This is a genomic window from Heyndrickxia camelliae, from assembly GCF_002844575.1.
GTDB classification, from domain to species: Bacteria; Bacillota; Bacilli; order Bacillales; family Bacillaceae_C; genus Margalitia; species Margalitia camelliae.
On sequence record NZ_PIQO01000010.1, the window covers coordinates 1 to 115,343 of the forward strand.

Consider the following 115,343-nt stretch of genomic DNA (forward strand, 5'->3'; position numbering starts at 1 on the left):
GAAATACATCTTATTTACATCGTAAAGTGATTGTAGAAAACTCACTTCCTAAAACTGGAGATACCAATGCTTTACCAACCATCCTGGGAGGATTAGTATTACTTCTTGCAGCCTGCATACTTTCATTCAGGTTGAAAAAGCGTAAAGACGCATAAACGTTAACATGAAAAAAAGGTACTTCACGGAATAAAACTTCCTGGGGTACCTTTTTTTAGCCATTCTAATTCGAAAGGACTGACTATATTAACGGTTAATTCCGCCATTACCAACGTTATTTTTTATATCTCAATTCCTATCTTTGTATTATCAATTGTTTCTATTGTTTTAAAAGGTATTGTAGCAGGTCGGAAGATAGTCTTTTGACCACATGACCACACGCTGACCACTATTTATCCGTTATAGTATGAAATAGTATGTATAAAAAATTTAGATATAAATAGTAAAACGTAATAGGATAATATAAAACGAATAGGAACGTACGTTTGTGAATTCCTATCCTCAAACGGCGCATGTTGAAGCAGTAGCCTTATTAACCTTGAAATCGTAAACTAAAAATAAACACTTTCGATTCCAGCCCTGATTTTGTGAAAAAAATTTTTCCGATTTCAGGGCACAATTCTTTTAAGTCCTTGTCACTTCAAGCCCTTTCCAATTTTTTGCCGAGAGCAGAATTTTAGAAAAGATTATTTTAACTCCCGAAAAAAATGAAATCATAAAGTAATCTCAATGAGACTTCTTTATCAATCTTGTGTAGTAAGATTTATTACCAATCCATAACAGTTGTATATTTTTTCTATTTAAATTTTTCATAAATATTTTAGTATAAATTTATAGAACCTCTTAAAGAAAATGTTCGTCTACGATTAAGATGAACACTACCTCATAGAGATGATATCTTTCCAATCAAAAGTTTAATTAAATAAAGTATCAGAATAAAGGGGATTCCAAAAGGAGTGAGGTTATTGGGTCTTGATGTTTTGATATATGATAAGAACGACAAAAAAATAAACACATACGAAATAACAGAAGCCTTACACAATGAAATATTTAACTCGAAGAAGTTATGGAGGAGCTATCTAGAATTGAGGAAAATAAGTGATTATTATCTTTCAGATGCAACATTTGAAGGACAGGCACTTAATGGGTTAATCACTGATTTAGAAAAATACAAGATGTATATTAACGAAAATAACCAAGGTGAGTATCAAAGTCTTATTAATGAAATTTCCAATCCATCCATAAAAAAAATATTTGTCGGAGGAGATTGAAAACAAAAAGTATTGGCTTTATTTAACTAAAGGGTTTAAGGTCCAGTTACCAATTTGGTTGCTTTTTCTTATTTGACTGCAGTTTGGTTAAACAACAATATCATAAAAAAGAGGATTACTAGCTTTTGTAAAGAAAGAGTAAATAATAAAAAATGGTGAGAGGATGAAGAACATTTGGAAGCAAATAACCATATCATTCAGATAAAGCCTTGGGAGAATAATGACCTTGATTTACTTTTTCTTATAAACGCTCCAGAAATGACGCAGCATCTTGGAGGTCCAGAGAGTAAAGAGCAGATTTTGCAGCGACATAAACGATATCTTGAACTGGGTAATAGGGGACGTATGTTCAGCATTAAATTGTTACCAGAATTAGAACCAGTAGGTTCTGTGGGTTATTGGCAAACTACTTGGAATAATGAAAGTGTATATGAAACTGGATGGAGTGTTCTACCCTCTTATCAAGGGAAAGGAATAGCTACAAAAGCGGTTAAGTTAGCAATTGAAGAAGCATCTAGGGAGAACAAATATAAATACATCCACGCATTCCCATCGATTGATAATCCTGCTTCTAATGCAATTTGTCGGAAGCTCGACTTTCAGTTTATTTCTGAATGCGAATTTGAATATCCTCCAGGATGCTTTATGCGTTGCAATAATTGGCGATATAACTTAATTGGACAATAGCTGATTTTTCAGTTCTTAATTTTGATAAAAGTATGCGAAAAAATTTACTTAAGCTAACGAATGCATTTCTGAAATAAGGGATGCTTTTTTGGGATACGCTGTCCATATATTTCCCTTCCAATTTATGACGATTTTAATTTTCTTTTCTTCTTTAGTTCCTATCTTTTTACCGAGATTTGCAATAATGATAAATGATAGTGTTATTAAGATCTATACTTATATTTCTGGAATTTAAGCATTCCTTAATTCCAGTTCTTACAGAACCTTTACTTGTAGTATTAAATTTTGTCCATCTTCCGACTCCATTTGCTTAGGCCATATTTGACACTGAAAAGCTAGTAGCTTTCTTTATTGTACTTTTCTTCCAATACTTCAAATGAATTAGAATGATAACCATTTATAATACTCTCAGATCACTTTATTTCCTGAGAATATATAAAACTGAAGTACTACCTATATTTCTTTCTTTTATGTTAATACTCAAGAAATCTATTTTTCAAGTTTCTCCAAAGTACTCTATTCCTTTTTCCGCTCATTTGCCCTGTTTGTTAATCAAAAAAGCTACGCTCAAACGCAGCTCCTTTTTTTTCATCTTGGGCATCTTTGCTTTATTTAGTACTCTTTTTCAAGATAATATATTCTATTATAAAAAAGAAAGCCAAGACAAGGGTAGTTAAACTCGCCGAAACATTTTGATTAAGTACCCCCTTAAATCCTAAAGTAAGAAATATAACAACAATCAAAGTCACTACAATTCTTAGTACGAATAATTTCCCCTTATATAAATTCCCCATAAAATCACCACTAATATTAAAATGCAGTTCTTGTTTAACCAAATAGTGACAATAAATATCCTTTCGACCTATAAAATTTATTCAAATTATTCCTGTGATATATGATATTCTTTTTGAAAAACTTTGATTCTTTTTTGCACTAATCTCAATAAAAACAGGATTTTATTCAAACTTTATTATAAATTATCAGCCTTTATTCTAAATAATCAATCTTTATAAAACTACATCTTCATAACGTTTTGAACACAATATAAAATATAACTGAAAAATTCAAAAAATTAGAAGGATTGTAGCGGATGTTATAGAATTATTTAATTCGTTACACCAAACTGATTTCAAGGGGGTGGAATGGTATGGGTAATTTACTATGGTGGCTTATTCGTTAATTGTTGTTTCTGGTGGTTTAACAGTATCAAAAGGTAACGACTGTTATAAGTTGAAGAAAAAATGCTCCTATTCTTTGAGAGGCAACTGAAAAACTTACGTTTTTCAGTTGCCTCCACCACAGTAGGGGGAAGTTTTACTATAAAAATAGGTTATTATCATTTCCGTTGAATGATTTATCGCTATTATGATGCTAACCTTGATTTAGAAAGAGTTTATGCATATAACTTTACCCAACAACATTAAACAAGATAAGAACTGGAATTTGTAAAAACAGATTGTTGGTATATGTGCTTTGATGAAGAGTATGCCTTATTTCAAAAGGGTAACGAAATTAAGGTGTGAAAGTTTTGGATATACAAGTCCAATTTGTCGAGGTCATGATTGGTTTTTCAAATAGCAGTATAAAAACTTACAATGAGTTCAATATCCAGTTTGAATCAGCAATCTTTCTTAGAGTAAATTTTACAAAAAACATATAATGTTCCATTAGAATGGAATATGTTTGGATAGGATAACGAGTATACCAAAGATTAAGGGTAACAGAACTAGATAATCTACTTAAAAAGTGATAAATAAAACTAAAGAAGAGCAGGAAATCCAACCTACTCTTCATAACGGGTTCTTATTCCTCTTCACTAAAATAATCGGATAATTGGCTTTTTAAGCGTTCTAATTGAATGATTTGTGAATGAGGAAACCCATCTTTATTTGTTTTTTGAGAACACATCCAGCACGAACAATGTACTTTCCCTTTTGCAAAATAGCCTTTGGAGGGTACATACCATCCGTTATGTTCTGCAATTTTAGCTTTGCGCTGAATTGTTCTTCTTCGCTGATGTCGATAATAAGATCGACTGCGATTTTTTTGATGTGGTTTCAATTGCCATCAACTCCTTGGGATAAGGCTCAGCCTGTAAAAGTCCCCCAAGAAATTTTAAACTCTACAGGCTGAGTATGATGGCAATAAGTCTGGTGAGAAAATTCAAGTTTATAACCCCCTGTATTTTTTTTCTTTATTATACATAATTGCTTAAATAACTTGTCAATCTGCTAGCAGTCATATTCAATAGGAAAAAATCCACCGTTAAGATAAAGAATTGTTAATATACCTATTCAGAATAACAGTGAAAAGTTAAACAATAGACATTCAGTGTGTACATAATATATTTTTAGAATGATAATGGTCTCTTAAGATAACCTAATCCAAGTTTAGTTCGACTTGCAATTCATTTAAAGAAAAACAACTAACCGCAACCGGGTGTTGCCTATTCATGTTGCTTATAGCGAAAAATGGATTAAAGGTATAGTAAAAAAATATGGTGATTAAGTTAAAATATAGGAATTTTTATAGTTTCCATATATACTTATAGCGGGAATATTGATATATCTAACCATGCAAGAAGCACAGGTTAAATATTATTCAGCACAAATTAAATTATATTTAGGAGGCTGCTATGCTTACTATTGGTTATATTGGAAATGGAAAAAGCACGAACAGATATCATCTGCCGTTCGTACTGCAAAGAGAGAATATAAGGGTAAAAACCATTTATCAAAGAAATCCTAAGCATGAAAGTTGGGATAGGATTGCAGGAGTAACTTATACTTCTAATTTAGATGAATTATTAAATGATAAGGACATCCAGCTCATTGTGGTTTGTACAAGAACGGACAGTCATTATGAATACGCAAAATTAGTGTTAGAACATAATAAAAACTGTTTAGTTGAAAAGCCTTTTATGGAAACCTCAGAACAGGCAAAAGAAATATTTGCGATAGCAAAAGAGAAAGGCTTGATTGTTCAGGCTTATCAAAACAGACGTTTTGATAGTGATTTTTTAACTGTTCAAAAGGTCATTGAAGAAGGCAAATTAGGGGACCTACTGGAATTGGAAATGCATTACGATTATTATCGTCCCGAGGTGCCAGAGTCTGTTCATTCTTTTGATCCTATTTCATCGTTTTTATATGGACATGGCTGCCATACACTGGATCAGGTTATCAGCTATTTTGGTAAACCAGATCACATACACTATGATGTAAGGCAATTACTTGGCCAAGGAAGAATGAATGATTATTTTGATTTAGATTTGTATTATGGTCGGCTAAAGGTTTCTGTAAAATCGAGTTATTTCCGTCTGAAAGAAAGGCCAAGCTTTGTTGTTTATGGGAAAAAGGGATGTTTTGTGAAGGAAACGAAAGATCGTCAAGAAGAACATTTAAAGTTATTTTATATGCCTGATAACAAAGATTTTGGTATAGATACTATAAAACATTATGGTGTACTAACATATATTGATGATGAAGGTACAATCCATGAAGAAACAGTGAAATCTGTTAATGGTGATTATGGAAGAGTATATGATGATTTATATGAAGCGATCATAAATGGTAAGGATAAAACCATTACAGATGAACAAACACTTCTGCAAATGGAAATACTAGAAACTGGAGTTAAAAACTTAAAGTGAAATTTCTTATGTAATGGTGAAAAAAGTCACGTAATGTAATAGGGAATGCTAGTCAACAATGGGGAACCTTGACAAGGTTCCCCTTAGTTAACATATAGCGAAAATTTGGCCAACAGATTTCAGTATTTTATTCACCAGAACATGTACTTGTTTGTTGTTTCTATCATACTTATTTTGGCAATGGCTTACATAATTTTTGAACAAAATATCCTATCCTGTTTCAAGTATTTTTGCTTTAAGTGAAAAAATGCGTATAATAATTATTATTAACAGAGAGAAATGGAGTACATCAAATGGTCCAATCAATCAATACAAAAGTCGATTTAGTCATTAATGCAACCTCACATATGGGAATTTCAGAGTACGGTAAAATCATGATTGGAGACAAAGGATTTGAATTCTACAATAATCGTGATGCTCGTAAGTTTATTCAAATTCCTTGGGAGGAAGTTGATTACGTGGTAGCTTCCGTGATGTTCAAAGGGAAATGGATTCCGCGTTATGCTATCAAAACTAAGCGAAATGGGATGTATTCATTTTCTTCTAAAGATCCGAAAAAAGTTTTACGAACCATTCGTGAATACGTTGATCCGAATCGTATGGTCCATTCATTAAGTTTCTTTGATGTTATCAAACGCAGCATTAAGAGTATATATAAAAAACAATAGCTTTATCTATAAAGCAGGTTTGAACTTGTCCTTTTTTGTTGAGACTAATCTAAAATTTTTCAAACACTTTCGAATGCACAAGCTCCTCATGATTTAGTAGAAATGTAGAAGAATAGTTTGATATTGAAATCGATATATACTTGCATTTTAAACGGGTTGTTTAGTATCTCCGCTATATATTATGGAATGAGGGTTGGTAGCGGAAACAAAAAATAACTTTTCTCTTGAAATAAGAATATTCATTGTGCTATAATTTCTCAAGAAAGCTCATTAAAGTGATGCAGCAAACATTGAAAAAGAAAATATACCATGCAGAGGCTGTTTTTTTTAGCACTTCCATTACAGCGTTTGCAAAATAAAAATTCATACATTGCAATTATTTTTTACGTGTTACTGATTCGATCAGGCATGAGTGGAAAGTATTGATTGAAATGAAGATTAAGGGGCATTCTATACCCATACCTTCATTTAATCGACTTTTTACTCATGCCTTTTTTGTTGTTTTTTGTTGAAACTGTAATCGCTTTAAATGAGCTGAAAAAAGTAGTTTGGTATATTTTACCGTAACTCATTTAGCTGTAACAATAATAATAGGAGGTATAAAGATGGTAGGAATTATCATTGCTAGTCACGGTGAATTTGCCAGTGGTATCATGCAATCTGGATCAATGATCTTTGGAGAGCAAGAAAATGTAAAAGCTGTTACATTGATGCCTAGCGAAGGACCTGAAGATGTAAAGGCAAAAATGAAAGAAGCAATTGCGTCTTTCGACAACCAAGACGAAGTATTATTCTTAGTCGATCTTTGGGGTGGAACTCCTTTCAACCAAGCCAACAGCTTATTGGAAGGACATGAAGACAAATGGGCAATCGTTGCTGGTATGAACTTACCAATGTTGATTGAAGCTTATGCATCACGCTTCTCAATGAACACAGCCCATGAAATTGCCGCGCATATTTTGGGCACTGCCAAAGATGGGGTTAAAGTGAAGCCTGAAGAACTAGAACCAGCTGAAGCACCTGCTGCAGCTGCTGCCGGGCCTTCAAATGCAGGCGCACCTGGTAAATTTGAATACGTATTAGCACGTATCGACTCCCGTTTACTTCATGGACAAGTTGCGACTGCTTGGACAAAAACTACACAGCCTACACGTATCATCGTTGTATCTGATGCAGTAGCTAAGGATGATCTTCGTAAGAAATTAATCCAACAAGCTGCGCCACCAGGTGTAAAGGCACACGTTGTTCCAGTCCATAAAATGATTGACCTTGCTAAAGATGATCAACATTTCGGTGGTCAGCGCGCATTACTTCTTTTTGAAAATCCACAAGATGCGCTTAGAGCAGTTGAAGGTGGGGTTCCATTGAAGACAATCAACGTTGGTTCTATGGCACACTCGCCTGGTAAAGTTCAACCAAATAAGGTACTTGCTTTTAACCAAGATGATATTGATACTTTCGCAAAGTTAAAAGAACTTGGTGTGAACTTCGATGTACGTAAAGTTCCGAATGATTCAAAAGGCGACATGGACGAAATTATCAAGAAGGCTCAAGATGAGTTAAACAGACAAAAATAATCCTAATATCAGGAAAATGGAGGATTAATATCATGGATTTGAATGTGATTCAAATAATATTAGTCGTTATCGTTGCATTTTTAGCTGGTATGGAAGGAATTTTGGATGAATTCCAATTCCACCAACCACTTATTGCTTGTACGTTAATCGGCTTAGTTACAGGAAACTTAGTACCATGTCTTATCTTAGGTGGTACTCTTCAACTTATCGCTTTAGGTTGGGCAAACATCGGAGCTGCCGTAGCACCGGATGCTGCGTTAGCATCAGTTGCCTCTGCAATTATTTTAGTTTTAGGTGGACAAGGTAAAGCTGGTGTTTCTTCGGCAATCGCAATTGCTGTTCCACTAGCCGTTGCTGGTTTATTATTAACAATTATCGTTCGTACAATTGCAACAGCATTGGTACATTTTATGGATGCTGCAGCTAAAGAAGGAAACATCGGAAAAGTTCAATTTTGGCACATCGTTGCTATCTGCTTGCAAGGGTTACGTATTGCGATCCCAGCATTATTAATCGTAGCAATTGGGGCAGGCCCAGTTAGAGACTTACTCACATCTATGCCAGCTTGGTTGACTGACGGTCTAGCAATCGGTGGGGGAATGGTCGTAGCTGTTGGTTACGCAATGGTTATTAATATGATGGCTACAAAAGAAGTATGGCCTTTCTTCGCGATTGGTTTCGTGTTAGCAACTGTTTCACAAATCACACTTATCGGTCTTGGTGCTATCGGTGTGGCTCTTGCACTTATCTATTTAGCGCTTTCCAAACGCGGTGGCGGTTCAGGTAATGGCGGATCAAACACTGGTGACCCACTAGGCGATATTATCGATAATTACTAAGAAGGAGGGGACAGAAAAATGGAAAAAGAATTGACATTATCAAAAAAAGATCGTATTTCTGTTTGGTGGCGTTCCACTTTCATCCAAGGTTCTTGGAACTATGAACGTATGCAAAACGGTGGTTGGGCATTTTCAATGATTCCGGCGATCAAAAAATTATATAAAACAAAAGAAGATCGTGCTGCTGCACTAAAACGTCATTTAGAGTTCTTTAATACTCACCCATATGTTGCTTCACCTATTATTGGTGTAACTTTAGCTCTTGAAGAAGAACGTGCAAACGGTGCGCCGGTTGACGACACAGCCATTCAAGGGGTTAAAGTCGGTATGATGGGGCCTTTAGCAGGTATTGGGGATCCAGTTTTCTGGTTCACGGTTAGACCAATCCTAGGTGCGTTAGGAGCTTCTCTTGCTCTGACTGGTAACATCCTAGGGCCAATTATATTCTTCGTTTTATGGAATCTTATTCGTATGGGCTTCACCTGGTATACACAAGAATTTGGTTACAAAGCTGGTTCTAAAATTACGGATGACTTATCTGGCGGATTACTTCAAGATATTACGAAAGGTGCATCAATCCTGGGTATGTTCATCTTAGGAGCATTAGTTAACCGTTGGGTATCGGTAAAATTCACCCCAATTGTATCATCGGTTAAACTCAGCAAAGGTGCTTATATTGACTGGGATAAGTTACCTTCTGGAGCACAAGGAATTAAAACTGCCTTGGAACAGCAAGCTGCTGGTCTTTCGTTAGAACCTGTTAAAGTAACTACTTTACAAAATAACTTGGATAGCTTAATTCCTGGATTAGCTGGGTTAGCGATCACATTTTTATGTATGTGGTTGCTTAGAAAGAAAGTTTCTCCAATTGTTATGATTCTTGGATTGTTTGTGGTTGGTATCGTCTTCCACTTAATTCACTTAATGTAACAATTAAAGACTATTGCCTAGGCTTTTTAAATATCAAATGTAAGCCTTGATGCAAACAAATATAGCAGAGCACCTCCTGATATGATGCAACCAATCATTTTAAGGAGGTGCTTTTCTTATGCCTTAATTCTGGTCGGAACATACATTTGTTTAAAAGAAATATACATTATGTTTTTTATTCTGTAATTAAGATGCAAGAGCATGTCCTTCTTTCTCTCAGATATCGGAAAAATAACACATGCTCTTTCATTTGCAAATTCTCTTCATTGATTTTTTGTTTATAAAAATTCCTCTAAAGTATCTTATTTTTAATACATGGATTCGTTAGAAGGAAGTTTTAAAGATGGGTCCAAAGATATAAGAATTACATGTATCTTAGTATCTGGAATGGAGACGGCTTGTAACGATAATGCTAAAATCAAAAAACCCCCAATTTTTTGGGGGAGGGTTTATTTGATACCGATGCCGAGCTTATCGAGAATAAATGCATAGCAAGCCGCGGCTTCCTTCAAATGATTGAAACGGCCTGATGCTCCGAAGTGGCCGGCACCCATGTTCGTTTTTAGTACAATGATATTGTTATCCGTTTTCAGCGACCTTAGACGTGCAACCCATTTGGCTGGTTCCCAATATGCGACCCGAGGATCATTTAGACCGGTTGTGACATACATATGCGGATAGTCTTTCGCTTCCACATTATCGTATGGGCTATATGACTTCATATAGAAATAGTCCTCTCTATTTTGAGGATTGCCCCATTCGTCCCATTCAAGGGTGGTAAGGGGAATCGTTGCATCGAGCATTGTTGTAACTACATCAACAAATGGAACTGCCGGAACGATGACCTTAAATAGTTCACCGGCCATATTGGCCACTGCGCCTACGAGCAAGCCTCCAGCACTGCCACCGCGGGCAGCCATTTTACTTGAGGTTGTGTAGCCCTGCTCCATAAGATATTTCGCTGCAACGATAAAATCTGTGAACGTATTTCGTTTTTTCCCCATTTTTCCGTCTTCATACCAAGCACGACCCATTTCGGAGCCGCCACGCACTTGTGCTGTGACAAATATAATTCCTTTTTCCAGCAAAGGGAGACGATACGGGTCAAAATAAGGATCGCTGTTTGCTCCATATGATCCATACCCATGCAGAATCAAAGGCGCAGGTCCGTTTTCGAGCGCATCTTTCCGATAGACGGCGGTCATTGGCACTTTGACTCCATCCTCTGCTACTGCCCACAATTGTTCCTGACGAAAACGCGAGCGATCATATTCCCCTCTGACAGGAGCAACTTGCAAACGATGTTTTTCACCTGTCAGGAGATTTAACCCGTAAGTTGTTTTTGGCGTGAGCAAGGAATCATATTGAATTAATACCTCGTTCGTCTCATAACTTTGACCGGATAAAATCGATACTGTGTAGAGAGGCTCATCCCATTCAATTCGCTCTAATTCATCGTCACGAAGTAGCCAGATTTGCGTTAGACCATTCTCACGGCCAAATATAACTAACCTGTCCCGAAATGGGTACATGGCTTGCAGATATCGGTCTTCGCTATACTCCATGACTTTTGCCCGTGTTTGAAGGTCGCTGAGGGGACAACACAGCAACTGAAAGTTTGGGGCTCCTTCATTTGTCAGTATGAGCAGTTTATCTCCCCCATCCTCGACATCATATTCTATTCCTTCACGCCGTTCATCTATTAGCTGCAAAGGCGAGAGCGGGGAATCGGCATCAATCAGGCGAACCTCGCTTGTCGTTTTCGATCGGGAATGCACAAAAATAAACTTTCCACTTAACGATTTATACATACTTAATGTAAATGTAATGTCTTTTTCCTCAAAAATCAGCTGATCACTGCCGATTTCGCTGCCCAAACGATGACGCCATAACTGGTATGGCCGTTGGCTCTCATCAACGGTAATGTAGAAAATATATTCACCGCACCGGCTCCATTCCATACTTCCATATAAATAGACATCCGGAATTCGGTCAGGCAAAAGCTCACCAGTTTTCATGTCTTTGACATGGATGGTATAACGGTCCGTACCATCCCGATTCTCCAAATAAGCTAATCGGTTATGGTCCGTAGTGATGCGCTGCATCGTTACACTTAAATATTCACCATCTACTGCCAATTCATTCAAATCCAGTATCACTTCTTCTGCCGAATTTGGCAATAGTTCCCGGCTTGCTGCATGCTTACGGGCATAGATTGGATATTGCTTGTCTTTGTCTAAACGGGAATAGTAGAAGTATGGTCCATGCTGAACAGGTACTTTTACTTCTGAATCGGGAACACGGTCAACCATGCTTTGATAAATTTGTTCGGTTTGAGCCTCCAATGGCGCATAATTTCATCATAATAACGATTTTCTTCCTCAAGATAATCAATGACCTCCGGATTGGAACGATCCTTTAGCCAATAAAAGTCATCTTCGCGCACATCTCCATGCAATTCATGGGGATGTGGTATACGTTTTGCAACAGGTGGTTTCATAAAAATCCTCCTTTCGTTATAGGTAATATTTCGTGACATAGTTTGTGAATTCCTCTTTTTTCGACTGCTTGTTCAGTTTGTGACTGGAACAGCTCACGTTAATTTGGTCTAAGATAGAGGCTTAATGGAACGCTGGAATGTAGGGAATCACTTAGTATTTGGGTGATATGTGACACTATTGATAGAAATGAACGATTAAAACGAAAAAATAGAACCTGCCAAAAGGCAAGTTCTTATTTGGGTGAAACAACAGCACCTGCTTGAACATCGTACTGGGTCAAGTTGTATGCCGTGATGATAGATTGTAATAGATTAGTATAGTTAGGGTCAGTAGCATACCCGTCTTGTTGAATCAGCTTTGTTGCTGCCTTGTAGTCGGTTAACCCAATGATGTTTGAGTAGCGAGAAGCCATCAAGAATTGAGTGTGGTCAGCAATGGAATCAGCGATGCTGTTGTAGGCACGGAATTTAGCACTTTCAACGTATAGGTTGCCATTTATATCATATTCTTTTGTTGGTAAACTAATTGTGGGACCTTTCCAGCTACTTGAAGCTTTAATACCGAAGTAGTTTTGTACCTTTACTGATAGGTAAGACCCACCCCAATATGACTCAAGTATTGCTTGTGCCATTGTTAACGATGGTAGAATTTTATTGGTTTGCCATGCTTGGATAGCTGCAGGTGCTACCTTTGCAATAAATGCTAATTTCATATCTGATGTAATATTTGAAGTTAATACCACATCTGTTAGAGATGTAGACGGCGTACTGACTACAATCTGCTGCATTACTGCTAAGGAATTCCAGTTTATAACCTGTGGATTCATTTGTTTTAATATTGCTAGCGTCATATTATACTTATTTGCTATAGATGTTGCAGAATCACCTGATAAAACTTTGTAAATCATTTGCCCTGCGGCAGGTGCAGGAGGTATTGGAACACCATTAGTTGTTGCTGCTGTTGGCTGCTTCACTTCAGTAGTTCCTGTTTTGCTTGAAGTTTTCGTAGTTGTAGAGGGAATTTTCAGTACTCTACCAATTATAATTATCGTAGGATTGGTAATTTTATTAATAGATTCTAAATCATTTAAAGATACCCTATACTTTTTAGCTATTGCCGAAAGCGTGTCACCTGATTTAACAGTGTATGTTTTTGAATTAGCTGTTGATGGCTTAACTGTAGTAGTCTTTACCTTGGCAGTAGTAATGGAAGTATTCGCAGATGTGGCTGGAATTTTCAGTACACGGCCAACTTGGATTATTTTAGGGTTTGTAATTTTATTAGCAGATTCTAAATTTTTTAGAGATACCTTATACTTTTTAGCTATTGCCGAAAGAGTGTCACCTGATTTAACAGTGTAGGTTTTTGAAGCAGTTGTTGATGGCTTAACGGAAGTAATCCCTTTTTTGGCAACTGCAATGGGAGTATTCGCAGATGCGGCTGGAATTTTTAATACACGCCCAACCTTGATTATTCTAGGGTTTGTAATCTTATTAGCAGATTCTAAACTTTTTAGAGATACCCTATACTTTTTAGCTATTGCGGAAAGAGTATCACCCGGCTTAACAGTATAATTTATGGTAGCTGCATTTGCTGTTATCATGGTTGCCGATGTTAAAATCGATACAGTTAATACTGTAGTTGCGGTTGCTTTTCTTGCTTTATTGAACATTTTTCTTCCTCCAATATTCTTCAGTAACCCAGCCACCATGGCATTTATGCTTTAGGTCTGTGGTTTTGCGAGACTATTTTTCGATAGTTGTGCCTTTTTCGAATGAGGAACTTCATCATCTCTATCTATACCTCACGCATAAATATAATATTAGAATTTACTCATATAATATAGGGGGAATTGTTTCCATAAATCATTCAAACAGAATAATGACTAGTTGGTAAATATATTTAAAATCAATTGAAATAATTGATATTGCTGTAATTATCATAAACACTGGATTTACCAGAGATCGTAGCTTGGCAACTCCATGGACATCGCTTATTATGATATAAACAGATCCTACACCAACGATTAAATTTTTATTTAAGCTGTGTTGTGGCAGTGCTTCTTTATCTCTATTAACTAGATAGTGTTAGAGTTAAAATTTAAATGTAAAGGGATATCAATATGGATGCGAATAAAAAATGGCTTTCTATTCCGAAAGAAATGAGAAATAGGTTACTAGATAAGTTTGGTGCGTAAATTGTTCAAGTACAACAGATATTGTTAGGTTCATAATTGAAGACAACTCATTTGGAATCGTCTTAAAAGGTGAGTGCAAGAAATGTGGTCATAAGGTGGCGAGGGTTATTGAGTCTGAGTAGTAATAGAAATAGTCATGATGTAGTGTAATCAGATAAAGGCACTCAAAAACCAGATACGATCACTGGAATTGTTTTTTTCATGAAAATAGTTCTAATAAGAGGTGATTTAAGTGGAAAATGAAAACAGGCAGTTGTCACGCGAACAATGTGATGAAGTACTTGCAAAATTGAAAGTACGTTTTGAGAAAAACATGAATCGCCATAAAGGACTTGAATGGTCAAAAGTTCAAGCAAAGTTAGAAACTAGTACAGATAAGTTGTGGTCGCTCCATGAAATGGAAAGAACCGGCGGTGAACCGGATGTTATTGGCTATGATGAACAGACGGATGAATACATTTTTTATGATTGTTCAGCGCAAAGTCCTAAAGGGCGAAGAAGTGTTTGTTACGATCGTGCAGCGCTGGAATCAAGGAGAGAACACAAACCAAAAAGTAGCGCTTTAGATATGGCTGCCGATATGGGGATTGAGATTTTAACGGAAGAACAATACAGGGAGCTGCAGAAACTTGGAAATTTTGATACGAAAACATCAAGCTGGGTGAAAACACCAACTAAAATTAGACAACTTGGCGGGGCTATCTTTTGTGATCGTCGCTACGACACAGTATTTGTATACCACAATGGGGCGGAGTCTTACTATGCTAACAGGGGGTTCCGCGGTTTGTTAAGGGTTTAGAAACTTGTGTGAAACGTTCTCTAATGAAAAGTTGCAGAAATGACCAATTAATTTATTTAAAGTTTATCAGGAAAAAATTTACCACTTGATGAGATGTACCTTTAATTCTTACAATGTTTAAATGGTACATTAAAAGGCAGTGAGAGAGAACTCTCTACCAGAACAGAGAGGAAACGTAATAGTGATGGAAGAATTCAGCCATGATTTAGCATGGAAAGTTTTGAATGATTACATAATGGAAGTCTTTGTAAAATAATTTTCAAATAAAATAAATGCCTGTACCTCTTTGGATTCCATATTTTTGGATACTTTTCAAGTTGGTCACAGGCTCTTTTTAGTAAAGTGATAAGGGGAAGTAAATGAGTACAACCAAAACGTATATCCAAGAATGGCAGCAAGCTCTGCAACAAGAGATTAATCACTTAAAAAAGTTCGGTGGAAGCCGTTATTCTATAACAAATGGCAGGCTGATATCTAATGACGGACCATATAGTTATTATTTTGATACAGCTATCTCATTAAGGATACCTGTAGGTTCCTCTATAAAATTGGAATGGGGAACAATGAAAAGCAGCGGAAAGGTGCTTTCTTCTGAGGGGAGGGGAATTATTCTTTCATTAGAACAGAACTTTGGCGATCTCATCCCGGATGCTTATCTACTGCATGACCCTTGGGAATTGCTTGAACATTTAATAGAGCGATTGGATGAAGTGAAAAAAAGCAAACAAAAGCGGTTACGAGTGCGGAGATTAATGAATCCCTCCATGGAAACCAAACATCCTAAGGAGAAAATCAAGAGTAATGTCCATGAATTGATTTTGAGGTCTAAATATAATCCTGCCACATTCGTCTGGGGTCCGCCGGGTACTGGAAAGACATATACTTTGGCCAGGGTAGCAGCTAATAAATATTTTCAAAAGAAAAAAGTATTAATATTATCCCATAGCAATCAAGCAGTCGATGTATTGATGAATGAATTGACGGATTTTATTAAAAGGAAAAAAAGATTCAAGGTAGGAGATGTGCTTCGTTATGGGGGGAACAGCGGGGAAACGCTATCTGCTCATCCCGATATTACCACAAGTCTTCTTATTGAAAACCAGGACCCTCTTCTTTACAAGGATAAAGAGAGACTAGTTAAAGAAAAGAGTAACTTAAAGCAAGATTTAACCAGTTCTTTCAGTAAACGCGATTCTGATCATTTGTTGGAACTAGAAACCAAACTTTCTAGAATACTAGAAAAGGTCAGGAAGAAAGAAGTTCAATTAGTGAAGGACGCATTCATTGTAGGCACGACACTGGCAAAGGCGGCAAGTGATAATGCAGTAAATCAACAGGAATATGATATTGTCATTCTGGATGAGGCAAGTATGGCCTATGTACCACAAGCAGCTTTTGCCGCAAGTCTAGGTAAGCGAGTTATTATTTGCGGTGACTTTAAGCAGCTGCCTCCGATTGCCTCGAGCCGTAATGCACTTGTGGGCGAATGGATGAAAGAAGATGTGTTCCATAAGGCTGGTGTAGTGGAATGGTTGAACAAAGGGAAGCTTCATCCCCAGCTCTTTTTATTAAAAAAACAGCGTAGGATGCATCCGGATATTTCCGCTTTTACAAATCGGTATATTTATCATTCATTAGTCGAGGATCACGAAAGTGTGATTAAAAGCAGAAATAACATTACTTACCTTGCTCCTTTTAAAGAACAAGCTGCTGTGCTTCTGGATACGAGTTTCACGGGCCTACATTGTATAAGCGACAGGGCAACCAATTCGAGATTCAATCTATGGCAGCTACTGCTGTCTTTTCAATTGCTCCATGAAGCATATGTAGGTGGAGCTAAATCAATCGGGTATGTGACGCCTTACCGCGCCCAGGCGAATCTTATGGAATTGCTGCTTGAAGACATTTATGAAAAAGAGCGTAATGTGACGGATATTATCGCCGCAACTGTCCACCGATTTCAGGGGAGTGAACGTGATGTGATGATATTTGATACAGTTGATAGTGATCCGCAAGATCGAGCTGGAATGTTAGTCACTGGCAAAGACAGCGAACGTTTGATTAACGTAGCCATTACGAGAACGAAAGGAAAATTTCTTCACGTTAGTAACAGGGATTTTATCAAAAGGCATATTTATAAAGGAAAAACACTACGGCAACTTGTTGACCATCAGGTTGAAAACAAACAAATAGTCACAACGAAAGAAATAGGTTCATGGATTCGAAACCAACACCCGAAATTAAGATGGATTCATGCGCGCAAAGTGGAAGCAGTTTTTCGCGACCTAAGATCAGCAAAGTCATCGATTACTATCTCTCTACCAAAGGGAACTAAATTAACCGAAGAATGGAATAAGCAGTTAATAAATAGAGGAAAACAAATAAAATTGACGGTTATTTCGCAGCACAGATGTAGTGAATGCGATGTTTGGCTAGAAGAGAGCTTACCATTTCCGTTTGTGATGGTGGATGAAAAGGTTTTGTGGCTGGGAATTCCACTCGAAGGAGCAAGAGGAGTCCAACCTCCCTTTGTAGCAGCTAGACTTAGTTCCAGTAATGTGTGTGAGTATGTATTAAAACAGATATAGTTAAGTTGTGTAGCACTAGGAATGTTATCATATGCTCAAGCTAACTTTTACGGTCAGTAAATTCATATTTATTTCCTTTGTTTTTATCCATGCCCAAAAATTAGCACTTAATTTTATGAGTAATGGCTTTAAGAATCATAGAGAAAATGATGATGTTTTGTTTTGGAGGAGGAAAGATAATTGTGACATGGGAAATCCTCAACATTATTGGTACCCTTGCGTTTGTTATAAGTGGTGCCCTTGTTGCGATAGAAGAGAAATATGATATCTTAGGAGTTTATGTCCTAGGATTTATTACTGCTTTTGGTGGTGGGTTAATCCGTAATCTCTTAATTGATATACCCATACGAACCATTTGGGAGCAAGATTTTTTATTTGGAATTGCATTTTTGGTTATAACGGTAGTCCTGATAATCCCATCAAAATGGATTCTTCAGTGGCAAAAATGGATTGTTTTTTTCGATGCTATTGGTTTGGGCGCCTTTGCTATACAAGGTGCAAATTTTGCCGTTTCCATAAAAGCTCCATTCATTGCAATAGTCATTGCTTCCACCATGACAGGAGCGGGTGGAGGAATGCTAAGAGATGTTTTCGCAGGAAGAAAACCAATGATTTTCCATTCGGACATTTATGCACTTTGGGCAGCTTTAGCCGGTATGGCGATTGGTTTGAACATAGTAAATGGTCCTTATATGACATTTTTTCTTCTCATGTTAATTGTGATTTGCAGAATGTTATCTGTTTACTATGCTTGGAATTTACCACAAGGTATTAAGTGGAATGACCAACAGAGCATGAATAATAAGCGGGATGCCTGATAACTTGAAGTTTGTCTTTAAGTGGGGTTTGCTAAAAAGCTGCTCTTTCATCTACAGCAGAAAGTGCAGCTTTTTTTATTTAGTCGACAGTTCATTTATTTATTGTACAAGTTTAACTTTTTTTAGATGTTGGTGCAGGGGATAAAACAGATGCTAGCTTTTCGTATACAGGCAATGTTGGTGCAATAATAACCTTTCCGCTACCTCTAAAGGTTTGAAGCAATCCTTCCCCGGAAGCCACAGAACCGAAAATGCTTTTTGTCGATTTTTCAACGGTAAAATCAATGTTGCCAACTCGGAATAGTGTGAAGTTTCCATCAACCTGAACCATTTCATTTTGCATTTCAAATTCAACAAGCTCCTCCTCTGGAACAGGAATTTCAAATACACAATATCCGCTTCCGGAAACTTTTGTTTGAAAGAGACCTTCCCCACCAACAATAGCGGAAGAAATATTTTTCATTGCTTGTACAGAAACCGATACAGTGGATTCACAGCAGTAAAACAGACCTTTATCGGCAATCATTTCTTCGTTATTCAGTTCAACAATTAGGTAGTGTTTGAAACTTGGTTCCAGATAAATCACCCCGCTACCTTGGTATTGCGGTTTAATGGCAGATTCATTGGTTAAAACGTTAGAGGCAAGTCCTTTTAAAAATCCTTTGGCACCAGTTCCACCTAAGCTTCTTAATGTAATATTTCCTTTCATAAACTGTAAAGCACCGGATTCCGCTGTTAAGGAACTATTTTTTAATGTAATCCTGACTTGTCTTAATTTGATATTGGATTGTTGAGCGAAATATAATCTTTCCGCAACAGAAAAATTATCATTTCCGCCTAAATTTTGATATTCTAAAATTTCAATTTTGATATTTTGATTTTCAACAAAATTAATAACTTTATATGCTTCCGACATTGCAATTCCCCTTTTTCGCTATTTTTTTGATTATAAATGTTTATAGACTAATGTATGACTTATTAATATAAAAACTTTATATTAATAGGATAATTATACAATATGCGCTTCAGAAAATGGTATTATATTCCTATAAGGAATATCGAAATTTTAGAAAAAGAAGTGGAAGCAAGTGAGGAATATTTATGAGTTCATGGGATAATTACCGGTGATCAGGTGGGGATAAACCCAAAAAGATGGACCTAGAAATCTCATTTTAGGCTCCATCTTTTATAAATTTATTGATAAAGCTGATCACTATTTCCTACAGTAGGATTTTGGTGATTAGCCATATACTGCTGAAATTGAGCCGAATTTTCCGGAACAATTTGATACATAGAACCGATTTTCGAAATATCTTCCGGATTTGCATTTTCAACCGGATAATACCCTTTGGAAGCCATGTATTGCCACATGTCATAGGCATGAGAACAGCTCATCATAAATGCTGTTTGGCAGAAGGAACGAATTTCTGGATTAACCATCTCCATTGCAGACCAAGCGTATTCACGGCCAGCTCTTTTTAGTGTTAATAAATAGGCTGTGGCCATTTCGCGGTCATTCATATTTTCTACTATCGTTCTAGGTTGGATGGCTGGAGCGGGTTGCACCATTTGTAAGGTTTCGTTAGTGACTTTAGTGTCTTCCCTTAACAATGGCAATTCCTTTTTAGCACCATCTATTTTGTTCAAAAATTCTACCTTCATATTGTAGTCCCTTATATGAAGTGGGAGATGTCTTTCCAGAATCGCTTTAAATTCAGGATTCTGAACATGATGAAGCATGTACCCCATATTAGTTATGGAGTTTACGCAGCTCATGGTTAATTCATTTAAGTCATGTAATTCGTGTGCAGCTAATTTCATTGTTTTCCCTCCGCTAATTATTTCATTGCATTCCTTATGTTGTACAGAATGAAACGAAAAATACAGCCTTTATTTGAGGAAAAGGTCTGACCATTGGAAGGGGAATAAATTACTTTGTTTACATATACAAAAAAACGCATCGGATTAGATACCGCCCCCGAAATTACAGTGAAAAAATCTAACTTTCGGGGGTCGGTACCATGTTAAAACCATACGTTTTTGTTACTACTCTCATTTTATATGTGTTTCCTCTTTTTCCGAACTCAAAATCCGTTATTCGTGTTTGAGGAAACTGATAAATCAGCCCGATGGTATTTTAGCTAATTAGCGGAATGTATGTCCGATAATAAGGAGAAAATCCCATCTTTGTCATAGATAATGGATGCATGGCCATCTAAGCACCATAATGGCCGCTCCTTATATTAATACCCAACCTCAACAGATGCGACAACGATGTACATCTTGTCATTCACATCGCCTTTTTCCTCGATGACGATTCCGCTTGTGGTTAGCATACCACCATCCATCACTTCTACTGATACTTTTCCAAAAGGGATTGCCTGTTTTACAGCATTAATATCAAGCTTCTCCTTGTCACAAGGAACGGCAAGTTTTACATTTACAACCATATTGTCTAAGCTATTATCCGGCAGTACAGATTTGATGCCCGGCATCGAGTTATAGTGAATAGCATTCTTTATTGCACGAACGGCTGCTTTTGTAATGTCTTGTCCATGAACATCAATTCCCATTCCAGTTTCAATAAACATTAGTTGTTCCATCGATCATTCACCTCAAATTTTGTATTTGATTCTATTTTATCAAAAAGCTCGAGTATAACCATACCAAAGCATATTATAAAAAAGCTACTCTTTGATAGAAGAAATAGCTGTTAAGAAGATTTACCTATTTGGAATCCAAGCCGTTTGTGTTCTTTTTGAAAACTATTCCTTTCACACGCAAACAAAAGAGTGTGAAATTTTTTAAGAATTTGGCTAAGATAAAAATAGATTGTTAATTTAATAAGATGATGTTCTGTTTGCATAACAGGAAGATTGAATAGGAAACATGAGAACCGTTTCAAGGGGGAAAGGCGCCTGAATACAAAAAAGCATTCACTTCAAACAAAAATTATCGGCCTGGTGTTATTATTGGGATTATTGTTAATTTTGCTGCTGACTGTATTTTATAGTGTTATGGAAAGTAAGCAAATAGAGGAAAATAGGGGCAGAATGGCATTGCAGATATCGAAAACAGTCTCGGTTATTCCAACTATCATTTCTGCATTTCAAACAAGTGATCCTTCTAAGACAATACAGCCGATTGCAGAAAAAATCCGTAAAGAAACTGGAGCTGAATTTGTAGTTATTGGGAATAAAGAGGGGATTAGATATTCGCACCCGTTAAAATCGATGATTGGAAAGAAAATGCGGGGCGGAGATAATGAGAAAGCTCTTCATAATGGAGATTATTATGTTTCAAAGGCAAAAGGGTCACTAGGTCCATCGATAAGAGGGAAATCCCCGATTTTAAATAAAAATGGCGATGTTATCGGAATCGTTTCCGTTGGATTCTTGTTAGAAGATATCCAACATCAAATTTTGAAAAACGTCTTGAAAGTTATCTTTGTTTCTGTCTTCGCCCTGTTGATTTCGCTAATTGGCAGCATTTTGTTGGCGAGGAATATTCGTAAAGATACTCTTGGTTTGGAACCATATGAAATTGCTGCTCTTTATAAAGAAAAAAACGCGGTGCTTCATGGCGTTAAAGAGGGAATTTTGGCCATTGATCAGGACGGATACATTACAATGATGAATCAACCTGCTAAAAGACTATTACAAATTAAAGGATCCGTTCGCCATTTAAAAGTTGATGGGCTGTTTTCTTCTGATTATTTATATAAAGTTTTAAAATCAGGAAATCCATTAATTGATAAAGAAGTGGTCTGGAAAGAAAAAAAGGTTATCGTAAATTGCACTCCGCTCAATGATGAGAACGGTATAAGTGGAGTAGTTGCTTCCTTTCGCGATAAGACGGAGATCGAACATATGTTAAACACCATTTCAGAGGTTAAACAATATTCGGAAGATCTTCGTGCACAAACACATGAATTTACAAATAAATTATATGTATTATTGGGCTTGCTTCAGCTGGGCGAATATGAACAAGCAGTTGAAATGATTCAAACAGAGACAAAAGTATTGCAGATTCAGAATTCGATTGTTTTTAACCAAATCAAAGATACGAAAATCCAGGCAATTTTATTAGGGAAATTGGGGAAGGCATCGGAAAAGAAAATTACATTTGAGATTGTAAAGGATAGTTACTTAGATATATTACCGCCCCATTTTAAGCTTTCAAATCTAATATTGATTATTGGAAATTTGATTGATAACGCGTTTGAAGCAGTCTATGATGTGGAATTTCCAACAGTAAAATTTTTTGCTACTGATCTTGGCAGTGATATCATTTTTGAGATTTCTGATAATGGGAAAGGAATTAGTGAAATAGATATTCCACTTCTATTTCATAAAGGATTTACAACAAAAAATGGGACAGAACCAAGAGGGTTTGGACTTTCCAATGCTGAAGAAGCTGTTCGTGAGATGAACGGGATGATAGAGGTGCAAAGTAATGAAGGGAGTGGAACCGTTTTTACGGTATATCTTCCTAAAAGACATGAAGGGGATGAGGAGCTTGGATAAAATCAAATCAGTTATCGCAGAAGATGACTTTCGAATCGCAGATATTCATGAGAAATTTTTGAAACAGTTTGAAGAAATTGAGGTCGTAGGTAAAGCACTGAATGGAGAGCAAACGCTTCTGTTACTAGAAGAAAATCATCCAGATTTATTGCTGCTTGATGTGTATATGCCTGATTTATTAGGTTCTGATTTACTGCCAATGATTCGGGAACGATTTCCAAAGGTAAGCATTATTATGATCACGGCAGCAACGGACAAAGCTTTTTTGGAAAAAGCATTAAACTATGGGGTTGAAAACTATTTAATCAAACCGGTAGATAGGGATAGATTTAACGAAGTCATCTATGATTATATAAAAAAGCACTCTCTTCTATTGTCGAATCAAGAGGTAACTCAGAATTATGCTGACCTTCTCTTTGGTAAAAAAGTGGATGCAACTGGAGGGAAGGGGAAAGGGTTGCCGAAAGGAATCGATGAAATCACGCTTGGAAAAGTGAAAAAGGTCTTGCAAATAAAAAATAACGGTCTTTCCGCTGAAGAGGTGGGGAAGGAAATTGGTGCATCCCGGATTACTGCCCGACGATATTTAGAATATCTCTCCTCGATTAGAGAAGTTAAAACGGAGGTTGTTTATGGAATTGTGGGGAGACCGGAAAGAAAATATTATCCTATTTAGAGATAACTGCGTGAAATGCAGTCATCTCTATTCATCTATGATTATATTTGTCTCTTGTGAACGAAATGTACAAAATAGCAATTAATTTACGATAATAACTTAATTTTGTAAACGTTTTCACCAATAAGTATTTCGATTATTATTAATTTACTTACTAAAGGGGTGAAGACGATGTTAGCTTTATTAGGATTTTTAATGATCATTGTTTTTATGCTATTAATTATGACTAAGAGACTCTCTGCCATGATTGCACTGATGGTGGTTCCTGTGGTATTTGCATTAATCGGCGGATTCGGCAAGGACATGGGGCCAATGGCGCTTGAAGGAATCAAAAGTGTTGCTCCTACTGGAATTATGATATTATTTGCAATTCTATTTTTTGGTATTATGATAGATGCAGGCGTATTTGATCCAATTATTTCAACAATCTTGAAGGTGGTAAAAGGTGATCCGGTTAAGATTGCGATTGGCACTGCAGTACTAGCATTATTAATCTCGCTGGACGGTGACGGAACAACCACCTATATGATCACAATCTCTGCCATGCTACCTTTATATAAACGAATTGGCATGAAACCATTAGTTCTAGCGGGAATTGCTGTATCTTCTTCTGGTGTTATGAATCTTCTTCCTTGGGGAGGACCTACTGCCAGAGCAATGACAGCGCTTCATCTTGAGATGGGCGATATTTTTACACCGGTAATCCCTAGTATGATTGGGGGAGTATTATTTGTATTGTTTATGGCCTATTGCCTTGGTAGGAAAGAACGTAAACGAATCGGTGTTTTGGAAATAGATTATAAAACGATGTCGATGATGGCTGCAACATCAGAAGAGGCAAGCCTTAAACGTCCAAAACTAATTATTATAAACTATCTTATAACCATCCTTTTATTAGTAGCCCTTATTAAAGAGGTGCTACCGACTACTGTCTTGTTTATGATTGGGTTTGCAATCGCAATTACTATTAATTATCCTAATTTAAAAGAACAAAAAGAACGGATTATGCACTATGCGGATAATGCATTATCCGTTGTTTCAATGGTTTTTGCGGCAGGGATATTTACCGGAATTTTGTCAGGGACAAAAATGGTTGATGCGATGGCAAATACAGTTATCACGCATGTCCCAACTGCCCTTGGCTCACACTTTGCTATCATTACAGCTATTTTAAGTGCACCGTTTACATTTTTTATGTCCAATGATGCGTTTTATTACGGGGTACTCCCTTTATTGGCAAAAGCAGCGAGCGGATTCGGAATTGACCCGGCAGCAATTGGACGCGCTTCCCTTTTAGGATTACCCGTTCATTTATTAAGTCCTTTAGTGCCTTCCACTTATTTATTGGTTGGAATGGTAGGAGAAGACTTTGGAGATTTACAACGTTCCTTTCTAAAATGGGCTTGCGGTTCAACGCTGGTGATGATTGCAGTAGCCCTTATTTTAACTATTATTCCTTTTTAAATGCATAATAGACTTGGATAAATAAACTTTATAATGCAGTCCAAAGATTCCGAGTTTGGAATTTTTGGACTTTATTTAGTGGAAAGGTATAAAATCTTATGAATGTATTTTTTATGATTGGAGTAAATGTCATTTTACCTGTATTTATTTTGGTAGGTGCAGGTGTATTGTTACATCGGAAATTTAGGTTTGATATGAATACATTATCAAAATTAAATACCTTTTTACTTATGCCTACGGTTAGTTTTGTCAATATTTATCAAAACCATGTTGGAGGAAAAACACTCTTACATATTGTAGGGTTCCTAATTTTACAAGGTTTCTGCTTAATGTTCATAAGTGCCCTGATTTCCAAAACAGCAAAATTTGATAGCAGTCTCGCTTCCACTTTTAAAAATAGTATTGTATTAAACAACTCAGGGAATTTTGGATTGCCTGTTAGTCAGCTAGTTTTTCAACATAGCCCGTTGGGAGCATCCAATCAAATTATCGTCATGATTTTTCAAAATCTGCTCACATATACATACGGGTTATTTAAATCTGTTTCGGTTGCTAACAGTGGATTCAAGGCTATAAAACAATTCCTAAAGAACCCTGTCATTTATGCGTTTTTATTGGGATTACTTCTTCATTCTTTTGATGTTAAAATCCCAAACTTTTTGTGGACTCCCATCGAAAATGTTTCAGATGCGTTTCTAGCGATAGCCTTAATTACGTTAGGTGCACAAAGTGCCTATATTAAAATAAGCCGCTTTTCCTTACCGTTAATCCTAAGTTTATTCGGTCGATTAATTCTTTCTCCGTGCATAGCATTAGCTATCATTTTTATTTTAAAATTGGAAGGTACGACTGCACAGGCATTGTTTATCGCAAGTTCATTTCCAACTTCAAGAAACAGTGCGCTTTTTGCTTTAGAATACGGGAATCACCCAGAATATGCGGCACAGGCAGTATTAATGTCTACAATTTTTAGTATGGTTACCGTAACTACGGTTATATTTTTGTCCAGTATTATTTTTTAAAAACTAGGTGCGCACAAAGGGATGACTAAAAGGTGTGCCCTTTTTGAATGCAATATGGTGTTTTGTTTCGTTCGATACAGGCCTATCCATGGAATCTAAATAGGTAATTGACTCTATAAGGTTCATCAAGAATACTTGGGCTAACTCCATTGAAAATTCAGTCCGAACAACGACGCGCATAATTGTTACATTTTCCATATCCGGTGGCAGAGGATAAGCAGGCACTTGCCAGCCGAATGTACGTAACGTGCGTGACAAGTCATATAGATTCCAATGGGACGAGTGTCCCTCTTTTAAGCGCCATGCTAATACTGGGAGGTGGGAGCCGTCTGTCAAGAGTTCAAAGTGCTCGATTTTTTGAATTGCATTGCTAAGGAATAATGCAACAGATTGCGTATACTTTTGAATCTCATAATACCCTTCTTTGCCTAAACGGAGAAAGTTGTAGTACTGCAAGAGTACTTGTGCACTTGGACGGGTGAAACTTAGAGCAAACGTGGACATATTACCTCCTAAATAAGATACGTGAAAGATAAGGTCCTCGGGAAGATCCTCAGCTTCTCGCCAAATAATCCAGCCTATGCCTGGGTATACAAGCCCATATTTGTGCCCGGAAACATTGATCGATTTTACTCTCTCTATCTGGAAATCCCAGATTATTTCTGGCTGAAGAAAAGGGGCGATAAATCCACCTGAAGCGGCGTCTACATGTATGGGAATATTAAGTCCTGTTCTGGATTGAAGCTCGTCTAGGCACTTTGCAATCTGTTCCACTGGTTCATAAAGGCCGGTATAAGTTACCCCAAGTGTTGTTACGACACCAATCGTGTTTTCATCTACGGAAGAGAGTACACCTTTAGGATCCAAATAAGGACAATCTGGTGAAATGTTGACATATCGTGGCTCAATATCCCAATAATTTGCAAACTTTTTCCATACCACCTGAACAGCTGAACTAAAAACAATATTTGGCCGGTCGATTGGTTTCCCTTGTTTCTTGCGCTCGTTTTGCCAGCGCCTTTTTAATGCAAGACCCCCAAGCATACAGCTTTCTGATGATCCAGTTGTAGACACCCCCATGGTAGTATGTGGATGAGGCGCATGCCAAAGATCCGCTAATATTCGGATACATCTTTCCTCTATTTCCGCGGTTTTTGGGTATTCGTCCTTATCAATTAAATTCTTGTCAAATGCTTCGGTATATAATTGATTTGCTGTAGGCTCCATCCAAGTTGTAACGAATGTTGCAAGATTTAGTTGGGGACTGCCATCAAGAGCAATATCATTGTGGATAGCTTCGTATGCTTTTTTAGGTAACATGCCTTGTTCAGGCAAACGGTCATGTGGCAAGATTTCTCCTCCTTTACGGATGAACGGAGAATGGATAGAATATCCGTGAATTGGAGAAGGGTTACCCGGATGGACACGCCTTTTTGAATGATGGGAATAGTCATGAGAATTAAATAACGGTAATCCTGCCCCTAAAGAATCGTTAAAAGAGTACCCCATATGCGAGTAGTAAGTGTTGTTTTGAAATGGACGGTAAGGATCAATAGGTGCAACATACGGTTTTGAATTGTGATTCATTCAGCTCCTCCTTAATATTACATTGTTAAATAGTATGAGGATTATCTATGGTCTAGAAGTTAAGGAAAATGATATGCTCTCAAGAATCACAGAAATCCGAAAGACAAAGTGTAGTTTTTGAATGGATCCTCTAGATTGTTTATTCATTTTAAATATTGACAACCCAGTTTATAAGGGTAAAGAACAATCGTTTTCAAATTGCATATGATGGAAGGGAATTGACACGAGAAAAATGATGCTATCAGAAATTTTAAACGGTTATACCTTAAAAAGTACTATTATGGCTCGACTTCCATACAAATGACAATATACTCAAAATTTTTTGCATAAATAAAATCCCTGAATGAAACTTAATGGTTTATGATATAAGTATGAAGATTTTATTGTAGAAAGCGGGGTGAAAACCGAAAATGATGAAAAAACTATTACTGGCTATATTTGGGTTAGTGTTAATTGTTGCACTTTATTTTACGGTAATGCGTCCCACTACTGAAGCAAAAGAAAAAACGAATATTACTGCAGAAAACAATACGACAATCAAAGTAAGTCCTACCAATTTTGAGAAAAAGCTTTGTGCGCAGCTTTCCAAGCAATCGGATGTTCCTGCTAAAATCGAATTTATCGATGTGAAGTCAAAATTAGTATTTTGCAAGAATGATATAGGAGTTATGCCGGTACTTACTAATAAAGATTTCACGAAGGTAAAGAAAGCTTTTCATGCTTTGGATTTTCAGGAGTTTAAAGAGGAATTAGCGGAAAGAGGGTATATCACCTGGCAGGCAGATAGTGTACCAAAAGAAAAATTTTCGATGTTAAGCGGATTTGCTACTGATAAAGTTAAGAGCATCCGAATAAATAGTGAAAAAAATATCCAGCCAAATCGTATTCTTATCCGTAAAAATCTGTGGTTTTGGTATGCTACTTTCCCTAAAGCGAAAGTAAATATGCCGATAAAAGTAACCTCTTATGATGCAAAGGGAAAAATTCTAACCTTAGAAGATTAGTAAATCAATAAGGTATAAGATGTATAAAATATTTCGGATCCTTCCATTTATAATTGGCTCATGATTTTTATAAGTCAAATTTAATATTCGCATATATTGTATCCCCCATGGGTTAATATCCATGGGGTCTTTCATATTCTTATGATTTGAAGCAATGATAAAAAGTAATTTTTGCAATTTGGTACATTACAGTAGTAAAATTTGAGAATCAATACTTGAAATTTTCAGGATATATGTATTTTTGACTTGGGGTGAATATAATGATTAATTTTCAAAGTGATTATTTAGAAGGATGTCATCCAAAAATATTAGATAAATTAATAGATACAAATTTTCAACAGACTTCTGGATATGGTAACGATGAGTATTCTAAAAGTGCCATCCAAAAAATAAAGAAAGCCTGTAAACGAGAGGATATTGATGTTCATTTTCTTGTGGGGGGAACCCAGACCAATTCTATTGTTATTGCAGCCATTCTGCGGCCGCATCAAGGGGTGGTAAGTGCAATTTCCGGGCATATAGCCACACATGAAGCAGGTGCCATAGAGGCTACTGGTCATCAGGTATTGACCCTTCCAAGTGAAGACGGGAAAATTCAGGCGAAACAAGTAAAAGAATTATACGATGAACACTGGAATAATCCAATGCATGAATCCGTTGTGCAACCAGGGATGGTGTATATCTCTAATCCTACTGAAAATGGCACTCTTTATTCGAAAGCAGAATTGGAATCTTTAAGCGAGGTTTGCAGAAGACTAGGGCTTCCATTATTTTTAGATGGAGCTAGATTAGGCTATGCTCTGACAAGCCCAAATAATGATTTGACACTGGAGGATATTGCGAGTTTATGTGATGTCTTCTATATTGGCGGCACAAAGTGTGGAGCGCTGTTTGGAGAAGCTGTTGTCATATGTTCAGACTCATTAAAAAGAGATTTTAGGTACATCATGAAACAACGCGGCGGTATTCTTGCCAAAGGTAGACTATTAGGTGTCCAGTTTGATGTTCTTTTTGAAGAAAATCTTTATTATGAAATTTGTGGAAGCGCAGTGGACTATGCTTTAAAAATAAAGCAAGCATTTGAAGAAAAAGGGATCAAATTATTCGGAGAATCGTTTACGAATCAACAATTTCCGATTTTAACGAATAGGCAACTGGACTATTTAGGAAAGAAATATGGTTTCGAGATTTGGAGTAAGATAAGTGAAAATGAAACGATAGTTCGATTTTGTACAAGCTGGGCTACAAAGAAAGAAAATGTAGATGCGCTAATAGATGATATAGAGTTAATGTGATTAAGAATCGATACGTGTAAAATAGTGCAGAAGTGGTGGTGAATAATTTTGGGGTAACGGTAAAAGATTTGCTGCAATTGCCATCCTTAAGAGGTGCAGAAGTGCTAACTGGTAAAGATAATCTTAATCGTACCGTTTCATCTTTATCTGTGTTAGAGGTTTCGAATGTCGATTTTTTCTCTGAGATTATCCAAACTGTTCAAGAAGAGTGGTATGCAGAGGAGCTAGTCATTAGCTCTTTTTATTCCATAAGAGATAGTGTAGAAAAACAATGTGAAACGATTCAACACCTGCATGATCTAGGAGAATTAGGTCTCATTTTATATTATGTGGGAATTGTCTTGCCGGACATACCGGAGGAGGTGCTGCAATTAGCAGACTCCCAAGGGTTTATAATCATTTGTATGCCTAAAAATGATATATCTCTTCGCTATAATGAAGTAATTTATGAAGTGATGGAGGCGATTGTGAGTAATCAGACAGTGAATGATAACTTTGTGAAAGAGACTCTAGAAAAGGTGTCTTTATTGCCAGAACATCTTCAGAGTGTTGAAATTACACTTAAAATGTTATCTGATCGCCTCAAGGCTAATATTCTTTTAACTAATACTCATTACGAGATTGTAAACCAAGTAATGTGGCCGCGAAATTCAACTTTAGATGTTGCCAAAGTGATTGAGGATTATTTGCAAACCAACCAAAATAGTAAAAAGGAATATCACAGCTTAGATAGAATTACTCCAGCGTGTTTCATTGAATTTAAGAGTATTCATCAAAAAAATGGAGAGATGCTTTACTTGTTTCTTATTAAGGAGAATACAAAATTGCCTGCCAAGACTATTGAAAAAATTAGTGAAGTTGTGCAAGTGGCGATTAATCTATGGGGAGACAAACATGCAGAAATAAGTGAATATGCTTTAGTAAAAGCGATTATAAATGATGAAAGCGAAAAAATGCGCAGACTAGGTCATTTGCTTCATATCAATGTCTCGGCTATTCAAATGATGTGGATGGTTTATATTAATGATCTTACAGAAGAAAAAGCTATAAGAGAAGAATTGGAGGAGCAGCTTTCGAAGTATTATAGCACTAGAGTGATTCAAATCATTGATGATTGCATCATTGTTCTTTTAGGGAATTGTTTATATAAATATCATGAGTTTGAGATAGCTGCCGAGTTTATTGAATCGACGAATTATATTTCTCAAATATCTGAAGTTGTATATTCTCCAAAGATGAGAAACACTCAGGATGTACGTCGCATGTATCAATTGGTAAATAGTGTGGGAGAGAAAGTGCATCTTATCTATCCTATGCGTAAGTTATTTACAGCAGCTGAAATTAGGTCGATGAAGCGAGCCATTGATTTGAGTAAACAGGGAGAAGAAATGATTGAAGAATGCTTTTCCGTCATTGCTCCGATTTTAAATGATAAAGAGTCATTAAGAACTTTGATGACTTTTCTTTTGGATGCAAATGGAGATTTTGACAAGTGTGGGAAATTCCTATATATTCACAAAAATACCGTGAAGTATCGAATTAATAAAATTAGTGAACTAATTGGATATGATGTAACAGTATTTTCAGAATTCTATGATGTATATATAGCCTGCATGATTTATCGATTAATTACCGGTTAGAATCATCCGCAGTTTTGTTGGAAATGACAAAATTGCGGATTTTTTTTTTATTTTTGAAAAAGACTTGTGTCCCTGCATTCTTTTATAATAAGAAAAATCAAGAAACAAAGGAGGGGCAAAAAATGAGAAATGAAGGCAAGTATCAATCGTGGTATAGTCTAGGAATAATCTGGGCAGGAGCAATGATTTGCATCCCAAGTCTTTTAGTAGGAAATACCCTTATTTCTGGCATGAGTTTATTTAAGGCTTTATTCGTAGCTTTTATTGGATATTCGATTGTCGTTTTCATTATGATTTTACAAGGAATTCAAAGCAGTGATTTAGGAAGGCCTACCGTTCAGGTTGCTGGACAGGTCTTTGGTAAAAAAGGCTCGCGGACGATCTTATCGATTATTTTGGCCATTGCCTGCTTAGGTTGGTTTGGAATTCAAGCAAATGTTTGTGGAGAGGCGGTAGCTAACTTGTTGGCAACGTACCACATTATAATACCCATTCCTTTAGCTTCTTTCTGCAGCGGATTGGTAATGGTTATCTCCGCTATTTACGGAATGAAAGTGCTGCGCGCATTAAGTTATATTGCTGTACCTTTATTAGTCATCATTTGTGTGGTTGGTTTAGTCCAAACCTTGACAGGGGACCATTTACAGGTAATTCAACACTTTAAGCCTAAAGGACATATGAGCTTTATGGATGGATTGGCAGTGACGATTGGTTCGTTTGCATTGGGGGCAGTAATAGCTGGTGATTATTCTCAATTTTCCAAAAAGCGCTCAGATGTTTGGAAAGCAGCCATCTTTGGAATTATTCCAGCTGGTGTACTCATGATTGGAGTAGGAGCTATTTTAACGATTGCCTATCAAACAAGTAATATTACAGCTGTCTTTTTAAATATTGCCACTCCCTTCATTGGTGGTATTGCTTTAATCTTAGCTACATGGAAAACCAATTTGGTGAATGCAATCTCAGGCGGTATTGCCTTAATTAATGTATTTAACATTTCCAAGGCTAAAGAAAAAATGGCGGTTGGAATTGCTGGGATGATTGGAACAATCCTTGCAGTGGTAGGTATTTTAAATTACTTTACACCTATTATGTCGATATTATCAGCGATGATTCCACCAGTTGCGGGTGTCATGGTTGCCTCGTATTGGGTGATGAATAAAGGGGATAAAAATAGCTGGAAAGAGGTTGAAGGCGTAAATCGCTTAGGTGTTTTTTCATGGCTGGTAGGAGCAATCATTGCAAGTATTCCGGTAGTTCTATCCCTTTTCCCTAGTTTGCCTCAAGTACCTAATCAGCCCTTAATTGGGATTGTCATTTCATTTGTTATTTATTATTTCGGATATCGTATATCTGTACAAAAAACGATTATGTTGGAGGAAAATAGATGAGATATTTAGATAAAGATGCTATAGAAAATATTGCAATTGGAGCCGCCTTTTTAGGAACAGGCGGAGGAGGAGATCCTTATATTGGGAAGCTGATGGCTTTATCTGCTATTGAAAAAAATGGACCAGTAAAGTTGTATTCAGTCGATGAAATTGAAGACGAAGATTTTTTCATTCCAGCAGCAATGATGGGGGCGCCTTCTGTTTTAATAGAAAAATTTCCAAAAGGGGACGAATTTGTTAAAGTCTTTCAAAAGCTAGCTAAGTATCTAGGGAAAGAAAAGATTGCAGGGACATATCCAATGGAAGCGGGAGGAGTAAATTCGATGATTCCCATTGTGGTAGCAGCACAGCTGGGGTTACCTCTCATTGACTGTGATGGAATGGGAAGGGCATTCCCGGAACTGCAAATGGTGACCTTTCATTTAGATGGGATATCAGCTACACCGATGGCAATCACAGATGAAAAAGGGAATATCGGGATATTTGAAACGATTGATAATAAATGGACTGAACGGTTAGCCAGAACTGCAACAGTTGAAATGGGAGCAAGTGCTTTGGTTAGTTTGTATCCTACAACAGGTGGCCAGCTCAAGCAGAGTGGAGTTCATCATATCATTACCCTATCTGAAAAAATTGGTGAAATAATTTCTGCAAAAAATAGAGATGCCAAAGAAAAGCTACAGGAATTGCTAAAATTGGTCTCCGGATATGAATTATTCCAAGGGAAAATTGTAGATGTAATTCGAGAAACAAAAGGTGGATTTAATCTCGGAAAAATAAATCTGGAAGGGATGGAAGGCTATAAAAACGAAAAAATGAAAGTCCATTTTCAAAATGAAAATCTGATTGCAGAAAAAAATGATCAAGTGGTTGCGATGACTCCAGATTTACTTTGTCTAGTAGATTATGAAACTTTATTACCGGTTACTACGGAGAGTTTAAAATATGGAAAACGCGTTCGGGTGATTGGGCTGCCTGCTCATGAAAAATGGAGAACAGAAAAAGGAATCGAAACAGCTGGTCCAAGATATTTTGGATATGACTATGACTATGTTCCAATGGAGGAATTGGTGAAAAAGGTGGTAGCAGAACATGTATAAACTTGGAATTGATGTTGGCGGTACAAATACAGATGCCATTATTTTAGATGCGAATCATAGCTTGGTTCATTGTGTGAAATCGCCAACTAGTTTAGATATAAAAACAGGTATTGAAACAGCCTTACAACAATTATTAAAAGAAGCAAACATTGATAAAACGAAAATTACTCATGCAATGTTAGGGACAACTCAGTGCACAAATGCGATTGTAGAAAGGAAAAAATTAGCCCGAGTCGGAGTGATTCGTCTAGGTTACCCTGCAACAGCTTCTGTTCTTCCATACACAGCCTGGCCACAAGATATTATTGAAAAACTATCAGGAAATTATGCGTTGGTACATGGCGGTTATGAATACGATGGACAATTATTAGGAGAACTGGATGAAGTTGAAATTAAGGTGCTTCTAGAGGAATGGAGAGATAAAGTAGAGTCCATCGCAGTGATTGGTGTTTTTTCTTCCATCAAAAATGATCAAGAATTCAGAGTTCGAGATATTATACAAGATGTATATGGGGAAGAATTTCCGGTTTCTTGCTCTTCTTTAATTGGTTCAGTTGGATTGATTGAGCGTGAAAATGCCACGATTTTAAATGCAGCCCTATGTAAGGTTATTGAAACTACAACAAAAGGATTTGTACAAGCATTGAAACAAGAAGGAATCTTCGGCGCGGAGGTGTATTTATGTCAGAACGATGGAACACTGATGTCGATTGATTATGCCAAACAATTTCCAATCTTAACGATTGCATGCGGGCCAACCAACAGCATACGCGGTGCTTCCTACTTAGCACAAGTCAAAAATACCATGGTACTAGATGTCGGTGGAACGACTTCTGATATAGGAGTCTTGCAAGACGGATTCCCTAGGGAGTCTTCTGTAGCTGTAGAAGTTGGGGATATCCGTACTAATTTTAGAATGCCTGATATTATTTCAGTTGGATTAGGCGGAGGAAGCATTGTTAGAGTAAACAATGGCAAAATCACAGTTGGACCGGATAGTGTAGGATACAGAATCGGTCAAGAAGCACTGGTCTTTGGAGGTGAAACGCTCACCACTACGGACATCGCTGTCCGGCTAGGTTTGGCTGAAGTAGGCGATAAGAGTTTAGTAGAGCATATTGATGAGAAGTTTGCTATTGACGTCTTATTAGAAATTTCGTCGATTATCGAGCATGCTATTGATAAAATGAAAACATCTTCAGACGATGTCCAGCTTGTGATCGTAGGTGGGGGCAGCATCATTGTTCCGGATACAATTCGGGGGGTATCTGATATCATAAAACCAGAGAATGGGAATGTAGCTAATGCAATTGGTGCATCCATTGCTCAAATCAGTGGCCAATATGAACAAATCTATATTTATTCAAGAGAATCACGTGAGGACTCATTAAAAGACGCGCAAGAAAAAGCAGTGAATCAAGCAGAATTAGCTGGAGCAGTACCGAAAACGATAGAATTAGTGGAAGTAGAAGAAACTCCGCTGGCCTATCATCCGGAAAATGCCACGAGATTAAGAGTGAAAGTGGTAGGGGAAATGCGTTGAAGTAATTTTGTATGACTAATAAAAACTATAATAAATGCTTTAATTAAAGGGGTTTGGGATGGTATCCATCGGCCTCTTTTTTTGTCTTTTCCACTTGGAGCTTTATAAATTTTCATTGAAAATATTAACTGCTAAAAAATGTCGATAGATGCACCATCAATCGCTAATGGTGCATTATTTTCATTGCCAAACATTAATCATAAAATATAAAATTATGTGTATTTACTATTTAATCATATTAATATTAAATTGGAGGAACTTTATTTATTCCATTCTCAATAGTTATTATTGAAAATCGTAGGGGGATGAGTATGAAGGCATTTCATTCTTTAGAAGGTGAGATGATTTACTTCCAAAAATTAAGCACTGAGAATGCTCAAGCGATACATTCTTATGCATCCGATTCGGAAGTTTCTCGTTTTATTGGCTGGAATTTAATGAATTCAGTGGATGAAACTTGCGAGCATATTGAATTAATGTTAAAACGGGAAGCTGCTGGTACCCATTTATATACATCTATCGTTCTAAAATCGACTCAAGAAATTATCGGAACTGCCATGATATTCAATTTTGACGACGAAGCAAATAAGGCTGAAATTGGTTATGTGATTCATAGGGATCATTGGGGAAAGGGGTACGGAACAGAAATTGTTGGATTAATAACGGATTTCGCATTTCAAACACTACATCTCCATAAGCTATATGCATATGTAGTAGATGCCAATATTGGTTCAGCACGTATTCTTGAAAAGAACGGGTATGAGTTGGAAGGAAGATTAAAAGATCACTATTTTATAGAAGAAAGATATTATGATGCTTTATTTTTGGGAAGAATTATAAATCAGTAAGCCTCTCCGACTTAAAGAATGATGAAACCATAACCCCCAGGGAGTTTAATCTCCTTGGGGGATTTTTTATAGCTCCGACTGATCCTCAGTATTTGGTTCTAGCATCCCGTATAACCCATTCATGGCCTGCTCTTCAATGTCCACACCATTGACAACTTCTTCTTGATAGCTATTCATATTCTTACTTGTATTATTTTCCACTTCCGAATTTTGCTTTTTTATCCTACTCACCTCTTCATATAGAATGTCTAAACTATGTTCAAATATGTATGTCATGAACGAAAGCGTATCGAAAAATATTGTCGATTCAAACTATATTCAACAAATTAAGCGAAAATAATCAAGAAAGGTAACGTATGGAACATAAACTGCCTTTTTATTTTCGCCTATTTTATCAAAATGCATTGACAAAAATATTGGTAAATTTTATTATATCAATTAATGATATATCGATAATGGATATACTTTATGAAATGAAGGTGTTTTTTTGTCCAGAGCTAATTCTATGGATATGAATCAATTAACAGATTCGGCTTATTACATTTTATTGTCTGTACTTGAAGCCAAGCATGGTTATGCGATCATGAAATATATAGAAGAACTAACAAATGGTGACTTTAGTATCGGTCCGGCAACTCTTTATACATTACTAAAGAAATTGCAAAGTGCCGGTTTTATTATTCAAGATGAAACCGACGACGACCGCCGAAAAATATATACTGCTACTGAAAAAGGAATATCGCTTTTGTGTAGCGAGATTACAAGAAGAAAACAAATGGTGGAACATGGATTAAATGCATTTCGGTCATTAAAAGGGGGTGGTGAACATGAGATCGAAGAATAAACGCTTCATAATTGGAAAAGGATTAGCCTTTTCAGAAGCAGGGGAAATGCAATATTTGAGTAAACTTGCAGCGGAAGGCTGGTTTCTGGAATCTCATGCATTTTGCGGGTTTGGTTATAGATTATGCAAAGGAGAAAAACAAGATCTCCAATATTGTATGGATTATCAAAAACTGTCAAAAGAGGATCAGGAAGATTATTTGGAAATGTTTGCAGCTGCGGGTTGGAAACATGTAATGTCAGTTGGGAATATCATTCATTATTTTTCAGCTCCACCGGGAATCAAACCAATCTACTCAGACCACTCAACATTAATGGAAAAGTATAGGAAGGGCAAAGTGAATTTAGATGTTTCAAGTATCATTTTTATACTCCTAACATTTCTAACGTGCTTTATTTGGAAAAATACAGAGATGCATATTGCCCAGTTGATGTTTCGGTATATGTTTTACTTTTTTCTTGTTGTTACCCTGCCTATAATCATGACATATCTTGCTTTTATCCTAAGATTATGGCGGTTAAGGCAGTTATCCAATGATTAACTTTTAAAAAAAGGAGGGGGATTTGCATGGGATTAAATATACAATATCTGAGCAAATCATTTGGGGAAACAAAGGCGGTTCAAAATTTAAGCATTACATTAGAGAAGGGGCAGGTGCTAGGACTTCTTGGAAGAAATGGGGCAGGAAAAACAACGACCATTAAAATGATTCTTGGCTTGCAGACACCTAATCAAGGAGAGATTACATGGGATGGAAGTTCGCTAGACCGTTCGAAAGTTTCCATTGGGTATCTACCTGAAGAGCGTGGATTGTATTTAAAAAGTAAAATTAATGAACAACTACGCTATTTTGGAGAATTGGAAGGAATGAGCCGCAAACAGGCGGATGATGCCATTGATTATTGGCTGGAAAAACTTGAAATATCTAATTATAAAATGAAAAAGGCAAATGAATTATCAAAAGGAAATCAGCAAAAAATTCAATTAATCGCAACATTAATGCATAATCCAGAATTGATTATTTTGGACGAACCTTTTAGCGGCTTAGATCCTGTGAATGCTAATTTATTGACTACCATCATTGAGGAGCAAATCACCGCGGGAAAAACAGTTATCCTTTCGAGTCATCGCATGGAGCAAATTGAAAATTTTTGTGAACAAATTTGTCTAATGAAGGAAGGAAAGGCAATCGTACAAGGACGATTGAATGAAATTAAGCAAAATTATGGTTACAGCAATTTATCATTATCAAGTAATAAGACCATTGAAACAGCATTGAGTGAATGGAATATACCTTTTGAAACAAAGCATGCAGATGTGGTTATTAGAGTAAGGAATGATAAAGAAGCTATTCAGCTCTTGAACCGGTTTGAAGCGCATTCTATACCAATTCGTAACTTTAAAATGTTAGAGCCTACATTAAACGAAATCTTTATTGAGAGGGTGGGGTAACATGGGGAAATTTTGGACGGTATTTAAGTTTCATTTAAGAGAAGCTGTAACTTCAAAGTCTTTTATTATCGGCAACTTAATTACGCTTATTATCATCATCGGTATTTTCGGATTTAGCCATTTCTCTTCAAAAGAGTCGAAGGATAAAGTAGCGTTCATTAACTCCACTTCCTATCAAACCAATATAGAACAGCTAAATAAAGGATTGGATTCCATAAAACTCGTTTCTGAGGAACAAAGAAATTTGGGGAAATTAAAGCAGCAGGTGAAAGACGGGGAACTCGATGGCATTGTTGAAGTGAAAGATAATAATGGTTCACCTTCCCTCTCATATACGTATAAATCATTTGCCGATCAAGAACTAGTGGCGATTTTAACGCAGAAAATTCAACAAATCGGGATCAATAAAACAATTGCAGAATCCAGAGTAGACCCTAACGTTGCAGCAAAACTACTAGCACCTATTTCTGTGAAAAATATCGCCTTAAAAGATACTACTGGAACGGTTGGAATTGTGTATGTTTTTGTATTCCTAATGTATTTGTTAATTCTTGGTCGAGGTCAAATGATTGCCAATACTATTACCGCAGAGAAAGCTTCACGAGTTATGGAAATCATGATTCCGAAAGTCAAACCCATTTTTATGATGTATGGAAAGATATTAGTACAGTTAGTCATTGGATTGGCGGATATTGTTGTGATGATCCTTGGATTCCTTGTTAGCTACGCTTTAGGTTGGTTTAATGGAAATCAATTTTCGCTTTTCGGTTTTCAAATTGATCTAAGCAATCTCACTCCATTTATCATCGCATGCTTTATTATTTATTTCGTATTAGGGTTTTTATTATATGCGATTGGATATGCAGCAGTAGGGGCTGTTGTAAGCAGAACCGAAGACTTAGGCTCGGTTTCTTTTCCGATTATTTTATGTATTATGGCCGCATTTTTTGTTGGAATGACGTCCATCTTCTCTCCTGAATCGACACTTGTAACTATATGTTCCTATATCCCGGTTACATCACCGATTGTAACTTTTTCAAGAATTCTGTCAGGTGAAGCAGGATATATCGAAATGGGCATTACCATCGTAATTCTATTAGCAAGCATTGCGATTCTAAACCATCTAGCAAATCGAATTTATTTGAATGGGGTTATGAATTACAGTGGAAAAGTGAAATTTAAGGATGTTGTCCAGATGGCGCAGAAACATTAGTGCTTAATAAGAAGAACATTAGAACGATAGTTTTTTACCTATACAGTATGTTTGCGTACACCATACTTTTCATATCTGGTGTACGCTTTCATTTTGTTTCAGCAATAGTTTTACAAGAGTTATGAATTTTTTACGGTTAGATAACTTTTCAACCATTCAGTAACCGATTTTAGCTGAATCGCCTATATCCATATACGTATTCTGCTGGATTAACGGCATCGTCTGCTGCTTCGCAAATGATGGAGAGCAAGGACAGCCGGCAGTAGATCGTTGGCTATCCGTATTAAAAGCTGGTGGAAATTAAAGCCGCTCGAATTGCTGAAATTAGCGAATGTGGATATGTCTTCACCAGAACCGATTCGCAAAGCAGTTTTTGATGTAAAGAGCGCTTGCTGGATGAAATCCAAGCGCTTTTGTTTAGTGGTCCATGATCCGCTATTTGCTGGATTTTATGAAAAAATGGAACGAGCGTCTATTATATGCTGAAAAACTAGCTATCAGATAGCAGAACTGTGTCCGCAAAAAATAAATATGACATATTGTCATATTTATTATTGACTTATGACATTGTGTCATATATAATTTTTACTTGTAATTCACTTATGACACGGTGTCACAAATCGAGGTGAGATACCAAGAATGCCGAAACAAACATTTTTTCATTTACCTAAAGATAAGCAGGATACTTTAATTCAATCTGCTAAAGAGGAATTTTCCAGAGTCCCATTGCACGATGCATCGATTGCAAATATTATCAAAAATGCCGGAATTCCAAGAGGCAGCTTTTATCAGTATTTTGAGGATAAAGAGGATTTATATTTCTACTTGTTAAATCAATTGTCGAAGAAAAATGCGGAACAATTTATTTCCATGTTAAAGGAGAAAGATGGCGATATTTTTGAGACGTTTATTGAGTCTTTCCGTTCTTTGATAAAAATCCACAAAAATCCGGAGCATAAAAACTTTTTTAAACATGCTTTTTTAAATATGAACTACAAACTGGAAAATACATTATTGAACAATGTTTATGAGGAGAATCAAAAAAAGCAGTATTTTGATATCGTTAGTTTAATCAATGTCAAATATTTGAATATAAGAAATGAACAAGACCTGCATCAAATAATGAAAATTATGATGGCGGTAACCTTTCATAATCTAGTTCAAATGTTCGGCAAGGAATTATCGGATGAAGAAACATTAAAAAATTATATGGATCAAATGGAACTTCTAAAAAGAGGCTTGTATAAGGAAGAACATAATGACACTTGAAGCTAAGAAAAAGATAAATTTAAAAAAGATTGTCGAAAGACTTCAAGAAAAAGGAATTAACGTTCAGATATGTAAACGGCCTCGTTTAAAATATTTAGAGGCAAAAAACATCTAGAAATAGAAAATCTATTCATTAAATAAAACATAATAAGGAGATACAAAAATATGGATTCAGCAATACAACAAAAAAAACCACCGTATTTAATGCTTGCGATATTATTTGTGGGAGCATTTGTTTCTTTTCTAAATAACTCGCTATTAAATGTAGCATTGCCGTCTATTATGGTGGATTTGAAAATTAAAGATTATTCAACCGTACAATGGCTAGCTACTGGTTATATGCTTGTCAGTGGTGTTTTAATTCCTGCATCAGCCTATTTAATTACTCGCTTCTCAAACCGTAGTTTATTTATTACGGCAATGACGATTTTTACATTAGGTACAGCTACAGCAGCATTTGCACCAAACTTTGGTATTTTGCTTACAGGACGTATGATCCAAGCTGCAGGTTCTTCCGTAATGGGACCTTTATTAATGAATATCATGTTAGTAAGCTTTCCTCGTGAAAAACGTGGTACAGCAATGGGTGTTTTCGGATTAGTTATGATCACAGCCCCTGCAATTGGGCCAACATTGTCAGGTTATATAGTAGAGTATTATGACTGGCGTTTGCTTTTTGAAATGATTTTACCATTAGCAGTAATTAGTTTAATTTTAGGAATTTGGAAATCGAAAAATGTAATGCCACAAAATAAAAGTGCAACCATTGATTATTTATCCGTAATATTATCATGTATCGGCTTCGGAGGGCTTCTATACGGCTTCAGTTCCGCAAGTTCAGATGGTTGGTCAGATAAAATTGTGTTAACAACTTTAATAGTCGGAGGAATCGCGTTAATCGCCTTCATTATTCGTCAATTAAGAATGAGTGAACCTCTTTTAGATTTACGTGTATATAAATATCCAATGTTTGCACTTGCATCTATCATTGCGATTGTAAACGCAGTTGCTATGTTCTCTGGTATGATTTTAACACCTGCCTATGTACAAAGTGTCAGAGGTATCTCACCGCTTCATTCTGGTTTAATGATGCTACCGGGTGCTATTATTATGGGGATTATGTCGCCAATTACAGGAAAGTTGTTTGATAAATTCGGACCACGTATGCTTGCTGTAGTAGGACTTGTGGTAACCGCAATTTCCACTTACATGCTAGCAAACTTACAAATCGATTCTAGTTACACTTATATTATTCTAGTTTATACGCTTCGTATGTTTGGTATGTCCATGGTCATGATGCCAATTATGACAAACGGTTTAAATCAATTGCCAAACCGTCTAAATCCACATGGAACTGCAATCAACAATACTGCGCAGCAAGTTTCAGGTTCTATCGGTACAGCCGTCCTGGTTACCATCATGAACTCTGTTACAAAATCAAAAGCAGAAGACTTAATGGCTGCTGTTGATCCAACAACCTTTACTAAAGCGACACAAGCATTATTAACACAAAAGGCGTTATTGACTGGTATCCAATATTCCTTCTACGTAGCTCTTGGAATTAATATTATTGCATTAATACTAGCCCTATTTGTCAAACGCGTTGATACAAGTAAAGAAGCAGAAGCACAATTAAACCAACAAGAACAACCACAAATGAAACCTAAGTTGGGATAAAGGGACAGGTTCCTTGTCCCACTTTTTGAAAATGTAAAATAGAAAAGCGAAAAAATGGCGTCAGAATCCTGATGTCATTTTTTTTTTTTGAAATGCGACTTTAAATGGAGAGTATCGTCTAATTTAAAAAGAAAATAGTGGGGGATTCAAATCTTTTCTAATACCCGCAAATATCCATTTATTGTATTAATGATTCTATTAGTATTATCTTTAGTTGGTTGTAATACAAAGGGATTAAATAATAAAATAGCTGATAATCCAACCGAAATTGGCGGGAAAGCTATTATTCATGAAACGATTTCTAAGGTTGGAAAAGATATGTTAGATGTGAGGAAACCACATAAAACTTATAATCAAAAAAACTCAACTGAACTTTTAACGCTTGTAGAAGCGATCCAAAGAGCAAAGAAAGTGAAGAGAGTTGTGGATGTCACGGCACCAGATTATCTACTAATATTAACTTTTAAAGATAAGACGATGTCCAAATATTCATTGTGGTTAGGGGAGGAAAGCGGTGCAATAATGAATGAAAAAGACACTCATACCATTTATACTTTACCTCCAAATCTAATCGCAAAGTTAAACAAGTATGTCAAATAAAATGGATACCTTTTGGGACAAGGGGACAGGCACTCTGTCCCACTCAAATTGTTACGCCGCCGTTTTGCGTTACGCCAATTCTAAATTAAGATTAATCTATGGAACTGGTTTCAGAGCAAGAAAAAGTTAATTTTATGTGCCCATGCAACGGGCTGTGAGAATTAGGAATGCTATAATGAACTTATGAAATATAGAATTCTTCAGGTGATAGAATGACAAATATTAAAGATCTTGCAAAAATGGCGGGTGTGTCCGTCACAACAGTTTCTCGTGTGTTAAACCATCATCCATATGTGAGCGAGGAAAAAAGAAATGCTGTATTAAAGGCGATGGAAGATAGCAATTATCAAAAAAATATTAATGCTGTTCATTTAAGTACGGGAAAAACTCGGCTTATTGGTGTAGTTCTTCCGTTCTCCGATCATCCCTATTTTGCTCTTTTATTAAAGGGAATCGCTAAGCAAGCATTAGAGAACAATTATAAATTAGTCCTTTTTCAAACGGAATATTTGGAAAGTCGAGAAATCGAAGCTTTAGAAATGCTAAAACAAAAGCAAATCGATTCCCTAATCATTTGTTCAAGAGCATGTGACTTGTCCGTCATTGAAGAACATCTGCAATACGGCAACATTGTTTTATGTGAGAATATAATGAAAGACAATATTTCTTCCACCTTCGTGAACCACTATGAAATCTTTTATGAGGCATTAGAATTCTTATATCAAAAAGGTCATAGAAGAATAGGTTATTGTATTGGCAGATTGTCAGGAACAAACAGTCATAAACGGGAGAGGGCATATAGGGATTTTCACGAGAAATACGGTTTGGCATACCATCATGAATATGTAATGGACAAGTGTTTCTATTTTGAAGACGGGGAAAAAGTTATGAATAAAATCAAGGAGATGGACAATCCCCCTACAGCCCTGTTGGTAACTGGCGACCAAGTTGCAGCCGGAATTGTTGTATGTTGTCAAAGACAAAATATATCTATCCCAGGGAAAATGTCCATTATTGGATTTGATAACGAACCAATCGCAAAGATGCTAAATATTACTACAATAGAAATTCCGCTAGTGGAAATGGGGAAAAACCTATTTCTGCAAGCCATAAGCAGTGATATTTCAAATAGAGAGCTATCCGTTAAACTAATAGAAAGAGGTACGGTTTAATTTTAATTGGATTATATATTAGAAAAAGGTGAGAAATGATTTATACAATAGGTTTATTTATTCTAGCGGGAATGGCGGAAATTGGTGGAGGGTACTTGATATGGCAATGGCTGCGTGAAGAAAAGCCGTATTGGTATGGAATCATTGGCGGCATTATTTTGGTGCTTTACGGAATCATTCCCACTCTACAGAAGTTTCCTTCATTTGGGAGAGTATATGCAGCCTACGGGGGTGTCTTTATTATTCTCTCCGTATTATGGGGATGGGGAGTCGATCGAAAAACACCGGATACATATGATTGGATAGGTGCTATTATTTGTTTGATTGGAGTTTCCATCATGCTTTGGGGGCCTAGGCATTAATTCATGAATAGGTAGATAATGATATGCGGCGGACTCTCTTTTCGTTATCTGTCACGAAATGAGTGAGTGTTTTCTTTTCGCGGTCTCTGGTTTATGTTATTTGCTGAAAAAGTAGTTGCTTTCTGCTGTTTTTTTAGTGATAACGGAACCAGGGTCCGCCCTTTAATTAAATGAAAGAAATAGCGAAATCAGAGTCCGCAAACCTCATGAGATGTGGGATATAAGACTTTTATCAGTTTCGTATTGTTTGTGGAGCATCCATTCTCTCCATGTAACTGGATTACTATTGAATAAAAGAACGTTAGGGCACAGAATAGATATCACTATGTGGAACCTACAAAATAGTAGTCCTTTAGAATGTATTGTTTTTACAATCAAGAAAGAAGCGAACTTGGTAAAGGCAATCTATCTTGATTTTTTTAACACATATTAAAAAATAGAATTTTAGGTGCAGCTCATACATAATGACTTAACTTTAAAACTTATACACAAGCAATGTCATCATATTTCTGAAGCTTGGAATAAGGCATAGTGCAGTGTAAATAAAGCGATCCTTTAAAGGAAGTTTACGAATGTATGGCGATTTGAAAATAGATAGTTTATTTATTCTTTTCCACTGAGTATTTAGCTTATCAACCGTTTTTATCTCATCCACCATCCATTTATGCTCTGCCCCTGTTGTTTCCTTTAGGTTTTCTTTGCCTGAATTAATGGCAAATGTATTCATGACATCAAAAATTAGTTGTCCGCTGGGAAAATGGTTTGTTAAACGATTAAAGAGTACTTTTACTTGTTCTTCAGTTAAATATTCCAGTACTCCTTCTGCGATAATCACAGCTGGATTGTCATTAGGAATTTGTCCTAACCAGTCCAACTCGGTAATGGAAGAGGCGATCATTTTGTACCCATTTTGATTAGTATAAAATTCCTTACGTATTTCTATTACTTCCGGAAAATCTACATCATACCACTTAACCCTAGGAGATGGCATTATTCTTGATACCCTTGTGTCCAGGCCACAACCAAGATTGAGTACAGTTGTATTTGGGGAAGTCTCAAGAAAGTTCTTTACCCATGTATCGAATTGCTTGGCTCGTATAACCATTATATGGTTACCAAAGTCAGTAATTTTATTAAAATTATAATCCATTAAGTCCATGAGTTCTGCTGCTTTTTTATCGTTTAGAATTGAATTTTTTGAGTGGCTGTCTAATGCTTTGGCATAGAGGGTGATTAAAAGGGTTTCTTTCTCCTTTTCTAATGTGACTTTGTGAGGTTTGGTTGTTCCCATTCTGAATTTCTCCTTTACAATTCTGCAATCTTTGTCATTAACACATTTACCTTATGGAGGGCAAATTTTAAATCCAGTTGTTCTTCTTCACTTAATTTAGAAATACTTTGAGTAAGCTTTTGATAGATCTTCATCCACTTTTGCTCCTGTATTTCCTTCCCTTTAGGTGTCAGAGAGACCAAAACAGCACGTTTATCCTTGGTGTCAGGCATTTTAATGAGATAACCGCTAGCTTCTAAATCCTTAATAATATTTGTCAATTGCTGCTTGGCGATATTTAACCCAGTGCTGATCTCTTTCAAGTTTAAAGGCTTGTTTTGCAAGAACATGAATTCTATAACATGATTCTGCATATGGGATAATCCTGCTGAATCTTTATTTAATTGACTAAAACTCCCGAACACATGGGGAATTAAAGCAATATATTCTTTAGCTATTTCATCAATCACTTAACCTGCTCCTTTCCATTTAGTAAATATTATATTACCATTCAGAAGGAAAAACAATGTTTTTTGAATCTATTAGTAATGATATATTTACCATTTTTTCCTTTATGCTAATTTGTGGAAGGAAGAATAAGAACAACTGAAAAAGTAATTTTTGAGAGGTGAAAAAGGAAAATATATTTCTTTATGGTAATGACCGTTTTTGCTTTGGTATTCTCCATAGGTCATGGACCTATAGAGAAGTTCATTATGCACATGAGGTTTTTAAGGATTACTTTTAGTTGATAATAAAAGAGGATGGATCAACAATCTCAACATTAGACCAAGTTTTAACATCCTCCATTAATTGAAACAACGCTTGATCTTTTTGTTTAGCCTCAATCATACAATCTATTTGCGGTATGCTTCCCTTTATTTCATTCAAAAATGTAAAAAGCATATTGGGGTCCACATAATCCGAATGATGGCGGAATTCTTTTTCGCTTTTTGGACTGGATATATGCATTTTTATTGGAAGTGGGGATTGTTCCCAAGTTTTTATAATGCGGTCCCAGTTTTCTTCCCAATGCACATCTCGATGATGGGCAAGATGGTGATGATAATCGAAGACAAGTGGAATTCCTATTTTTTCACATAGATAAAGAGTGTCATCAACCGTAAAAGAAGTATCATCATTTTCAAGCATCAGCATTTTTTGAATGGACCGTGGCACGTTTCCCCAATTGTCTACAAATCTTTCGAGTGATTTTTCTGTTTCGTGATAATTTCCGCCAACGTGTAATACACAACGATGTGTCGCATTGATTCCCATATTTTTTAAGAGTAGATAGTGGAGCTTTAAAGTAATGATAGAATTTCTAAATATATCTGCCTTTGGGGAATTAAGCAAGACAAAGTGATCTGGGTGAAAATCAATTCTCATGTTATGCTTTTTGGCGAAATCGCCCACCTCACGCAAGGCCATCTGCAACGGTTTCATATAATCCCAATCAAGAAGTTCCTCATGATTTGCCAACGGGATTAAGCGGGAGGTTAGCCGGTAAAAGTGGATACCAGAGGCTGCATTATGCTTGAGTAATCTAAGAGTATTGTTTATATTTTGGAGAGCAATTCTCTCCAGTTTACGGAGCGCTGCTTCACGATCCGTAATCTTTTGAAATTGCGCAAACGTCATCGTTTTGGATGGGGAAGCATTTTTCACCTCCATGCTCATAGCTACATAGCCTAACCGTACTAATGTCACAACGCCACCTCTTTTCCCATGGTTCTTTTCTTTATCATTTGAAAATAGGCTTCATTGTATGTACAAAAAGCACCCTTCTCCTAATACTTTCATACAGATATATAGGTCAGGGAGGTGCCTATTAATGAAAAGTCGTTCCATTGAGATTTTTATGTGGGTGACAGCGATTTTTGTAGCAAGTAATATTTACCTGTTTATTCCGATATACTCTGATGTTGCGAAAGCATTGAGTATTTCCTTTAAGGATGTTGTATTCTCCAGTACTTTATTTACCTTTAGTTATAGTGTGGGTTTATTAAGTTTTGGCCCTATTTCAGAAAGATATTCGAAAAAGAAAGTGCTGTTCGTTGGAATAATTATTTCGTGTATACTTACCTATCTCATTTCCTTTTCTTTTTCTTTATCAAGCTTTTATATTTTGACATTGCTCAAGGATATATTCTTGGTAGCTTCGCACCGACTGCCTATGCCTATTGTTTTGATGTATTGGAGGATAAACGAAGGACATTAGTTATTGCAGTAATTAACATGGGATTCTTAATGGCGGGCATCATTGGGCAGATAATTAGCTCTAATCTAGCATCTACTTTTGATTGGAAAGCTGTATTTTACTTTTTTAGTTGTGTTTACTTGTTATTAGGTTTATTAGCATTATTTATCCTTCCGTCGAGTCTGCAAGTAAATGGAACTTTTCACAAGAAGAAAAAATGGTTATCACCTGAATTATGGAAACCATCTATCATTATAGGCTTAGGAATTACTTTTTTTACTTTAATGTCTTTCGTTGCTTTTTATGATAGTTTATCGAGATATTTTGCTGAAGACTCCAAGGTATTGCTTTATACGAAGGGGATAGATAGGGTTAATTGGAACACCACTTTCCTTGTTATGTGGAAAATGGTTGAAAAAATTCAAAGTGAAAAAAATGCTAATTATTTGTCTATCTACTATGGTGCTAAGTCTAGTTCTAATGGTTTTCCCTTCGAGTATTATGATTATCACGGTATTGTCGACTATTTTTGTAGCTGCCATTGCAGTCTTTATCCCAACTCTCATTACGTTCCTAGGGGAATCAGCAGCAAATAGCAGATCTACAGCCATTTCTTTGTATTCCTTCTTATTATTGGTTGGTGCAAGCATAGGGCCGTTGCTTGCGAGCTTATTAAGTTTCCATTCTATTCTATTATTATTCGCTTTTATATTTGGAATAGCTGCATGCCTTATTGCAAGGAAGGACAGGGGGAAAGCAAAAAACAAAATAGCTGCCCAAAACTCCTAATGCAGGGGTGAAGGGAGCAAATAATGTTAGGTACCCGAAAAGTTTACTTTGCTACAGGATTTTTTAAATAAAGATCACCCATAAAAAAGGTGATCTTTTGGTTCGCTATTGTTTCATTTGTTTTAGTTCATCCATACATTCTTGAACAAGTGTAACCGCTTGACTCATAGAAGCACCGCCGCCGAAAGCCGCAGTAACACCGACCGCTTCGTAAATTTCCTCCTCCGTACATCCTTGATCTAAACAACCTTTTGTATGGTAGATGATGCAATATTCATCCTGAGAATATAGGCTGATTCCTAAAGCAATCAGTTGTTTTTGCTTCTGGGATAAAACTCCTTCTCTAAAACATTCTTCTGTAAATGCATTATATTGCTCAGCAAGCTTAGGCATTTTTTTCGTGAAAGTTCCTAACCCTACCTTATATTGATATAATGCTTCTTCTGTAGAATTTCTAGGTTCGAATTCCATAGTAATGTTCAACTCCCATTCTTTTGTTGTCCAAGTTATTATGTACCCTTCAAATATGTTTAATCCTCAGGGAGAAAAATTCGTTTGATCTAAGTAGGAGTATTTTTTTGCAGCCTTTTATCTTGGATAATTTGTACGTTTAATACACAAAATACCATTAATATTACTTCTAGTGGGGAAGAAAGGAGTATCGGATATGGATTTTTTACTTATCATTTTGAGTATTTTTATTCCGATTATTATGTATGCTCTCCAAATAAAATGGGCAATCATGCGACTTCTATATAATATAGTAGCGATCGTTTGTTCGCTTATATTTGGAGATATAGCTGCAATAGCGATTTTAGAAGTAATCAGAAATAAAACTGTTTTTATGACGACGATTCATGCTATTTTCTTGAATTTTCCTTTTTTAATTACAGGGGCCTATTTAGGTGTATATTTTCTTTATCAACTTATTATGGTAACAATAGTGCAAAGAAAAAATTAAAAAAATTTGCAATATATATGATGAACATTTTATTTTGAATCAGCAGTTAAGGAAGTTGTATTAGGTCTTTCCCCATTTTGCAAGTCGGCAATGGACAAACCAAAATCCATTTGCAGATGAGGATAATCTTTAAACTTTGTCCAATCTCCTCCCCACGTAAAGCCTAAGTTTTTGGCTAAATCCACCACCTCATACCAGTCCGATTTGCCATTCTTATTCCCGTCGTATTGCATATCCCAGATTACCTTACCAGCTGTCGTTTTTAGAGCAAAATCAATCGCGAGTCCGTAATTGTGGTATGATTCTCCACCTTTAGCGTTGGTTACTATATTTCCGCTAACCGTACGCCCCTTTTTATATAGTTGATCTTGGTCAGCAGCGCTTCGAAAACCATCAGTAATAACAACAGTAATTCCTTTTTTTGCTGCTTGCTCAACTAATTGATTAGTCCGTTCCTTAACAATAGGATTCAGCTCGGTTGGGTAGGAATTAGAATGTTTTGGGGATGGGGTTGTCTCTTTATTATTGTCTTTGCTTGCTTCTATATAAAACATCATTATTAACGCGAGAGGAATAATGAATAAGAAATTTCCAATTCGTTTATTTCTTTTTTTCAATGCTATTTTCCTTTCTTACTTCAATCCTTACTTATGACGATAATGGTAGTTTAATTGTTTCATGGTTTTCTAAGGAATACAAGTCGTAAACCAGTTCCAATTTAACTGTAGCCTGGAACTATTGGGTAAAAAAATCAAGAGAGTAGGTAATAAGAGATTACTAAAGTAGGTATAGTCAAGAATGATGGAAGTATGGGTTCGCCAAGAAACAGGCGGGCAGAGGTTCTGAAACATTAAATTATCAATTTGGGTTAATCTCCCTAAAGTCAAAAAAAACAGGACAAGAAAAATGGTTCATTCTTCTTGCCCGTAATAGCATTAAATCGCCCAATCTCCATTGCGGAAAATAGGAACCACAGTGCCATCTTTTTTGATGCCGTCAATATTCATTTTGTCAGATCCAATCATGAAATCGACGTGAACAGTAGAAGTGTTCATACCATTCTTCAATAATTCTTCCTCACTCATTTTCGTACCGCCTTGAATGGTCGTTGGATATGCGGCACCAATTGCTAAGTGATTGGATGCATTTTCATCAAATAAGGTATTAAAGAAAATAATATTGGACTGAGAAATTGGTGATGGGTCTGGTACTAACGCAACTTCACCTAAACCAGTTCCGCCTTCATTATCAAATACTAATTTCTTGATAGCTTCATCGCCTTTTTCAGCGGATATATCCACAATTTTGCCATCCTTAAAGTGTACCTCGATGCCTTCAATTAAAGTTCCGGCATAACTTAATGGTTTTGTACTGCGAACCACACCATCCATACGATGGGTATCGGGTGCAGTGAAAACCTCTTCAGTTGGCATGTTTGCGATAAATTCTTCCCCTTTTGGATTATAGCTTTCGGCACTAGCCCAAATATGGTTTTTAGGCAAACCTAGAGTTAAATCTGTACCAGGTGCAGTGTAGTGTAATGCATCAAATTGGATTTCATTCAATTTCGCTGCTTTTTCGTTTAAAGTCTTTTTATGTTCATCCCATGTAGCAATAGGATCATCTTCGTAAAAGCGGCAAACTTTGAAAATTTGATCCCATAGAGCATCTACTTGCTCTTCAGAAGTAGATAGATCAGGGAATACATGTGCCGCCCAGCCAGCTCCAGCCGCTGCTGCTACGGTCCACTTCAAATCGTCATTTTGGGTAGCAACTCGTTGTGCTTTGAATGCTTTACCAGCTACATTTTGATAAGCAGCTACTTTTGCAGGATCTGCCTCGTTTAGTAAGCCAGGATCACTTGATAAGATAGACAGGCGGCTAACGCGATGGTTTAATACATGATCCTCTGATTCTTCAATTTCATATTTAGGAATATTGGTCAAAACTTCTGTTGGTTGATGTAAGTAATGTAATTTGCTGATTTCATCATCGGACCATTTGACAATAACCTTTTCCGCACCTAAATTATACGCTTCTTTCGTAATTAAACGAGCCAAAGGTGCCTGATCAACCGTAATCGTCATTTTTACCCAATCTCCTGGCTGAACATTAATTCCTTTAGCAACTAAAAGCTTCGCGTATTTTTGTAAGTTTTCTTCAAAATTTGGCAGAACCATTTTTTTACCTCCATCTTGGGGTTTGTATTAATACTATTCCCATTATTTTGTGCTTGATGTCTGTCTGCTATTATACTCCAACTTTGTTTTTGATTGTACTAATTTGTTTGAGTATTTTTTCTTTTCATTCATAGTTGATTCTTGATAAAGTATGACTATTTTTTTTGTAATAGGTAAATATACTAGTGGATTTAATCAGTCTAATTAGAAGAGAGGTCAGTTATAGTGGAAAAGGACTCATTAAACAATCAAACAAATATTGAAGACGATGGAACATTGACCAACCGGCAGGGCCATCCGGTTACGAATAACCAGAATATTAGAACGGTTGGCAATCGGGGACCTGCAACCCTTGAGAACTATGATTTTATTGAGAAAATCAGTCATTTTGATAGAGAAAAGGTACCGGAAAGGATTGTCCATGCCCGTGGCGCTGGTGCCCATGGATATTTTGAAGCTTATGGTACGGTTGGTGAGGAACCAGCTTCCAAGTATACTCGTGCAAAGCTTTTTCAAGAGAAAGGAAAACAAACTCCGGTTTTCGTTCGTTTTTCCACAGTTGTCAATGGCTTGCATTCTCCGGAAACGGTACGGGACCCACGCGGTTTTGCAGTAAAATTTTATACGGAGGATGGAAATTGGGATCTGGTCGGAAACAATTTAAAGATTTTCTTTATTCGCGATGCCATGAAATTCCCGGATATGATTCATGCTTTTAGACCTGATCCAGTTACCAATATCCAAGATCCACGCAGATTTTTTGATTTTTGTGCTAATTCACCAGAATCCTTTCACATGGTGACATTTGTATATTCTCCATGGGGAATTCCAGCCAACTATCGGATGATGCAGGGGTCCGGAGTGAATACATATAAATGGGTGAACCAGGAAGGAAAAGCGGTACTTGTAAAATATCATTGGGAACCAAAGCAAGGAATTAAAAATTTAACAGTAAAAGAAGCAGAAGAAATTCAGGGTAAAAACTTCAGCCACGCTACACAAGATTTATATGTAGCAATAGAGCGCGGGGATTACCCGGAATGGGAAATGTTTGTGCAGATTATGGAGGACGGCCCGCATCCGGAACTCGATTTCGACCCTCTTGATGATACCAAACTGTGGCCAAAGGACCAGTTCCCATGGCTTCCAGTCGGTCGGATGGTATTGAATAAGAATCCAGACAACTTCTTTAATGAAGTGGAGCAAGTAGCTTTCGGAACAGGTGTCCTTGTAGATGGCCTAGATTTTTCAGACGATAAAATGCTGCAAGGAAGAACATTTTCTTATTCAGATACACAGCGTTATCGTATCGGAGCAAACTATTTACAGCTCCCAATTAATGCAGCGAAAAAACGTGTTGCCACCAATCAGGAAGGTGGACAATTACGTTATTTTAATGACAAGGCTAGAGGGCAAAATCCACATGTGAATTATGAACCATCCAGTATGGGCGGGTTAAAAGAGGCTGAACAAGCTGGCAAAGAACATACCCCGCATGTGGAAGGAAATTTAGTCCGTGAATCCATTGATCGAAATGACAATACCAAACAAGCAGGGGAAACTTATCGTGAGTTTGAAGACTGGGAAAAAGATGAATTGATCAATAATCTAGTCAATGATCTTGCCATTTGTCCAAAAGATATTCAGGAAAAGATGATTGCATTAGCAGAGCAGGCGGATGAGGAATATGGCCGACGCCTGAAAGAAGGACTAGCTAAGAAAGGCAAAGAAAAGAATAATATGGGTATGGAAATCGGAGAAGAAATGCGTCCTCTTGGAGTCAAAGAGGCACATAAAGCAGTGAAAAAAGCAGTAGAAGAAGGACATGAGGCAGATCCATATTAAGAAAGAATGTAGATTCGATATTTCTATAAAGAGTTGGTATATATCTTGGCCTATATTAAAACCATCCAATTTAATCATGGATGGTTCTTTCTTTTTATTTTAAACTAATACCTATTTTGAACCTCTTTCCGAGTAACTTATTTATGCAACTCGACTGCCTCTTTTCCATCGTATTGACGAAAATCTTGAGGGATGAACTAATAAGATTCACACAAAGAAGAGATAATTGAAATTCGTCTTTATTTACATGAGCAGCTAATACTATCCTTTAAAGAGGAAAAAACAGCTTAATGTATTGTCGATTTTTACACGGGAAAAGATGTTTAGATACAAACAATTGGAATCGTTATGATAATAGCTCGCTAAAAGGTGTAGCAAAACCCATATTCAACCATCCATGATAAAAAGCATTGCCATGTTAAAATTATTATTAACATAAAGAAAAGGTATTTTATGTGCTAGTCATTTGTGCTATAAATTATGTAATAGTGGGATTTTCAAAAATATTCGAACGGACAATTGTTGAAAGGCAGGTATTATATGTATAAGAATATTTATCTCGTCCGCCATTGCAGTGCAGAGGGGCAAGCGCCTGATTCCGATCTAACATCATTAGGAAAATCGCAAGCAGAGACACTAACTGAATTTTTATTAGATAAGCAAATAGATTCTATCATAACCAGTCCATTTAAACGAGCGATTGAATCTATTAAGCCCTTAGCGGATCGATTAGGTTTACAAGTAAAAATCGATAATCGCTTATCGGAAAGGATTTTAAGTTCAACTATTCATGAAGAATGGCTTAAAATGCTGGAACACTCTTTTCAAGATTTGGATATTTGTTATGAAGGTGGGGAATCTAGCAGACTCGCAATGAAACGTGCGATTGAAGTGGTAGAGGACGTTTTAAAGAGTTCTTCCACTAATATTATCATAACAACTCATGGTAATTTGATGTCCTTAATATTAAAGTATTATGATAAATCCTTTGGGTTTAATGAGTGGAATGCACTTACTAATCCTGATGTATTTTGTTTAAAGTTTAATAATGCATTACCGCAAATAAACCGAGTATGGAATGAATCTATGCTTCTATCAAATTAGTAATTTAAGAGGTGATTTATGGATATTAAATTAGATGACTTAACAGGTTCAAAAATAGCTGGGTTAATAAATGAGCATCTTCAAGGGATGGCATTAAATTCTCCGCAGGAAAGTATACATGCATTAAATCTTGAACAATTACGGAAACCAGAAATTACCTTTTGGAGTGCATGGGAAGGAAATGATCTCCTTGGATGCGGTGCACTGAAAGAGCTAGATCCTTATCATGGAGAAATAAAATCCATGAGAACGGCTAAAGAGCATTTAAGAAAAGGGGTAGCTAAAAAACTTCTGCAACATATTGTAGAAGAAGCGAAAAAACGTGGGTATCAGCGTTTAAGTTTAGAAACGGGCTCAATGGATGCATTTGAACCAGCTAGAAAACTATATGCGAGTTTTGGTTTTGAATATTGTAAGCCGTTTTCAGATTATAAAGAAGACCCCAATAGTGTATTTATGACAAAGGAGTTATTTAAGAAGTGAATTTTCATAACTTAATAGATGGTGAAAAAAGGTAATTCCAAGGGGGTTACCTTTCTTTTTTCTCCTTGCTTGCTACCATCACTATACAAAAAAATAGTTTAGTGTTAAACTAAAATAGTTTACTGGTAAACTATTTTTTAAAAAAACAATATATAGGAGTGTTACAAATGGGAAAATTAAGAGATAAAGTGGTCATTATAACTGGCGGTGCCGGAGGAATAGGCAGTGGAATGGCGAAGGCAATGGTGAAAGAAAAAGCAATTGTAGTAATTGTGGATTTGAATGAGGAGACTGGTAAAGCAATGGAGTCTGAATTACAAGCTATTTCTCCGAGATCCATGTTTCTGCAAGCCAATTTAATGGATCGGGAAAATCTTGGACAAATTATTAAGACTGTAGTTGATAAATACGGTAAACTAGATGTATTAGTGAATAATGCACATGTTTCTAAACAGAAAACAATTGAGGATACTACTCAAGCGGATTTAGATTTGTCATTTGGGACTGGATTTTATCCAACCTTCTATTTAATGCAGGCCGCCCTTCCATATTTAAAAGAATCAAAAGGAAATATTATTAATTTCGCGTCAGGTGCCGGCATAAGTGGTCATGCAACACAAGGTGCCTATGCGGCAGCAAAAGAAGCAATTCGCGGTATTTCACGTGTCGCTGCAAATGAATGGGGCCAATTCGGAATTAACGTAAACATTATTAGCCCAATTGCTAACTCTCCAGGAGTACAAGCATGGGCAAAAGCACAACCTGAATATTATGAAGCAGTTAAAAGTAAGATTCCATTAGGCCGTTTTGGTGATGTAGAAGAAGATATCGGCCGTGTCGCTGTTTTCTTAGCTTCTGAAGACTCACGGTATATTACCGGACAAACAATTATGGTCGATGGTGGTTCTATTATGCTTCATTAATATTCTCGTTTACTCGAGGAGGATTTAATTGCAACAAGCCAATATTTTTAAACTGATTCACGCGGTTGAATTAATGAATAATGAGAACATCAAGCGATTTACAAAGGCTTTTCCTTATCCGCTCGGCATCTCCCCAATTTTAGTATTGCTTGAACTGCAAAAGAAAGGACCGCAGAAACAGGTGGAACTAGCGGAAACCGTAGGGTACACAAAAGGTGCAATGACTAGCATCGCTGCTAAGCTCGTTAATTTAGGTCTAGTAGAAAGATTATATGATGAAAATGATCATCGCACCATACGGTTAGATATTACTGCGGAAGGAAAAAAAGCATTGGTCATAGCACAAGAAATAGGTCAAGAAGTTTTCATGCAGCTTTTTGAAGTGCTAAACGAAGAAGAAATAAATCAGTATTTGCACATACAAGAAAAATTAGTACAAGGTATTCAAAACAGAAAATAAGTGATTAAAAATAATACTATATATGGCTGAACATCAAAAGTCATCTGGGTAAATCCTTTTGAAAGGAAATGCATCATTTATGGTTCATTTTCCTCTTTCCAAATGAATGAAGGTATCATGAGTAATAGATGAAAAAGTATGACTACAGCGTATTCTCGACAATAGAATTAATCACGATGGACTAACGGGAAATTATAATCGGGATTATTTTGAAACAAACCTTTAAAAGTGAATGAAGAAGAAAATAAGCAGCGGCGGAAATAGTATTCGATTTAGACGAACTTAAGTATTAATAGATGAAAAGAAAAGCTTGCAATAGTTGCAGGCTTTTCCTCATATAAAAGTGTATGATTCAGTGGCAAGAAGCCATTGACCAGCGCTTTTCTGCTGTTTCCAAGAAGAATTCACTCGTCCCTTAGCGAGTAACCATTTTCATAAGTTAGTATTTAAGCCTGTAGTTTCTTCATTTATTTTACAAACTGCCAACGGTGCCGGCGATTTCTTTTTTTCTTTTCCCCTTTATGCACAATTGTTACTGTGTAGGGTTCTAATTCCGGTAGGGTGTCTCCTTTTTTTACTTCAATACGTTTAGCCTTCTTTACTTTTCCTCCGCCATGTCCTACTTCAACATAAGTACCTGATTGAGTTGCGGTTGCCCCTGATTTTAATGTAGACATTAAAACAACTCCTTTCTATAGTTCATTTTATGTTACGTGAGTATCATATTCAGGGTGAGATGTTTTAATTCTTGTCTTTTTTCGGATTTTTGAAATGCATGGCGATTTTTAGGTAAGGGACTATATTGATTATGGATACCTCTTTTTAAAGCAAATGTTTCAATAAGAAAGTATTTGTACACTATCAATGAATTATCTCAAAAAACTTATTTCTTTGTTACGTCCTCTCCTTAATTTTCAAGATGTTATAATTGAAGAATAGTATTTGCGAGAGGAAAGTCATGAATGAAAGTAAGGGAAGATTTTTTTATCCGTAAGAAGAATGATATAGGTGTGACTTTGAATGAGGTGCAAAAGAAGGCTGTACAGCAAACCGATGGCCCGCTTCTTTTACTCGCGTCGCCTGGTTCAGGAAAGACGACCACAATCATTATGCGGATTGGATATTTAATTGAAGAAATCGGAATAGATCCGGCAAGAATCAAGGCAGTTACCTTCAGCAAGGCATCCGCTAATGATATGAAGGAACGTTTTGAGCGCTTTTTTCCTTATTTACCTCCTGTCGATTTTTCCACAATCCATAGCCTCGCCTTTGAAGTAGTGCGAGATAACTTTCGAAAAAATGGGGTTGCCTATCAAATCATAGAAGGGGATTTAAAAGAACAATCGCAAGGAGACTATCATAATCTTCCACTGCATAAGAAAATTATTCTTCGGAATTTATACAAATCCATCGTGGGTGAGAATATTACGGATGATCAATTAGAGGAACTAACAACGTATATCAGCTTTATTAAAAATAAAATGATTCCCCTTGATAAATGGTCTACGGTTAAAGTAGATGTACCGGAAGCCGAGAAGATATTTCGGGAGTATGAAACATTTAAGAAATCAGGGTATCATAAACTGCTGCTGGACTATGATGACATGCTTGCTATAGCGGAGAAGGTATTAGACCAAAACAGGGAACTCTTACAGTATTATCAAGGTCGTTATGATTATGTCTTAACGGATGAAAGTCAAGATACATCGTTAGTGCAGCATGCTATTATTGAAAAGCTAGTGAAGAAACATCAAAATCTTTGTGTAGTTGCGGATGATGATCAGTCCATCTATAGTTGGCGCGGGGCTGAGCCAGATTATCTACTGAATTTTAAAAAGGTATATGCGAACGCTAAAATACTTTTTATGGAACAGAATTATCGATCCAGTAAAGAGATTGTAGATGTAGCCAATCAATTTATCAAGCAAAACAAAAATCGATATAGCAAAAATATGTTTACCAACAATTCTTCACATCAACCAATTAGGATTAAACGTTTTCCGGATTATTTAAATCAAGCGAAATATTTAGTAAAGGAAATACAGAATGTTGATAATTTAGCAGAAGTGTCGGTATTGTATCGAAATAACTCGTCTTCTATTGCCTTAATGAATGAGTTTGACCGTGCTGGAATCCCTTTTTATATGAAGGATGCTGACAATCGCTTCTTTGCCCATTGGGTAGTTGAGGATATCTTAAATTTTATGAGAATGACTTTTACAGATAAGAGAGCGGATATTTTAGAGAAAATCCATCTAAAATTTAACGGATATATTAGTAAAAAACAGATGGAGAAATTAAAGGAAATTCATAATCATGAATCAGTATTTGATAATTTGCTGAATTTTGTCCCCCTTCAGGATTATCAAGTCAAACTAATAGCAGAAAGTAAAGAAACATTTCAGCAAATGAAGGGCATGCCTCCCCTCCAGGCAATTCGTGTTATACGAGATCGCTTGGGGTATGAGAAGGCCATAGAAAAGATGTGTGAGCGGCTAGGATTCCGTAAAGAATTTTTGTTTGGCATTTTAAACACCTTGGAGGAAATTTCCATAGGATTAGAGACAATGGAAGAGTTCGCGAGCCGGCTTAAATATCTGGAATCCGTGCTTAAACATGCGAGATACAATAAGGGGAAAAAGGTAGTTACCTTTTCGACGTTTCATAGTGCAAAGGGATTAGAGTTTGAGCGGGTATACATGATTGACCTAATAGATGGCATCATCCCATCATCGGAAGATTACAAGAGTGGAGCAGGAGAGAATGCGATGGAAGAGGCAGTTCGTTTGTTCTATGTTGGGATGACCCGTGCGAAAAAACATTTAGAACTTATCAGTTATAAAGAAAGAGATGGCGAACAGGTAGAAGAATCTCCATTTGTCACCAAGGTAAGAAAAATCATTCATCCTGATTTGGAAACCATGAAGATGGAAGAGACTCCGTCAACAAATAAAAGGGGCAAAAGCGGAAAGACTATTATTTCATCCAATCCAAACGCAATTCGAGATCAAAAGGATTTGGTAAAAGGAGCAGATATTAAACACCGGGTCTTTGGAAAAGGAGTGATACTAGAGCTCGATGAGGAGACGCTGGAAGTTCGTTTTTCGTCTGGGGTGAAAAACCTTGCTGTTAAGACATGTTTGGAGCTCGGATTGTTAGAGCCTGTATAATAATTTTATTGCTTATTTTGATAAATAAAAAATCCCGGTCATCGAATGGCTGGGATTTTAATTTTTATAGTAAGTCCTCGATAAGCATCAATACTTTTAGATAAAAGATTCCTAATTAACTTCGAAAGGGGCAGCGTGGATATTTATTTCTAAATGAATTTTTTATGACGGTTTTCGATAAGATTCATTTTTTAAGAGGCATCTGCCATTTTTTGCAGAATATATACTTTGATAAAAGTAACACATATTTAAATATGTTTACCTATCACATAGAGGAGGAAATCAATTGAATAATGAAGCAAAATCCTATTGGGACAAGTTTTGGGGAAATAAAACAAGCCCTAGGTCAGTAAGTGCATGGCAATTTGGGTCCAATCCAGATTATCTTGCACAATTAGTTGTGGATGGAGTGAAAACTGCAACCTGTTCAGCATACATTTTTTATGAGCTAGAAAATCAGCCATTACCCTCAACGGAGGATTATAGCATTATTTTGAACAGTTATGACCAACCTGTGGCTATTATTAAAACAACGGATGTTCAAATCCTTCCTATGAATGAAGTTCCGGAAGAATTCGCTATTGCGGAGGGAGAAGGAGATCGCACGTTTCATTATTGGAGAGAAGAACATGAAAAATTTTTTCGAACAGAATTAATGAAAATAGGACAGGAGTATAAAGAAGACATGTTATTGGTTTGCGAGCGTTTTGAAGTAGTAGATATCAAAAAGGAAGAAGTTCATGTGAAAGGCGAGGAATAATTTCTATAATTGGAATTTTCTTATATCAAAGGAAATTAATAAAAACATGTCGAATCCTTCTATATTGTGGAAATATGGGAGGTTATTTTATGGAAAACTTTAAAAGTATTGACGTGGAAGAGCTAAATGTAGTTGATAAAAATGGAAAGGTAAGAATGAAATTATTTAATAATGAACATATCCCTCCAATAATCATGGATGGAAAGGACATCCTTCCAGGCCATCGTCAAAATGATCCTATTGCCGGCATAATGTTTTACAATGCAGATGGTGAAGAGTGTGGAGGACTTATATTTGGGAATAAAACAGATGAAGATGGCAACGTTGAAGCATGTGCAAGTTTAACGTTTGATCAATATAAACAAGATCAAGTTGTGCAGATGCATTACAGTGAAGAAAATGGTAGCAGAGGTTATGGTTTTTCTATATACGATCGACCAGATATACCACTTTCAAAACAACTTGAAGAAGATCAAAGGGTAAGAAATTCTAATTTAAAAAAAAGAGGAAAAATCTGAACAATTAGAGAAGATATGGCAAGGACATACACCTAGGGCTTTTATGGGGAAAAATGAGAAGGGTGAAGTGACAATTCGGCTTTCTGATAGTAAAGGGAATCCCCGTATTCAAATGGCAGTAGATGAAAATGATGTTCCCCGAATGGAATTTTTAGATGAAGTGGGCAATGTAATATATAAGCTTCCCCCTGAATAGGTCTAATAAAATAAATCCTTTAAAACCATTTACTATTCGTTATTAAAAATAAGGGAATGAATCTAAGCGAGGTAATTTTATGATTACACTTTATACATGGGGAAACGGAATGGAATACGCAAAATAGAATGCAAGGTTGGAAGGATTCTAACTTAACAAAAAAAGGTATAAAAAATGCTGTTGAATTAGAAGAAAGACTAGAGAATACAAGTTTTCATGTTATATTTTTCAGTCCTAGCGGAAGGGCAGCTTCCCTCAGCTAAATTGATTTGTGGCGAGCTTTTTGGGATAATCCACATCAGTATAATTCTACTAAAGGAGAACGTTTTATCGATGTGAAAGAACGGGTTTTGAAGGTATTAAAACGTATTCAAAAGGAGCATCAATTAGGAAACATATTAATTGTTACTCATTCGATTGTGATTAAATGTCTAATTCTTATTTTTAAAGGTCTTTCAATGGATAAACTCTGGGACCCACCTTATATCCATGACACCAGTTTAACAATAGTAGAATTAGATAAGGAGAAAAATAGAAATGTCCTAGAAGGGGATATATCTCATAGAGTGACAATGATGCGAAAGAAAAATAGCGTGAATATATAAGGGGTTAACAGAATAAATACGATTTATTACCACAAAAGGATTGATATTTTTTTTATGAAATGGATAGATGGTGAACATATTTTAAAATTAAACGGGATAAACCATTGGGTCAGGATAGAAGGCGGTCAGCATAATACGATCCCATTAGTAATAATTCATGGCGGTCCAGGGGGCAATCATTATACTTTTGAAAGAATAGTTGGACCCCTACTCTCAGAAAATAGAACAATCGTATATTATGAACAGCGGGGTTGCGGCAGATCTGAACGCCCAGTTTCTGATGAAGACTACTCATTAGATTTTCTACTAAAGGATTTTAAAGAACTAATAAATTGGTTGGATACAAAGAAAGTGGATTTATTAGGATATTCTTTTGGTGGAGAATTAGCACTTGAGTTTGCCTATGAGTGTCCAGAAAAAATAAATAAAATTATTCTTTCAGCCCCAAGTCTAATGAACTCTGAAATACAAAGATTGGTACAAATAACTGGTTTTATGTCTGTGGCAAATGAAAAGCTATATCAACAAATTATTGATTTTCAGAGAAAGGATATATCTCCAGAGAAGATTCTTGATAAGATTTGGGAACAGGTTGATACGGAAACGGTAGATTTATTTTTATTCGAAAATCAGGAGATTGCCAAAAAGAATCGCATGCTTTGGGAAGAAAGTAAATTAATCAATACCGGACTAATGATGAGGTCCCTACAAAAGCATCCTTTACCAATTTCATTAATGGATCGTCTTAAAGACATTCATCAACGTGTCTTGATCATTGCAGGCGTCTTTGATCGAAATACAGGCATACCTATCGCTAAACTATTTCTAAGAAGTCTTCCAAATAGTCAACTAGTTGTTTTCGATAAAAGCGCCCATTTTCCGGATTTGGAGGAGACTGATAAGTTTGTTCATGTTGTTAGGGAGTTCTTGGATGACTAAAATAGTCATATTAATAATCATTGGGCAAGGAACTGTCCCTATGTCTCTATCCTCCGATAGAGAATTTTTTTTCGAGTATTCTATCTAGAGGTAGATGATTCTAGGGGCTTTTCAAGGTAAGATAATAACCACAAAATACTAGCTATAAGTGGGGGGGAAGTATGAGTTATCATTCATATAATATTATTGTTATTATCGCTTTGATTTTATGGATTATTTATAGGCGTGTTCGTCGGAATATTGGGTGGCAGCATTTAAATCAGAAAAAGTTGGTATTTAGGACGATACTGTTCTTTATTATTGGGCTTTTGTTTTTGACAGGAGGGATTTCCCATCCAATCAGTTTAATATCGGATATGGTAGGAATAATTTTAGGTATTATTCTAGCTTATTATGGTTCAAGGATAACAAGTTTTGAACAAAGAGACGGACAATTATTTTACCGTCCAAATGTTTGGATTGGGAGCGTTGTAATGTTTTTATTCCTTGCACGTCTAATCTATCGTTTTTATGGAGTATTCGCAGGAGAGGCAATTTCTAAGATAGAACAAGGACAACCAAATGATTTTCAAAATATCGGTTATATTTCCGGCAATTCCTGGACATCTGGGCTGCTTTTAATCATGTTTTCTTATTATATTTTTTACTATATGACCTTATTAAAAAAACAGAAACAAATGTCTTTGGAATAATAACCAATTAGAAGAAAGATGATTAGCGTTGCTTTCATCTTTTTTCTTTATGTTTGTAAATCATTGGGCTATATTAAACCAAGAATTCTTAGAGTGAGGGGCTAGCCTATCATCCTGCATTTTAAAGAATAAAATGGGACAAGGGGCCTGACCCTCCATCCCATTCCTCCCTCCTCTTATTCTATTCATTGGACCGAGCAATCTTGGTTCCGTTTCCATGATTAGAAAGAATCATGCGGAAAAAATGTTATGATGAGATAATATTGGTGAGAGTCACGTTTGTTCCTATTATTCCATTTTTTATACGTAAATAGGTGTATCACTAGTAAAGTCAGTATTTAATGAACTGAAAATCGACAGCGAAAAATAACCTCTTGATAAAATGACAAGCAACCTGAGGTTCTCTCTTTATAAGGGAAACTTTATTATTCTTAGTGTGAAAAATTCGTTTGAAAGAAGCAGCTTGCAGTGACTATAATAGGGAGAAAAACAAATGTTTGGCTGTTAAGTTATATCATATAGGTTTGGGGTGTCCTATGAATAATAAAGCAAGTTATAAGGTTGAACTTGAAAAGCAGCTTAAAACGGCTTTGCAAGAAAATGAATTTAAACTATTCTACCAGCCTAAAGTAGATCTTGGAACAGGAAAGATAAAAGGGGTGGAAGCCTTAATACGATGGTTTCATAAAGAAAAGGGCATCATTCATCCGATAGATTTTATTCCCATTGCAGAGGAAACTGACCTGATTTTGCCGATTGGGGAATGGGTAATTCGTACAGCTTGCGAACAAATAAAGGCGTGGCAGGAAGCAGGAATTCCATCCATGATAATGGCAGTAAATCTTTCTGCTCGTCAGCTTTATCAACCAAACCTGGTGGAGAATATACGAAAAATATTAATGGATACGCAGATCGATCCTAAACACCTAGAAATAGAATTAACGGAAAGCATGATGATGGATGTAGATCATGTTTTGCCTATTTTGCAGCAATTGAAACAGATTGGCATTAAAATCAGTCTGGATGATTTCGGAAAAGGTTATAGTTCTCTTTATTTTCTTAAAGAATTTCCTATCGATAAAATCAAAATAGACCGCAGTTTTGTTCAAAAATGTACAAAGGACGCCAAGAATGCCACAATTGTCAAAACGATCATTGCCATGACACACCAACTAAATATTGAGGTCATTGCAGAAGGAATTGAGACAAAGGAACAATTAATATTTCTCCAACAAAATCTTTGTAACAGAGGACAAGGCTTTCTATTCAGTAAGCCTTTGCCACCCGAAGAACTTGTAGAAATATTTCATGAAATTGAACAAGTGATAAAAAGGGAAGGTATTGAACGGGAGATATCCAATCAAAAATGGCTGGAAAATGCTTTAAAGATGGATTTATTAGAATTGAGAAACACTATTAGGCACCAAAGAGGAATGATATTTAAATTTATAGAATTGAATGGAAAGTTTATTCATACCATGTGTGATGGGGAATTATTATATCGAATGAACAAATCACCTGAACAGGTGGTTGGAAAAGAAGTATATGATTTTCTCCCAGCTGCGGATGCAAAAAGTAAGGAGCAATATTATCACAGAGCATGGAACGGTGAAGAAGTAATATATGAGGGCAATCTTAACGATATCTGGTATTTAGCATCCTTGCGCCCTATTAAAAATGCAGGGAGAATTGTGGAGGTAATCGGTTCAGCTGTCGATGTTACGGATCGAAAGAGGATAGAAAATGTTCAGGTTTCCATCCTTGAAAATGAGGAACGGTATCGATTATTACTGGAACATTCTTCGAGAGCACATATTATTCATCGAGATGGAAACATTCTGTTCGCAAATCCTGCTGCTTTTAAGATTTTAAAAGAAACGGAATTGGTTGGAAAATCCATGTTCTCTTATTTAATCGGGGACTTCAAAGAAAAATTTAAACAGCATTTTGTAGAAGTAGACAGTGGGAAAAGAACGAAGAGGGTAGCATTGAAAATGAAGCGTACCGACGGAGAAGTAATTGATATTCTGATGGGTGGAGTTTCAACCCAATTTCATTCCAGTCCGGCGACTTTTATTGTTTTTGGCGATGTTAGTGAAAGGAAAAGAGCTGAACGAAAATTAAAGGAAAATGAGGAGAAATATCGCTTAATTGCGGAAAACATGAAGGATTTGGTCTGTAAGATAAGTCGCGAAGGTTATTTTATATATGCTTCACCTTCCCATGTAACTGTATTAGGCTATCCTTCGGAGGCATATGAAGGTCATCGCGGCAGAGAATTTGTGCACAAGGGAGACTTTCCTACCCTTCGAGAAAATTTGGATAGGATTATTCATACGAAGGACGGATGTGTTTTTGAATATCGATTTAAGGATATTTTCGGAAACTGGGTTTGGTTAGAAGGAAATGCTACGCCTGTTTATAACGAGAATGGTGAGTTTGATCATTTTCTAGTTGTGTCACGTGAAATTACGGAAAGAAAAGAATATGAAGAAAGATTAACATATTTGGCATATCATGATTCTCTTACTGGGCTTCCCAATCGAGGCTTTTTTTATGAAAAATTGGAAGAGACGATACAAGATGCAATGGCAAATCATCGGAAGTTTGCTGTTGTGTATCTGGATATGGATAATTTTAAAATAATCAACGATACATTCGGACATGATGTCGGAGATAAAGGGTTAAAGCAGTTTTCAAAGCGGGTAAAAAAGGGCATTCGGGAAGTTGATATCCTTGCACGTCTAGCAGGAGATGAATTTACGATACTGATTCCGGATATAGCTTCGGAGCAAGAGGCTGTTCAAATTGTTAAAAACATTTTCGTTACTTTGCAGGACCCTTGGTATCTTGGAGAAAAGACTATTCATCTGGAAGCAAGTATTGGAATAGCCTTTTACCCGAATGATGGAGAGTCAAAATTTGATCTTTTGCGACACGCTGACAGAGCACTCTATCAGGCGAAGAAAGCAGGTAAAAATAATATCCAATGCTATAGTTCCCAAAAATATTAATTTATGCAACGCTTAGAGCTGATCTAAGCGTTTTTTAGCCTACTTAAATCCATTACTTATAAAATAGGAGCATAATAAAGGTTATAAGTGAACACAGGGGCATTTACGATGAGGAATAACACTCGAAAATTACTGCTTTAACCAAGATAACCGAACCTTACTCCAATAAATAAGGAATCCCCATTTTGTCACAGGAATATGAGATTAAAGACCACAAGGGTTTTCGATTAAATTATTTTGGTGAGGTAACTATCCTCCTGTTCTAGCAAGTATTTATCCCCATGATTCTCCGCTATCCAAAGATTGTTTGTGACTTTATTACTATTTTTCCCTTTTATGAAACTATTCCAGATTCTCAGCGTACATATAAATGATTACATGAGGGGGGAATATACTTTTTATGAAAAAATTAGTATTTAGCTTTATGTCCATCGTGCTGTTATTAAGCTTAGCTGCTTGTGGTCAACAAACAGCCGATCCCGTCGACTCAAAAACCAAAAAGAAGACGGAATTAACACTTGCAGAGGTATTTTCAAAAACAACGGAAGCATCTAAAGAATTAAAAAGCGTCCATTCGGATATGGAACTAAATCAAACAATGAATGTCCCTGGTCAAGATGAAACAATGGACATTCATTCTAATATAGCTGTTGATATGGTTTTGAATCCAATGACCATGTATGAAAAAATGAAGATGAGTATGAAAGGAGGAGATGAGTCTCTTCAGGATCAGGCCATGGACGTCGAAGCCTATTTGGCAAAAGAAGGTTTCTTCTTTTATGATCCAACAACAAAACAATGGTTGAAAATGCCGGAAGAACTCTCTAGTCAAATACTGCAAATGCCTGAACAGCAAGTGAATCCAGCTGAACAACTTAAACAATTGCAGCAATTTACAGATGACTTTTCTTTTAAACAAAACGATACTCATTATATTTTAAATTTGAAAGCTTCAGGGGAAAAATTCGATAAGTTCTTAAAAGATAATGCGAAACAATTAATGCCAGATGCTCTTAAAGAAAGTGCAGCAGCTTTAGATGATATCCATTTTAAAAATGTAAATTATGAAATTTTCATTGATAAAAAGACATTTAATATCACAGCATTAAATATGAATCAAGAGATGGAAATGAATGTAGAAGGTCAAAAATTGAGTTTGAAACAAAAGATGAAAGGCACATACTCCGATTATAATAAAATAAATGAAATTAAAGTGCCTCAAGAAGTTTTAGATAATGCTCAGGAAATAAACGAATGAAAGAAAACTCCAGTAACCAAACGGTTGCTGGAGTTTTTTAGTAGGGAGAAGATTTCGGTGTTGTAAAATATAAAGGAATAAATTATTTTAAAAACTTTCTTTTACAGGCATCGTCTAATAAAGGGAAGGAGGAAAGATTTTGGAGGAGTTTGCAGCAGCAGCGATAGACGCTGAAGATAAAGATGAACTAATAGATGAAATGATGACAAGATATGGTCAGGATATATTACGACTCGTATTTTCCTACGTTGAGAATGAAGCAATTGCAGAAGAATTAACGCAGGATATATTCGTAAAATGTTACAAGTCCCTTCATACATACCGCGGAAAATCCACATTAAAGACATGGTTATGGAGGATAGCCATCAATCATTGTAAAGATTTTCTCAAAAGCTGGTATAACAAGAAGGTCATAAATACAGGGGAAGAATTGTTGAATAATAAACCTTCTAACGAGGCAGTAGAACAAACTGTTATTCAAAAAGAGGAGGAAGGGCAATTAGTTTCCACTTTAATGGACTTACCAATTAAGTACCGAGAAGTGATTTTTTTATTTTACTATGAAGAATTGTCCATCAAAGAAATAGCAATGATGACAGAGGTTGGGGAAAACACGGTTAAAACAAGACTGAGACGGGCGAAGCAGCTATTGAAAGAGCGATTGGAGGGTAAGTAATGGAAGAGCGATTAAAAAATTTAAAAAAAGTATTAGATAAAACAGCTTTTTCCAATCTGAACTTTACGGATCAACATCGAAAGAATATTAAAGAAAGAATTAATAAAACAAGCGAAAGTGATGAGAACGTACTGCTGGCAGTTATGCAGTTACTTGTTCATGAAAAAACCGGTTACGAATTGGCAAAAAATTTACGAAGACGAGGCATTCAAAAATTTGAGGATGCTGAAGGCTTTTTATATATCTTACTGCACCGCTTAGAACAAAAAGGCTATTTGCAATCATCATGGGAAGATTCAAAGGTGAAGTACTATCGATTAAATGATAAAGGAAAAAGATTATTGCAAAAAGCAGAGAGTAAACATTCCAAGAAACAATTTGTTTTTAAGGAAATGTTACAGGAGTGATGTAAAGTGACATATAAGAAAGATACATTTTTGAAAGATGTAATCAGTCAAATTAAATCAAAGGAAGCAAAAAAGTATGTGGAAGAGGAATTAACGTATCATCTGAAGGAAGCGAAAAAGGAATGGACAGAGAAGGGAACGTCTGAAGAGGAATCGGAGGAAAGAGCGATCTCTCAAATGGGAAATCCGATTACACTTGGTCAGTGGCTAAATAAACTTCATCGACCAAAGGTTGATTGGATAATGGTAATCCTATTAGTTATTACTCTAGGTATTGGTTTCTTGCCATTATTGTCCTTGGATAATCAGGTATCCAGATCTTATCTAATCAATAAGGTGATTTTTATTCTTTTCGGTGGTGTATTAGCGTTTGCGTTCATGATGGTGGATTATAGGAACTGGAGGAAACAAGGATGGCTGTTTTTTGCTGCTGGCACATTGATTCTTCTTGCTTTGTGGTTATTTCCTTCAACGTCTATTAATGGTAGGCCGATTATTAGAATCCCATTTATTTCAATCAATAGTTTGATGGCAATTCCATTCTTTTATATGGCCTGGGCCGCTTTTTTTGATGGTAAAAAGTTTAAAGTATGGCATTTTTATCTACTGTTCTTATCTTCTTTCTTTTTGTTTCTAGGAATTCCGAGTCTTTCCACTACTTATATTTATATAATAATGGTGTTTGTGATGCTTTGGTGGAGCAAATTCACGAGGAAGAGTATTTGGATCATTATGGCATCCATGTTAAGTGCGTTCCTCATTTTTGGACTATATATTATAAAAACAGTTAAGATGTATCAAATGGAACGGATATTTGCTTTTTTTAATCCTGAAAAATATTCGAATGGATATGGATACATGTTCTTGAAAGTAAAGGAAATAATGACAAAGGCGGGGTGGTTCGGCAATCCATTACATATGGAAATGAAGATACCTAATGCGGAAACAGATCTAGTATTTGCCAGTCTTACTTATTATTATGGATGGATATTTGCGATTTTACTTTTCCTTATCCTCTCACTATTTGTTGCAAGAATCATCATGGTAACCTTTAAAATCCAAGATTCATATGGAAAACTCCTGCTCATTGGGGCTTTAACCATTTATGGAGTGCAGTTTTTTACGAACATCCTCATGATCGTTGGACTTTTCCCAATGACTGATATGTCCTTGCCTTTTATTAGCTATGGTTTGATGCCTATACTTTTAAATGCTTTTTTAATGGGAATGGTACTAAGTGTTTATCGTCGGAAAGATTTAGTATCTAGCCGAAATTTACCTTGAGAATTGCAGCTATTATCTCAACATCACGCATTTTTTAAGTGATACTTTTTGGGAATAATCTGTGTCCTAAGGCAGTTTTTAGGTGTAGCGGAATATGTGAGAGGTGGTGAACCGAAGCATCTTTGGCTAATGCACATACATGTTTCCTTTCTCTGTATATCTTATTAAACCATTTGCTTAATGATATGGATAGATATTGGAATAATAGTAAAGAGAAAGCATTAGGCTGTTTTCATAAAATAAAAATTAAATCGTTAAGAGGGGTTTATGAAAATTCGATTTGGATATGTCGCAAATGCTTTAGGCTTATGGAATGCTAGTCCATCTAAGTCATTAACATTTGCTCGTTATTCAGCTCTGCCAAAGGATGAACAAGTGGAAAAGTTAAAAGCAGTAACAGCGCAAAATTTACAGCATACTAAGCGAATATTGCATTACAACATTGCAAATGAGATTGAATTATATCGCTTTTCCAGCTCCCTGGTTCCTTTAGCTACGCATCCGGATGTAATGTGGGATTACGTTACTCCTTTTAGGGATGAATGGGAGGAGCTTGGTCATTTGATCGAACAATTTAACATCAGACCAAGTTTTCATCCTAATCAATTCACCCTATTTACAAGTCCAAAGTCAGAGATAACAGCAAACGCAGTAAAAGATATGGAGTTCCACTATTCCATGCTGCAAGCGATGAATGGATTGAAGAGAGGACTTATTAATATTCATATTGGCGGTGCATATGGAGATAAAGAATCAGCATTGTTACGATTTCATCAAAATTTAAAGTGCTTACCTGAAAGGATTAAAAAAATGATGACACTTGAAAATGATGATAAAACGTATGATGTCAAGGAAACATTGAAAGCATGTGAACAAGAGAATATCCCAATGATTCTAGATTTTCATCATTATATGGCGAATAAAGGGGAAGTGGAAAATTTATTTGAATATCTCGAGCGTATTTTTAAAACATGGGGTGTTAGAAATATGGTACCTAAGGTCCATCTTTCCTCTCCAAAGGCGGAAGATGCGTTTCGAGCCCATGCTGATTTTGTCTCGTTGGATTTTGTGCTTCCTTTTTTTAAAATGGCCAAGGAATTAAATCAAGACTTTGATGTCATGATCGAAGCAAAACAGAAGGATCTTGCAATGTTAAAGCTAGTCGAGGAAATAGGTTCGATACGTGGAGTCAAACGAATTACTAGTTCTGTAGTTGAATGGTAAAAGGGACCACATACGTAGGTCCCATTTTTTAAAAGATAAGAGATATAAAATTTTTATCCTGCAATGACTTGTAGTCTGTTGTCTAGCTCCTATCGGATAGTGGATTTCTCCGTCTTCTCCCTACGATAAGTTCACTGTGTTTCCTTAATCTTAGTCAAAGACTCTGAAATCCATACGCCGATAAGACGCTTACGCTTATTTCTTTTAAGTAAAATATTCAATCTTTGCTTCTGGAAAATATTTATGAATATAACCGCCTAGTGTATCTTTAATATCCTCTTGTTCTTCATTCGTATAGACATATTTTCCGATTCCATATTTGCCCCATTTCCATTTTCGCTTCGATTCATCCAGTTCAAGCTTGGTCATCGGATAATTTTCTTGGATGACCCGTTTCGCTGGTTTGGTAAACCGATGCTGGATCATTTCAAAAGTTAAATCTTTTCTCGCATGAACAGGCAATTTGGCTTCAAGTTTTTCAAATAACTCTAGATAGCCTTCTTTCCACCCATCATGTAAATAAATTGGTGCAACAATAAACCCTAATGGATAATCAGCCTCTGCCACTTTTACTGCTGCCTCAATTCTTTCGTCAAGCCTAGAGGTACCCGGTTCAAAAAATTTGATAATATAATCATCATTGACACTAAATCGAAAGCGGGTCTTGCCATTGTGCTTGGCATCTAAGAGATGATCGACATGCGCAAATTTTGTAACGAATCGAAGCTTGCCATATTCCGATGCTCCGAAAAATTCAATGGCTCTTTTTAGGGAGTGGGTTAAATGATCTAGCCCAACTATATCAGAAGTACAGGAGGCTTCAAATCTGGTGACTTCAGGCGCTCTTTCCTTCATATATTCTTCTGCTGCATCAAAAATTTCATCCACATTCACATAAGTTCGAATATATGGTTTGCTTCCCATGGTTGTTTGCAAATAGCAGTAATGGCAATGCCCCATGCAGCCGGTTGCTAATGGAATCGCATACTCCGCTGATGGTTTAGAGGTATCAAATTTTAAGGTTTTTCTCAACCCTATTACAAGGGTGGATTTGGCAATTCGATATTTTTGAAAGTGATTTTCTCCAGGTAAGTTACGAATTTGATTATGTGAAGTTGTTTGGCGAATTTCAATGCCCATCTCTTCAAATTTAGACACCAGTTCTTGCCCAAGAGGATATTCTAGTGCCTGGGGTTCTACATAAACTAGCTGAGGTATAAATGGTTTAACCATAGAATTCCTCAGGCAATCCGAACGCTTCTTGGTAGGCTTGTTCTGCTTCTTCCTCTGATGAAAAGACAGCAAATTCATCCGATAACGGATAATATGTTTCATGCACAAATAATGCAAGTTGATTAGGGGCATCTGGATTTTGAACAACTGCAGCTTGTTGAATATTTGCTACATCCTGTGCATGCGGATTGCGAATAATGATATAGACAACCTCACCTGGTTTGAACGACTGATTATAATCCAATTTCATCACCTATATTCCCATTTTAAGTTCAATGAAAGTATTCCATAATGCAGAAAATTTATGTGAATGTAATTAGGATATTTTATTTCATAATGAACAAAATATTTTTCATAAGGTGGTGAGTTTTTATGAAAAATAACAAAAATCAACAAAACCAATCTAACTATTCAAAAGTAGATGCGGGTTCCACATACCATAAAAATCATGCTGGGCATTTGCCGGACTATGGGGGAAATGATATTGACCCTAATGCAAAACAGAAGGGGAAAGCTTAGAAAGACGCCTTGAATGGCGTTTTTTTTATTTGTCAATTATGTATAGAGAAGTATTAGCTTATTCCAAACATTTTAAAAATTGAAGGAGCAATTTATAGGTTTGAAAAATATATCTCACTATATGTATACAAATGTGTACAAAAAAATAGGGGGTGTAAATAATGGAAGAAGTTATCTTGGAATTAGAGAAACTAACCTCTTTATGTGAAGAGAAATCTATAAGTAGTTAGAAAAACAACGTTTCGATGGATGAACTGTATCATGCTTTAGAAAAAACCTCAAATTGAAGTAGTTTAAGCAATACAGAACATGTTACTACTTGTTCATTTTGTCACAGAAGTTAAGAAGAAGCCGGAGAACTAGCTATGGGACCAGGAGTTTCTATATGCATTGAAAGCTTAGAGTTTGGTGTAGAAGTTATGAAATCACATTCAACAGAGCCTTTATAAAAATACAATATCTAGAAATAATAAGGAAAAAACATAGAGAGGGATTGTATGAATAAAATTATCGGGCTTTTTATATGTGTTCTTTTGATATTTCTTCCCCAGCATGTTTTCGCCGTCAAAAAAGTACCTATCTTAGTTTATCATTCTATTGATGAATACCGTGGACATGGTTCTAAGGAGTTATATGTGACTCCTGCAAATTTTGAAGAACAAATGAAATATTTACGTGACCATGGGTTCACATTATTGACGTTTGAACGTTGGAATGATATTGATCATGTCAGAAAACCAATTTTTCTTACCTTCGATGATGGCTATAAAAATAATCTTCATGTGTTTTCGGCTTTTCAAAAGCTGCAAACGCAAAACTTTAAGCCTACTGGTACCTTTTTTATTATTTCTGATTTTATTGGTAAATCGAATAGATTGTCAGCGTCTGATTTAAAGAAGCTGGCGGATTCCGGGCTCATATCTATTCAGTCCCATACCGCTACACATCCTGATTTAACCAAGATTGCTGATTACCAAAATGAGCTGGCAGGTTCAAAGGAGAAAATTCAAAACATAACGGGAAAGAAGGTTTTTGCTCTAAGTTATCCTTATGGAAGTTATAATACCAAGGTAATAGATGAAACGAAGAAGTACTATCAATTTGGAATAACAACTATACCAGAACTTTTTTCACATAGAAATGTAAGAGATGAATCTTATCTATTACCAAGAATTTATATTAAATATTCAACAACGCTGGAGGAGTTTGCAGAGATAGTGGAAGGAACAAGATATAGGTAACGAATAAAAGTTGGATAAAAGGAGGAGAACATCTACCAAGATGAATATTCTCCTCCTTTTTAATCCTTACTGCTTGCGATCTTTCGTCTTAGAAATGAATATCCCTTTTGAAATTTTACGGATAAAACCAATAACTAAGCCGATTCCAGTAATGATATATATAATGGTGAAAATTTTCCCAAGTGCTGTTTCAGGAGCAAAGTCTGGATGTCCTACTGTGGTCAAGGTAACGATGCTAAAATATAGTGCATCGAGGACGGGTAAATGCTCTACTTCATGATAAAAAATCGTTCCGGAAAGAATGATTGCTATGGTAAGAGTAAGCAATACTTTAAATTCTTTATCGTGAAAGATATGTATAATTCCTTTGACAAGCCGCGATAACGTAAGGAAGAAGGAAATCAATAAATATCACCCCATAATGTTGAAAAACTTGCTCTTACTGCGAGTCCTATTTTTAAACAATGCAACAAGATTATCATGCCCAAATGATGAATGTAAAGTAAATACTTTTAAATATTTTTTGAGGGACAGTTCCCTCATCCCAGCAAGTGGGACGAGGGACCTGTCCCTTCGACTTCTAAGTCTTCGATTCTTTTTTCTACGTATTTTGTATCTTTGAAGGCATGGAAGGTTTCTGCTTTTTCAACAATAGCAGCAGCATTATACTCGGGGATGCCCGCGTATTTTTCGTATACTCCTTTTGGAATTAAGACATTTCCTTCCGGCCAGAAGACAAGGAGGTTGCCGCGCTGTGTTTCCGCATACTTGGCACGGCCGTGAAAGTGGCCGAATTTATTATAGACCACAATGGCTTCACCCTCTGCAATGTTCAATTCTTTAGCATCTTCCTCATTCATGAGGACATCATAGCGATCTGCATGATTAAATGCATCTTTTTCATCATAAATCATAGAGTTAAATTGTTTACCTCTGCGGGTGGTGACATAGAAATGCCCTTCTGGCTTGCGTAACTCAGGAAGCTCAATAGGTAACAGATTACCGCGTCCATCTTCGGTGGGACATATACCATCTTCACACAGCCAGGCACCGCCCCATTGAAAAACATCACCTTTTTTGCTTAAATACTGAATTCCGTCATAATTCGGATTGGCAATGGCAATTTCCTTCCGTATTTGCGATGCATCGGTAAAATTCATCAGTTCCTTCGCTTCAGGCTTCACACGGGCAGCTAAATCTACATAAATTTCCCACTCTGATCTTGCTTCTTCAATCCTTGGTCCTTTAATCTCTGGGGAAAAATAGACCATTCTCTCTGTAGAGGTGGATGTGCCGCCACCAGGTTGTTCATAGCGTGTCATAGCAGGCAAAACAATCACTTCTTCTTTTGCATCGACAAGGGTGGAGGTGTTGAAAATAATATCTTGATGAACTCGCAGTTCGACATTTTCTAAACATTCCTTGATAAAATTCGGATCAGGCATCGTTTCTAAAAAGTTGCCTCCGGATGTATAAAAAGTCTTTAATTTTCGTTCATGGTCATTTGGAAGTAAGGCATTTTCAATCGAAACACCAACAATATCTCCTTGCCATCTAGGTATCTCAAATCCCCAAATCTTTTCTACTCTCTTAATGTTATCCTCTTGAAAATCACCGCCCGGTAAAACAAATGGGTCAGCGCCCATTTCACCGGAACCCTGAACACCGGAATGTCCGCGTATTGGCATCACTCCGCAGTGTTCACGGCCGATGAACCCTCGTAACATTGCTAGATTCGCTACCTGGGAAATATTATCGGTACCAAATCGATGCTGGGTCAATCCCATCGACCAGACAAATACTGCGCTTTTGGCAGATGCTAATAATGTAGCGAACTCTAACATGCGCTCCTTTGAAAGTCCAGAAGATTTCTCCAATATATCCCAGTCCTGCTTTATTACATGCTCCCGTAATGACTCTATTCCGTTCGTATGCGCTTCTACAAAACTATGATCAACAGCAGACCCTTTCTCTTTTTCCTCCATCTCAAACCAATGCTTCATGACACCGTTCATGAAAGCAATGTCTCCACCAATATTTACTTGGTAAAAATCGTCCGCTAATTTTGTTCCAAATAGTGCCGAATCAGGAATGGACGGTACCCAATAACCATCCATCGCCGGTTCACGGTAAGGGTTGATAACAATGATTTTCGTTCCCTTTCGTTTTGCCGCATACATGTATTTTGTAGAAACGGGTTGATTATTTGCTGCAACTGAACCCCAGAAAACAAGGACATCTGTACCAATCCAATCCATGTAATTACAGCTAGATGCCCCAATGCCTAAAGATCGCTTTAAGGCTGTTTTACTTGGTGAATGGCAAATGCGCGATGCATTATCAATATTATTTGTTCCTAAGAATCGTGCCAGTTTCGCAGCGGTGTAATACACTTCATTTGTAATTCCGCGAGAAGTTAAATAGAATGCGAGCTGCTTAGGGTCAATCGATTTTATTTTTTCGGCTATTCGATTCAATGCTTCATCCCATGTAATTCTTGTGAAGGTTCGCTCTCCCTTCTTTCGGGAAAGGGGATAAGGGATGCGTCCAAGTTTACGCAGTTCAGTACTGTTATATTTTCTTAGATCTTCTATATCACTATGAAGAATTTCTTCTTGGATAGCTGGCATCGTATTTAATCGCAGCACATTTAAGCGAGTTGTACAAACATGTGGGCCTGTAAGGGTTTGATCACGGAGTCCTGCAACACCAAGTGCGCAGCCATCGCAAACCCCTTGCGTTAATATTCTCGTTGCATAGGGAAGATTATCACGATTATCCCATACCACTTTTAACGTATCGCGAATATGCTTTGGTTTTACTTTTCCGAGTCCAAATGGTATAGGACTGACCCATAACTTTGGCGCAGGCGTTTTTGGTAATTTTATCGGACCTTGGTGTTTTGTTTTTCCCATTTTGACCACCTTTCTTTTTTATTTGTATAAAAATTAGTTCTGCTTTTTAGGAGATGTTATAAGTTAATTGGTTTACTAGCTGAGCTTTGAACAGATTGATTTTCTTTTAATTTTCGAATATCTGTACGAATGACTAAAGAAATAATAAGAGATACAATAAAAAATCCGGCAAAGAAGGTTAAGCTATTGGCATAGCTGCCTGTTGTATCTTTAATCCACGCAGCAAACAATGGCCCAACAAGCCCGGCTGCTGCCCAGGCAGTTAAGATATATCCATGAATGGCACCCAGCTGTTTCGTGCCAAATAAGTCACCGATATAGGCTGGAATCGTTGCGAATCCACCTCCATAGCAAGTGTAAACAATAGCTAACATAATCTGGAACAGAAGCGATATCGTAGTGTGAGGTAATAGGGCGAATAGAATAATTTGTAATACAAAAAAGGTTGTATAAGTATTAGGACGACCGAAATAATCTGATATCGATGCCCAACCTAACCGGCCAAATCCATTAAATAATCCGAGGACGCCAACTAATGCTGCCGATTCTGTGGTAGTAAGCCCGATGCTTTCTTGCGCTAATGGCTTGGCTGCAGAAAGAATAGCAATTCCGCAAGTTGTGTTGATAAAAAGCATGATCCATAAGTAGTAAAAACGTGATGTTTTAATAGCTTCGTTTGCGGTTAATTGTGAGAGGTCAGTAGCAACTCTAGTATTCTTTTTGATGGAGGCTTCATGAAAGCCTTTTGGTTTCCAATCTTCAGCTGGTTTTTCCAAGTATAATGCCGATAAGATCATCACAACAAAATAGGCTATTCCAAGTATAAAGAAAGCGTTTGCAATACCGGACGATTTAATTAAAGCATCCATAATTGGACTGCTGATGGCTGCCGCAAAGCCAAATCCCATAATTGCTAAGCCAGTTGCAAGTCCGCGGCGATCCGGAAACCACTTTACCAATGTGGATACAGGTGCAATATATCCGACTCCTAAACCAATTCCGCCAAACACTCCGTAAAAAATATACAATAATGGCAATGATCCAAGATGAACGGCAAAGCCCGATCCAAATACCCCGGTCCCAAAGAAAATGGCTGCCAGTAACCCAGCTTTTCTTGGCCCATGCTTTTCCACAAAATGTCCCAAGAACGCTGCAGAAAGACCCAAGAATAAAATGGCAATACTAAATGTCATCTGTACTTGACTAGCTGACCACCCAAACTCATTAATAAGCGGGTTTGTAAAATTACTCCAAGCATACACCGACCCAATACAAATATGGATCCCAACTCCAGACAACGCAATCAACCAGCGATTTTTTGCCCTTTTCAAACTAACCTCTCCTTTCTAGAACTTTTTTGTGTGAAAAAAGATGGTTGTAATTTCTACTAAAAGTGTGAGGTCTGTAGGATGAAAAAGTAAATCGGCCAACTTTGTTATATTGAATGGTTTGGCAGACATATGTATTAGTTTAAAAGATTCATAATATTTTCACACAATTACATTATATCACTTGATAATCGGAAACATGAACAGCTATTTTCGGAATTTAGTGATTATAATAGTATTTTAGTGATAGAATGAAAGGATAAAACTAATTTATAATAATAATGAAAAAGTTTACAGGGAGTAACATCAATGAAACAAACATATACGATTACAGAAAAATTGAAACAGATTTTCATCTTATTAATTCCCATTTTAATTACACAGCTTGGGATGTTTTCCATGGTGTTTTTCAACAATATTATGTCAGGTAAGTACAATTCGTCCGATCTAGCGGGAGTTGCCATTGGCTCCTCCATATGGAATCCAGTTTTTACAGGGCTAAGCGGAATATTACTTGCTGTATCGCCAATCGCTGCCCAAAAACTGGGGGAAAAGAAAAATAACGATGTATCCTCTATTGTGGCAAATGGAATTTATTTATCGTTTTTTATTGGTTTGCTGGTCCTTTTATTAGGCTTCATCTCATTGGAATCTATTTTACATAGAATGAATTTAACGAATAAAGTCGAGGAAACAGCCCATGATTATTTGGTTGGCCTAGGCTATGGAGTCATTCCCTTGTTCATCTTTAACGTATTGCGATCCTTTATCTATGCGATGGGGAAAACACGAATCGTGATGGTCATTCTACTGCTTGCATTGCCAGTCAATTTCTTTTTTAATTTTGTTCTTATTTTTGGTAAGTGGGGCTTTCCGGAACTTGGCGGGGCTGGAGCAGGATATGCGACATCTATTACTTATTGGGTTATCGCAGGGATAACGGCATTCATCATTAAGACACAGCAGCCATTTTCTTTGTATAAGATTTTTCCAAGGATAAAAATGTTTTCTCCTAATATGTGCAAGGAAATATTAAAAATTGGGATTCCAATGGGGTTGTCCACATTTTTTGAAACGAGTATGTTTGCAGTAGTAACTATTTTAATCAGTAAATTCAGTATTACGACCATTGCTGCCTATCAGTCTGCCCTTAATATTGTATCTTTTCTTTATATGATTCCTGTTAGCATTTCATTAGCGATAACCGTTTTGATCGGATATGAGGTAGGAGCGAAAAGATATCGTGATGCGCACAGCTATAGCTGGCTTGGCATTAGTGTATCTATCGTGATGGCTCTTATTACTGGGCTTCTTGTTGTTATTTTTCGATATCAAGTTGCTGGATTCTATTCCAATGAAACAGCGGTTATTAACCTAACGGCACATTTTTTGATTTTTGCATTGTTCTTTCAAATTTCCGATGCCATACAAGCAACTGCTCAGGCAGCTTTGAGGGGGTATAAGGATGTGAACTTGTCCTTTATTATGACACTTATTGCTTATTGGATCATTTGCTTGCCTGCTGGGTATCTGTTGGCTAACTTTACGGGTCTTGAAGCCAGAGGGTTTTGGATTGGACTAACAATAGGATTGCTGGCGGCTGGCGTTTGTTTATCTATGAGACTTATATATATTCAAAGAAAAAAGTTTGTGTTGCCTCAAAATAATCAGTTGCTAGAAAACAAGGTGGCCGAAGAAATTTGAAAATCAGATAGAGCGCACATGAATTTTATTGTAGTGGGGGAATAAGGGATGTTGAGTCAAAAACAATTAACAGATATTAAAGAGCTACAGCTTGTTTGTGAACAGGAAGAAGCAATTCACCTAAAATTAAATTGGGATATGCTGGAGATGCGTAATGAACAGGAGCTGACAGATTTCTTTCATTATGAAAAGGAAAAACTTGTTGGATTTTTAGGGTTGTATGGCTTCGGCAGTAAGGTGGAAATTTGCGGAATGGTTCATCCTAGCTATAGACGTAAAGGGATTTTTACGAGATTGTTAGGGGAAGGATTGGAAGAGATGAAAAAGCAAGGGACGGAAACGATTCTTTTAAATGCCCCTGCTAATTCAAGCTCCGCACAAGGGTTTTTACAATCCTTTTCTTGTCGATTATCGTTTTCGGAGTATCAAATGAAATGGGTAGAGACAGATTTGGGCAGTGAGGAGTTTATTGAAATAAGAAAATCTACATTAGATGATCTGGAAACGGAGATTCAGTTGGATGTCCAATGCTTTGGTTTTAAAGAAGAGGAAGCTCGAAAATATAACAAGCGAATTCGCAAGGAGGATACGCAAATTCACTACGTTATTGAAAAAGACCAACAAGCAGTTGGGAAAATAAGAGTGCAACATTTGGATGGGGAAGCATGGATATATGGATTTGCTATCTTTCCATCATTTCAAGGCCAGGGGCTAGGCAGAAAAGCTTTGAAGAGAGTGATACGTGAACAACATGCACTAGGCTACCCGATTTTTCTCGAGGTGGAGACAAAGAATGCAAATGCATTAAATTTATATCAGTCATGCGGCTTTCAAACGGTTATGGCACAGGATTACTATCAATTAACCCTGAAATCATAATGGTAGTCTTTTTTGTAGGAACAGTGATGAATTACTGTTCTTTTTTTGGTTAAATTTATCGCAAACCGTAAAGGAATGAAGGAAACGCTATTACAATCATACTGAAAAATTTAAGGCAGTGAATACGAGGTTAATTTAGTTATATTAATGAGTGCCGCATACCGTCTTTTATGGTTAATAGATGGAAGCAGGTATTGGCGAAACTGAAAAAAATTATGACCTGACCATTCTGTTTTTTATAATAGGGAGATTCGTTTATCGTTATAGTAGTATTATCCTTGATACATACATATTTGTCATAAATATTTCTCCAATTTGTGACCTATATTACAGCAATAACGGGAAACTAGGTATATAATAGGGACAGAATCTATTATGGAGGGATAAAGGTGCAGCCGCGGTTACAAACCATTTATGATCAAATTGGTGGAGAGACGATAGATAAGTTGGTACAGGCATTTTATCCTAAGGTTTATGCCAATCCAGATTTAAGTCTAATATTCCAAGGGGATATGAGTGAAATTATGCGTAAGCAATGAATGTTCTTAACACAGTTCACTGGTGGTCCTGCATTATATAGTCAAGAATTTGGTCCGCCTGCCATGAGGCATAGCCACTTACCGCACGAAATTACTCCAAAGCGTGCTCAGTGCTGGCTTCGATGTATGTCGGAAGCCTTTCAAGAGGTAGGCTTAGATAAGCATCCAGCTGGAGATTTTTTCTTTAATAGATTAAAACAAGTTGCCGCCATTATGGTTAATACATCGGATACAGAGGTTTAAGTAGGGGGAGCGTTGTTAGTAGCTTCCTTTATTTTTGATTTTTTATAGATTTGTTTCCGTTTACCCTAAAATAGATGTTGGAAAGGGAGGAAGCCGCTTTGTTCACTTTTTATAAAATACTTGTTTTTATTCATATTTTCTCCGCCATACTTGGAATGGGACCTGGGTTTGTATTAAGCCGAATTGTAAAGTCCGCAAGAAATATGACTGAATTAAGACATGCTTATGCTTTAAAGCATAGTCTGCATATTTTTGTTATGATTGGGGGCACTTCTTTACTCGTAACGGGACTATTGATGGGTTTCATCAATCATGCCCTTTTTCATGCAGGATGGTATTGGACAAGTTTAATCCTTTTTTTCATTGCACTTGCAATGGGACCATTTATATTAAAGCCGAAATCACAGCCCATTAAAAGATTACTAGAAAAAACAAGCGGTGAGGAAATACCAGTAGAATATTATTCTTTATCAAAAGTACTTTTTTCATTGGAACGACTAATTAATATTCTCTTCCTAATTATTATTGCATTGATGATATTAAAGCCATTTTAAAGAATTGCAAGGACCGTCTTGATAGGATGGTCTTTCTCTTTGTCAGGAAAATTCTAAATAGTATAGGTAGTTGAACTTTTTGATATATTAGACTATAGTTATAGTAAATTAGGACTAATATATTTAAGGTCGTTTAAGGGTTAAGGGGAGAAATAGATGTCACTTTCAAAATACATTATTCGTACTTTGATGGTTGTAATACCTGGTGTATTACTAATCACATTGGGAGTATGCTTAGGGAATCATTTATCTGTTAAAGCCAGTATCATTACTATTTTGCTTACGATGATATGTGGGGCTTGTATAGGAATTTTATCAGCATATCTTAATCATAAAAGATTCATTGCACCGATAAAGCTGATTATAGACCATATTCAATTACTCGAAAAAGGACAATTAAATACAAGGACGGATCCCATGAAATCGGGTATGCTGAGAGGAATCGCTTTGTCTCTTAATAGGATGACCGAGACATGGGGAGGAATTATAGAGAAAGTGAATGAGTCAGCCGTTCAAGTCGCCGAATTATCAGAGGGTTTGTCCAATAAGGCCAATATCGTAGCAGAATCATCGAATCAAGTAACCAATACAATACATAAGGTGGCAACTGAAACAGAGAAACAGTTACAAAGTTTAGAAGAAAGTTCTGAAATTATTTTGATAATGTCGACAGGTGCTGAACAAATTGCCGCCAATGCACACAGTGTATCTTCCTCTTCGTTAGATTCTTTAACGGTTGCAACAGATGGAAATGAAAAGATAAAAAAAGCAGTTCAGCAGATGAATTCCATCCAAAAAACCGTTAATCAGTCGGCATTGATTATTAAGGAATTAGGAGACAAATCGAACGAAATAGGTCAGATTGTACAAGTTATTACGGAAATTGCTGACCAAACAAACCTTCTTTCCTTAAATGCAGCAATTGAGGCAGCACGTGCCGGTGAACATGGAAAAGGATTTGCAGTTGTAGCAGATGAGGTGAGAAAACTCGCGGAACAATCTGCTTCTTCATCCAAACAAATAATTAAGCTAATTCAAACCATTCAATTCGAAACATCGAAAGCAGTACAGACAATGGAGAAAGCTACAAAAGAAGTTTCAGAAGGGATCGAAGCGGTTCATTTTTCCGGAAAAGCTTTTCAAATGATAAGGGATTCCATCGAGGCTGTCACTAAGCAGATACAAGAGGTTTCATCTGCTTCTGAACAAATGACTTCAGGGGTCTCACATGTTGTCTTATCAATAAGGGAAATCACTGATGTATCGAGGACGAACGTAGCAAGCACACAGACGGTTTCAGCTATAGCAGAGGAACAATTACTCTCTACGGAGAAGATGTCAGCATCTACCGTAACGTTAGCGCAAATGGCGGAGGAATTGCAACAGTTGACCATGAAATTTAGTGTTCACTAAAGGTTACTAATTCCAAGTAAAATCAGTTGCCATGTACTTAGGGCGGGCTACAAAAGAAATGGAGGTAAGAAAATACTTATTCTTTACCTCCTTTGCTTATGAAGCTATTTATTAAAGGGATTGAAGAATGTTCTTTTGGATTGTCCGGATTACATCTCCGCGGCTGATTACGCCTACTACCTTATGTTCATCGTTAATGACCGGGATTTTTTTGAAATGATGCTTTGCTAGCAATTTCAAAACAGTCTCTATTTCATCATTTTCTTTTACAGTTATAAGTCCTTGTTTTTTTGCTAGTTTTATAAGAGGTTGGTCCTTTATACGGGAAAGAATGTCTTCTAGTTTTCCCTTTTCTAATGTATAGGTCATTAGGTTGTAAAAATCGTATACAACCTTATCCTTAGGATTAATACTTCTTAAAACATCTCCATCACTAATCATACCCACTAATTTTCCATCTGAATCAATAACAGGAACACCGCCAATTTTATACTTTACTAATGTATTTAGCAGATGTTTAATATTATCATCCTTTTTGACGGTAATGACATCACGAATCATAAAGTCTTTAACCTTCATTTTTCGGACCTTCTTTCAATTGTGGTTGTTATAATCCCTACAATTTTATTATAAAACCAAAGGTGTATAATGACACATTATTTTTCTTCAATGGTATGTACATCAAGTATTATTGGTTCCGATAAAAATTCCTTTGCTACTTGCATGAAGTGAATAAAATGTGCGCTATTCTTATGGCTCTCCACAGCTTCTTCATTTTTCCACTTTTCTATAGTTAAAAATGTATTAGGTTCGTCCATAGCTTCAAATAGCCGATACTCCATGTTTCCTGCTTCTGCCTTTGATAATTCGACTGCTCGTCCAGCTTCCTCTAAAAAGGCTGCCCTATATTCCTTTTTTATTTTTAAAAGCCCATGAATAATGATCATTGAAAAATGCCTCCTTAGAAGTAAAAATAAAATTGGTCATTTTGTCTATACATTCTCCATTTCAGGGAAAATATATTCTAATGATAGACCTTTTTAAGAGAAGTGTTAAATAAAAAGGATAAAAAAATTCCGCACAAATATGTGCGGAATTAGTAAGTTAAAATAAGAGACCTGCTGAACGTCTGCTGGAGCGTCTGCTAGAACGTCTGCCGGAGCGTCTGCTGGAGCGTCTGCTAGAACGTCTGCTGGAGCGTCTGCTAGAACGTCTGCTAGAACGTCTGCTAGAACGCCTGCTAGAACGTCTGCTAGAACGCCTGCTGGAGCGTCTGCTAGAACGCCTGCTGGAACGTCTGCTGGAGCGCCTGCTAGAACGTCTGCTGGAGCGTCTGCTGGAACGTCTGCTAGAACGTCTGCTGGAGCGTCTGCTAGAGCGTCTGCTGGAACTTCTGCTAGAGCGTCTGCTGGAACGTCTGCTGGAACTTCTGCTAGAGCGTCTGCTGGAACGTCTGCTGGAACGTCTGCTGGAACGCCTAGATGATCTTCTCCGGCGTCTTGTAAGAGGTCCAGCAATAAGTTCATTATTTTCTTCCGGGAATTCTGTCATAAACTTTGTTAGTTCCGGATCAACGCTATGATATACTTCTTGAATTTCTTCGTGAGTTAGCAATTCCACCTTATATACCCCTTTCTGTGCATATTCTTAGATATCACTTATCGAATAATGATTCAAAGAGGATATCTTTCATTCAATAAATGAATGGAGTGAACACTATATGGTATGCAACTAGAAAATCTTTGTTTTAGGCATTCATAGTTAACTTATAAATTTCCGCTATCGTACTAGTTTATAGATGATAAAGTGGTGAAGATAATTCTAGAATGAAATGAAAAACACCCCAGAACAGAAGTGATTTTCTGTATGGGGGTGCTGTTTATCCGGAAATCAACGATGTATAGACATGACTTCCTTTGCTTAGTTTTCTTTTCTTTTCCTAAGTATAGGAAAAGAAATATGAAACGTAGTTCCCTTATTGATTTCACTCTCCACTGTAATTCTTCCACGATGGTTTTCTATAATTTTATAGCTAACCATTAACCCTAGGCCATTTCCGTTTTCTTTTAAGGTGTAAAAGGGTTCTCCAATTTTACTGACTTGCTCAGATGACATTCCAATTCCGTTGTCTTGGATCGAGATAATGACATTTTCTTCGTTCAATGAACTGGAGATGTTAATCTTCCCTCCATTAGGAAGTGCATCGATAGCGTTTTTAAGCATGTTGAGAAAAACCTGTGTTAATTGATTTTTTTCCCCGTAGATGTATATGTCATTCTGATGGTAGGCTTCGGTAATCTCTACATTTTTCATCGTTGATTCAGCGTTGAGTAGATGAACCACGTTTCTAATGATATCGAATAAGCTACACGCTTTAAATTCAATGGAATGTAGTTTTGCAAATACCATAAATTCACTAACGATAAAATTGATGCGGTCGATTTCCTCTAGTATGGTCTTGGAATAAAGGTATTTCTTTTCTTCTGAAAAATGATCAAGGATTTGAACAAATCCACGAATCGTTGTAAGAGGGTTGCGAATCTCATGGGCAATACCAGCGGCCAATTCTCCGACCAGTGATAATTTTTCTGTCTTCTGAAGCATCTCTTCGGTATTTTTTTGTTCTGTTATATCAAACTGTATAGAAAAATGCTGATATGTTTTGCCGTTTCGATCCCTAAAAGGAATGATCGTGCAATCAACCCAATAAAGACTTCCATCTTTTGCTTTGTTGCAAATTTCTCCTTTCCATATCTTTCCTAATTCGATATACTCTCGTATTTCACGAAAAAAGTCTTCCGAATGGTAGCCGGAATATAAAAGATCATGATGGGTTGCACCAATTAATTCTTCTTCGCTGTATTTTGTAATGTCGCAAAATTTTTTGCTAGCATATTTAATTGCATCATTATTGTCGGTAATGACAAGGATTGTCGCCTCTTTCAACGCATTTATTAAATCATCCAATTCGCGCAGCGTAATATTTTCTTCGGCCAAGGTTAAGGCATAATTCCGTAATTCTTTTAATATGTAAGGTTTTCGTTGATTTGAAAAAATAATAGATGAATGTTCTATGAAAGAATCAACCTTTTTTATCGCCTGTATGAGAGTTTGCGGAGAAACGACTTTGTTATACACTTCTTCTTCTAAAAATTCCATTATCACGGATCTATAATGATAACTTGGAAAAAGAGATTGTTTTTTAAGTCGTGCCGAGAATAAACATGATTTTTCAATTAACAAATTTGCCCATTTCTTTATATCTTGATGGGGAGAATCTGTTCCGTGAATAATGGAATTACCTAGATGATGAAAAAACATTTCATGAATTGGTGTAAGATCTTCGAGTAAATGAAAATGTAATTCATGGCGTTGCTTTTCCTGCAATTTTTTAGCTAATAGTGGACGATTTTCTAATATCCTTCGACCAATTTGTTTCAATTCCTTATCCATACCTTCAACCACTTTCTCCTGAAGTCTTTTGTACTATTAAATTTTGACAATAAATCACAAAATCCTTTTTTTGTAGGGGCAGGAACCAATTAAAGTTCAACAATGATTTAAACCTTTACATATATTTTTTCTGGGGATATGATAAATACAAAGAATAAGTTTTGAAGACTACTAGGGGTGCCCTCTATTCGGGCTGAGAGAAAAACAGGAAGTTTTTTAACCCTTTGGACCTGATCTGGCTAATACCAGCGGAGGAAAGTAGTGAGTTAAGATTGCTTCTTCTCTTACTAATGATGCCAGGTCCATAATGGATCTGGCTTTTTTGTTGGTGCGAAGTGGGGGATCCTTTTTCCGCAATAACTGAAAGGGACAAGGAACCTGTCCCTGCATCCCAACTGGGATAAGGGACCAGATCCCGCTTCCCACCAAACCCTCAAGTCCACTTAAGGAGGAAGGAAAATGGATAAAAGCATAATGATAGGTGAGATTTTGGAAAAGGTAAGACGTGAAAATCCGCTTGTTCATAATATTACGAACGTAGTGGTGACTAATTTTACCGCAAACGGATTACTTGCATTAGGAGCATCGCCTGTGATGGCATATGCGCCTGAAGAAGTGGGTGACATGGCTAAGATTGCTGGTGCGCTCGTTTTGAATATGGGAACGTTAAACTCTGCTGCGGTAGAATCTATGATTATCGCAGGTAAGTCTGCTAATGCTCATGGAGTTCCGGTTATTTTTGATCCAGTTGGGGCAGGTGCAACACCGTATCGCACTGAGATGGCCGATAGGATAATTCGCGAGGTAAAGGTTTCCATTATAAGAGGAAATGCAGGGGAAATAGCCAATATCGCTGGAGAACAGGCAGAGGTGAAAGGAGTAGATACGGGAGATATCCAGAAAAATCCAATAGACCTTGCTGTCATGGCTGCTCAAAAGCTGCAAACAATCATTGCTGTAACAGGTGAAGAGGATGTGATTACAGATGGACTTACAACTTATGTAGGTAGAAACGGTCATCCAATCCTAACAAAGGTAACAGGAACAGGCTGTCTGCTTACTTCTGTAATCGGAGCTTTTGCGGCTGTCGAGAAAAATTTATTGGTTGCAGCAACCTCAGCGGTATGTACCTATGGAATTGCAGCTGAATTGGCGGCGGAAAAAACCGTAAATCAAGGGCCAGGAAGTTTTCAAATCGAATTTTTAAATCAGCTTGCAGCTGTATCTGATCAGGAAATAAATGAAAAATCTAATGTGGAAAAAAGATAAAGTAGGTGTGTAATATGAGAAAAGCATTAACAATAGCAGGTTCAGATAGTGGCGGAGGTGCGGGTATTCAGGCCGACTTGAAAACTTTCCAAGAACTAGAGGTATATGGGATGTCGGCCATCACAGCGGTAACAGCACAAAACACACTAGGGGTACAAGGTGTATATCCCATGTCTACCGATGCAGTGGTACAGCAAATTAATTCTATTGCTAATGATATTGGAGTGGATGCTTTAAAAACAGGGATGCTGTTTAGCGCTGATATAATCGATGCCGTATCTCAACAAATTACTGAGTATAATTGGAGAAATATTGTTGTTGACCCTGTCATGATAGCCAAAGGAGGGGCATCCCTCTTGCAGCAGGAAGCAATTGCTGCATTAAAACAAAAGCTAATCCCACTTTCATTGATCATTACGCCAAATATTCCGGAAGCAGAAGTCATCATTGGAATGGAAATAAAAACAAAAGAAGATAAAGAAGCGGCAGCGAAGAAATTCATAGAATTAGGTGCGAAAAATGTAGTGATTAAAGGCGGGCATGATGCCGATCCATTAGAAACTATGGATCTATTTTTTGACGGCTGTGAATTCGCCTATTATAGCTCAAAAAGAATAGATACGCAAAACACTCATGGAACGGGTTGTACCTTTTCAGCTGCGATAACTGCTGAAATTGCGAAAGGGAAAAAAGTGCAGGAAGCGGTTATAACAGCAAAGGACTTTATCCAAGCGGCCATTGAAGAAAATATTTCACTTGGAAACGGACATGGTCCAACGAATCATTGGGCGTATAAAAAGAGAATTTTACAAAAGGGGTTGTTTGTTTAAATGTCACGAATAAATACACATAGATTAAGAGAAATGTTAAAACTATATTTTATTATGGGCAGCCCCAATTGCTATAAAGAACCTGCCGAAGTATTAAAGGAAGCCATTGCCGGAGGGATTACCTTATTTCAATTCCGTGAAAAGGGCAATCATGCATTAACAGGAGTTGAGAAAGTTACCCTTGCAAAAGAACTGCAGACCATTTGTAAAAAGCATGATATTCCATTTATTGTGAATGATGATATTGATTTAGCTATTTCCTTAGATGCTGACGGTGTACATATCGGCCAAGAGGATGAGCCGGTGGCGAAAGTGCGAAGCAGAATTGGCGATAAAATTCTGGGTGTCTCTGTTCATACGATGGAAGAAGCGATGTCAGCTCTGGAAGCAGGTGCGGATTACTTTGGGGTTGGACCGATTTTCCCTACTAAAACAAAGGAGGATGCAAAACCTGTCCAAGGAGTTCAGCATATCCAACACTTCCGAGAAAAAGGTATTACTATTCCAATAGTAGGGATTGGCGGTATTACTGTGGAAAATGCAATGAATGTTAAGGAGGCAGGGGCAGATGGGGTATCTGTCATCACGGCAATCAGTAAGGCATCAGATATAATCAAGGCAGCACAGAGCTTACGACAACAAATAGAGTACTAGAGAGCAGGTATGCCTGCTCTTTTTTGCTATAATATAGGCAGTGTATTTTGTCATAAAGGGGAGAGATTCATGGAATACAAATATACCATATGTTTTATAAAAAAAGGCGAGCAAATCCTTATGCTTAACCGCGTAAAATCACCATGGATGGGGATATGGAACGGTGTTGGCGGAAAAATAGAGAAGGGCGAGGAACCTAAAGAGAGCGTTTTACGTGAAATATTGGAGGAAACAGGGATTTCATTAAAGGATGTGGACTACAAAGGGGTTGTCACTTGGCTTGTGGATGGCATAAGAACGGGTGGAATGCATGCTTTCGTAGCGGAAATCCCAGAAACTTTTGAATATCATACACCAGTTAGTACAGACGAAGGAATCTTAGCGTGGAAGAATATATCGTGGATCCTGCACCCAGAAAATCTGGGACTGGCAAATGTAAAGTATTTTCTTCCACAAATGCTTGAGGATTCAAATACATATAATCATCAATTCATATATGAAAATGGGAATGTGGTGGATTATTCGGTCACACCGTTAGAGGAATTTGTAAACGTATAATAAGAAAGCGGAGGATTACTCCGCTTCTGCTATTTTCTTTGCCGTGTTTTTTCCATTCATAATGCAATCTGCAATTCCAACTCCGTAGTAGGAACAGCCCGCAAGGATGATATTAGGGTATATGTCCGCTAATTTCTCATTTAATGCTTCAATCGTTTTGCGATGATTCAAATGATATTTCGGCATTTTATCCTGCCATTTTGTAACCTCTACACTAATTGGCTTACCAGTAATTCCTAAGCTTTTTTCCACATCCTGCAGTGCCACTTGAATTAATTCACTCTCACTTAGACTGCTAAGATGTGCAAACATTTCTGGATTTGTATTTTTATAAAAAAGCCTTAACAAGAGGCGATGATGTTTCGAAGTATGTTCCCATTTTCGACTTGTCCATGTACAGGCGTTGCAAGTTAAGTCGCTGTGTTCGGGTGCGATAAAACCCGTTCCATCCGCAGGAAGCATCTCATCAGGAATATCAAATCCTAAATATACACTAATAAGAGAGGAACTAATTAGCTCATCAAAAATAGGATTTAATTCTTCGTTGCTTAAAAGCGATTGTGCTACTGAATGAGGAGTGCTGAGTACTACGTAATCTGCAGCAATTTTTTCATGATTCGAAAACTCTACAGAGTATTGTGCCTGTTCTTTTATTACGGCAGTTGCTTGTACTCCTTTTAAAATATCCACATCTGTAAGTACCGATTCCATTCGGTCAATTAAAGTGGAAAGCCCATTTTTAAAAGAAATAAATTTTTTATTATCTGAGGATTGAAATCTTGCTTTGTTTTCCGAGAGACCCCTGATAATGCTGCCATATTGATTTTTATAATCGAGAAGATAAGGCAGTGTTGTCGCAAGAGTCAATTCGTTTAATTTTCCTGAATAGACCCCGGATAATACGGGAGCAATCTGATTTTCGACGATTTCTTTTCCTAAGAAGCTTTCAAGAAATAATCCGATCGAGCTATCTTTCGTAAAAGTGGTATTTTCGGTTGTGAAATCCTTCAGTGCCTCATTTTTCCCTTCCTCGGAAATTAACTCACTGCTGAACAAAGCTTCTTTGCTCATGGGAATTCCAAAAACGGTATCATCCGGAATCGGTTTTAATTCATTATAATGATATATGTAGGATTTTCCAGTTGAGTTATAAACGAATTCATCATGTAATTGGAGGTCTTCCAGTAATGATGTAACTCCTTCTTTACGTGCGACAATTGAATCCGCACCAGTCTCCATGATGAATTCGTCATTTCTTACAGACTTAATTTTTCCTCCTAAAGTGGAGTTTGCTTCTATTAAAGTTAATCTCATATCCGATTGCAGAGATTTTTTTAATTGCTGAAGATAGTATACGGTAGAAAGCCCAGTGATTCCACCGCCAATAACAACGACCTTTTTCAAGTTATTCACTCCTTAAATAGTTCAAACTGTTCTATGTAAAATTATAGTCCACTTTTACGGCATTTCCAAAATGTGAATTTGTACACAATGTGAAATATCATTTCCATATTAATGAAGGAATTCATTCTAGGTTTGGACAATATATAAATTAATAGTGTTTCTACAAAGGAGGAGAATTCATGCCCATCTTTTTTAATAAGAATTCGCAGGAATTTCACTTGCAAGGGAAAGATGTTAGTTACATTTTTAAGATATTAAAAAATAATCAGCTTGCATCTCTGTATTATGGAAAAAGAGTTAGGCAACGCGAGTCGTTTGCTCATTTATTACGAATGGAAAAACGCGGGATGACTGCCTGTGTTTATGAAGGGGATTCTACTTTTTCATTGGATATTATTAGACAGGAGTATCCTGCGTATGGAACAACTGATTTTCGGGAACCTGCTTATCAAATATTGCAGGAGGATGGAAGCCGGATAACTAATTTTGAATATTGCTCCCATAAAATTTATAAAGGAAAGCCGAAGCTTGAGGGACTTCCTGCGACGTATGTTAATACTGAAGAAGAAGCGGCAACATTAGAAATCACTCTTTACGATGAACTCATCCAAGTAGAATTGACATTGTTTTATACGGTTTTTGAAGGTGTAAATGTTATTACACGCAGTGCAGTATTTATGAATCAAGGGGGGGAAAATATTCGTCTTGTACGCGTGATGAGTGCTAGTGTTGACTTTGTGGATGCGGACTTTGAAATGGTGCAATTATCTGGTGCCTGGGCAAGAGAAAGATGTGTAAAATCAAGACGGCTGGTTTCAGGGATTCAAAGTATTTCCAGTACTAGAGGGACAAGTAGTGCCCAGCAAAATCCTTTTATTGCGTTGAAAAGATTTGATGCAAATGAATTCCAAGGAGTAGTTTATGGATTTAGTCTTGTATACAGCGGAAATTTCCTTGCACAAGTTGAGGTAGATTCGCATGACACAGCAAGAGTATCGATGGGGATCAATCCATTTGATTTTGAATGGCTTTTAAAAAACGGAGAAAGCTTTCAAACTCCTGAAGTTGTTATGGTGTATTCGGACCAAGGGTTGAATGGAATGAGTCAAACTTATCATCAACTATATCGGAAAAATCTTGTCAGAGGTGTGTGGAAAGACAGGGTGAGACCTGTATTAATCAATAATTGGGAGGCAACGTATTTTAATTTCAATGAGAGAAAGATTTTAGATATTGCAAAAGTTGCAAAAGAGCTCGGGATTGAGTTATTTGTTTTGGATGATGGCTGGTTCGGAAAAAGAAATAATGATAAGACCTCTCTTGGGGATTGGGTTGTTAATAAGGAGAAGCTTCCGAATGGAATAAGCGGTCTTGCAAAAAAAATAAATAAGCTCGGAATAAATTTCGGATTATGGTTTGAGCCAGAGATGGTATCAAAAGAAAGTAATTTATATCACCAGCATCCTGATTGGTTAATTCATGTACCTAATCGCAGGCTATCTCATGGCAGAAACCAGTTTGTCCTTGATTTCTCCAGAACAGAAGTAGTGGATCATTTATATGGGGTTATGTCGAAAATATTAAGAGAATCCTCTATTTCATATGTTAAATGGGATATGAACCGTAATATGACTGAAATTGGCTCAGCTGTGCTGCCTGCGGAAAGAAGCAGGGAGGTTGCACATCGGTATATTCTAGGAGTCTATGATTTATATGAAAGACTGATAAATGAATTTCCAAATGTCCTTTTTGAATCCTGTGCAAGCGGAGGAGCTCGCTTTGATCCAGGAATGCTATATTATGCACCGCAAGCATGGACCAGCGATAATACAGATGCGATAGAAAGGTTAAAAATTCAATATGGAACCTCACTTGTTTATCCCCTCAGCAGTATAGGTGCACATGTTTCAGCGGTACCCAACCATCAGGTTCATCGTTACACGAGTCTAGCAACAAGAGCAGATGTCGCCTATTTTGGAGTTTTCGGATACGAATTAGATATTACGACATTATCCCGTGAGGAAAAATCGGAAATCTGGCAACAAGTTCAGTTTTATAAAAAATATCGTGAGCTAATCTTAAATGGAACGTTCTATCGTTTAAAAAGCCCATTTGAAGGAAATGGAAGTATAACAAGCTGGATGGTAGTTTCCACTAACAAGAAAGAAGCCATCGCTGGTTATTATCAAGTATTGAACCAACCTAATGCTGGCTTTAAAAAAATGTACCTCAAGGGCTTAGATAAGGATTTAAAATACGAAATTGAAGGATATCCCCGCACCTATTATGGCGATGAGTTAATGTATATTGGACTGGATATTGAAAAGAAAAGGGCAAAGAAAGGGGAGTCATTAGATTTTCAATCAAGGATATATATGATAAAAGCCGTGGAATAATTTTTAAGGCTAAACTCGTCGTGTGTCCGAATTTCTGGAAAAATCAACGATACGGTCACGATCCGGGCGCGAATGTACCCGAAGTCAGGGAAAAAAGTAGGGAAACGGTCACGATCCGGGCGCGATTGTACCCGAAGTTAGGGGAAAAAGTAGGGAAACGGTCACGATTCGGGGAAGAAAGTGCCGTAAAGTTGGGGAAAAAGCAGGAGAGGGTCACAATCGTGGGAAGAAAGTGCCCAAAGTTTTGGAAAAAACAGAAGAAAGGTCACAATCGTGGGAAGAAAGTGCCCGAAGCTAGGGAAAAATCAGGAGAACGGTCACAATCAGAGAAGGAAAGTGCCCAAAGTTAGAGAAAAAGTAGAAGAACGGTCACAATCGGAGGAAGAAAGTGCCCAAAGTTAGGGAAAAATCAGGAGAACGGTCACAATCAGAGAAGGAAAGTGCCCGAAGTTAGAGAAAAAGCAGAAGTAAGGTCACAATCGGGAGAAGAAAGTGCCCGAAGTTAGGGGAAAAGCAGAAGAAGGGTCACAATCGGAGGAAGAAAGTGCCCGAAGTTAGGGAAAAATCAGGAGAACGGTCACAATCAGAGAAGGAAAGTGCCCAAAGTTAGAGAAAAAGTAGAAGAACGGTCACAATCGGAGGAAGAAAGTGCCCAAAGTTAGGGAAAAATCAGGAGAACGGTCACAATCAGAGAAGGAAAGTGCCCGAAGTTAGAGAAAAAGCAGAAGTAAGGTCACAATCGGGAGAAGAAAGTGCCCGAAGTTAGGGGAAAAGCAGAAGAAGGGTCACAATCGGAGGAAGAAAGTGCCCGAAGTTAGGGAAAAATCAGGAGAACGGTCACAATCAGAGAAGGAAAGTGCCCAAAGTTAGAGAAAAAGTAGAAGAACGGTCACAATCGGAGGAAGAAAGTGCCCAAAGTTAGGGAAAAATCAGGAGAACGGTCACAATCAGAGAAGGAAAGTGCCCGAAGTTAGAGAAAAAGCAGAAGTAAGGTCACAATCGGGAGAAGAAAGTGCCCGAAGTTAGGGGAAAAGCAGAAGAAGGGTCACAATCGGAGGAAGAAAGTGCCCGAAGTTAGGGAAAAATCAGGAGAACGGTCACAATCAGAGAAGGAAAGTGCCCAAAGTTTTGGAAAAAACAGAAGAAAGGTCACAATCGGAGGAAGAAAGTGCCCGAAGTTAGAGAAAAAGCGGAAGAAAGGTCACAATCGTGGGAAGAAAGTGCCCAAAGTTGGGGGAAAAGCAGAAGAAAGGTCACAATCGGAGGAAGAAATTGCCCGAAGTTAGGGAAAAAGCAGAAGAAAGGTCACAATCGTGGGAAGAAAGTGCCCAAAGTTTTGGAAAAAGCAGAAGAAAGGTCACAATCGGGAGAAGAAAGTGCCCGAAGTTAGGGAAAAAGCAGAAGAAAGGTCACAATCGGAGGAAGAAAGTGCCCGAACGAAAATCAGGAGAACGGTCACAATGAGAGAGGGAATGTACCCTAAATACATTAAAAAGTAGAACCATCGGGTAAATTTAGCATGATGCGAGATTTCTATTCGGAAAAAGACTCATCTCATATTGGATAATGACCCTAGAAAATTATTGCAAATATGAAAGCGCTATCTTATAATTATTAGGAATATTCTGTTTATTAGATAGAGGAGGTCTATTGCATGGATGTCACCGGAATTCAGCAAGTCGTCTCAAATAGTAAACTAGTATTTCCGAAAAAACAGAAAGAAGAATCAACTGCACTTGGAAGTTCAAAAGCATTCGAAGAGTTACTAAAACAATCTCAGGAAAATCCTGCTCATTTTTGGGATAAGGTGGCCAAAGAGTTAATGTGGTACGAACCATGGGAAGAGACCATTACTGGAGAACTGCCTAATTTTAGTTTCTTTAAGGGTGGTATAAGCAACCCTTGTTATAACTTACTTGATAGACATATAGAGAATGGAGCAGCAAATCGGACAGCTCTTATTTGGGAAGGGGAAAACGGTGACACCAAATTTTATACTTATCAAATGCTTCTAGCAGAAGTAAACCGTTTTGCAAATGTATTAAAATCATTTGGGGTAGGAAAAGGGGATGCTGTAGCGGTTTATCTGCCAAATCTTGCAGAAGCGTTTATTGCCATTCTTGCGTGCTTCCGTATAGGGGCTGTTTATAATGCTATTTTCTCTGGATTTTCGGAGAAGTCATTACGAGATCGCTTGGTTAATTTTAAACCGAAAGTGATTGTTACCGCTGATGCTAGTCTTAGACGTGGAAAACAGATACCTTTGAAAGAAAAGGTTGATAATGTAATTGCAGATATGACCTATGTTAAAGCGGTCATTGTTGTAGACCGCTTAGGAACCGAACAAAACATGGAGCAGGGAAGAGATTATTGGTGGCATGAAATTAGAAAAACAGCAAGCATTCATTGTGAACCGGAGCGAATAGAGGCGAATGAGCCAGGGATTGTTTTTTATACGAGTGGGACAACAGGTAAGCCAAAAGGGGTTGTTCATTCTGGAATGGCATTCGTTGTTCAGAACTATGTTTATGCCAAATATCATATGGATCACCGCCAAGATGATGTTTTCTGGTGCTCGGCAGATATCGGCTGGTTAACTATGCATATATGGGGTATTGCTGGGGCGTTGGCAAATGGTGTTACGACTTTAGTATATGAAGGAGCACCGGATTATCCGGAGCGGGATCGCTTCTATCAAATCATTGATAAATATAGAGTTAATAAATTGTTTACAGCTCCGACTGCCTTAAGGATGTTAAAATCACTCGGAGAGAAGGCAATGGAGCCGTATCATCTGGAGTGCCTTGATGTCATCTCTCTTGTTGGAGAACCATTTGATCCTGAGACATGGCAGTGGACACATGACGTGCTTGGAAAAGGGGACATCTGTGTCAATAATACATGGGGCCAAACTGAAACTGCTGGTTGCCCATTAGCAGGAGCAGCCTGGTTGACGCCAATGAAGCCTGGATCAGCAGGGGTTCAATTCTTAGGGGCTGATGTAGATGTAGTTGATAATAACGGCAACTCCGTACCGCCTGGCGTACTAGGAAACTTGGTTATTAAAAAACCGTTCCCGATGTTATGCAGGACTTTATGGCAGGAACCAGATCGCTACTATAGTGCCTATTTTAGTCAAGTAGAGGGCTGCTATTTTGCCAGTGATCTTGCTTTGAAGGATGAAGATGGCTATTTCTGGGTAGTCGGTCGTTCGGACGACGCATTTAATGTTGCGGGACATCGATTAAGTACGATGGAAATGGAAAGCGCTGTGTTGGAATGTAAAGGTGTTTCTGAAGTCGCAGTGATTGGTGTTCCTGATAAAATAAAGGGCGAGGTTCCTCTTGTTTTTGTGAAGCTTGCAGAAGGAGTTAAAGGCAGTCAGGAGTTAAGACACCAAATTAACGAGAGTATTGTGAGTACGGTTGGTCAAATTGCGAAACCAAAGCTGATTTTATTTACCGAGACTTTACCGAAAACGGTTAGTGGAAAAATCATGCGCAGATTATTAAAAGAAATTGTTACAAGCGGCAATGTGGCAGGCGATGTGACAGGACTGGAAGATCCTTCTACAGTGGAGCATATTAAAGAGCTTGTTGCTGAAAAAGTTCTCAGGGAATAAAAAAAAGAGTAGGAGGGAGAAATCCCCGTCCTACTCATTTTTTTGTAGCAGCTATGGCATTTAAGCGAAACATCCATATTTAATTTATAAATATCATTCCCCGTTTTTACATTCATTCAAATGTTTCTACTTTTGAAAGTAATTTTTAAAATTTTTATTAAATGGGTTGTCAGAGTGTGTCGAAAACGGTAGAATGTTTTGGTGTGAAAAAGTGAAGGGGATTGTAATCAAGTACATCGATTCTTTTCTCATCAAAAATACAGTATGTAACTCCCAAATTATTCAAATAAATAAATTACTGGAAGTATACGCAGTAATTTCCTTCCCAAAAATTTATGTGAAATAATTAGATTTTTATGATAATATAAAACATGCTAACGAGATAGTTTTCAGATTATTTTAATTAATTCATCTATATTGAGGTGCAACATGAAAAGTCAAAATTTTTTTAGAAGAAAATCTATTTCTGATTTAATTGCTCATTCGGAAAAGCCAGGCTCATCCTTAAAAAAGTCTCTTAGTGCTTTCGATTTGACGATGCTCGGAGTTGGAGCCGTAGTCGGGGCAGGGATATTCGTATTACCTGGTAAGGTCGCGTCCGAAATTACAGGACCTTCCATCATCATATCGTTTATCATTGCAGGAATTGCCTGTGCTTTAGCAGCGCTTTGCTATTCCGAATTTGCTTCCTCCGTACCTGTAGCAGGCAGTGCCTACACGTACAGCTATGCGGTTTTTGGTGAGCTGATAGCATGGATATTAGGCTGGGCGCTATTACTGGAGTATGGATTGGCAGCAGCTTCCGTTGCGAGCGGTTGGTCATCTTATTTGCAGGGCCTGCTTGCAGGATTTAATATTCATTTGCCGCATGCTATTTCAGGGGCGTTTAATCCAGCACAAGGAACGTACTTCGATTTGCCAGCAGTTCTTATTGTATTAATTATTGCATTTCTTTTAACTTGGGGAATCAATGAATCAGCAAAGGTAAATGCTGTCATGGTTCTAATTAAAGTGGCAGTCGTTGTATTATTTATTGTAGTAGGGATTTGGTATGTGAAGCCGACAAACTGGACACCTTTTGCTCCATTTGGTTTTCATGGAATCGTTACAGGAGCAGCAACCGTCTTTTTTGCCTATATTGGATTTGATGCCGTGTCGACGGCTGCGGAAGAAGTGAAAAATCCACAGCGAAATATGCCGATTGGAATCATAGCATCATTACTCATATGTACACTTCTTTACATTATCCTTTCGAGCGTATTAACAGGTATTGTACCTTACACTCAATTAGTTGGTGTTGGCAATCCAGTAGCGTTTGGATTACAGTTTATTCATCAAGATTGGGTAGCTGGATTTTTATCACTGGGTGCGATTGTCGGGATGACTACCGTTATACTAGTTATGACCTATGGGGGAACACGTTTAGTATATGCAATGAGCCGTGATGGTTTACTTCCAAAAGGATTGTCTAAGGTTAATAAAAAGACAAAGACTCCGGTCGTGAATACTTGGGTATTTTGCCTTATAATTGCTTTTTTCGCGGGATTTATTTCCTTGGACAAGCTCGCTGAAATGGTGAATATCGGTACTTTATTTGCCTTTACTATGGTATCCTTGGGGATTTTCTTCCTAAGAAAAATGAAGAATAAACCGAATTCCGTCTTTAAGGTACCTTTCTTTCCAGTATTACCGGCAGTTTCATTTGTGTTATGCTTATATTTAATTTTTAACTTAAAGTGGATCACATGGTTGTCATTTGGAATTTGGTTGGTAATTGGTCTAATCATTTATGGTTTATATGGCTCTAGAAAGAGTACCTTACGAAACGAAAGAGATGAATCGTAAGCGGCTGGGACAAAACGCAGTGAAAATCAAAAAAGCGCATGAAATCAAATTTAAAAACCTTGATTTCATGCGTTTTTGCTTTCGTAGATTTAACCAATTTCAATGATTTATTTACTTATGTCCCAGCCTCTTTTTTCTTTGGTCATTTTTTCATGAGCTATTTCATAGTTCATATTCAGTTCATAAATCATGTATATAATCCTTTTATCAAATGTTGAAAGGATTAGATATAGATGGAAAGCATTACGAAATTTAAAGAACCAGTATTAGCGAATAAGAGCAATAAGATTCTGGTGATGATGGGCTTAATCATTGGACTCATTTTTTCAGAGCTGGATGAAACAGTTGTGAATACAGCAATGCCGACAATCATCCGTGATCTTGGCGGATTAGCAATGTACGGATGGGTCGGAGGAGTATATATGTTAACCATGTCTGCATTTATGCCAATATTAGGAAAATTAGCGGATTTAATGGGGCGCAAAAAAATCTATTTAACGAGTATGGTCTTTTTCATAGGTGGGTCGATTGTCTGCGGATTATCAGATTCTATGACTCTGCTTCTTATAGGACGCGGGATTCAAGGGGTAGGCGCGGGGGGCTTGATGCCGCTTGCGATGACCATTTCAAGTGATTTATTTCCAGTTGAACAACGAGCAAAAGTACAAGGATTTATGGGTCCAATTATGTTTATTCCCATGTTATTAGGGCCATTAATGGGAGGATACTTTGTCGATCAGGTAAGTTGGCACTGGATTTTCTTTGTTAATATTCCAGTTGGTATTATCGCAGCCCTCCTTCTAGCAGGTGGTTTACGTGAATCGATGATTAAGAAACAAGTGATAATTGATTGGGGAGGTGCATTTTTATTAGTAGTATCTATTGTCTCCTTGCTAATTACACCCGTTCTCATTGAGAATAATGGTTACACATGGAGTTCCCCGTTAATTATTGGTCTTCTATGCTTGGGAGCAGTTTTAATAGGCATATTTATTTGGGTCGAGGCGAAGGTAAAAGAACCGATTGTGCCTTTGCACTTGTTTAAAAACCGCAATATTCTTGTATTGTCTTTGATTGTATTTACTGTAGGAATCGGCTTAATGGGATCCTTTTCATCCTTTCCGTATTTTGCACAAAATGTTCTGGGACTTACCCCAACAGAGGCAGGGTATTTGACATTGCCAATGATGGTAGGAGCAATTGGGTCAGCGATGATTAGTGGATTTTTACTAACAAAGGTGCGCTACCGTGAACTGTTTGGAATAGCATTTATCATGCCGATTATAGGATTCTACTTGTTTTCGCATATGAGTATTCATACAACCATTATTCAAATTATTATCTTCTTTTTTATAACAGGTCTCGGGTTAGGAGTTTTATTTGGTGGGGATAATCTCATCATTCAAGAGTCTGTTGAAAAGGAGAATAAAGGGATTGCACTTGCGACTGTTCCGTTATTCCAAACGATAGGTGCTACGGTAGGGGTTAGTATTTTTGGGAATTTGCTATCATCCACCCTTACATCCAAATTGCAGAGCTTAGGGGATAAACTTCCGGCGAGTATGGCTGCTAATATGAAAAGCTTAGCTGCAGCGGGGGTGCCGCACGGGTTACCGAAAGGGCTTTTAACACAAATTAAAACATTGTTCATTGAATCATTTCAGCATATATACATGTATTCATTTATTATTGCTGTACTTGCATTTGTCTTGACATGGTTTTTGAAGAAGGAAGTATTGTCGACGAATTCCGAAGAAGGAAAAATGCAGGATGAATAGTGGAGAAAATTGTTGACTGAATTATATGAGTGTGCCTGAATTATTTTAAGTTCGGACCGAATTATGGTTATCTGGATTCAGGAAACTTGGCATAAAGAACATGCCCTTGCGCTGAATTTTGAGCAAGGGCTATTGTATTTTAGAATGGATGGGACGAAATAGCTTCTAAGATTTCTTTTGGAAAGCTGTCTAAAAAAGCCACTCCATGGTTTACTGGTCTTAGCACGGAATATCGATATTTAGGAAATGCTTCTTCCAAAAGCTTTGCATAGCTTTCCCCGCTATTTTTGGGAACAATGCTGATGATGGTTGGACCCGCACCGCTTAATGCAGTTCCGAATACTCCAATGGTCTTCCCAAAGGCAGTAATTCTAGGCAGATCCGGAATAAGCGATTCTCGATACGGCTGATGAAAAATATCACTTTCCATCATTTTTCCTGCTAATAGCCAATCGTTTTGCAAGATGGCTGCAACTAACAAATTTCCAACACTGCTTCCCCTTATTGCTTCGGAGAAAGGAAGATTTTGAGGTAAAACTTGTCTTGATTTTTTTGTTTCCAGTTCTGTCTCCGGTATCATGGCAATAAGCTCAATATTGGATGCCTCACAAACCAATGTATCCGTTTCTGCTTCTGAGTGCATGGATATGGTTATGCCACCATAAAGGGAGGCGGTTGTATTATCTGGATGTCCTTCCAGTCTACTCGCAATATGTGCCTTTTCTTTCATGGAAAGCTGAAGGCTTAAAACGACATCAGCTATCTCAATCCCCGCAACAATTGCAGCGGCACTGCTTCCTAATCCGCGGGCAAGGGGGATTTCACTATGCATTTTGATGTCTAGAGGAGGCAATTCGTTTTGGAAAAGCTCACTGGTATGCATAGCAGCAATATAAATTAAATTGTCTTTGTAGTTAGGCAGCCAGTCCGGATGCTCGATAAATTGAATGCTCCATTCTTTAGAAACTTTAAAAGAAAGATATAAATAACGATTAACAGCCATTCCGATGGAGTCGAATCCTGGACCAAGATTGGATGTACTCCCCGGAACTTTTAGGTAATTAGTCATGATAACACCTGAAGATGATGTAATAATTCTTCCTTCCCACTTGGGAGGAACACAGGCTGTATGGTCGATTGGTCCATTGCAGTATTTGGGTCTTTAAGACCGTTTCCAGTTAAAACAGCTACGATCTTGCTGCCTCTTTGGATTTCACCTGTTTGCAGTTGCTTTTTAATCCCAGCTATCGATGCACAAGAGGCAGGTTCTGCAAATATCCCTTCTGATCTGGCAAGCTCCTTGTAACAATTGATAATTTCTTTATCTGTGACATAATCAATTTTTCCACTAGATTCTTCGGCAGCGTTAACCGCTAGCTTCCAACTGGCTGGATTTCCAATTCGGATAGCAGTTGCGATAGTTTCCGGCTCTTTTATCACCATATTTTTTGCTATCGCAGCGGAACCCTCAGCTTCAAATCCATGCATGTTCGGTAGCTTATAGCCATGTAAGTGATGATATTCTTTAAATCCCTTCCAATAGGCAGAAATATTTCCGGCATTGCCAACCGGAATGGCCAGTACATCTGGTGCTTCTCCTAATTGTTCACATATTTCAAAAGCAGCTGTTTTTTGACCTTCAAGTCGGTAAGGATTAACCGAATTAACCAATGTATATTGGGAATGTTTAGATGTATGTATGACGGTTTCAAGCGCATCATCAAAGCTTCCATCGATTTCATAGATTTTTGCCCCATACATAACCGCCTGGGCTAGCTTGCCTATTGCGATTTTTCCTTTAGGTATAACGATTAAACATTCTAGTCCTGCTCGTGCACAATAAGCGGCAGCAGCGGCGGCTGTATTCCCTGTTGAAGCACAGATAACCCCAGTACTTCCTTCCTCCATAGCTTTTGCTACTGCCAATACCATCCCTCTATCTTTAAAGCTGCCAGTAGGGTTAGCGCCTTCTAATTTAACATATAGCTCTACCTGCAAACGATTGGAAAGATTATTTAATTTTACTAACGGGGTGTTTCCCTCCACTAAACTTAGTAAGGGAGTTTTCTCTGTAATCGGCAAATATTTTTTATAGTATTTTAGTAGTCCTAACCAGTTCATCTTTTGTCATCCTTCCACACGATAGAAATTTTTTACATCCATCACGACATCTAAATCTTTTAATTGCTGGTAAGTCAGTTCGAAGAGTTTCTCCTCGACAGTATGGGTAATGATAACTACTTCTGCAATATGTCGATTTGGAATAGGTTCCTGAATAATCTTTTTAAGGCTGATTCCATGTTCATTTAAGAGACTAGTAATTTTCGAAAATGCTCCCGGCTGATCTAACACATGCATACGAAAGAAAAATTGATTTTTCATAGAATCAGGAGATTTGCATTTCTTTTCATTTTTAGGGAGAAAAATATGGTGGCCATTTACACCTAAATTTAAATTCTTTACGACAGAAATCAAATCGGAAACGACTGCAATAGCAGTTGGCAATTCACCAGCTCCTGGTCCGTAAAACATCGTTTCGCCAACGGATTTTCCATATACATAAACAGCGTTATATTCATTTTCAACAGACGACAGCGGATGCTTTGTCGATAATAGGGTGGGGCTGACTCTTATATCAATATACGGATCATCCAGCTCGGAAATTCCGACTAGTTTAATCGTATAGCCTAATTTTTTGCTATAATAAATGTCCTTTTGTGAAATTTCCGTGATTCCTTCGATTCTTACATCTTCTAATGTTACAGGAACGGAATATGCCAAATGGCTTAGAATGACCATTTTCCTAGCTGCGTCAAGCCCTTCTACATCTGAAGTGGGATCTGATTCAGCAAATCCTAGTGCTTGTGCCTCTTTTAAAACTTCCTCATAGCTAATCGATTCACGATTCATTTTGCTCAAAATATAGTTCGTTGTCCCATTGACAATTCCCATTACTTTTTGGATTCTGTCTGCAGATAAACCATCCGTTAAAGTGCGTAATATAGGGATAGCTCCCCCAACACTGGCCTCGTAATATAAGTCGCATTGGTGATCGGCAGCCACCTGCAATAGCTCCGTACCGTAGATGGCCATTAAGTCTTTGTTCGCAGTCACAACATGTTTTCTATTTTTTAAGGCCTTGTAGAGGTAATTTCTAGCATCCTCTATTCCGCCCATGACTTCTATCACTATATCAATTTTCGGATTTTCAAGAATATCATCAGGATCAAGGGTTAGTCGATTATCGTCAAAATGAATCTTTCTAGTTTTATCTATATCCCGGACAAGAATTTTTTCGATATGGATGTGACTGCCAGACTGCTGTTGCAATTTTTCCTGTTCTTCTGTTAACAAATGGACAACACCAGTTCCGACAGTACCGAACCCTAATATTCCGACAGAGACAGAACTCATCGTTTCACCACTCCTTGTTGTATTTGTGAGATAGACAATTGTATTTGTATAAAGGACATTATAATCCTATTAGAAATTGTTTCACAAGCTTTTTTTTACTATTAGTTCATGAAGCAGAAAAAAGAAAAATTTTTTAAAACTGGATAAATCAAATAGCGGCAATAATGGAAGCGTTTACAAATTAACTGTATAATCGCAATAATCAAAAAATTTATAAAAAAGGGGTTGACCCCTCATTTTAAAAGGCGTATCATGGTCATCAATTAAATAATTTTCTTAAAATTCTATTTAATGACTTAGCTATTTTAAAGTGAAAAAATCTATTAGGAAAGGGGACTTTGAGTGAAATGTCAGAGCAGTGGATTTTTCTGAATAACCGTTTTGTCAAAAAAGATGAAGCTGTCGTATCGGTATATGATCATGGCTTCTTGTATGGCGATGGGGTGTTTGAAGGTATTCGGATGTACAGCGGTAATGTATTTCGACTGGATGACCACATGAAACGGTTATATGAGTCAGCTCACTCAATCATGCTCCATATACCATTTGAAAAAGAAGAACTTACGGAACTTGTAGTTGAGACATGCAGAAAGAATCAATTACAGGACGCATATATTCGTTTAGTCATATCTCGGGGTGTTGGCGATTTAGGGCTAAATCCATACACATGCAAAGGAGCCGGGGTCATCATTATTGCGGAACCTCTGGCGTTATTTCCAAAACAGCTCTATGAAACTGGAATTGAAGTGGTAACAGTACCAAGCCGGAGAAACCGAGCAGACGTATTAAGCCCAAAAGTAAAATCATTAAACTATTTGAATAATATTCTTGTAAAAATTGAGGCAAGTTTGGCTGGTGTTAATGAAGCTTTAATGCTGAATGATCAAGGATATGTAGCAGAGGCATCTGGAGAAAACATCTTTATTGTAAAAGATGGAATTATCAAAACACCTCCAGGATATATCGGGGCATTAGAAGGGATCACCAGAAACGCAATAATCGAACTTGCAAAAAAGGCGCAGCTTGATATTCGCGAAGATGTTTTCACAAGACATGATGTGTATACTGCCGATGAAGTGTTTCTTACTGGAACCGCTGCGGAGGTCATTGCAGTAGTGAAGGTGGACGGAAGAAAAATCGGAAATGGAAAGCCAGGTGAGGTGACGAACCAATTACTCACTTTATTCCGTGAAGCAGTTTCTGTCGATGGTACGAAGGTTTATGTACAAGACGAAGTTCAAGTTAGTTAATTTGGCTATTTTCGTAAGCAAAAAGATGAAAGTAACATTGAAAATATATTTAAATACAACAATGAATGCGGGGAATAAATTAGGAGTGATTGCATGAGAAGTGACATGATCAAAAAAGGGATTGATCGGGCTCCGCATCGCAGTCTATTGCATGCAGCAGGAGTCAAAACTAAGGATTTACATAAGCCCTTCATTGGTGTGTGTAATTCATATATCGATATTATCCCTGGCCACAAGCATTTAAATAAGTTTGCAGAAGTAGTAAAAGAAGCAATCTGGGAAGCAGGCGGAGTTCCGTTTGAATTTAACACTATCGGAGTAGATGACGGAATTGCGATGGGACATATCGGAATGCGGTATTCCCTTCCAAGTCGCGAACTAATTGCAGATAGTGCCGAAACTGTGATAAACGCCCATTGGTTCGACGGGGTTTTCTATATTCCTAACTGTGACAAGATTACTCCTGGTATGCTGATGGCGGCGGCCAGGACGAATGTTCCAGCTGTTTTTGTATCGGGTGGTCCAATGGAAGCAGGGAAATCAGAGGATGGAAAAACATTATCACTTGTTTCCGTCTTTGAAGGAGTAGGAGCATATAAAACAGGAAAAATGAGTGAGGAAGAATTATTAGCACTTGAAACGACTGCGTGTCCTACCTGTGGATCATGTTCCGGAATGTTCACGGCAAATTCGATGAACTCCTTAATGGAAATTCTCGGAGTAACACCGCCGGGAAATGCTACGATTGTTGCTACATCGAAGGAAAGACATCGCCTTATCCGTGAGGCAGTTGGATATTTAATGAACTGTATTGAGAAAGATATTAGACCGAGAGATATCATCACCAAGGAAGCTATTGATGATGCATTCGCGCTAGATATGGCGATGGGGGGAAGTACTAATACAGTTTTACATACCTTGGCAATTGCCCATGAAGCTGGTGTCGAGTATGACTTAGAAAGAATTAATGAAGTTGCCAAGCGAGTTCCTTATTTGGCAAAAATCAGCCCAGCCTCTGAGTACTCGATGCAAGATGTTCATGCAGCAGGAGGCGTCAGTGCCATCATAAAAGAACTTTGCAATGTAGAAGGAGCTATTCACCGAGATCGCCTAACTGTTTCGGGAAAAAGCATCTATGAGAATGTAAAGGATGCAGAAATCCTTAATGATCAAGTGATTAGAAGAGTAGAGAACGCTTATAGTCCTGTTGGTGGCCTCTCTATTCTATATGGGAATTTGGCGCCGGATGGCGGGGTTATCAAAGTTGGTGCTGTTGACCCATCCATAAAAACCTTCTTAGGCGAAGCAATTGTGTTCGAATCACAAGAAGAAGCTCAACAAGGAATTGACAGCGGCTTAGTGACTAAAGGGCATGTTGTTGTCATAAGATATGAAGGTCCAAAAGGCGGACCGGGAATGCCAGAAATGTTGTCGCCAACTTCATCGATTGCCGGAAGAGGTTTATCAACTAGTGTAGCACTTATTACAGATGGCCGCTTTTCGGGAGCAACAAGAGGTATTTCAGTAGGCCATATTTCACCAGAAGCAGCAGAAGGCGGTCCAATTGCCTTTGTAGAAAATGGGGACCAAATTTTTATTGATTTACCTAATAGAACAATTGAGCTGATGGTGTCAGACGAAGAGCTGGAAGCAAGAAGACAAAAATGGGAACAGCCTGAACCGAAAATTACAAGTGGTTATTTAGCGAGATATGCAGCATTAGTGACATCCGCAAATACTGGCGGAGTTTTGAAAATTGGATCATCGAATAAATCGTTGACGAGGATAAAGTGATAAGATCAGGTAATTCACAGAGAGTCGGGCTGGTGGAAACCGATAATACCCCTTATCATGACATCGCCTCTGAGTGCTTATCTGAATTTTTTAGTAGGATAGGCCGAGTGTGATACTTACACACTTGTTAAAAAAAGAACAATTCATTTTGTTCATGAGGTGGCATTTGCGAGAATGTCATAAAATTGGGTGGTACCATGGAAAGCAGCCTTTTCATCCCATGATTTTTGGTTAATACAATACCATTATTCAGGATGAAAGGGCTTTTTTCTTTGGAAAAAAATATACATTATTCCTTTAAATAAATGATTGGAGGGGAAGCAGTGAGTTCGAAAGTAAGAACCGAAAGCTACGTTGGTACTGCAGAAGTAAATGGAGCTGATCTTTTGATTCAATTAATTCAGGATCAGGGGGTTGATGTCATATTCGGATATCCGGGAGGGGCTGTATTACCAATTTATGATGCACTCTATGGGAAAACCTTAAAGCATGTATTGGCCAGACATGAGCAAGGAGCAATTCATGCAGCGGAAGGATATGCGAGAGTTACTGGCAAGCCAGGTGTTGTCATCGCAACATCCGGACCAGGAGCGACTAATCTTGTAACTGGGATTACGGATGCAATGATGGATTCTTTGCCACTAGTCATCTTTACCGGTCAGGTTGCAGGTTCCGTAATTGGAACAGATGCATTTCAAGAAGCTGATGTAATAGGCATTACTACACCAATTACTAAGCATAATTATCAGGTTCGCGATGTGAATGATCTGCCAAGAATGGTGAAGGAAGCATTTCATATTGCTGTAACAGGTAGACCTGGTCCTGTTCTTATTGATATTCCAAAAGATGTTTGTTCACAAAAATTGGTGCAGTCAACAGAGGCAGAGGTTAACTTACCGGGATATCAACCTAATTATTACCCGAATCCTCTCCAGATTAAGAAATTATCAGAGGCCATTTCACGTGCAGAGAAACCGGTTATTTTAGCTGGAGCAGGAGTCCTTCATTCTGGAGCAGCAGAATACCTTTTGGAATTTGCCTCTAAAAATAACATTCCGGTAGCCAATACATTACTAGGTCTTGGAGGATTTCCAGCAGATCATCCGCTATTTCTGGGGATGGCGGGAATGCATGGTACCTATGTGGCCAATATGGCTCTATATGAATGCGATTTGCTAATTAATATTGGCGCCCGTTTTGATGATCGATTAACAGGGAATCTCGCTCATTTTGCACCAAAGGCAAAAATTGCTCATATCGATATTGATTCTGCGGAAATTGGCAAAAACGTTGACACTCATCTTCCCATTGTAGCCGATGCAAAAATGACGCTAATAAAACTTTTAGAAGAAGGGGGAGATCCAGCAAATACAGAAAAATGGCGGGAAAAGCTGACTGATTATTCAGTGAATAATCCACTTTGGTATAGCGAGGATAAGGAGTATCTCATTCCGCAGCGAGTGATTGAACTTATCCACCACTATACAAATGGTGAAGCAATTGTAACAACAGATGTTGGCCAACACCAAATGTGGGCCGCTCAATATTACCATTTTACGAAGCCAAATAATTGGGTAACATCTGGTGGACTAGGCACCATGGGATTTGGCTTTCCAGCAGCAATCGGTGCTCAATTAGCCAGACCTGATCAAAAAGTGGTAGCAATTGTTGGAGATGGTGGATTCCAGATGACCCTTCAAGAACTATCTGTAGTGAAGGAATTGGGACTTCCAATAAAAATTGTGATTTTAAATAATGAAGCATTAGGAATGGTTAGACAGTGGCAAGAAACATTTTATGAAGAACGATATTCCCATTCGTTAATACCGGTTCAGCCTGATTTTGTAAAGCTTGCTGAAAGCTACGGTATACGAGGAGTACGTGTAGAGACAGAAGAAGAGACAAAGGAATTGCTCTCACGAGTATTGACTGATGATGAGCCCATTCTTATCGATGCCCGGGTGAAACAGCTAGAGAATGTGTATCCAATGATTGCACCTGGAAAAGGGCTGCATGAAATGATAGGGGTGAAGCCATGAGACGAATTGTTACAGCTACTGTGAGAAATCAAAGCGGTGTCTTGAATCGGGTCACAGGCGTCTTAGCCAAAAGACAATTTAATATCGACAGCATCACGGTAGGCAGAACGGAAATGGAAGGCATTTCAAAAATGACATTTGTGGTCCATGTCGAGGACGACAGACAAGCAGAGCAGCTTACCAAACAATTAAACAAATTAATTGATGTAATCAAAGTGTCGGATATAACAGATCAGGCAATTGTCGCTCGCGAACTAGTTTTAATTAAAGTTTTAAGCAATGCACAAACAAGAAGCGAAATCGGAGGAATCGTAGAACCTTTCCGCGCTTCCATTATCGATGTCAGCAGGGAGAGCATTACGATACAAGTAACTGGGGACACCGAAAAAATTGAAGCGCTGATTGATTTATTAAAACCATATGGAATCAAGGAAATTGCCCGCACAGGTTTAACCGCATTTTTGCGGGGATCTCAGAAAGAAGTTACGAATTTATCATCGTATTCGTTGTTGAAATAGGGGAATGCGTGAGGATGTATGGAAATTCACGGGTTATTCGGTGGTAAAAACTAGTAAACTGTTGAAATCGAAATGAAGTGATGAAAAATCTAAGGAAAGTGTAGAAAAACGGATAAGAAGCGAGGAAAACCTGAGGTAATCCGATGAAAAAAGCTAGTAAACCGTTGAAATCGAAATGAAGTGAGGAAAAGTCCGAGGAAAGTGCAGAAAAACGGTAAGAAGCGAGGAAAACCTGAGGTAATCCGATGAAAAAAACTACTAAATTGATGAAATCGAAATGAAGTGATGAAAAATCTGAGGGAAGTGAGGAAAACCTGAGGTAATCCGATGAAAAAAACTACTAAACTGTTGAAATCGAAATGAAGTGATGAAAAATCTGAGGAAAGTGAGGAAAAACGGATAAGAAGCGAGGAAAACCTGAGGTAATCCGATGAAAAAAACTACTAAACTGATGAAATCGAAATGAAGTGATGAAAAATCTGAGGGAAGTGAGGAAAAACGGATAAGAAGCGAGAAAAACCTGAGGTAATCCGATGAAAAAAACTACTAAACTGTTGAAATTGAAAATAAGTGAGGAAAAATCCGAGGAAAGTGTAGAAAAACGGATAAGAAGTGAGGAAAAACGGATAAGAAGCGAGGAAAACCTGAGGTAATTCGATGAAAAAAGCTAGTAAACCGTTGAAATCGAAATAAAGTGATGAAAAGTCCGAGGAAAGTGTAGAAAAACGGATAAGAAGCGAGGAAAACCTGAGGTAATCCGATGAAAAAAGCTAGAAAACTGATGAAATCGAAATGAAGTGATGAAAAATCCGGAGATTATGGTGAAAAACGAATATTATCTGTAAAAAATTCGCAAGTAAACCGTAAAAAAGCTGAACTCATTAATTATTACAGAACTAATAATTCATATTTAAAAAGGAGAAGATGAAAAATGGCTAAAGTTTATTATGATCACGATATTCAAGAGGAAGTTTTAAGAGGAAAGAAGATTGCAATTGTAGGCTACGGTTCACAGGGGCACGCGCACGCACAAAACCTTCGCGACAGCGGATATGAAGTGGTAATTGGTTTAAGGGAAGGAAACTCTTGGAATCAGGCGGTTCAAGATGGTTTCCAAGTGAAATCAGTGAAAGAAGCTAGTGAAGAAGCGGACGTAATCATGATTCTTCTTCCAGATGAAAAACAAACAAAAGTATATAACGAAGAAATTAAGCAAGGACTTTATCCGGGGAAAGCTTTAGTTTTTGCGCATGGTTTCAATATTCATTTTCATCAAATCGTTCCTCCAGAAAATGTCGATGTGTTCTTAGTAGCACCAAAGGGTCCAGGACATCTAGTACGCAGAACTTACACTGAAAATGCTGGAGTTCCTGCTCTGATTGCAGTTCATCAAGATGTTACTGGGGAAGCTAGAGAGTTAGCCTTTGCTTATGCGAAAGCAATTGGAGGATCACGTGCCGGGGTTCTAGAAACAACTTTTAAAGAAGAGACCGAAACAGATCTATTCGGAGAGCAGGCAGTACTATGCGGTGGATTAACTTCTCTTGTAAAAGCAGGATTTGAAACATTAACAGAAGCAGGCTATCAACCAGAACTCGCTTATTTTGAATGTCTTCATGAAATGAAGTTAATTGTAGACCTTATGTATGAGGGTGGATTAAAAGGAATGCGATACTCGATTTCTGATACAGCTCAATGGGGAGATTTCGTATCTGGACCAAGAGTGGTAAATGAAGATACAAAAGAACGTATGAAAGAATTGCTAAAAGAAATCCAAACTGGTCAATTTGCAAAAGGATGGATTCTTGAAAATCAAGCTAATCGCCCTGTTTTCAACGCTATTAATGAAAGTGAAAAGCAGCATCCAATCGAAGTAGTTGGAGAAGAATTAAGGAAGCTCATGCCTTTTGTAAATAGCAAAAAGGAACAGAAGGAAGCTGTAGCCAATGCGAAAAATTAATATTTTTGACACGACATTGCGTGATGGAGAGCAGTCAGCGGGCGTGAATCTAAATGCAATTGAAAAGCTGGAAATTGCAAAACAACTGGAAAGACTGGGAGTAGATATTATGGAGGCCGGATTTCCTGCTTCCTCCCAAGGAGATTTTCAAGCGGTAAAGACGATTGCTTCCGCGATTAAAAATTCATCGGTAACAGGTCTTGCCAGAACAAACAAAAAGGATATTGATATTGCTTGGGATGCTCTGAAATATTCGCAGGAGCCAAGGATTCATATTTTCTTAGCAACTTCTCCAATCCACATGACGTATAAACTTCGGAAGACACCGGATGAAGTTTTAGAATCGGCGGTTTCCGCTGTAAAATATGCAAAACAAAAATTTACACATGTGCAGTGGTCAGCGGAGGATGCTACTCGATCGGATAAATGGTTTTTAGCAAGAATACTAACAGAAGTGATTAAAGCTGGGGCAACTGTTATTAATCTTCCGGATACTGTAGGATATACCACACCAAAAGAATACGGAGAACTATTTACCTTTTTAAAAGAAAATGTACCGAATATTTCAGAAGTCACCCTCTCTGCCCATTGCCATGATGATCTTGGCATGGCAACGGCGAACTCACTCTCTGCCATTGAGCATGGGGTAGGCCAAATTGAAGGTACCATTAATGGCATCGGTGAACGAGCTGGGAACGCTGCGCTGGAGGAAATTGCGGTCGCACTCCATATTCGCCAAGATTTTTATCAAGCAAAAACCACACTCAAATTAGATGAGATTAAACATACTAGCCAGCTAATCAGCAAATTAACGGGGATGGCAGTACCTGCTAATAAAGCAGTAGTTGGAGCTAATGCTTTTGCTCATGAATCGGGAATTCACCAAGATGGAGTTTTAAAAGAAAAAACAACTTATGAAATTATTACTCCAGAACTAATCGGTGTTTCGTCGAACCGATTAGTGCTCGGTAAACATTCCGGTCGACATGCTTTCAAGCAAAAGGCACTAGAACTGGGGTTTGATTTGTCACCAGAAAAACTGAAAGAAGTATTCGATGCTTTCAAAGCACTAACGGATAAAAAGAAAGAAGTTACGGATGATGATATTTTTGCATTACTGGCAGATAAACAAACAGAGCAGGAAGATGCAAAAAAATACGAACTGCAAAACGTTCAAGTACAATACGGCACATCCAATATTCCGACCGCAACCGTTGTGGTCACAAATCCTGAAGGACGTAGCATAGAGGATGCTGCAACTGGCTCCGGAAGTGTCGAAGCGATTTACAATACATTGGGCAGAATGGTAGAAGGTCCAGTCACATTAGTAGATTATAAGCTTCAATCAATCGGTTCCGGCAAAGACGCTTTAGCGGATGCCTTCGTTAAAGTAGTCTATAAAGGAGTGGAATCAGGGGGAAGAGGATCGGCTCAAGATGTATTAGAAGCATCGGCCAAAGCATATTTAAATGCGATCAACAGGGTGATTGTTCATGGTTTACAGGAAAAATATGAAGTAAGTATAAAAGGATAATTCTAAAACAGAGGGAGAGAGCTTCATGACAAAAAGAATCGCAGTGTTACCAGGTGATGGAATTGGGAAAGAGGTTGCAAAAGGAACAGTTCAAATACTCGAAGCAGTTTTTGAGTGCTTTCATCATGATTATTCCTTTGAAGAAGCATTAATTGGGGGAGCCGCCATCGATGCGGAAGGAACACCACTTCCTGAGAAGACTTTGAAACTTTGCTTGGAAAGCGATGCGGTTCTCCTTGGAGCTGTCGGCGGCCCTAAGTGGGATCAAAATCCACCAGAGCTTCGTCCGG

General features: G+C 37.3%; 103 protein-coding genes, 5 pseudogenes, 2 riboswitches and 1 other annotated feature (1 of these 111 running past the window's edge). Of the genes and pseudogenes, 79 read left to right on the forward strand and 29 right to left on the reverse strand.

Annotated features, from left to right (window positions below; all coding sequences use genetic code 11):
* The first annotated feature begins 26 nt into the window (after window positions 1–26).
* From CWO92_RS26545 to CWO92_RS13440, 3 genes are all read left to right on the forward strand, one after another.
* On the forward strand, window positions 27–155 hold the full coding sequence (locus tag CWO92_RS26545) for an LPXTG cell wall anchor domain-containing protein (RefSeq protein WP_207767801.1): 129 nt from the start codon (window positions 27–29) through the stop codon (window positions 153–155).
* Window positions 156–962: 807 nt separating this feature from the next.
* The gene (locus tag CWO92_RS13435; protein ID WP_101354733.1) at window positions 963–1,268 is read left to right on the forward strand and encodes a hypothetical protein; all 306 of its coding nucleotides are present in this window, start codon (window positions 963–965) and stop codon (window positions 1,266–1,268) included.
* A gap of 174 nt (window positions 1,269–1,442) precedes the next feature.
* On the forward strand, window positions 1,443–1,955 hold the full coding sequence (locus CWO92_RS13440) for a GNAT family N-acetyltransferase (RefSeq protein ID WP_101354734.1): 513 nt from the start codon (window positions 1,443–1,445) through the stop codon (window positions 1,953–1,955).
* 1,803 nt (window positions 1,956–3,758) lie between these two features.
* Here the strand turns inward: CWO92_RS13440 and CWO92_RS13450 are convergent.
* Window positions 3,759–4,016, reverse strand: coding sequence for a hypothetical protein (locus CWO92_RS13450; protein ID WP_101354736.1), 258 nt, complete (start codon window positions 4,014–4,016; stop codon window positions 3,759–3,761).
* Between the two features lie 574 nt (window positions 4,017–4,590).
* Here CWO92_RS13450 and CWO92_RS13455 point away from each other — a divergent pair.
* The 5 genes from CWO92_RS13455 to CWO92_RS13475 all read left to right on the forward strand — a co-directional run bounded on the left by CWO92_RS13455 (window position 4,591) and on the right by CWO92_RS13475 (window position 9,621).
* Complete coding sequence (locus CWO92_RS13455) at window positions 4,591–5,607, forward strand: oxidoreductase (protein ID WP_101354737.1); 1,017 nt, start codon at window positions 4,591–4,593, stop codon at window positions 5,605–5,607.
* Between the two features lie 293 nt (window positions 5,608–5,900).
* A complete protein-coding gene (locus CWO92_RS13460) occupies window positions 5,901–6,275 on the forward strand; it encodes a DUF956 family protein (protein ID WP_101354738.1) in 375 nt (124 codons plus the stop codon).
* 605 nt (window positions 6,276–6,880) lie between these two features.
* Window positions 6,881–7,852 (forward strand): mannose/fructose/sorbose PTS transporter subunit IIA, encoded by a 972-nt coding sequence (locus CWO92_RS13465; protein WP_101354739.1) that lies wholly within the window; start codon window positions 6,881–6,883, stop codon window positions 7,850–7,852.
* Window positions 7,853–7,884: 32 nt separating this feature from the next.
* Window positions 7,885–8,691 (forward strand): PTS mannose/fructose/sorbose transporter subunit IIC, encoded by an 807-nt coding sequence (locus CWO92_RS13470; RefSeq protein ID WP_101354740.1) that lies wholly within the window; start codon window positions 7,885–7,887, stop codon window positions 8,689–8,691.
* 18 nt (window positions 8,692–8,709) lie between these two features.
* On the forward strand, window positions 8,710–9,621 hold the full coding sequence (locus CWO92_RS13475; protein ID WP_101354741.1) for a PTS system mannose/fructose/sorbose family transporter subunit IID: 912 nt from the start codon (window positions 8,710–8,712) through the stop codon (window positions 9,619–9,621).
* A 449-nt stretch (window positions 9,622–10,070) separates the two neighbouring features.
* Here CWO92_RS13475 and CWO92_RS26550 read toward each other — a convergent pair whose 3' ends face one another.
* The 3 genes and pseudogenes from CWO92_RS26550 to CWO92_RS25105 form a co-directional block, all read right to left on the reverse strand.
* Window positions 10,071–10,826 (reverse strand): prolyl oligopeptidase family serine peptidase, encoded by a 756-nt coding sequence (locus tag CWO92_RS26550; protein WP_367593493.1) that lies wholly within the window; start codon window positions 10,824–10,826, stop codon window positions 10,071–10,073.
* Between the two features lie 147 nt (window positions 10,827–10,973).
* Window positions 10,974–12,160, reverse strand: a pseudogene (locus CWO92_RS26555) (S9 family peptidase); the annotation flags it as partial.
* Between the two features lie 194 nt (window positions 12,161–12,354).
* Window positions 12,355–13,833 (reverse strand): LysM peptidoglycan-binding domain-containing protein, encoded by a 1,479-nt coding sequence (locus tag CWO92_RS25105; protein ID WP_158176169.1) that lies wholly within the window; start codon window positions 13,831–13,833, stop codon window positions 12,355–12,357.
* A riboswitch (cyclic di-GMP riboswitch) is annotated at window positions 13,814–13,898 on the reverse strand. Its footprint overlaps the gene before it by 20 nt.
* Window positions 13,899–14,551: 653 nt before the next feature.
* On the opposite strand from CWO92_RS25105, the gene CWO92_RS13505 reads away from it, so the two are divergent.
* From CWO92_RS13505 to CWO92_RS13515, 3 genes are all read left to right on the forward strand, one after another.
* Window positions 14,552–15,118 carry a DUF4256 domain-containing protein gene (locus CWO92_RS13505; RefSeq protein ID WP_101354742.1) on the forward strand — a complete coding sequence of 189 codons (567 nt, stop codon included), beginning with the start codon at window positions 14,552–14,554 and terminating at the stop codon, window positions 15,116–15,118.
* 359 nt (window positions 15,119–15,477) lie between these two features.
* Window positions 15,478–17,706: an AAA domain-containing protein gene (locus CWO92_RS13510; RefSeq protein ID WP_101354743.1), complete on the forward strand. Its 2,229-nt coding sequence runs from the start codon at window positions 15,478–15,480 to the stop codon at window positions 17,704–17,706.
* A 182-nt stretch (window positions 17,707–17,888) separates the two neighbouring features.
* Window positions 17,889–18,524 carry a trimeric intracellular cation channel family protein gene (locus tag CWO92_RS13515; protein WP_165786684.1) on the forward strand — a complete coding sequence of 212 codons (636 nt, stop codon included), beginning with the start codon at window positions 17,889–17,891 and terminating at the stop codon, window positions 18,522–18,524.
* 112 nt (window positions 18,525–18,636) lie between these two features.
* Here CWO92_RS13515 and CWO92_RS13520 read toward each other — a convergent pair whose 3' ends face one another.
* The 3 genes from CWO92_RS13520 to CWO92_RS13530 all read right to left on the reverse strand — a co-directional run bounded on the left by CWO92_RS13520 (window position 18,637) and on the right by CWO92_RS13530 (window position 21,127).
* Window positions 18,637–19,440, reverse strand: coding sequence for an AIM24 family protein (locus CWO92_RS13520; protein WP_101354745.1), 804 nt, complete (start codon window positions 19,438–19,440; stop codon window positions 18,637–18,639).
* 278 nt (window positions 19,441–19,718) lie between these two features.
* Entirely contained in the window at window positions 19,719–20,345 is a 627-nt protein-coding gene (locus CWO92_RS13525; protein WP_101354746.1) for a spore coat protein, read from the reverse strand.
* Window positions 20,346–20,767: 422 nt separating this feature from the next.
* Window positions 20,768–21,127, reverse strand: coding sequence for a Lin0512 family protein (locus tag CWO92_RS13530; RefSeq protein ID WP_101354747.1), 360 nt, complete (start codon window positions 21,125–21,127; stop codon window positions 20,768–20,770).
* Between the two features lie 315 nt (window positions 21,128–21,442).
* On the opposite strand from CWO92_RS13530, the gene CWO92_RS13535 reads away from it, so the two are divergent.
* The 4 genes from CWO92_RS13535 (at window position 21,443) to CWO92_RS13550 (ending at window position 26,212) form a co-directional block, all read left to right on the forward strand.
* Window positions 21,443–23,050 carry an ATP-binding protein gene (locus CWO92_RS13535; protein WP_101354875.1) on the forward strand — a complete coding sequence of 536 codons (1,608 nt, stop codon included), beginning with the start codon at window positions 21,443–21,445 and terminating at the stop codon, window positions 23,048–23,050.
* The gene (locus CWO92_RS13540) at window positions 23,034–23,726 is read left to right on the forward strand and encodes a response regulator (RefSeq protein WP_101354748.1); all 693 of its coding nucleotides are present in this window, start codon (window positions 23,034–23,036) and stop codon (window positions 23,724–23,726) included. Before CWO92_RS13535 ends, CWO92_RS13540 begins: the two co-directional genes overlap by 17 nt.
* A 171-nt stretch (window positions 23,727–23,897) precedes the next feature.
* Entirely contained in the window at window positions 23,898–25,190 is a 1,293-nt protein-coding gene (locus tag CWO92_RS13545) for a CitMHS family transporter (protein WP_101354749.1), read from the forward strand.
* Window positions 25,191–25,288: 98 nt separating this feature from the next.
* Window positions 25,289–26,212: an AEC family transporter gene (locus CWO92_RS13550; protein WP_101354750.1), complete on the forward strand. Its 924-nt coding sequence runs from the start codon at window positions 25,289–25,291 to the stop codon at window positions 26,210–26,212.
* 3 nt (window positions 26,213–26,215) lie between these two features.
* Here CWO92_RS13550 and gad read toward each other — a convergent pair whose 3' ends face one another.
* Window positions 26,216–27,799, reverse strand: a complete 1,584-nt coding sequence (gad, locus tag CWO92_RS13555; protein WP_235851610.1) for a glutamate decarboxylase — start codon at window positions 27,797–27,799, stop codon at window positions 26,216–26,218.
* 410 nt (window positions 27,800–28,209) lie between these two features.
* Between gad and CWO92_RS13560 the strand changes: the two genes are divergently transcribed.
* The 7 genes from CWO92_RS13560 (at window position 28,210) to CWO92_RS13590 (ending at window position 36,620) form a co-directional block, all read left to right on the forward strand.
* Window positions 28,210–28,803: a hypothetical protein gene (locus tag CWO92_RS13560; protein ID WP_101354751.1), complete on the forward strand. Its 594-nt coding sequence runs from the start codon at window positions 28,210–28,212 to the stop codon at window positions 28,801–28,803.
* Window positions 28,804–29,063: 260 nt separating this feature from the next.
* Window positions 29,064–30,098 carry a threonine aldolase family protein gene (locus CWO92_RS13565; RefSeq protein ID WP_101354752.1) on the forward strand — a complete coding sequence of 345 codons (1,035 nt, stop codon included), beginning with the start codon at window positions 29,064–29,066 and terminating at the stop codon, window positions 30,096–30,098.
* 35 nt (window positions 30,099–30,133) lie between these two features.
* A complete protein-coding gene (locus tag CWO92_RS13570) occupies window positions 30,134–31,738 on the forward strand; it encodes a PucR family transcriptional regulator (RefSeq protein WP_101354753.1) in 1,605 nt (534 codons plus the stop codon).
* Window positions 31,739–31,860: 122 nt separating this feature from the next.
* Window positions 31,861–33,129, forward strand: coding sequence for a cytosine permease (locus CWO92_RS13575; RefSeq protein ID WP_101354754.1), 1,269 nt, complete (start codon window positions 31,861–31,863; stop codon window positions 33,127–33,129).
* Window positions 33,126–34,229 (forward strand): S-methyl thiohydantoin desulfurase family protein, encoded by a 1,104-nt coding sequence (locus tag CWO92_RS13580; protein WP_101354755.1) that lies wholly within the window; start codon window positions 33,126–33,128, stop codon window positions 34,227–34,229. The genes CWO92_RS13575 and CWO92_RS13580 overlap by 4 nt, the downstream gene beginning before the upstream one ends.
* Entirely contained in the window at window positions 34,222–35,772 is a 1,551-nt protein-coding gene (locus tag CWO92_RS13585) for a hydantoinase/oxoprolinase N-terminal domain-containing protein (protein WP_101354756.1), read from the forward strand. The genes CWO92_RS13580 and CWO92_RS13585 overlap by 8 nt, the downstream gene beginning before the upstream one ends.
* Window positions 35,773–36,083: 311 nt before the next feature.
* Window positions 36,084–36,620, forward strand: coding sequence for a GNAT family N-acetyltransferase (locus tag CWO92_RS13590; RefSeq protein ID WP_235851612.1), 537 nt, complete (start codon window positions 36,084–36,086; stop codon window positions 36,618–36,620).
* A gap of 66 nt (window positions 36,621–36,686) precedes the next feature.
* Here the strand turns inward: CWO92_RS13590 and CWO92_RS13595 are convergent, their stop codons facing one another.
* On the reverse strand, window positions 36,687–36,851 hold the full coding sequence (locus tag CWO92_RS13595) for a DUF4021 domain-containing protein (RefSeq protein WP_165786685.1): 165 nt from the start codon (window positions 36,849–36,851) through the stop codon (window positions 36,687–36,689).
* 256 nt (window positions 36,852–37,107) lie between these two features.
* Between CWO92_RS13595 and CWO92_RS13600 the strand changes: the two genes are divergently transcribed.
* The 10 genes and pseudogenes from CWO92_RS13600 (at window position 37,108) to CWO92_RS13645 (ending at window position 45,209) form a co-directional block, all read left to right on the forward strand.
* A complete protein-coding gene (locus CWO92_RS13600) occupies window positions 37,108–37,464 on the forward strand; it encodes a PadR family transcriptional regulator (RefSeq protein ID WP_101354759.1) in 357 nt (118 codons plus the stop codon).
* Entirely contained in the window at window positions 37,448–38,005 is a 558-nt protein-coding gene (locus CWO92_RS13605) for a DUF2812 domain-containing protein (RefSeq protein WP_101354760.1), read from the forward strand. The genes CWO92_RS13600 and CWO92_RS13605 overlap by 17 nt, the downstream gene beginning before the upstream one ends.
* Window positions 38,006–38,031: 26 nt before the next feature.
* On the forward strand, window positions 38,032–38,916 hold the full coding sequence (locus CWO92_RS13610; protein WP_101354761.1) for an ABC transporter ATP-binding protein: 885 nt from the start codon (window positions 38,032–38,034) through the stop codon (window positions 38,914–38,916).
* Window position 38,917: 1 nt separating this feature from the next.
* Window positions 38,918–40,129 (forward strand): ABC transporter permease, encoded by a 1,212-nt coding sequence (locus CWO92_RS13615; RefSeq protein ID WP_101354762.1) that lies wholly within the window; start codon window positions 38,918–38,920, stop codon window positions 40,127–40,129.
* 182 nt (window positions 40,130–40,311) lie between these two features.
* Window positions 40,312–40,560, forward strand: a pseudogene (locus tag CWO92_RS13620) (oligoendopeptidase F); the annotation flags it as partial.
* Window positions 40,561–40,768: 208 nt separating this feature from the next.
* Window positions 40,769–41,398: a TetR/AcrR family transcriptional regulator gene (locus CWO92_RS13625; protein WP_101354763.1), complete on the forward strand. Its 630-nt coding sequence runs from the start codon at window positions 40,769–40,771 to the stop codon at window positions 41,396–41,398.
* Between the two features lie 165 nt (window positions 41,399–41,563).
* Window positions 41,564–43,075, forward strand: coding sequence for a DHA2 family efflux MFS transporter permease subunit (locus CWO92_RS13630; protein ID WP_101354764.1), 1,512 nt, complete (start codon window positions 41,564–41,566; stop codon window positions 43,073–43,075).
* 189 nt (window positions 43,076–43,264) lie between these two features.
* Window positions 43,265–43,675, forward strand: a complete 411-nt coding sequence (locus CWO92_RS13635) for a YhfM domain-containing protein (protein ID WP_101354765.1) — start codon at window positions 43,265–43,267, stop codon at window positions 43,673–43,675.
* A gap of 212 nt (window positions 43,676–43,887) precedes the next feature.
* Window positions 43,888–44,847 (forward strand): LacI family DNA-binding transcriptional regulator, encoded by a 960-nt coding sequence (locus CWO92_RS13640; protein ID WP_101354766.1) that lies wholly within the window; start codon window positions 43,888–43,890, stop codon window positions 44,845–44,847.
* Window positions 44,848–44,882: 35 nt separating this feature from the next.
* Window positions 44,883–45,209 (forward strand): YnfA family protein, encoded by a 327-nt coding sequence (locus CWO92_RS13645; protein WP_101354767.1) that lies wholly within the window; start codon window positions 44,883–44,885, stop codon window positions 45,207–45,209.
* Window positions 45,210–45,684: 475 nt separating this feature from the next.
* Here the strand turns inward: CWO92_RS13645 and CWO92_RS13650 are convergent, their stop codons facing one another.
* The 3 genes from CWO92_RS13650 to uvsE (CWO92_RS13660) all read right to left on the reverse strand — a co-directional run bounded on the left by CWO92_RS13650 (window position 45,685) and on the right by uvsE (CWO92_RS13660) (window position 48,189).
* The gene (locus CWO92_RS13650; protein ID WP_101354768.1) at window positions 45,685–46,500 is read right to left on the reverse strand and encodes a class I SAM-dependent methyltransferase; all 816 of its coding nucleotides are present in this window, start codon (window positions 46,498–46,500) and stop codon (window positions 45,685–45,687) included.
* 14 nt (window positions 46,501–46,514) lie between these two features.
* On the reverse strand, window positions 46,515–46,949 hold the full coding sequence (locus CWO92_RS13655; RefSeq protein WP_101354769.1) for a MarR family winged helix-turn-helix transcriptional regulator: 435 nt from the start codon (window positions 46,947–46,949) through the stop codon (window positions 46,515–46,517).
* Between the two features lie 274 nt (window positions 46,950–47,223).
* Complete coding sequence (gene uvsE / locus CWO92_RS13660; protein WP_101354770.1) at window positions 47,224–48,189, reverse strand: UV DNA damage repair endonuclease UvsE; 966 nt, start codon at window positions 48,187–48,189, stop codon at window positions 47,224–47,226.
* Between the two features lie 151 nt (window positions 48,190–48,340).
* On the opposite strand from uvsE (CWO92_RS13660), the gene CWO92_RS26560 reads away from it, so the two are divergent.
* From CWO92_RS26560 to CWO92_RS26570, 3 genes and pseudogenes are all read left to right on the forward strand, one after another.
* Window positions 48,341–48,700, forward strand: coding sequence for an MFS transporter (locus tag CWO92_RS26560; RefSeq protein WP_367593494.1), 360 nt, complete (start codon window positions 48,341–48,343; stop codon window positions 48,698–48,700).
* A pseudogene (locus CWO92_RS26565) lies at window positions 48,592–48,972 on the forward strand (MFS transporter); the annotation flags it as partial. The gene CWO92_RS26560 and the pseudogene CWO92_RS26565, both read left to right, overlap by 109 nt.
* 142 nt (window positions 48,973–49,114) lie before the next feature.
* Complete coding sequence (locus tag CWO92_RS26570; RefSeq protein WP_367593492.1) at window positions 49,115–49,468, forward strand: MFS transporter; 354 nt, start codon at window positions 49,115–49,117, stop codon at window positions 49,466–49,468.
* A 105-nt stretch (window positions 49,469–49,573) separates the two neighbouring features.
* Here CWO92_RS26570 and CWO92_RS13675 read toward each other — a convergent pair whose 3' ends face one another.
* Entirely contained in the window at window positions 49,574–49,939 is a 366-nt protein-coding gene (locus tag CWO92_RS13675; RefSeq protein WP_101354773.1) for a carboxymuconolactone decarboxylase family protein, read from the reverse strand.
* Window positions 49,940–50,135: 196 nt separating this feature from the next.
* Here CWO92_RS13675 and CWO92_RS13680 point away from each other — a divergent pair, with 196 nt between their 5' ends.
* Window positions 50,136–50,429: a transposase gene (locus CWO92_RS13680; RefSeq protein ID WP_101354774.1), complete on the forward strand. Its 294-nt coding sequence runs from the start codon at window positions 50,136–50,138 to the stop codon at window positions 50,427–50,429.
* A gap of 29 nt (window positions 50,430–50,458) precedes the next feature.
* Here CWO92_RS13680 and CWO92_RS13685 read toward each other — a convergent pair whose 3' ends face one another.
* Together CWO92_RS13685 and CWO92_RS13690 are read right to left on the reverse strand one after the other, a co-directional pair.
* A complete protein-coding gene (locus tag CWO92_RS13685; RefSeq protein WP_233269873.1) occupies window positions 50,459–51,046 on the reverse strand; it encodes a M15 family metallopeptidase in 588 nt (195 codons plus the stop codon).
* A gap of 318 nt (window positions 51,047–51,364) precedes the next feature.
* Window positions 51,365–52,609 carry an aminopeptidase gene (locus tag CWO92_RS13690; RefSeq protein WP_101354775.1) on the reverse strand — a complete coding sequence of 415 codons (1,245 nt, stop codon included), beginning with the start codon at window positions 52,607–52,609 and terminating at the stop codon, window positions 51,365–51,367.
* A 225-nt stretch (window positions 52,610–52,834) separates the two neighbouring features.
* On the opposite strand from CWO92_RS13690, the gene CWO92_RS13695 reads away from it, so the two are divergent.
* The 5 genes from CWO92_RS13695 to CWO92_RS13715 all read left to right on the forward strand — a co-directional run bounded on the left by CWO92_RS13695 (window position 52,835) and on the right by CWO92_RS13715 (window position 57,424).
* Window positions 52,835–54,454 carry a catalase gene (locus CWO92_RS13695; RefSeq protein ID WP_437177550.1) on the forward strand — a complete coding sequence of 540 codons (1,620 nt, stop codon included), beginning with the start codon at window positions 52,835–52,837 and terminating at the stop codon, window positions 54,452–54,454.
* Between the two features lie 540 nt (window positions 54,455–54,994).
* Window positions 54,995–55,558 (forward strand): histidine phosphatase family protein, encoded by a 564-nt coding sequence (locus CWO92_RS13700; protein WP_101354777.1) that lies wholly within the window; start codon window positions 54,995–54,997, stop codon window positions 55,556–55,558.
* 18 nt (window positions 55,559–55,576) lie between these two features.
* Window positions 55,577–56,041, forward strand: coding sequence for a GNAT family N-acetyltransferase (locus CWO92_RS13705; protein ID WP_101354778.1), 465 nt, complete (start codon window positions 55,577–55,579; stop codon window positions 56,039–56,041).
* 167 nt (window positions 56,042–56,208) lie between these two features.
* On the forward strand, window positions 56,209–56,964 hold the full coding sequence (locus CWO92_RS13710) for an SDR family NAD(P)-dependent oxidoreductase (RefSeq protein WP_101354779.1): 756 nt from the start codon (window positions 56,209–56,211) through the stop codon (window positions 56,962–56,964).
* Between the two features lie 28 nt (window positions 56,965–56,992).
* Window positions 56,993–57,424, forward strand: a complete 432-nt coding sequence (locus CWO92_RS13715; protein WP_101354780.1) for a MarR family winged helix-turn-helix transcriptional regulator — start codon at window positions 56,993–56,995, stop codon at window positions 57,422–57,424.
* A gap of 467 nt (window positions 57,425–57,891) precedes the next feature.
* Here CWO92_RS13715 and CWO92_RS13720 read toward each other — a convergent pair whose 3' ends face one another.
* Entirely contained in the window at window positions 57,892–58,101 is a 210-nt protein-coding gene (locus CWO92_RS13720; RefSeq protein ID WP_101354781.1) for a YjzC family protein, read from the reverse strand.
* A gap of 285 nt (window positions 58,102–58,386) precedes the next feature.
* Between CWO92_RS13720 and CWO92_RS13725 the strand changes: the two genes are divergently transcribed.
* The 13 genes and pseudogenes from CWO92_RS13725 to uvsE (CWO92_RS13780) all read left to right on the forward strand — a co-directional run bounded on the left by CWO92_RS13725 (window position 58,387) and on the right by uvsE (CWO92_RS13780) (window position 72,167).
* Window positions 58,387–60,594 (forward strand): ATP-dependent helicase, encoded by a 2,208-nt coding sequence (locus CWO92_RS13725; protein ID WP_101354782.1) that lies wholly within the window; start codon window positions 58,387–58,389, stop codon window positions 60,592–60,594.
* Between the two features lie 286 nt (window positions 60,595–60,880).
* On the forward strand, window positions 60,881–61,354 hold the full coding sequence (locus tag CWO92_RS13730) for an ASCH domain-containing protein (RefSeq protein ID WP_101354783.1): 474 nt from the start codon (window positions 60,881–60,883) through the stop codon (window positions 61,352–61,354).
* Window positions 61,355–61,443: 89 nt separating this feature from the next.
* Window positions 61,444–61,872 carry a hypothetical protein gene (locus CWO92_RS13735; RefSeq protein WP_235851613.1) on the forward strand — a complete coding sequence of 143 codons (429 nt, stop codon included), beginning with the start codon at window positions 61,444–61,446 and terminating at the stop codon, window positions 61,870–61,872.
* Between the two features lie 67 nt (window positions 61,873–61,939).
* Entirely contained in the window at window positions 61,940–62,068 is a 129-nt protein-coding gene (locus CWO92_RS26330) for a hypothetical protein (RefSeq protein ID WP_268877595.1), read from the forward strand.
* Window positions 62,069–62,160: 92 nt separating this feature from the next.
* Window positions 62,161–62,673, forward strand: a pseudogene (locus tag CWO92_RS13740) (histidine phosphatase family protein).
* A 54-nt stretch (window positions 62,674–62,727) separates the two neighbouring features.
* On the forward strand, window positions 62,728–63,612 hold the full coding sequence (locus CWO92_RS13745; protein ID WP_101354784.1) for an alpha/beta fold hydrolase: 885 nt from the start codon (window positions 62,728–62,730) through the stop codon (window positions 63,610–63,612).
* 161 nt (window positions 63,613–63,773) lie between these two features.
* Window positions 63,774–64,304, forward strand: coding sequence for a CcdC protein domain-containing protein (locus tag CWO92_RS13750; protein WP_101354785.1), 531 nt, complete (start codon window positions 63,774–63,776; stop codon window positions 64,302–64,304).
* Window positions 64,305–64,840: 536 nt separating this feature from the next.
* Window positions 64,841–67,318 (forward strand): EAL domain-containing protein, encoded by a 2,478-nt coding sequence (locus CWO92_RS13755; protein WP_101354786.1) that lies wholly within the window; start codon window positions 64,841–64,843, stop codon window positions 67,316–67,318.
* Between the two features lie 400 nt (window positions 67,319–67,718).
* Window positions 67,719–68,576, forward strand: coding sequence for a DUF6612 family protein (locus CWO92_RS13760; RefSeq protein WP_101354787.1), 858 nt, complete (start codon window positions 67,719–67,721; stop codon window positions 68,574–68,576).
* Window positions 68,577–68,715: 139 nt separating this feature from the next.
* Window positions 68,716–69,252: a sigma-70 family RNA polymerase sigma factor gene (locus tag CWO92_RS13765; protein ID WP_437177551.1), complete on the forward strand. Its 537-nt coding sequence runs from the start codon at window positions 68,716–68,718 to the stop codon at window positions 69,250–69,252.
* Window positions 69,252–69,659: a PadR family transcriptional regulator gene (locus CWO92_RS13770; RefSeq protein WP_101354789.1), complete on the forward strand. Its 408-nt coding sequence runs from the start codon at window positions 69,252–69,254 to the stop codon at window positions 69,657–69,659. The genes CWO92_RS13765 and CWO92_RS13770 overlap by 1 nt, the downstream gene beginning before the upstream one ends.
* 6 nt (window positions 69,660–69,665) lie before the next feature.
* Window positions 69,666–70,943, forward strand: a complete 1,278-nt coding sequence (locus tag CWO92_RS13775; RefSeq protein WP_101354790.1) for an FtsW/RodA/SpoVE family cell cycle protein — start codon at window positions 69,666–69,668, stop codon at window positions 70,941–70,943.
* A gap of 267 nt (window positions 70,944–71,210) precedes the next feature.
* Window positions 71,211–72,167, forward strand: coding sequence for a UV DNA damage repair endonuclease UvsE (gene uvsE / locus CWO92_RS13780; protein ID WP_101354791.1), 957 nt, complete (start codon window positions 71,211–71,213; stop codon window positions 72,165–72,167).
* Between the two features lie 204 nt (window positions 72,168–72,371).
* Here uvsE (CWO92_RS13780) and splB read toward each other — a convergent pair whose 3' ends face one another.
* Window positions 72,372–73,400: a spore photoproduct lyase gene (gene splB / locus CWO92_RS13785; RefSeq protein WP_101354792.1), complete on the reverse strand. Its 1,029-nt coding sequence runs from the start codon at window positions 73,398–73,400 to the stop codon at window positions 72,372–72,374.
* Window positions 73,393–73,650 carry a transcriptional regulator SplA domain-containing protein gene (locus tag CWO92_RS13790; RefSeq protein ID WP_101354793.1) on the reverse strand — a complete coding sequence of 86 codons (258 nt, stop codon included), beginning with the start codon at window positions 73,648–73,650 and terminating at the stop codon, window positions 73,393–73,395. Before CWO92_RS13790 ends, splB begins: the two co-directional genes overlap by 8 nt.
* Before the next feature lie 122 nt (window positions 73,651–73,772).
* On the opposite strand from CWO92_RS13790, the gene CWO92_RS25465 reads away from it, so the two are divergent.
* Both CWO92_RS25465 and CWO92_RS13800 read left to right on the forward strand, forming a co-directional pair.
* Window positions 73,773–73,919 carry a hypothetical protein gene (locus CWO92_RS25465; RefSeq protein WP_165786686.1) on the forward strand — a complete coding sequence of 49 codons (147 nt, stop codon included), beginning with the start codon at window positions 73,773–73,775 and terminating at the stop codon, window positions 73,917–73,919.
* A 497-nt stretch (window positions 73,920–74,416) separates the two neighbouring features.
* The gene (locus CWO92_RS13800; protein WP_101354794.1) at window positions 74,417–75,160 is read left to right on the forward strand and encodes a polysaccharide deacetylase family protein; all 744 of its coding nucleotides are present in this window, start codon (window positions 74,417–74,419) and stop codon (window positions 75,158–75,160) included.
* A gap of 66 nt (window positions 75,161–75,226) precedes the next feature.
* On the opposite strand, the gene CWO92_RS13805 is transcribed toward CWO92_RS13800, so the two are convergent.
* The 3 genes from CWO92_RS13805 to CWO92_RS13815 form a co-directional block, all read right to left on the reverse strand.
* Window positions 75,227–75,565: a potassium channel family protein gene (locus CWO92_RS13805; RefSeq protein ID WP_101354795.1), complete on the reverse strand. Its 339-nt coding sequence runs from the start codon at window positions 75,563–75,565 to the stop codon at window positions 75,227–75,229.
* 134 nt (window positions 75,566–75,699) lie between these two features.
* Window positions 75,700–78,075: an FdhF/YdeP family oxidoreductase gene (locus CWO92_RS13810; RefSeq protein WP_101354796.1), complete on the reverse strand. Its 2,376-nt coding sequence runs from the start codon at window positions 78,073–78,075 to the stop codon at window positions 75,700–75,702.
* A 56-nt stretch (window positions 78,076–78,131) separates the two neighbouring features.
* Entirely contained in the window at window positions 78,132–79,406 is a 1,275-nt protein-coding gene (locus CWO92_RS13815) for an L-lactate MFS transporter (RefSeq protein WP_101354797.1), read from the reverse strand.
* Between the two features lie 306 nt (window positions 79,407–79,712).
* Here CWO92_RS13815 and CWO92_RS13820 point away from each other — a divergent pair, with 306 nt between their 5' ends.
* The 5 genes and pseudogenes from CWO92_RS13820 (at window position 79,713) to CWO92_RS13840 (ending at window position 84,735) form a co-directional block, all read left to right on the forward strand.
* Window positions 79,713–81,107 carry an MATE family efflux transporter gene (locus CWO92_RS13820; RefSeq protein WP_101354798.1) on the forward strand — a complete coding sequence of 465 codons (1,395 nt, stop codon included), beginning with the start codon at window positions 79,713–79,715 and terminating at the stop codon, window positions 81,105–81,107.
* A gap of 48 nt (window positions 81,108–81,155) precedes the next feature.
* Window positions 81,156–81,986, forward strand: coding sequence for a GNAT family N-acetyltransferase (locus CWO92_RS13825; protein WP_101354799.1), 831 nt, complete (start codon window positions 81,156–81,158; stop codon window positions 81,984–81,986).
* Window positions 81,987–82,375: 389 nt separating this feature from the next.
* Window positions 82,376–82,768 (forward strand): annotated as a pseudogene (locus CWO92_RS13830) (globin domain-containing protein).
* 98 nt (window positions 82,769–82,866) lie between these two features.
* Window positions 82,867–83,322: a DUF2269 family protein gene (locus CWO92_RS13835; protein WP_233269869.1), complete on the forward strand. Its 456-nt coding sequence runs from the start codon at window positions 82,867–82,869 to the stop codon at window positions 83,320–83,322.
* A gap of 156 nt (window positions 83,323–83,478) precedes the next feature.
* A complete protein-coding gene (locus CWO92_RS13840; RefSeq protein WP_101354801.1) occupies window positions 83,479–84,735 on the forward strand; it encodes a methyl-accepting chemotaxis protein in 1,257 nt (418 codons plus the stop codon).
* 111 nt (window positions 84,736–84,846) lie between these two features.
* Here CWO92_RS13840 and CWO92_RS13845 read toward each other — a convergent pair whose 3' ends face one another.
* The 4 genes from CWO92_RS13845 to CWO92_RS13860 all read right to left on the reverse strand — a co-directional run bounded on the left by CWO92_RS13845 (window position 84,847) and on the right by CWO92_RS13860 (window position 88,188).
* Window positions 84,847–85,314 carry a CBS domain-containing protein gene (locus CWO92_RS13845; RefSeq protein ID WP_101354802.1) on the reverse strand — a complete coding sequence of 156 codons (468 nt, stop codon included), beginning with the start codon at window positions 85,312–85,314 and terminating at the stop codon, window positions 84,847–84,849.
* Window positions 85,315–85,391: 77 nt separating this feature from the next.
* The gene (locus CWO92_RS13850) at window positions 85,392–85,682 is read right to left on the reverse strand and encodes a putative quinol monooxygenase (protein WP_101354803.1); all 291 of its coding nucleotides are present in this window, start codon (window positions 85,680–85,682) and stop codon (window positions 85,392–85,394) included.
* 105 nt (window positions 85,683–85,787) lie between these two features.
* On the reverse strand, window positions 85,788–86,261 hold the full coding sequence (locus CWO92_RS13855; protein ID WP_165786687.1) for a hypothetical protein: 474 nt from the start codon (window positions 86,259–86,261) through the stop codon (window positions 85,788–85,790).
* Between the two features lie 394 nt (window positions 86,262–86,655).
* Window positions 86,656–88,188: an ATP-binding protein gene (locus CWO92_RS13860; RefSeq protein ID WP_133120567.1), complete on the reverse strand. Its 1,533-nt coding sequence runs from the start codon at window positions 88,186–88,188 to the stop codon at window positions 86,656–86,658.
* A gap of 163 nt (window positions 88,189–88,351) precedes the next feature.
* A riboswitch (TPP riboswitch) is annotated at window positions 88,352–88,462 on the forward strand.
* Window positions 88,463–88,647: 185 nt separating this feature from the next.
* Between CWO92_RS13860 and thiM the strand changes: the two genes are divergently transcribed.
* The 4 genes from thiM (at window position 88,648) to CWO92_RS13880 (ending at window position 91,499) form a co-directional block, all read left to right on the forward strand.
* Window positions 88,648–89,457: a hydroxyethylthiazole kinase gene (thiM, locus tag CWO92_RS13865; RefSeq protein WP_101354805.1), complete on the forward strand. Its 810-nt coding sequence runs from the start codon at window positions 88,648–88,650 to the stop codon at window positions 89,455–89,457.
* 14 nt (window positions 89,458–89,471) lie between these two features.
* Window positions 89,472–90,287 (forward strand): bifunctional hydroxymethylpyrimidine kinase/phosphomethylpyrimidine kinase, encoded by an 816-nt coding sequence (gene thiD / locus CWO92_RS13870; RefSeq protein ID WP_101354806.1) that lies wholly within the window; start codon window positions 89,472–89,474, stop codon window positions 90,285–90,287.
* Complete coding sequence (gene thiE / locus CWO92_RS13875) at window positions 90,288–90,941, forward strand: thiamine phosphate synthase (protein ID WP_101354807.1); 654 nt, start codon at window positions 90,288–90,290, stop codon at window positions 90,939–90,941. It abuts the gene before it with no gap.
* Window positions 90,942–91,010: 69 nt separating this feature from the next.
* Window positions 91,011–91,499, forward strand: coding sequence for an NUDIX hydrolase (locus CWO92_RS13880; RefSeq protein WP_101354808.1), 489 nt, complete (start codon window positions 91,011–91,013; stop codon window positions 91,497–91,499).
* Window positions 91,500–91,514: 15 nt separating this feature from the next.
* Here the strand turns inward: CWO92_RS13880 and CWO92_RS13885 are convergent, their stop codons facing one another.
* Entirely contained in the window at window positions 91,515–92,903 is a 1,389-nt protein-coding gene (locus CWO92_RS13885; protein WP_101354809.1) for a protoporphyrinogen oxidase, read from the reverse strand.
* A 179-nt stretch (window positions 92,904–93,082) separates the two neighbouring features.
* Here CWO92_RS13885 and CWO92_RS13890 point away from each other — a divergent pair, with 179 nt between their 5' ends.
* The 7 genes from CWO92_RS13890 (at window position 93,083) to CWO92_RS13920 (ending at window position 102,544) form a co-directional block, all read left to right on the forward strand.
* Window positions 93,083–95,299, forward strand: coding sequence for an alpha-galactosidase (locus CWO92_RS13890; RefSeq protein WP_101354810.1), 2,217 nt, complete (start codon window positions 93,083–93,085; stop codon window positions 95,297–95,299).
* Window positions 95,300–95,319: 20 nt separating this feature from the next.
* Window positions 95,320–95,649 (forward strand): hypothetical protein, encoded by a 330-nt coding sequence (locus tag CWO92_RS13895; RefSeq protein WP_101354811.1) that lies wholly within the window; start codon window positions 95,320–95,322, stop codon window positions 95,647–95,649.
* A gap of 714 nt (window positions 95,650–96,363) precedes the next feature.
* On the forward strand, window positions 96,364–96,585 hold the full coding sequence (locus CWO92_RS13900; RefSeq protein WP_101354812.1) for a hypothetical protein: 222 nt from the start codon (window positions 96,364–96,366) through the stop codon (window positions 96,583–96,585).
* Window positions 96,572–96,763 carry a hypothetical protein gene (locus CWO92_RS13905; protein ID WP_101354813.1) on the forward strand — a complete coding sequence of 64 codons (192 nt, stop codon included), beginning with the start codon at window positions 96,572–96,574 and terminating at the stop codon, window positions 96,761–96,763. Before CWO92_RS13900 ends, CWO92_RS13905 begins: the two co-directional genes overlap by 14 nt.
* Before the next feature lie 190 nt (window positions 96,764–96,953).
* Window positions 96,954–98,921 (forward strand): acetate--CoA ligase, encoded by a 1,968-nt coding sequence (gene acs / locus CWO92_RS13910; protein ID WP_101354814.1) that lies wholly within the window; start codon window positions 96,954–96,956, stop codon window positions 98,919–98,921.
* Between the two features lie 429 nt (window positions 98,922–99,350).
* A complete protein-coding gene (bcaP, locus tag CWO92_RS13915) occupies window positions 99,351–100,766 on the forward strand; it encodes a branched-chain amino acid transporter BcaP (RefSeq protein WP_101354815.1) in 1,416 nt (471 codons plus the stop codon).
* 233 nt (window positions 100,767–100,999) lie between these two features.
* On the forward strand, window positions 101,000–102,544 hold the full coding sequence (locus tag CWO92_RS13920; RefSeq protein WP_101354816.1) for an MDR family MFS transporter: 1,545 nt from the start codon (window positions 101,000–101,002) through the stop codon (window positions 102,542–102,544).
* A gap of 139 nt (window positions 102,545–102,683) precedes the next feature.
* Here the strand turns inward: CWO92_RS13920 and thrB are convergent, their stop codons facing one another.
* From thrB to CWO92_RS13935, 3 genes are read right to left on the reverse strand one after another with little or no spacing between them, the layout of a single operon-like run.
* On the reverse strand, window positions 102,684–103,613 hold the full coding sequence (thrB, locus tag CWO92_RS13925) for a homoserine kinase (RefSeq protein ID WP_101354817.1): 930 nt from the start codon (window positions 103,611–103,613) through the stop codon (window positions 102,684–102,686).
* Window positions 103,610–104,665, reverse strand: coding sequence for a threonine synthase (gene thrC, locus CWO92_RS13930; RefSeq protein ID WP_101354818.1), 1,056 nt, complete (start codon window positions 104,663–104,665; stop codon window positions 103,610–103,612). The genes thrB and thrC overlap by 4 nt, the downstream gene beginning before the upstream one ends.
* A gap of 6 nt (window positions 104,666–104,671) precedes the next feature.
* Entirely contained in the window at window positions 104,672–105,958 is a 1,287-nt protein-coding gene (locus CWO92_RS13935; RefSeq protein WP_101354819.1) for a homoserine dehydrogenase, read from the reverse strand.
* 347 nt (window positions 105,959–106,305) lie between these two features.
* Between CWO92_RS13935 and ilvE the strand changes: the two genes are divergently transcribed.
* The 7 genes from ilvE to leuB all read left to right on the forward strand — a co-directional run.
* Entirely contained in the window at window positions 106,306–107,208 is a 903-nt protein-coding gene (gene ilvE, locus CWO92_RS13940) for a branched-chain-amino-acid transaminase (protein WP_101354820.1), read from the forward strand.
* 93 nt (window positions 107,209–107,301) lie between these two features.
* Window positions 107,302–109,002 (forward strand): dihydroxy-acid dehydratase, encoded by a 1,701-nt coding sequence (gene ilvD / locus CWO92_RS13945; RefSeq protein WP_101354821.1) that lies wholly within the window; start codon window positions 107,302–107,304, stop codon window positions 109,000–109,002.
* Window positions 108,976–109,226 (forward strand) — a binding site (T-box leader). Its footprint overlaps the gene before it by 27 nt.
* A 99-nt stretch (window positions 109,227–109,325) precedes the next feature.
* On the forward strand, window positions 109,326–111,041 hold the full coding sequence (gene ilvB / locus CWO92_RS13950; protein WP_101354822.1) for an acetolactate synthase large subunit: 1,716 nt from the start codon (window positions 109,326–109,328) through the stop codon (window positions 111,039–111,041).
* Window positions 111,038–111,559 (forward strand): acetolactate synthase small subunit, encoded by a 522-nt coding sequence (ilvN, locus tag CWO92_RS13955; protein ID WP_101354823.1) that lies wholly within the window; start codon window positions 111,038–111,040, stop codon window positions 111,557–111,559. The genes ilvB and ilvN overlap by 4 nt, the downstream gene beginning before the upstream one ends.
* Before the next feature lie 931 nt (window positions 111,560–112,490).
* Entirely contained in the window at window positions 112,491–113,519 is a 1,029-nt protein-coding gene (gene ilvC / locus CWO92_RS13960; RefSeq protein WP_101354824.1) for a ketol-acid reductoisomerase, read from the forward strand.
* Entirely contained in the window at window positions 113,506–115,053 is a 1,548-nt protein-coding gene (locus CWO92_RS13965; protein WP_101354825.1) for a 2-isopropylmalate synthase, read from the forward strand. Before ilvC ends, CWO92_RS13965 begins: the two co-directional genes overlap by 14 nt.
* Window positions 115,054–115,078: 25 nt before the next feature.
* Window positions 115,079–115,343 carry the beginning of a 3-isopropylmalate dehydrogenase gene (leuB, locus tag CWO92_RS13970; RefSeq protein WP_101354826.1) on the forward strand. It continues 845 nt past the right edge of the window, so the window shows 265 of its 1,110 coding nt (coding positions 1–265); its start codon is at window positions 115,079–115,081; its stop codon lies off the right edge, out of view.

What these genes read in the sequence shown, in the direction of transcription:
- CWO92_RS13455 (WP_101354737.1), top strand. Translation starts at nt 4,591, where the DNA reads ATGCTTACTATTGGTTATATTGGAAATGGAAAAAGCACGAACAGATAT.
- CWO92_RS13460 (WP_101354738.1), top strand. Translation starts at nt 5,901, where the DNA reads ATGGTCCAATCAATCAATACAAAAGTCGATTTAGTCATTAATGCAACC.
- CWO92_RS13465 (WP_101354739.1), top strand. Translation starts at nt 6,881, where the DNA reads ATGGTAGGAATTATCATTGCTAGTCACGGTGAATTTGCCAGTGGTATC.
- CWO92_RS13470 (WP_101354740.1), top strand. Translation starts at nt 7,885, where the DNA reads ATGGATTTGAATGTGATTCAAATAATATTAGTCGTTATCGTTGCATTT.
- CWO92_RS13475 (WP_101354741.1), top strand. Translation starts at nt 8,710, where the DNA reads ATGGAAAAAGAATTGACATTATCAAAAAAAGATCGTATTTCTGTTTGG.
- CWO92_RS26550 (WP_367593493.1), bottom strand. Translation starts at nt 10,826, where the DNA reads ATGACCGCCGTCTATCGGAAAGATGCGCTCGAAAACGGACCTGCGCCT.
- CWO92_RS25105 (WP_158176169.1), bottom strand. Translation starts at nt 13,833, where the DNA reads ATGGTGGCTGGGTTACTGAAGAATATTGGAGGAAGAAAAATGTTCAAT.
- CWO92_RS13510 (WP_101354743.1), top strand. Translation starts at nt 15,478, where the DNA reads ATGAGTACAACCAAAACGTATATCCAAGAATGGCAGCAAGCTCTGCAA.
- CWO92_RS13520 (WP_101354745.1), bottom strand. Translation starts at nt 19,440, where the DNA reads ATGTCGGAAGCATATAAAGTTATTAATTTTGTTGAAAATCAAAATATC.
- CWO92_RS13525 (WP_101354746.1), bottom strand. Translation starts at nt 20,345, where the DNA reads ATGAAATTAGCTGCACACGAATTACATGACTTAAATGAATTAACCATG.
- CWO92_RS13530 (WP_101354747.1), bottom strand. Translation starts at nt 21,127, where the DNA reads ATGGAACAACTAATGTTTATTGAAACTGGAATGGGAATTGATGTTCAT.
- CWO92_RS13540 (WP_101354748.1), top strand. Translation starts at nt 23,034, where the DNA reads ATGAGGAGCTTGGATAAAATCAAATCAGTTATCGCAGAAGATGACTTT.
- CWO92_RS13545 (WP_101354749.1), top strand. Translation starts at nt 23,898, where the DNA reads ATGTTAGCTTTATTAGGATTTTTAATGATCATTGTTTTTATGCTATTA.
- CWO92_RS13550 (WP_101354750.1), top strand. Translation starts at nt 25,289, where the DNA reads ATGAATGTATTTTTTATGATTGGAGTAAATGTCATTTTACCTGTATTT.
- gad (WP_235851610.1), bottom strand. Translation starts at nt 27,799, where the DNA reads ATGAATCACAATTCAAAACCGTATGTTGCACCTATTGATCCTTACCGT.
- CWO92_RS13560 (WP_101354751.1), top strand. Translation starts at nt 28,210, where the DNA reads ATGATGAAAAAACTATTACTGGCTATATTTGGGTTAGTGTTAATTGTT.
- CWO92_RS13565 (WP_101354752.1), top strand. Translation starts at nt 29,064, where the DNA reads ATGATTAATTTTCAAAGTGATTATTTAGAAGGATGTCATCCAAAAATA.
- CWO92_RS13575 (WP_101354754.1), top strand. Translation starts at nt 31,861, where the DNA reads ATGAGAAATGAAGGCAAGTATCAATCGTGGTATAGTCTAGGAATAATC.
- CWO92_RS13580 (WP_101354755.1), top strand. Translation starts at nt 33,126, where the DNA reads ATGAGATATTTAGATAAAGATGCTATAGAAAATATTGCAATTGGAGCC.
- CWO92_RS13585 (WP_101354756.1), top strand. Translation starts at nt 34,222, where the DNA reads ATGTATAAACTTGGAATTGATGTTGGCGGTACAAATACAGATGCCATT.
- CWO92_RS13590 (WP_235851612.1), top strand. Translation starts at nt 36,084, where the DNA reads ATGAAGGCATTTCATTCTTTAGAAGGTGAGATGATTTACTTCCAAAAA.
- CWO92_RS13605 (WP_101354760.1), top strand. Translation starts at nt 37,448, where the DNA reads ATGAGATCGAAGAATAAACGCTTCATAATTGGAAAAGGATTAGCCTTT.
- CWO92_RS13610 (WP_101354761.1), top strand. Translation starts at nt 38,032, where the DNA reads ATGGGATTAAATATACAATATCTGAGCAAATCATTTGGGGAAACAAAG.
- CWO92_RS13615 (WP_101354762.1), top strand. Translation starts at nt 38,918, where the DNA reads ATGGGGAAATTTTGGACGGTATTTAAGTTTCATTTAAGAGAAGCTGTA.
- CWO92_RS13625 (WP_101354763.1), top strand. Translation starts at nt 40,769, where the DNA reads ATGCCGAAACAAACATTTTTTCATTTACCTAAAGATAAGCAGGATACT.
- CWO92_RS13630 (WP_101354764.1), top strand. Translation starts at nt 41,564, where the DNA reads ATGGATTCAGCAATACAACAAAAAAAACCACCGTATTTAATGCTTGCG.
- CWO92_RS13635 (WP_101354765.1), top strand. Translation starts at nt 43,265, where the DNA reads ATGATTCTATTAGTATTATCTTTAGTTGGTTGTAATACAAAGGGATTA.
- CWO92_RS13640 (WP_101354766.1), top strand. Translation starts at nt 43,888, where the DNA reads ATGACAAATATTAAAGATCTTGCAAAAATGGCGGGTGTGTCCGTCACA.
- CWO92_RS13645 (WP_101354767.1), top strand. Translation starts at nt 44,883, where the DNA reads ATGATTTATACAATAGGTTTATTTATTCTAGCGGGAATGGCGGAAATT.
- CWO92_RS13650 (WP_101354768.1), bottom strand. Translation starts at nt 46,500, where the DNA reads ATGGGAACAACCAAACCTCACAAAGTCACATTAGAAAAGGAGAAAGAA.
- CWO92_RS26560 (WP_367593494.1), top strand. Translation starts at nt 48,341, where the DNA reads ATGTGGGTGACAGCGATTTTTGTAGCAAGTAATATTTACCTGTTTATT.
- CWO92_RS26570 (WP_367593492.1), top strand. Translation starts at nt 49,115, where the DNA reads ATGCTAATTATTTGTCTATCTACTATGGTGCTAAGTCTAGTTCTAATG.
- CWO92_RS13675 (WP_101354773.1), bottom strand. Translation starts at nt 49,939, where the DNA reads ATGGAATTCGAACCTAGAAATTCTACAGAAGAAGCATTATATCAATAT.
- CWO92_RS13680 (WP_101354774.1), top strand. Translation starts at nt 50,136, where the DNA reads ATGGATTTTTTACTTATCATTTTGAGTATTTTTATTCCGATTATTATG.
- CWO92_RS13690 (WP_101354775.1), bottom strand. Translation starts at nt 52,609, where the DNA reads ATGGTTCTGCCAAATTTTGAAGAAAACTTACAAAAATACGCGAAGCTT.
- CWO92_RS13700 (WP_101354777.1), top strand. Translation starts at nt 54,995, where the DNA reads ATGTATAAGAATATTTATCTCGTCCGCCATTGCAGTGCAGAGGGGCAA.
- CWO92_RS13705 (WP_101354778.1), top strand. Translation starts at nt 55,577, where the DNA reads ATGGATATTAAATTAGATGACTTAACAGGTTCAAAAATAGCTGGGTTA.
- CWO92_RS13710 (WP_101354779.1), top strand. Translation starts at nt 56,209, where the DNA reads ATGGGAAAATTAAGAGATAAAGTGGTCATTATAACTGGCGGTGCCGGA.
- CWO92_RS13720 (WP_101354781.1), bottom strand. Translation starts at nt 58,101, where the DNA reads ATGTCTACATTAAAATCAGGGGCAACCGCAACTCAATCAGGTACTTAT.
- CWO92_RS13725 (WP_101354782.1), top strand. Translation starts at nt 58,387, where the DNA reads ATGAAAGTAAGGGAAGATTTTTTTATCCGTAAGAAGAATGATATAGGT.
- CWO92_RS13735 (WP_235851613.1), top strand. Translation starts at nt 61,444, where the DNA reads ATGGAAAACTTTAAAAGTATTGACGTGGAAGAGCTAAATGTAGTTGAT.
- CWO92_RS13745 (WP_101354784.1), top strand. Translation starts at nt 62,728, where the DNA reads ATGAAATGGATAGATGGTGAACATATTTTAAAATTAAACGGGATAAAC.
- CWO92_RS13750 (WP_101354785.1), top strand. Translation starts at nt 63,774, where the DNA reads ATGAGTTATCATTCATATAATATTATTGTTATTATCGCTTTGATTTTA.
- CWO92_RS13755 (WP_101354786.1), top strand. Translation starts at nt 64,841, where the DNA reads ATGAATAATAAAGCAAGTTATAAGGTTGAACTTGAAAAGCAGCTTAAA.
- CWO92_RS13760 (WP_101354787.1), top strand. Translation starts at nt 67,719, where the DNA reads ATGAAAAAATTAGTATTTAGCTTTATGTCCATCGTGCTGTTATTAAGC.
- CWO92_RS13770 (WP_101354789.1), top strand. Translation starts at nt 69,252, where the DNA reads ATGGAAGAGCGATTAAAAAATTTAAAAAAAGTATTAGATAAAACAGCT.
- uvsE (WP_101354791.1), top strand. Translation starts at nt 71,211, where the DNA reads ATGAAAATTCGATTTGGATATGTCGCAAATGCTTTAGGCTTATGGAAT.
- splB (WP_101354792.1), bottom strand. Translation starts at nt 73,400, where the DNA reads ATGGTTAAACCATTTATACCTCAGCTAGTTTATGTAGAACCCCAGGCA.
- CWO92_RS13790 (WP_101354793.1), bottom strand. Translation starts at nt 73,650, where the DNA reads ATGAAATTGGATTATAATCAGTCGTTCAAACCAGGTGAGGTTGTCTAT.
- CWO92_RS25465 (WP_165786686.1), top strand. Translation starts at nt 73,773, where the DNA reads ATGAAAAATAACAAAAATCAACAAAACCAATCTAACTATTCAAAAGTA.
- CWO92_RS13800 (WP_101354794.1), top strand. Translation starts at nt 74,417, where the DNA reads ATGAATAAAATTATCGGGCTTTTTATATGTGTTCTTTTGATATTTCTT.
- CWO92_RS13810 (WP_101354796.1), bottom strand. Translation starts at nt 78,075, where the DNA reads ATGGGAAAAACAAAACACCAAGGTCCGATAAAATTACCAAAAACGCCT.
- CWO92_RS13820 (WP_101354798.1), top strand. Translation starts at nt 79,713, where the DNA reads ATGAAACAAACATATACGATTACAGAAAAATTGAAACAGATTTTCATC.
- CWO92_RS13825 (WP_101354799.1), top strand. Translation starts at nt 81,156, where the DNA reads ATGTTGAGTCAAAAACAATTAACAGATATTAAAGAGCTACAGCTTGTT.
- CWO92_RS13840 (WP_101354801.1), top strand. Translation starts at nt 83,479, where the DNA reads ATGTCACTTTCAAAATACATTATTCGTACTTTGATGGTTGTAATACCT.
- CWO92_RS13845 (WP_101354802.1), bottom strand. Translation starts at nt 85,314, where the DNA reads ATGAAGGTTAAAGACTTTATGATTCGTGATGTCATTACCGTCAAAAAG.
- CWO92_RS13850 (WP_101354803.1), bottom strand. Translation starts at nt 85,682, where the DNA reads ATGATCATTATTCATGGGCTTTTAAAAATAAAAAAGGAATATAGGGCA.
- CWO92_RS13855 (WP_165786687.1), bottom strand. Translation starts at nt 86,261, where the DNA reads ATGAACTTATTGCTGGACCTCTTACAAGACGCCGGAGAAGATCATCTA.
- CWO92_RS13860 (WP_133120567.1), bottom strand. Translation starts at nt 88,188, where the DNA reads ATGGATAAGGAATTGAAACAAATTGGTCGAAGGATATTAGAAAATCGT.
- thiM (WP_101354805.1), top strand. Translation starts at nt 88,648, where the DNA reads ATGGATAAAAGCATAATGATAGGTGAGATTTTGGAAAAGGTAAGACGT.
- thiD (WP_101354806.1), top strand. Translation starts at nt 89,472, where the DNA reads ATGAGAAAAGCATTAACAATAGCAGGTTCAGATAGTGGCGGAGGTGCG.
- thiE (WP_101354807.1), top strand. Translation starts at nt 90,288, where the DNA reads ATGTCACGAATAAATACACATAGATTAAGAGAAATGTTAAAACTATAT.
- CWO92_RS13880 (WP_101354808.1), top strand. Translation starts at nt 91,011, where the DNA reads ATGGAATACAAATATACCATATGTTTTATAAAAAAAGGCGAGCAAATC.
- CWO92_RS13890 (WP_101354810.1), top strand. Translation starts at nt 93,083, where the DNA reads ATGCCCATCTTTTTTAATAAGAATTCGCAGGAATTTCACTTGCAAGGG.
- acs (WP_101354814.1), top strand. Translation starts at nt 96,954, where the DNA reads ATGGATGTCACCGGAATTCAGCAAGTCGTCTCAAATAGTAAACTAGTA.
- bcaP (WP_101354815.1), top strand. Translation starts at nt 99,351, where the DNA reads ATGAAAAGTCAAAATTTTTTTAGAAGAAAATCTATTTCTGATTTAATT.
- CWO92_RS13920 (WP_101354816.1), top strand. Translation starts at nt 101,000, where the DNA reads ATGGAAAGCATTACGAAATTTAAAGAACCAGTATTAGCGAATAAGAGC.
- thrB (WP_101354817.1), bottom strand. Translation starts at nt 103,613, where the DNA reads ATGACTAATTACCTAAAAGTTCCGGGGAGTACATCCAATCTTGGTCCA.
- thrC (WP_101354818.1), bottom strand. Translation starts at nt 104,665, where the DNA reads ATGAACTGGTTAGGACTACTAAAATACTATAAAAAATATTTGCCGATT.
- CWO92_RS13935 (WP_101354819.1), bottom strand. Translation starts at nt 105,958, where the DNA reads ATGAGTTCTGTCTCTGTCGGAATATTAGGGTTCGGTACTGTCGGAACT.
- ilvE (WP_101354820.1), top strand. Translation starts at nt 106,306, where the DNA reads ATGTCAGAGCAGTGGATTTTTCTGAATAACCGTTTTGTCAAAAAAGAT.
- ilvD (WP_101354821.1), top strand. Translation starts at nt 107,302, where the DNA reads ATGAGAAGTGACATGATCAAAAAAGGGATTGATCGGGCTCCGCATCGC.
- ilvN (WP_101354823.1), top strand. Translation starts at nt 111,038, where the DNA reads ATGAGACGAATTGTTACAGCTACTGTGAGAAATCAAAGCGGTGTCTTG.
- ilvC (WP_101354824.1), top strand. Translation starts at nt 112,491, where the DNA reads ATGGCTAAAGTTTATTATGATCACGATATTCAAGAGGAAGTTTTAAGA.
- CWO92_RS13965 (WP_101354825.1), top strand. Translation starts at nt 113,506, where the DNA reads ATGCGAAAAATTAATATTTTTGACACGACATTGCGTGATGGAGAGCAG.